Genomic DNA, 109318 nt, shown 5'->3' on the forward strand with positions numbered 1-109318 from the left:
AGTGTTGCCAAAGGAATCCCAACCAGCCGAAACCCTAAAGTCCGACCAGTCCGGGGTATAAATCATAATTGGCACTGGCTTATCAAGCACCCTGTTGAGTTCTCAAAGAACAACCACACACCATCCGGTGAATCCCACTTAGTGGGACCCCCTTCTGGGGCAACCTCGCTAACTTAGCCGATCGCTTCTTCGCCGTCAACCTCGTTGCCGAGGTTTTCTTTGCTGATTTGATCGACCCCACGTTGACGCTCGCCAGAATTGGCGTTCGTTTCTGTCGTGGGAAACCGCAGACCGGCCGATCGCCGCTTCGCGGCCATCCGCCCGGCTCCTGCCGGCTTCAGCACTCTACCCGGCCGGCTTCGCGATCGCAACTCCGTCTCACCGGCGTTGCTCGCACCACCCAGGTTCCCAGCCTCGCTCGGCGTCTCCGCCACGAGCCTGGCGCTTGCTTTCGGCCGGTTTGTCCGGCCTCCCGCTTGCAGAGAGAAAGTTACGCGTACGACCAAGAGAAGGCAAATCAGTCCCCGTCAATGCTGCCGCCGGGTGGCACCCCGGGGACCGTCCAAAGGCTCACCCGCACACCATGCGCCGGCGTGCCAGAGTGTCTGGCATGGATGACGCTCCCGCCCCACCGGCGGCCACGCTCGCCGAGGAAGCCCTGCTCGGCCTGCTGATGCCCTTCTGGCAGCTGGTCATCGGCGCCGTCGTACTGGTCGTCATCCTGGTGTCGGTCACCCGGCTGGCCCGTCGCGGAAGATCCCGGATGACCACCGCACTCCTGGTGACCGCCGGCGCCATCGCCGGCCTCACCGTGATCGGTGTCCTGCTCCAAGGCTGACGACCGGCCACCCGCCGCCCTGTGGGCTGGCCCCGGCACCGGCCGCGGGTTCCAGACCGGCCTCCCGGTAGCGGCGCTCAGAGACGACGGTTCGCCAGGCTCGGCAGCTCGGCGCGGATCGCCCGGAGCCGCTCCAGGTCGAGGTCGACGACGGTCAGGCCGGGGCCGTCCGGCACCTGGCCGAGGACCGTCCCCCACGGGTCGATCACCATGCTGCGGCCGAAGCAGGTACGCCCCGGATCGTGGTCGCCCGTCTGACCGGCCGCCGCCACGAAGCACTGGTTCTCGATGGCCCGGGCCCGCAGCAGGACCTCCCAGTGGTCCCGCCCGGTGTGCAGCATGAACGCCGCCGGCAGCACCAGCAGTTGCGCGTCCCCGTCCGTGACCAGTTGCCGGTAGAGCTCGGGGAACCGCAGGTCGTAGCAGATCGACAGGCCGACCCGGACGCCTTCGACGTCGACCACCACGGGCTTCTCCCCTGGTGCGACCGTCGCCGACTCCAGGTAGGAGACCCGCCCGGGGATCTCGACGTCGTACAGGTGGATCTTGCGGTAGCTGGTGACCAGCGTGCCGGACCGGTCGAAGACCAGCGAGGTGTTGAAGGTGTGTTCCGGATCCGGGCCGACCTCGTGGAAGGATCCCGCGACCAGCCAGATGCCGAGCCGGCGGGCCACGTCGGCGAAGAACCGGCCCACCGTGCCGTCGACGGGCTCCGGCGCGGGCAGGCCGGCAGCGGGGCCCAGGTAGTCGACGTACTCGGGGAGGACGGCCAGGTCCGCGCCGGCCGCCGCGGCGCGGCCCAGCAGGGCCTCCGCGGCCGCGAGGTTGGCCGCCCGGTCGTCGCGGGCGTTGAGCTGGCAGACGGCGACACGCATGGCCCTCAGCGTACGGCCGAAAAAGCGCCCGCGACAGCCTCGGACTTCTCCGGGGCCGCCGCGGGAACACCGCTCCCCCGATCAGGGGGAGCGCAGGTCAGGCCGACTTCTCCTCGCGGTCCCCACGGTCGCGACGGGCCCGGCGGCCGGTGAACTCCCGCGGCACGATCGTCGGGTTGACGTTCTCCAGGACCACCTCGCGGGTGATCAGCACCCGGGCGGCGTCGGGGTTGCTCGGCACCTCGTACATCGCGGAGAGCAGAACCTCCTCGATGATGGCGCGTAGGCCACGGGCCCCGGTGCCGCGCAGCATCGCCTGGTCGGCGATCGCCTCCAGGGCCGGATCGTCGAACTCCAGCTCGACGCCGTCGAGCTCGAAGAGGCGTTGGTACTGCTTGACCAGGGCATTGCGCGGCTCGGTGAGGATCCGCACGAGGGCCGACCGGTCGAGGCTGCGGACGTTGGTGATCACCGGAAGCCGGCCGACGAACTCGGGGATCAGCCCGAACTTCAGCATGTCCTCCGGCATCACCTGGCTGAAGATGTCGTCGGCCGAACGGTCGGAGATCGACCGGAGCCGGGAGCCGAAGCCGGTGCCGCCGTGGCCGGTGCGAGACTCGATGATCTGGTCGAGACCGGCGAAGGCGCCACCGCAGATGAACAGCACGTTGGTGGTGTCGATCTGGATGAACTCCTGGTGCGGGTGCTTCCGGCCGCCCTGCGGTGGCACGTTGGCCACCGTGCCCTCCAGCATCTTCAGCAGGGCCTGCTGGACGCCCTCGCCGGAGACGTCCCGGGTGATCGACGGATTCTCCGACTTGCGGGCGATCTTGTCGACCTCGTCGATGTAGATGATGCCGGTCTCGGCGCGCTTGATGTCGTAGTCCGCGGCCTGGATCAGCTTGAGGAGGATGTTCTCCACGTCCTCGCCGACGTAGCCGGCCTCGGTCAGCGCGGTGGCGTCGGCGATGGCGAAGGGGACGTTCAGCATCCGTGCGAGGGTCTGCGCCAGGTGCGTCTTGCCACAGCCGGTCGGCCCGAGCAGCAGGATGTTCGACTTGGCCAGCTCGACGGCGTCGCTACCGGAACCCGGCGCGCCGGCCGCCTCGGCCTGGATCCGCTTGTAGTGGTTGTAGACCGCGACCGCGAGCGCCTTCTTGGCCTGGTCCTGGCCGACCACATAGTTGTCGAGGAACTGGCAGATCTCCATCGGCTTGGGAAGCTCTTCCCACTTCACCTCGCCGGACTCGGCCAACTCCTCCTCGATGATCTCGTTGCAGAGATCGATGCACTCGTCGCAGATGTAGACCCCAGGGCCCGCGATGAGCTTCTTGACCTGCTTCTGCGACTTGCCGCAGAAGGAGCATTTGAGTAGGTCGCCGCCGTCACCGATCCGTGCCACCTACGTTCTCCCTGCACTCATCGGCCGGTGCACCGGCCATGACTTGCGGACGTTGCGCCCCGTCCGGCTCTGTTCGCCCGCCGACCCGACCCGACGCAGCGGTACGGACCCGACGTTACCCGCTGGCGGGGGTTTCTCCGACCCCCAATTCGGGCGTGTCAGAGGCCGACCGGGAACCCGGCCGGCCGGCCTCCGACCCGTTGCTCGGTCAGCGGGCCGCGTTGGCGGCCAGCAGGCCCTTCTTGCGGCTGGTGAGGATCGTGTCGACCAGCCCGTACTCGCGGGACTCCTCGGCCGTCATGATCTTGTCCCGGTCGATGTCCTTGCGGACCTTGTCGAGCGGCCGGTTGCAGTGCTGGGAGAGCATGTCCTCCAGCTGGGTCCGCATCCGCAGGATCTCCCGGGCCTGGATCTCGATGTCCGAGCCCTGCCCGTAGCCGCCCTCGGTCGCCGGCTGGTGGATGATGATCCGCGAGTTCGGCAGCGCCATCCGCTTGCCCGGCGTGCCGGCGGCCAGCAACACGGCGGCCGCGCTGGCGGCCTGACCGAGACAGACCGTCGAGACGTCCGGCCGGATGTACTGCATCGTGTCGTAGATCGCCGTCATGGCGGTGAAGGAACCGCCCGGTGAGTTGATGTACATGGTGATGTCGCGGTCCGGGTCGGTGCCCTCGAGCGTCAGTAGCTGCGCCATCACGTCGTTGGCGGACGCGTCGTCCACCTGGACGCCGAGGAAGATGATCCGGTCCTCGAAGAGCTTGTTGTACGGGTTGGACTCCTTCACCCCGTACGACGTGCGCTCGACGAACGACGGCAGGACGTAGCGGTTGTGCACGGCCGCGAACTGGGGCGGCAGGCTCAGGTCGGTCATCGTCAGCTCCTCGCTCAGCTCAGGGTCCCGGCGCCTTCCGGAACCTGGGTGGCTCCGGTGATCACCTTGTCGATGAAGCCGTAATCCCTGGCCTCCTGGGCGGTGAACCAGCGGTCGCGGTCCGAGTCCGCCTCGATCTGCGCCTGGGTCTGGCCGGTGTGGTGCGCGACCCGCTCCTGGAACATCCGCTTCGTGTAGAGCATCTGCTCCGCCTGGATGGCGATGTCGGAGGCGGTGCCGCCCATGCCGCCGGACGGCTGGTGCATCATGATCCGCGCGTGGGGCAGGGCGTACCGCTTGCCCTTGGTGCCCGCGCAGAGCAGGAGCTGGCCCATGGAGGCCGCCATGCCCATCGCCACGGTCGACACGTCGTTGTCGATGAACTGCATGGTGTCGTAGATCGCCATGCCGGAGTAGACCGAGCCACCCGGCGAGTTGATCCAGAGGTTGATGTCGCGGTCCGGGTCCTCCGCGGCGAGCAGCAGCAGCTGCGCGCAGATGCGGTTGGCGACCTGGTCGGTCACCTCGCTGCCCAGGAAGATGATGCGCTCCTTGAGCAACCGGTTGTAGACCGAGTCGTCGAGGTTGCCAATGTTGTCGCCACCGCGGGCCTCGATCGCCCGGAGCGGCTTCGCTGGGATGTGCATGTCGGTCATGGCAGCCCTTCGCTCTCCGTACCGTCTTCCCCGACACTAACCGCTCACCCGGGTGACACAGTCCCGGTCGGGGCGCTTTTCGCTCTCAGCGCAGCCCCTCCCAGACGTACCCGGAAAAGGGTTTCGGCCGCCGTCCACCGGGACCGGTGGACGGCGGCCTCAGCCGACGATCAGTGCTCGTGGTCGTGGTCGTGGGCCTCGTCGCTCTCGGCGCGGATCGCGTCGAGGCTGACCTCGTTGCCCGCCGAGTCCTTGATCTTGATGTGCTCCATCACCGAGGCGAGCGCCTTGCCCCGCCGCACGTCGCCGAAGACCGCGGCCGCCGCGCCGGAGCGGACGAGCTGGTCGTAGTACTGCTGCGGGGCCATCCCGGCGCGCTGGGCGCGGTGGACGATCTCGTGGCCGAACTCGTCGTCGGAGACCTGGACGTCCTCGGCGTCGGCCAGGATGTCCAGCAGCAGCTGGATCTTGACCCCGTCGGTCGCCGCCTCGTTCAGCTCGGCGTCGATCTGCTCCTCGGTCTTCTCCTCGGCGGCGAGGTACTCCTCCAGCGAGGCGCCGATCCGCTCCAGCTGGTCGACCATGGCCTGCTTGCGGCTCTCGACCTCATCGCGGACCACGCCCTCCGGCGCCGGCACCTCGGCGGCCTCGACGAGCTGCTCGAGGGCCTTGTCCCGGGCGGCGTAGATCTGCTCGACGCGCTTGCCCCGGGTGACCTTCTCGCGCAGGTCGTCGCGCAGCTCGTCGATGGTGTCGAACTCGCTCGCCAGCTGCGCGAAGTCGTCGTCGAGCTCGGGCAGCTCCTTCTCCTTGACCGTGCGCACGGTCACCGCCACCTCGGCGTCCCGGCCGGCGAAGTCGCCGCCGACGAGCTGGGTGGTGAAGGTGGTGCTCTCGCCGGCGGCGAGGCCCACGAGAGCCTCGTCCATCCCCGGCAGGAGCTGCTTGCTGCCGACCTCGTGGGAGATGTTGGTCGCCTGCCCGCCGGGGACGTCCTCACCGTCGACCGTGGCGTTCAGGTCGATCTGGACGTAGTCACCCTCGGCTGCGGCCCGCTCGACGGTCTTCAGGGTGGCGAACCGCTCGCGCAGGTTCTTCACCTGCTCGTCGATCTCGCTGTCGTCGATCTGGAGCTCGTCGACGGTGACCTCGATGCTGTCCAGGTCCGGCAGGGTGATCTCGGGCCGTACGTCGACCTCGGCGGTGAAGTTCAGCGAGTCACCGTCGTTGAACTCGGTGATCTCGACATCGGGGCGGCCGAGGGTCTTCAGGTCATGCTCGCGGACCGCGGCGAGGATGTTCTGCGGGATGGCCTCCTGCACCGCCTCGTTGAGGACGGTGCCCCGGCCCACCCGCTGGTCGATCACGGCGGTCGGCACCTTGCCCCGGCGGAAGCCCGGCACCTGCACCTGCGAACCGATCTCCCGGTACGCCTTCTTGAGGCTCGGCTCGAGCTCGACGAACGGCACCTCGATGGCGAGCCGCACGCGCGTCGGGCTCAGAGTCTCGACGGTGCTCTTCACAGGCGTACTCCTTGACGGATCTCAGTTGAGTCTGGGCGTAATTCGGCCCATCGAGTGTAGGTGAGCCGACGCGGCTCTCCGGCAGCGCCCGGGGGCCGCGCGGAAACGGCGGCTCCCGGGACGCTCCCGGCCGCGGACGACAGTCGGGGTGGCGGGATTTGAACCCACGGCCCCTCGCTCCCAAAGCGAGTGCGCTACCAAGCTGCGCCACACCCCGTGGCGACGAGAAGTGTATGCCTTGGCCGCCTGCCCGGGGTGCCGGGGCGGGGCCCGACACCCCGGAACCACCCCGAAGGGACACCGGACCACAATCGGCGCACGCCCCACCACCCCGACGGGCCGGCGGCGCGCGGGCCGCCGGTGAGATGCGCCGACGGCCAACGCTGAGCGCTCCCCCTCCGACGACCCTCGATCCTGCCCCGACGGGACCAGGCCGACGGGAGGCAGGACCGACGGGGCCAGGCCGCGGGGCCAGGCCGCGGGGGGCAAGGCCTGCGGGGGCAAATACAGGGAAAGTGTGGCCATGCCGTGCTGGGAGGCCACACATTCCGCGAATCTGCGGGGTTTTGTACGGGGAGGGGTGGGTGGGGCGGTGGGGGGAGACACGGATGCGCGGCGGGGCCGGGCACCAGGTAGGCTGTCGGCGCGAGCTGTACGGCAGGTCGCACGCGGGCGTAGCTCAATGGTAGAGCTTCAGTCTTCCAAACTGACTACGCGAGTTCGATTCTCGTCGCCCGCTCCAGGAGTACCGGCCCAGGTCAGTGGCACTTTCGTCGCACCTGGGCCGCTCTCGTTTCAGCCCTTACTGATCTTGCGTGCCATTGGCGTGCCAGTAGCGCCGGCCGTGCCGTCCGAGGCGGGTTCGCGTACCGGACGCTTGGGCTTCTTGTCCTTGCCGGCTTCTGCTTCACCGGCCTGTCGCAGGCCTTGTCCTTCGCCTTGCCGGGCTTGAGCACGCGCCGACCCATGAAGCCGGTGGTCATACGACTCCCAGCGCGACGGCGACGAGCGCGAGCGGGCCGGCCGACGTCGTGGTCGTGGCGCTCGGCCGCCACGCCGCTTCACGGCGTGCCACCGGGTATCGAAGTCCAGGCGCGCAACAAGCCGCCGACACGGCAAGCCGCCCCCGGCCCGAAGGCCGGGGCGGTGAACCGTACGCACGCCGGACAGCCACGCGAAGCTGTCGGTTCAGGTCACGCGGCTTGAGGTCAGGGTCGGAGAACGGGGGCCGGCAACGAGTTGAGCCAGAACCGATGCCAGGCGCTTCCGTTCGGCTCGGAGACTCGACCACTCCGAGGCCGGTAGCCGCAGCACGTTCCGGTCCTTCTCGCCGACGGTCGATTCGAGTTGTCCACATTGAGTGACATCGGCTAGCGTGCCCGCCTGTGAAGCCTTTTCGGATTACCTCTGCTCTGTTGATCTGCACCTCCCTGATGGCTCTCACCGCGTGCGGTGGGGAGGAGGAGACCCCGACCACGGCCGGGTCCACGCCGTCTGCCTCCACGGTTCCCTCCTCGGCTGCTGCCTCCGCCTCCTCGGTGCCGTCCTCGTCGGCCGCAACGGACGCCAAGGGCGGCACGAGCGACAAGAAGCTCTGCGAGTCGGCGAAGAAGGCCGGGAACGACATGAAGGCCCAGTTCGTCGCCGCCATGCAGTCCGGCGACCCGTCGCCGGCCGCGTTCAAGAAGATCCTGACCGATCTGGACGAGAAGCTGACCACGTTGGCCTCCACCGGGGGCGACAGCAAGGTGGCCGCCGCCCTGAAGCAGTTCGGGGTGGAGGCATCCAAGGCCGCAGCGGCAGCGGACCCGGCAGACGCCGCCGACAACCCCGCCTTCGAGAAGGCCGGCGCGGACATCACGGCCGCATGCAAGGCTGCCGGAGTCAACGTCAACTTCTGACGACATCATCTCCAGCGGCTGATTGACCACCAGCGCGGCTGTCATCGCGGCCTCCCCAATCGGCCGGCGATGACAGCCGCGCTCGGTTCTCACGGATTCTGATTCCGTCGCCCGATCCATACTCGACCCACCTGGTTGTCGGTCAGAGACGGGCACCGACGTGACAAGAGTCGGAGATCAGTCACTCGGCCGGAGTCTCCCAAGACCTTCGGAACTGCCACCGTTGGTCGGCCTCGGCTAGCCTGGATCACACGCGGTCGAAGCCAGGAGGCGCAATGGAACTGTGGCTCAGAATCGACAACGATCCGGCGGGGACCGAGGCGACGACGCTCTACCGTTGGCTCGCCCGCGACCGCCAACTCGCCCGGCACGCGCGGCTCTCCCCGGCCGCCGGGGCACCGACCGACGGAGAGATGAGCGGCGGCTCGTTGGAAATGGTCAACGTCGTTCTCTCCAACAGCATCGCGCTGGCCAGCCTGATCACCTCGATCGTGGCGTTCCGGAAGGCGCAGAAGCAACAGCGGGGAAGCTCCGGTGATCCGATCATCGTGCTGCTGGAACGACCGGGCAGGTCCATCGCCATCGACGACGACTCCACGGCCGAAAGCGTGATCGAACTGCTCGATGCGGCGGATCCCGCCGCGGCCGGGGTGACCTCCGATGGCAACGCTCGCTGACCCGACCGCCTCCCGAGCGGTACTGGTGGGAGTGCCGGAGTACGACTCGCTGCCGCCCCTGCCTGCGGTGCGTGAGAACGTCGGCGCGCTGCGCCGGCTGTTCGCCGACCCGGCGGTGTGGGGATTACCCACCGAGAACATCCTCGTGCCGGACCTGACCGGCCCGGACCCGCTCGGTGCCGTGATGGAGACGCTGCGCTCGGCCGCCCGGGAGGCCACCGACACCCTGCTCGTCTACTACGCCGGTCACGGCCTGACGAACATCCTGACCGGGGAGCTCGTCCTCGCCCTGCCCGGCGTCGAGGATCTCGACCAGTGGTGGCGGGTGCTGTCCTTCGACCACATCCGTCGGGCACTCACGGACCCCACCCTGGCTGCCGCCCGCCGGGTGGTCGTCCTGGACTGCTGCTACTCGGCGCTGGCGCTGGCCGGCGACATGGGGTCGGCGCCGGCCAGCATCGACGTTGCCGCGCTCACCGAGGTCAACGGGGCCTACGTGCTGACCGCCTGCGCCGAGTCGGAGACGGCGAAGGCGCCGCCCGGCGCGCAGTACACCGCCTTCACCGGTGAGCTGATCACCGCCCTGGAGGACGGTATCGCCGACGGTCCCGAGCTACTCGACCTGCACACGCTCTACCGACACCTGGCCACGGTCCTGGCCGGGAAGCGCTGGCCGGTCCCCCAGCAACGCAGCCGCAACTCGATCGGGGACCTGGCCCTGGCCCGCAACCGGGCCTGGTCGGCGCCCGCCGCCCCCGTCGACGGCGACGACGCGGGGCGGAGCGGACCCGTCCTCCGGCGTATCACCGTCCCGGCGACCGAGCGCGCCCGCCTGCTGCAGCGCGCCGGCAACTTCCCGGGTGCGGCGGCGGCGCTTCGCAAGGCAGCGGTCGACCAGGAGCCCGAGGCGCTACGCCAGCACATCAGGCAACTGCGCCGGGCGAATCGGCACTCCGAGGCCGCCGCGCTGTGGCGGCTCGCCGAGGGCGTGTAGGACGCCGAGGGCACGCAGGAACGACGAGGGTCCGGCGTCCTCGGGGAGGCGACGTCTGTGCTTCCTCGCCGGCCGGAAGGAAGACCGGCCCGGTCAGGCCTCCGGCAGCCCGCCGAGGCTGCGTTCGGCCCGGCGGCGTAGGTCAGCGTCCAGTGGGTTGCCGCGATCGGCAGCCTGCCGGGCCTGCGTCACCGCCTCCGCGCGTTCCTTCCAGACGGTCGGATCACCGCCGAGATGGGACTCGAACAGGTTCCAGTTCAGCAGCACGAGTTCGATGACGTCGGCGGTGTCCAGGCGGTCGAGCGGGTCGAGCCGGTCAGCCGGGACGAGCGGGACGCCCTCCGGCCCGCCGTGCCAGCGCCCGGCGGTCGCCGCGCCACCGGCCCGCCGGCTCAGCTCCGCGCCCCAGCCCGCACCCCACGAGCGGGTCAGCCGCTCGCGGACGTGGGCGCGCAGCGTCAGGTCCCGGTCGATCCACCAGCCGTGCAGCGAATCGGTCAGCACCATGCGGCGTACCTGTTGGGCGAATTCCGGGGACAGCAGCGCCACCGTGGCCCCGTCGGGGCGGACGAGGCCCAGCCGACGCAGCAGCGCGATGTCCTGCGAGCCGATCGTCAGGTAGGTCCGGGTGAGCACCTGGTACAGCAGGTCTCCCCCGCGCCCGCCGGTGTCCGCGTTGAGGTTCGTGATCGAGCGGGTGAACTGGTCGCGGAACTGCGATTCCACCTGCTCCCAGGCCAGCTCCGCGTCCAGCTGGTCGGTCAGGTGCGTCTCCACGAGTTCGTGGCAGAACAACTCGATCAGGTACGGGTGGTTCCCGGCCCGCCGGACGATCTCGGGCCGCAGGTCGGTGAGGTCGACGCCGGCGTCGCCGGCCCGGGCCAGCATGGCGGCGACCTCGTCGTCCCGGAAGGGGCCCACCGGCCGTCTCATCCCCATCACCCCGTCGAGCGTCGAGTGGGCCACGGCGGCCAGCTCGATCGATTTGATCGACCGGCGGGACAGGGTCACCAGCCCCGCGGAGTAGTTCTTCTCGCTGACCAGGTCCCGTAGGAGCTGGAACTCGACGCGCCGGAAGGCCTCCGCCTGGTCGAACTCGTCGAGGATCACCCCGACCCCGATCCCGGCGCTGCACAGAGCGCCGAAGAACGCCTCGAAGCACTCCTTCAGGTCCAGCCACTCGGTGCTGCTGTGCACCGACAGCTCGATGTCGTTGAGGCCGGCGAGCCAGTCGGGCGGCGTGCCGTCCCCCGGCTGGTTGAGCCGCTCGGCCGCCTGGCGCACGCGGGCGACGACGGCCCGGAACACGTCGGCGCCGCTCTCGTACGCGGCGACGCTGAGGTAGACCACGAGCAGGTCGGGGCGGTCGACCGCGAACAGCTCCTGAGCCCGGCGTACCACGCTGGTCTTGCCCATCCGGTGGTTGCCCTGGAGGCTCAGGTTGGCCGGGCGCGGGCCCCGCCAGGAGTTCTCCAGCAGGCGCAGCAGGTCCCGCCGGCCCACGAATCGTTCGGCGGTGGCCACCTGCCCGACGCCGAGATACGGGTTGACCGTCATGGCCGCCGACCCTAGCGCCCCAGCTCGATGGACGCCCCCACGTGGTGCATCAGCAGCCAGTCCTGGTAGAGGCGGACGACGATCCGGTACGCGCCCCCCTCCTTGCGTACGACGTCCCGGATCACCAGGTCGTTCAGCAGCTCCGTGAGGTCACCCCTGCCCAGGTAGACGGCCTGCACCCGTTCGATGGTGGCCAGGCCCTGCCGGGAGGCGACCGCCACGGCCAGCAGGACGGGGCGGAAGTGCTCGGAGGTGGGGGCGTCCGGCTCGGTGTAGCCGGCGGTCTCCAGGTTGTCGAAGTCCTCCTCGCCGAGCGAGTCCAGCAGTTGTTCCCGGACGAGTTCCACGTCGGCCTCGGTGACCAGCGGGGCCCGGTTCAGGTTCATCTGCTCGACCAGGGAGAAACAGAACTTCTGGATGTAGAAGGCGCTGCCGCCGGTCAGCTCGACGATCCGGTCCACGGCGTGCTGCCGGTACCGGCTGTGCCCGTCCCGGCCCCCGATGAGGATGGGTAGCTCGATCAGCTTCCGGGCGTTGATGTCGTCGAGGTAGGTGACCCGCTCCCGGGCGAACACCACGAAGACGTTGGCGTGCTCGCGGATCACCCGTTCCAGCGCGTCCTGGCCCACCACCACGAGGTGGAAGACGCGCCGTTCGATGATCGCCTTCAGCGCCTGCATGAACGACTGCGGCAGCAGGCCCTTGCGGATCCACTCGTCGAAGTACTGGAACTCGTCGATCAGGACGACGACGTGCGGCGGCCGGTCGAGCGTGGCGAAGTAGTCCTCGATGATGGAGATGAAGTCCACCACCGGCTGCGGGCTGGCGGCGAACTGTTCCCGGGTGACGTCTGCGGCCAGGCGGGGCCGGCCGGCGCCGGCCGGGTCCTCGAGCAGTTTGCGGCCCGTCCGGTTGAGGATCTCCCAGAGCAGCTCGCCGAGCAGGGCGTGCGGGCCCCGGTTGACGAGGCCGCCCTCGGGGTTGAAGCTGCCGATGTTGCCGAGGTCGACCACGATCAGGTTGTTGGACGCCCGCCGCTCGCTGAGCCGGTCGATCAGCCGGAACCGGATGGAGGACTTGCCGGCCCGCTTCTGGCCGAAGATCGCCACGCCGGTGCCCGGCACCGGGGCGAGCCGGAGCCGGCGTTCGATGTTGTCGAGCAGCTCCTCCCGGCCGAAGAACATCTCCGGGTCCTGCACCGGGGCGCCCGTGGAGCCCTGGAAGAACGGGTTGTCGATCTCCTCGAACTTCGACGGGTCGGCGAGCTGGACGGCCAGGCTCGCCTCCACCTGGTCGTACTCGTCGTCGGAGCGGGATCGGTACAGCAGGGTCACCGGCAGCGAGAAGGCGCCGGCCCGGACCCCGCTGTCGCTGACCCGCAGCTTCACCACCAGCACCCGGTGCTGCCCGCCGCTCACCGCGCTGGTCAGCCGCAGCACCTCGTCCTGGGGGATGAACAGGTCCGGCTCGCTGCGGATCCGCAGCTCCCCGGACTCCAGCGGGGCCATGCCCTCCTTGTTGCGGATCTCGATCTGCACCGTCACCAGCCCGTGCTGGTCGCGGTTGCTCTCGGCCAGCGCGAGCGCCAGGTCCGGCTTGGGACGACGCTCGGCCAGCAGGTGGTCCTGCGCCTGCTCCACCAGCGAGGCGATGCGGACGGCGATCGGGTCGACGCCCTCGACCGCGAAGCTGGTGGGCGCCTTCGCCACCTCGCTGCGTACCCCCTTCATGGTGTCCGTCACCCGGCGCAGCGAGGCGTCGCGCTCCTCGAAGGACTCGGCGTAGATGAACTGGAGCAGCTCGCGCAGGGCGTCATCGATCCGGCTGAGGCTCTCGCTGTCCGAGTCGACCTCCGGACGCACCTCGGAGAGCCGGACCAGCGCGGTCTTGATGACGTCCTCGGCGATCGTCAGCTCGTGCAGGGGTGCCAGGGCGGCGACCTTCCGTCGCTGCTCCCGCCCCCAGGCCGCGCCGTACCGCTGCCATGCCTCGCGCATCACCTCGAAGGGCGGCCGGCCCGCCGGATGCTCGTCGGGCCAGTCGTCGAGCAGGTCGCCGTCGAGGTAACCGCGGTCGGCGAGGTACCGGGTCGCGGCGGTACGCAGCTCCGGGTCGTCCTGGATGACCGCGGTGACCCGCTCGGCCGCCACGTCCGTCTGGGCGACGAGCTGCGCCACCAGCGGAAAGATGGCGTAGCTGTGCTGGTGGAGCTGTTTGCGCAGGATCGGCGCGACGACCTCGTCGATGGGCGCACCGTCGGGGGTGGAGTCGCGCCGCCAGCTCAGTGCCGGCCGCCCGTCGAGGGAGAGGAAGAACCGGCCGATGGCCAGCCGGGCGTCGCCGCCCCGGGCGGGGTTGCGCAGCCGCTCGGAGGCGGCCAGCGCCTCGCAGTACAGGTCCCGGGCGGCCTCGCTGGCCTGCCGGTCCAGCACCAGGTCGGCCAGCGCCGTGAGGCCGCTGCACAGCCAGCCGTGCAGCTGGTCCTCGTCGTCGTCGCGCCCGTTGGCGCCGTACTCCCGCAGGATGGCCGCGGCGGAGATGTAGCCGTCGGCGCTGTTCTCCCGCTGGTACCCCCGCGAGTGCCCGGCGTTGTCGGCGAGCCGCAACGCGTCGCGGAAGATGGGCTGCTTGTTCTCCCGCTTGCGCTGGTCCTTGATCCCGGCCGCCTGCTCGGAGTACCGGTCCATCACGTAGGCCACCAGGGCCGAGGTGAACAGGCGGTCGATGAACTTGGGTGTGCTGAGGGACAGCTCGTTGCCCTGGCGGATCGCGGCGACCTGGCGGCGGATGTCGTCCGCCCGGTCGGTGCTGTCGTCGCGGATCAGGTTCTCGGCCTCGTCCAGGCTCGCCGACGTCTGCTGCTGCACGTACGCCATGGCGAGGCCACGCCGGACGGCGGGGTTCGCCGGGGTGGCGTCGAGCAGCGTCCTCCACTCGGGGATCGAGTCCTGCCCGGCGGAGAACTTCACGAACGCGATCTGGTGGAGCAGGTGCCGTCCCTTGGAACTGGACGGGTCCCGGGAGGCGAGCTGGCGGTGCAACGCCTCCAGCGCGTCGCGGTACCTTCCGGCGGCGATGTAGAAGTCGATCAGGATGTTGTCCAGGGAGTCGCCGGGCGGCACCACCCCGGGGAACTCGACCTCCAGGATCCGCAGCGCGGCCTCTGCGCCGTCGAGCCGTTTGATCAGCCAGGCGAGGTCCTTCACCGCGCTCTCGCGCTTCGGCCCGCCCGACCGGATCTCCTCCCGGTACGCGGCCTTCGCCCCCTCGAAGTCGCGCTTCTTCTTGTTCAGGTGATCTGCGCGGGCGAAGTGGTCGCTGGCCGCCCGCGCGGGTGCGGCGGGTGCCCGGGGCGCGGGATCGGGCGACTTCTCCACGGTGCGGCGGGGGGTGGGCAGGAGCCTTCCGGGCACGCCGGGCCGACCCGGCGCACCCGGCCGGACGGCCGGCGGGAAGCCCGCGGCCCGGAACCGGATCGGACGCGGCTGGGCCCCCTCGGGGCGGGCGCGGGCCTCCGGCGTCACGCCGCCGGGGCAGGCCTCCTCCACTGCCCGCCGGGTGATGGGCGGCAGGTTGGGGGCGAGGAGCAGGTCCCCCAGGGGCGCCCGGGAGCCGGCCGCGTCCAGCACGCCCAGCAGCGCGTGCCAGGCCGCCGAGTCGATCATGGGAGTGATGTTGCGGAAGTACCGGAGCAGGGCGTACACCACGGCGTCGCTGTCCGCGTTCTTCGCCGCGGCAACGGCCAGCAGCCGCCAGCTCTCCGGGTCGGCGGTGAGGTCCGCCGCGGTGGCGAAGTACTGCTGGGCGCTCGCCGGGGCGGCGTTGAGCAGCTCGATGACCCCGATCAGGTGGTAGAGGTCGCCGTTGACCGGGTCCGCGGTGAGGATCCGGCGCAGGCCCGTCGCGATCTGACCCAGCCGGCCGAACTTGGGCGCCAGCTCGTTGATGTTCGCGGCGTTGCGGTACCGCTGGTACTCGGCGTGCAGGCCGCTGTACTGGTCCTGCGGGACGTCGATGTCGAAGGACACCTCCACCGGCATCGAGGCCACGGCGCGCAGGGCCAGGTCCGAGGTGACCGCGGTGGAGACGGCGGCCACCTCGACCGGCGCTACCGGCCGGGCGTCCTCGGCTGCGGGCATCGCCTGTTGCGGGGGTTGTTCGGCGGCGGCCGGCGGGACGGGGTCGTCGGCGGCCGGGGTCGGTCGCGGGGCGGGCTCGACCGGCTGCGTCGGCGGGACGGGCTCGGTCGTCGGCCCGGGCTCGGCGGCCGGCACCGCCGCCGGGGCGGGCTCGACCGGCTGCGTCGGCGGGACGGGCGCGGCCGGGGGCGGCTCGGCCGGGGGCGTCCCCACCAGGGTTCGCAGCCCGAGGATGCCCGCGAGGGCCAGGACGCTCCGCCCGCCGTCCGGCTGCTGGAGTACGAGCCGGTTGAGCGTCAGCTCCACGAGTTGGCCGACGAACGGGTCGCCGGTGATGAGACGGACCTCGACGTGATCGCCGACCCGCGCGACCGATTGGACAAAGTCAGCGTCCATCACACTCCACAGTCGAACGTTGGCCGGGCAGATGATCTGCCTACCAGCTAGCCCGGACCACGGCAGCAGTGTCAAGCGCAAAGCCGACAGTAATCGCCGACGCCGGGGTCCTTCCGTCCGGCGCGGGAGGCCCCCGGCTCGTCGAGTTGGCCCCGACTCCCGTATTGAGACAGGTGACTGAAACGACCTATCGGCCGCCGGCCGTTCTCGAATAGCCTCACGGCGTGGAGCAAGAGGATCCGTGGATGGTGCTGCAGCACGCCAATGACTGGCTCCGGCACGCCGACACGAAAGCAAGCCTGATACTGACCCTCAACGGCGCGTTGATCGGGCTGATCGCGCTACGCGTGCAGACGCCGGGCCTTTTCGACCGCCAACCGTTCGTCACAGCTCTGCTGCTGGTAGCAACCGGGCTCCTCGCCGGCAGCCTCGCATTCAACGTCATCGCCGTCGCGCCCCGGTCCGTGGCGACCGGCCACCAGCGGTCGCTGCTGTACTTCCACCACGTCGCCACGGAGTTCGAGACGAGTGAGGCGTCGTTCGTCGAGGAGTTCACCGCGCTGATCACCGACAAGGAGGCGTTGCGCCGGCAGGTGGCCAGCCAGGTGTGGGCGAACAGCCTGGTCGCGCGACGCAAGTACCGGCACCTCAACTGGGGGATCCGCTTCACCGCCGGAGCCATCCTGGTGATCGTGTGCGCGGGCGTTCTGGGGGTCGTCGGCGGCTGATCGCCGCCTCCGTCGGCACCTCACCGCCCCGGAGTCCGGGCTGCGTACGATGCGTAGCCGGACATCCCCTCGTCCCCGGCGGAGGTAACGGCACATGGCAGGCCAGCACGAGGGCTTCGCCCTCGGCGTCGACCTCGGCACGTCCAACACGGTGGCCGTGCTCCGTTGGCCGGACGGGCGGACCCGGCCGCTGCTGATCGACGGGCAGCCGGTCGTCCCCTCCGGCGTGTACGCGGACACCGACGGGCGCCTGCACGTCGGCCGGGACGCGCAGCGGCTGGCGCAGGCCGACCCGGGCCGCTACGCGCCGAACCCGAAACGCCTGATCGACTCCCCCACCGTGCCGCTCGGCGACCGCGAGTACGCCCCAGCCGACCTGCTGGCCGCGATCCTGCACACGGTGGGCCAGACCGCGGTCGCCACGGTCGGTTTCCTCCCCCCGGCGGTGCTGACCTGTCCCGCGTCCTGGAACGACGCCCGGCGTCAGGTCCTCGCCGACGCGCTGCTGCGCGCGGGCTGGCCGCAGGCTGCCGAGCACACCCTCTCCGGCCCCACCCCACTCGGCACCCGGCTGCTGCGCGAGCCCGTCGCCGCCGCCCGCTACTACGCCCAGGTGCTGCGCCGGCCGGTGCCGGTCGGCGGCTCCATCGCCGTGTTCGACCTGGGCGGCGGCACCCTGGACGTGGCGGTGCTGCGCAACGAGGGCGCCGACCCGTGGGGCGACTCCGGCTTCGCCGTGACCGCCACCGGGGGCGTGCCCGACCTCGGCGGGCTCGACCTGGACGCCGCCCTGACGAGCCGGCTCGGCGAGCTGGTGTCCGCGACCGACCCGGCGCGGTGGGCCCGGCTGACCCAGCCGGCCGACGCCGGGCAGTGGCGGGACCTGCACCGGCTCCGGGAGGGCGTCCGCGAGGCGCGGGAGATGCTGTCCCGGGCCCCGGTCGCGCCGGTGGTCGTGCCGGGATCGCAGGAGGTCGTCCAGCTCACCCGGGAGGACCTGGAGCGGGTGGCCACCCCGCTGCTGGCCCGGGCCGTGGCCGAGACCGGGCGGGTGATCGCCGCCGCCGACCTCACCCCCGACCGGCTCGTCGGCCTGTTCCTGGTGGGCGGCCCGACCCGGATGCCGCTGGTGGCCCGGATGCTGCACGCCGAGTTGGGCGTCGCGCCGACCGTGCTGGAGCAGCCGGAGCTGCCGGTGGCCGAGGGGGCACTGACGGACCTGCCGGTCCCCCGCCCGCCACGACAGGCCGCGCCGGCGGGTGGCGCCGGGGGCGTACCGGCGGCCGCGCCTGCGGTGGCCGGGGCCGGCGGCCCGCCACCCACCTGGGTCGACGGCGGGCCGGGGCTACCGCCGACCGCAGCCGCCGGGCCGGGGCTGCCGCCGACCGCAGCCGCCGGACCGGGGTTACCGCCGACCGCGCTCGCCGGGCCGCCCGGGATCGACGGAACGCCGGACGCCCCGTGGGGCGCGCCCGTCTCCGGTACGCCGGCACCGCCCGCCACCCCCCGGCGGCGGGCGCTGTGGATCACGGTCGCGGCGGTGCTCGCCCTCGCCGGGCTGGCCGGCGGCGGCGCCCTCTGGTACACCCGGGACCGCTACCCGGGGCTGGAGTTCCAGAAGACCCTGACCGAGGTCGAGCGCATCCCCGCCGGGGCGGACCGGCCGGCCGAGACCTTCACCGCGTTGCTCGGCGACACCGGCTACGCGGCGTACCCGCTGCCGGACGACCGGCTGGAGATCGTGGCGGTCGACGCGGAGACCGGCAGGGAGCGGTGGCGCAAGCAGACGACGCAGACGTCACAGCGGTGGCAGTCGCTCGTCGCGGTGCCCGGGGCGGTGGCGGCCTTCTCCGACGCGTCCGGCGGCGACACCTCCCGCGAGGTGGTGGTGCGCGACACCGCCTCCGGCGAGCAGCGGTGGTCCCGGACGATCCAGGACGACGACCGGGTGTTCTTCGGCCAGGATGTGGCGGTGCTCGTCGACCGGGACGGCAACCGGCTCGTCGGCCTGCGGATGAGCGACGGCACGGAGGCCTGGAGCCGGGACAACCCGCGCAACGGGTCGGGCGACGCCCGCAGCACCGTGCTGCGCGTCGAGACCGCCGAGGGGGCCGGCGGGCCGGCGTACGCCGACGGGACGCCCCGCGACCCGTGGCGCGGGAAGGTCGACCGGATCGTCCAGATCGGTGCGGACCGCTCGGCCCGGCTGATCGACCTGGACAACGGGTCGGTGCTGCGCACCTGGTCCGGGGTCGCGGACCGCGACGACCTTGTGGTCGCCCGGGACGACCGGCTGTACGTGGTCGACGACTCCACCGTCGGCCGGTACCGGCTGCTCGGCTACGACCTGACCCGGGCGGCCCAGCCGACGATCCTGCACAGCGCCACGGAGGACGGGCGGCGGGCGGAGGCGCTGGTGGCCTGCGGTGAACACCGGGCGTGCGTGCTGGAGGTGCCGTCCGGCGACGCGGACCGCGCCGAGGTGGTGGCGGCCGCCGAGGGCGCGAGCCCCCGGCGCTGGGCGACGCCCGGGGCGAAGGACCTGGTGCCGGTGGGTGAGCACCTGCTCGTGCGGCGCCAGTACCCGGAGTCGACGTCGACCCTGTTCGACCCGGAGGGCAAGGCGGTGCTGCGGGACCGGGACGGGGTGGCGGTCCGGCTGGACGCCGGCAACATCCTGGTCTTCGCCGACAGGCTCAGCGGCAGCGAGGCGGACCCCAGCATCGCCGGGATGACGGTCGGCTCCCCCGACCCCGCCGAGCTGGGCCGGGCCAAGGACGTGCGCGGCGAGTCCTGCTCGTGGAACACCAGCGTGCTGTTCTGCGGCTCGGCGAAGGACTTCGTGCTGTATCGCTTCGCCCCCACCCCCTGACCGGCCCGGACACCTGACCCAGCCCCACGGCGGCGAGCGCCGCCCGGCCCCGACCCTCGGTGCGGTGCGATCGGGGCCGAGCGGGCGTCAGTCGGCGGCGGCCAGGTTCCGGAAGAAGCCGAGCGTGGCCGGGTCGTCGATGGTGGCCGGGACCGGCTCGTCGCGCCCCTCCACCAGGCCCCGCATGGTCCGGCGCAGGATCTTGCCGGACCGGGTCTTCGGCAGGGCCGGCACGACGGTGACCCGGCGGAACGCGGCGACCGGGCCGATCCGCTCCCGCATCCGGGCGACCAACTCGGCGGCGAGGACGTCCGGGGCCACCTCGACGCCGGCCTTGAGCACCACGTACCCGCTGGGCACCTGGCCCTTGAGCTGGTCCGCCACGCCGATGACAGCGCACTCGGCCACCGCCGGGTGGCCGGCCAGCACCTCCTCCATCGCCCCGGTCGAGAGCCGGTGCCCGGCCACGTTGATCACGTCGTCGGTGCGGCCCATCACGTACAGGTAGCCGTCGTCGTCGAACCGGCCGCCGTCGCCGGTCAGGTAGTAGCCGGGGAAGGTGCTCAGGTACGACCGGACGTAGCGCTCGTCGTCGCCCCAGAGGGTGGGCAGGCAGCCCGGGGGCAGCGGCAGCCTGATCACGATCGAGCCGTCGACGCCCGCCGGCACCTCCACGCCCCGCGGGTCCACCACCCGCACGTCGTACCCGGGGACGGGCACCGACGGCGAGCCGGCCCTGATCGGCAACGGCTCCAGCCCGCGCGGGTTCGCCGCCACCGGCCAGCCGGTCTCGGTCTGCCACCAGTTGTCGACCACGGGCACACCCAGCCGCGCGCCGGCCCAGGCGAAGGTGTCCGGGTCGAGGCGCTCGCCGGCCAGGAACAGCGTCCGGAGGCTGGACAGGTCGTACCGGCCGATCCGCGTGCCGTCCGGGTCCTGCCGGCGGATCGCCCGGATCGCGGTGGGGGCGGTGAACAGGGCGGCGACCCGGTGCTGCGACACGACCCGCCAGAACGCGCCCGCGTCCGGGGTGCCGACCGGCTTGCCCTCGTAGAGCACCGTCGTCGCCCCGGCGAGCAGCGGGCCGTACACGATGTAGGAGTGGCCGACCACCCAGCCGACGTCGGAGGCGGCCCAGAACACGTCGCCGGGCCCGATGCCGAAGACGTTGGCCATCGACCAGCGCAGCGCGACCGCGTGGCCGCCGTTGTCCCGGACCACGCCCTTCGGCCGGCCCGTCGTGCCGGACGTGTAGAGGACGTAGAGCGGGTCGGTGGCGGCGACCGGGACGCAGTCGGCCGGCTCGGCGCCGTCGAGGGCCTCGTCCCAGGTCAGGTCCCGGCCGGGGGTGAGCGGCGCGGGGTGCTGGGGGCGCTGCACGATGACGCAGCGCTCCGGGGCGTGCTCGGCCTCCGCCAGCGCCGCGTCGAGAATCGGGTGGTAGGGCACGATCCGGTCCACCTCGATCCCGCACGAGGTGGCCACCACCACCTTCGGCCGGGCGTCGTCGACGCGGGCCGCCAGTTCGTGGGCGGCGAAGCCGCCGAACACCACGGAGTGCACGGCGCCGATCCGGGCGCAGGCCAGCATGGCGACCACCGCCTCGGGGACCATCGCCAGGTAGAGCAGCACCCGGTCGCCCCGTCCGACCCCCAACCGGCGCAGGGCCCCGGCGAACCGGGCGGTCGCGTCGCACAGCTCGGCGTACGTGTAGGTGCGGGTCGTGCCGGTGACCGGGCTGTCGTGGATCAGCGCGGGCTGGTCGCCGCGTCCCGCCGCCACGTGCCGGTCCAGGGCGTTGTGGCAGGTGTTCAGCTCCCCGTCGGGGAACCAGCGGTACAGCGGGGCCCGGCCGTCGTCGAGGATCCGGTCCGGCGGCCGGTGCCAGTCGATGTCCGTCGCCGCGTCCCGCCAGAAGGCGGTCGGGTCGGCGATGCTCCGCTCGTACGCTGCTCGATACGCACCCATCCCGCCATGGTGGGACGTGCCGCCCGGCCGGCACGACGGTCGGCCCGCTCCGGTGCGCCGGACGCACCTGCCGGGTCGCCGAACGGCGGACCGGGCTGCCGACCCCACGGTTGTCATCCGCCGGCGCCCGCCGCGGATGAAGCCCCGTGGGGCGGGTAAGTAGCGCCGCCTGGTGAGGAACGGCCGGCGTCGCGGCGGACCGCGACTCCGATGCCCGGGCGGGCGGCCCTGCGCCGACCCGCCCGGGCGCAGGACCACCGCACCGGTGCGGCCCCGGCCCGGCCGGGGGTCAGTTGCCGGTGACCCAGTTCCAGGCGGAGACCACCCACTCGGTCTGCTGGAGGTAGGCGACCCCCAGGCCCACCAGAAAGATTGCCGTCACGATGTGGGCACCCCGCGCGCTGCGCCGGATCCGCCCGAGCTGCCGCTCCCAGATCACCCGGCCGAGCAGCCGGGACAGCCCGAACAGGCCGGCCGCCACCAGCAGGCTCAGCACGAAGGTGAGCAGCGGTGCGCCGAGGTTGCCCCGCCCGGAGATGGCCCAGATGCCCCAGCAGACGAAGGCGAAGAGGGCCCCTGCGGCGCTCCACTCGCCGCCGAGCCGCAACTGGGCCAGGTGCCAGCTCAACGGGCGGCGCGGCGCCGGCACGTCGCCGGACCAGAGCCCGTCGTGCCCGTCGTGCCCGCCCTGGTCGATCGTGGGGAACGGTTCGGTGCGTGGAGTGCGCGGCTGCCCCACGGAGGCCACACCCCGGCGGAAGGCGTCGCGCTGCGGCGGCACCCCGACACCCGGTTGCGGCGACACCTCGACGGTCCGCTCCGCCCACGGCTGTGTCTGGTCTGCCATCTCGTGTCCTCCCCCTGACGTCGGTGCCGGCACGGGCCGGCCCCACCTCCGAGGGTAACGAGCCGGCAAATCGGTCGCCCGCCCCGTGTGGCGTCCGGTAGACACGGGCGATGACGAACCCTCCACCGCCGATCCGGGTCGGCCGGCCCGACGACTTCGACGACCTGGCCCGGATGATCGAGATCACGTTCCACACCACCCTCGGCGAGGAGACCCGCGAGGCCGAACGGGGCATCTGGGAGCCGCACCGGAGCCTGCTTATCCGGGACGACGCGGAGCTCGTGGCGCACGTCTCGGCGTTCACCCGGGAGCTGACCGTGCCGGGTGCCACGCTGCCGGCCGCCCACGTGACCATGGTCGGGGTGCTGCCGACCCACCGCCGCCGCGGCCTGCTCACCCGGCTCGTGCGCCAGCAGTTGCGCGACATCCGGGACGCCGGCCGGGAGCCGGTGGCCGTGCTCTGGGCCAGCGAGGGCCGGATCTACCCCCGGTTCGGCTACGGCCTCGCCGCCCAGGAACTCACCGTCGAGTGCGCCACCACCGAGCTGCGACTGCCCGCCCCGGCCGCCGCCGAGGGCCGGCTGCGCCTGGACCAGCCGGTGACACGGCAGGCCGACCTGGCCCGGCTGTACGACCGGCTGCGCGCCGACCGCCCCGGCTGGTCCGACCGGGACGACCGGTGGTGGCGGTACGTGCTGAGCGACCCGGCAGACGAGCGCTCGGGCTCGACCGAGCGCCGGGTGGTGCTGCACGAGAGCCCGGACGGTGAGATCGACGGGTACGCGCTGTGGCGTTCGCGCCGGGACTCCGACGCGGCCGGCCCGCGCGGCGTGACGATCGTCGAGGAGATGGTGGCCGTGGACCCGGTGGCCCGGCTGGCGCTGTGGCGGCTGTTGCTCTCGCTCGACCTGACCCGCCGGCTCTCCTACCGGGGGCCGGTGGACGACCCGCTGCTGCGCCTGGTCGACGAGCCGCGCCGGCTGGTGGCCCGGCTCTCCGACGCGCTCTGGGTGCGGGTGGTGGACGTGCCGGCCGCGTTGGCCGCCCGCCGGTACGCCGCCGAGGTGGACGTCGTCGTCGAGGTCACCGACGAGTTGCTGCCGGAGAACTCGGGGCGCTGGCGGCTGACCGGCGGGCCGGACGACGCCCGGTGCGGGCCCACCGACCGGCCGGCCGACCTCGCCTGCGACGTGCGGGCGCTCGGCGAGCTGTACCTGGGCGGGACGGGGCTGACGACGCTGGCCGACGCCGGGCGGGTCCACGAGCGGCGCCCCGGCGCGCTGGCCGCCGCCGGGCCCGCGTTCGCCTGGCACCGGGCCCCGGCGGGGATGGGCATCTTCTGACCGCCCCGCCGGCCGGGCCTCCCCGTGGGGCGGGCGCGGCGGCGGAGCGGGCGGTACGGTCGGCTGATGGGTGACGTGGATCGACGGCGACGCCGGCTGAGGCACCACTCCGACGCCGAGGCCCCCACGGCGCCCCCGGCCGGGGTGCGGGACGCGGGCGAGCCGCCCCGCCGTCGGGGCGGCCCGGCCGGTGAGGAGCGCGACGGCGAGCGGGGCCTGCGAAGCCTGGTCGGGCCCGGCGCCTCCCAGGTGGGGCCCCTTGCGGCGATGCGGGCCCGGGACGCGGCCCGCCCGACCGAGGAGGACCTGGCCGAGGCGGAGGCCCGGGTGGTCGTCGTCCGGCGCAACTGGGTGCCCCGCGAGGAACTGCCCCGCCCCGGCCGCTGACCCGACCGGGCCGCCGACGGGTCAGGGCAGTTCGGGCAGTTCGGGCAGTTCCCGGCTCTGCTCGTACGCGGCGACCTGGTCGATCCGGCGGGCGTGCCGGGGGTTGCCGGAGAACGCGGTGGTGAGGAACGCCTCGACGATGGCGGCGGCCTCGTCCAGGGTGTGTTGGCGGGCGCCGACGGCCACCACGTTGGCGTCGTTGTGCTCCCGGCCGAGCTGGGCGGTGTCGATGTTCCAGGCCAGCGCCGCCCGGACGCCCGCGACCTTGTTGGCGGCGATCTGCTCGCCGTTGCCCGAGCCGCCGATGACCACGCCGAGGCTGCCGGGGTCGGCGACCACCCGGGCACCGGTGTGCAGGCAGAACGCCGGGTAGTCGTCGTCCGGGTCGAAGGCGTGCGGGCCGACGTCGACCAGCTCGTACCCCTGCTTGGCGAGGTGGCCGGCCAGGTGCACCTTCAGCTCGAAACCGGCGTGGTCGGATCCCAGATAGACGCGCATACCGCGCAGTCTGTCAGGCCGTCGTCCGCGCCGCCGCACGGGCGGCGGCGCGGAGCCGTCTTCGTCACAGAAGGGCTGGTCACCCGGGTCGTCGGCCGGCGTGTCGCGCGCTCAGCGGGACAGTTCGGCCACCACCAGGCCGCCGCGGGCCTTCGGGGTGAACCAGGTGCTCTTGCGCGGCATCTTCTCCCGGGCCAGGTTGACCGCGACGAAGTCGTCCACGGTCACCGGGGCGATCAGCACCGCCAGCTCGGCCCGGCCCGCCTCGACCTCGCCGGTCAGCCAGCTCGCCGGGTAGTCCCCGCCGACGTAGGTGATCCGCTTGTCGCCCGGGTCGAGGCCCAGCGCGTCGCGCATCAGCACCCGCTCCACCAGCGCGTGGTCGAGGTTCTCCAGCCGTCCGCCGTCGACGTGCGGCAGGCGCACCGCGTACCCCTGGTCGGCCAGCCGGAGCGCGACGATGCCGCCGGCCGTCGGGACCTCGACCGGACCGTCGATCGCGGTGACCTCGGCACCTGCGGCGCGGAGCCGGTCGACCAGCTCCGCCGGGGTGACGGTCAGCTCGCTGACCAGCCGGTTGTACGGCTGGATCGCGACCGACGCGGGGGTGGTCACCACGGCCAGGAAGCGGGGCAGGCCGCCGGTCTGGGCGGCGAGGCTGCGGTGGTTGCCGTCGGCGACCACCAGCTCGCCGCCGCCGGCCAGGGCGGCCAGCGCGTCCTGCTCGGGGCCGGGGCCGAGCAGCCACACGGCGTGCGTGCGCCCGGACTGGTCGGTGTCGGTCGCGGCGGGCGCCCCGGCCGACTCGGTCGCCGCCGCGAGCGCGGCGTGCAGCTCGTCGCCCCGGCCGGTCTGGAGCAGCAGTACGGGCGAGAGCAGGTGCCCGAGCGCCTCGGCGAGGGCGACCCGCTCGCGGACCTTCGCGATGAAGACGTCCTCGTTGCGGATGACCAGGCCCGGCTCGTCGGCGCTGGTGGAGATCTGGTCGGTGTCGACCATGGCGAACAGCCCGTACGCGGTCTCCTCCCCCGGCGCGCTGATCCGGTAGAGGACCACCACCTGCTCGGCCGGGGTGTAGCTGCCGTCGGCCTTGGCCTCGGCGAGGCGGGCCACCGCGTCGGGGAGCGCGTCGAGGAAGGACTTCCCCAGGGTCTCCGGTGCCCGGTGCGGCATCTCGATGCCGAGGGCACTGTGCGGGTTCGACTCGATGATCGCGGTGATCTCCGCGTCGTCGGCGAACTCGTCGTAGTTCTGCGCGCCGGTGCCGCCGGTGGTGATCCAGGCCCGGGCGATCGGATGCACGACCGTCATGTCCGCTGACGCTACCGCCGGCCGGTTACGCCCCGCAGCGGGCCCCGCACCCCGTCCACCAGTTGAAAGGAGGTGGCCGGTGCGACGGGCCGGCCAGGCGCGCCGGGGGGCGGGATCAGTCGGGAGGTGGCCGCCACCCGGGCGACGCCGACCACGATCGGTGGGGCCAGCAGGTCGACCATCTCGGCCGGCAGCGCCGGCCGGACCGCCGGCCAGCCGGCGTCCGCCACGGACCAGTACGTCGCACCGGGGTCCCCGGTCGCCGCCTGCGGCTGCGCGTCGTCGGACGTGCGGTGGTGCTTACCCATCGGATGCCTCCACGAGCTGCCGGGCGCGGCCCTGCGGGCCGTCGGCGGGACATCCGGTGGAACGACCCCCGCGCCGCCCGGTGACGCCCCCACGGCGCGCCGCCCGCCCGGCGGAGGCGCGCCGTGGGGCCCTCCCCACCCTCAGTCGAAGCTGGGGTCGACCTCGCGGGAGCGCTTCAGCTCGTAGAAGCCCGGCGTGCCGGCGACCAGCAGCACGCCGTCCCAGAGCCGGCCGGCGGCCTCCCCCTTCGGGCACGGGGTGACCACCGGGCCGAAGAAGGCCACCGGCGTGCCGTCCGGGCCCGGGGCGTGAATGACCGGGGTGCCCACATCGGCGCCGACCGGCCGCATGCCGGCCTCGTGGCTGGCCCGCAGGGCCTCGTCGTACTCGGTGCTGTCGGCGGCGGCGGCCAGCGCCGGGTCCAGCCCGGCGTCGGTGAGCGCCGCCGCGTACAGCTCCGGGCCCCGGTCCTCTTTGCCGAGGTGGATCCGGGTGCCCAGCGCGGTGTACAGCGCGCGGACGGCGTCCTGGCCGTGCTTCTGCCCGACCGCGACGCAGAGCCGCACCGGACCCCAGGCGGTCCGCATCAGTTCCTGGTACTCCTCGGGCAGCTCACGCCCCTCGTTGAGCACCGCGAGGCTCATCACGTGGAAGCGGACGTCCACGTCGCGGACCTGCTCCACCTCCAGCACCCAGCGGGAGGTGATCCACGCCCACGGGCAGAGTGGGTCGAACCACATGTCGACGGTGGCACGGTCAGTCACTGTGCGGTTCCCTTCGCGACGGGAGCGCCGGGGGTCGGCGCCTCGTCCCCCGATCCTCCACCCCACCCGGCATCGACCGGTACCGGAATGAGAGCGTGACCTCGGCCACCGAGAGGTGTCCCGCCGTGGAAGACTCGGATCCACCGGCCGCCACGAGCGGACGGTGGGCTGGCGCCGCAGCGGCGCACGGCGAGAGCGGGATGGAGACGAACAGTGCCGGGAGTGCGCAACCTGACCCAGGTCGAGGCCACCGAGCGGGCCCGCCTGCTCGAGGTCACCGGGTACGACATCAGTCTGGACCTGTCGACCGCCGTCCAGGCCGCCGACGCCCGGACCTTCCGGTCGGTGACCGAGGTCCGGTTCCGCTGCGCCGAACCGGGCACGTCCACCTTCATCGAGGCGGCCGCCGAGTCGGTGCGCTCGGCGACGCTCAACGGCGTCCCGGTCGACGTGTCCGACTGGTCGGCGGACAGCGGGCTGACGCTGGCGGGGCTGGCCGAGGAGAACACCCTCGTGGTCGACGCCGACTTCGCGTACTCGAACAGCGGGCAGGGGCTGCACCGCACGGTCGACCCGGTTGACGGGGAGACCTACCTCTACAGCCAGTTCGAGACGGCGGACGCCCAGAAGGTCTTCGCCTGCTTCGACCAGCCCGACCTGAAGAGCGTCTACACCTGGCACGCCACCGTCCCGGAGCACTGGCGGGTGGTGTCCAACATGCCGGTCGAGCGCGAGGTGCCGGCCGGCGAGGGGCTCAAGACCGTCCACTTCGTCTCGTCGGCCCGGATGAGCACCTACATCACGGCGCTCTGCGCCGGCCCGTACCACGAGGTGCGGGACAGCCACGACGGCATCGACCTGGGGGTCTACTGCCGGGCCTCGATGGCGCAGTACCTCGACTCGGACGACCTGTTCCTCATCACCAAGCAGGGCTTCGACTTCTTCCATGAGCAGTTCGGCGTGCGCTACCCGCTGCCGAAGTACGACCAGCTCTGGGTGCCGGACTTCAACGCCGGCGCGATGGAGAACTTCGGCTGCGTCACCCACGCCGAGTCGCACTACATCTTCCGCTCCCAGGTCACCGACTTCGAGTACGAGCAGCGGGCCAACACGATCCTGCACGAGCTGGCCCACATGTGGTTCGGCGACCTGGTCACCATGCGCTGGTGGAACGACCTGTGGCTGAACGAGTCGTTCGCCGAGTGGGCCAGCCACTGGTGCAACGCCAACGCCACCCGGTTCACCGACGCCTGGACGACCTTCCTGTCCATCCGGAAGAACTGGGGCTACCGGCAGGACCAGCTCTCCTCCACCCACCCGGTCTACTGCGAGATGCCGGACCTGGAGGCGGTCGAGGTCAACTTCGACGGCATCACGTACGCCAAGGGCGCGAGCGTGCTCAAGCAGCTCGTCGCGTACGTCGGCGAGGAGCCGTTCGTGGCCGGGCTGCGGGCATACTTCGCCAAGCACGCCTGGGGCAACGCCACCTTCGACGACCTGCTGTCGGAGCTTGAGGCGGCCTCCGGCCGGGAGCTGCGCAAGTTCGCCGCGCAGTGGCTGGAGACCGCCCAGGTCAACACCCTGCGTCCCGAGGTGACGATCGACACCGACGGCAGCTATCAGCGGGTGGTGGTGCGGCAGGAGGCGCCGGCCGGGTACCCGACGCTGCGCACCCACCGGATCGGCGTGGGCCTGTACGACCTGACCGACGGCCGGCTGGTCCGCCGGGAGCGGATCGAGGTCGACGTGACCGGCGAGCTGACCGAGCTGACCGACCTGCACGGGGTGCGGGCGGCGGACGTGCTGCTGCTCAACGACGACGACCTGACGTACGCGAAGCTGCGGCTGGACGAGCGGTCGATGGCCACGGTGGTGCAGCACATCGCCGGCTTCGAGTCGTCGCTGTCGCGCGCCCTGTGCTGGATGGCCGCGTGGGACATGGTCCGCGACGCCGAGCTGTCGGCCCGCGACTACGTGGCGCTGGTGCTGGCCGGGCTGCCCGCGGAGACCGACATCAACCTGGTCACCGCCACCCTCCGGCAGGCGACCACCGCGCTGGCCTACTACGCCGACCCGGCCTGGGCGCCGACCGGCTGGGCCGAGCTGCACCGGGCGGCGAAGGCCGCGCTGGCCGCCGCCGAGCCGGGCAGCGGGTTCCAGCTCGCCTGGGCCCGCGCCGTCACCTCGGCGACCCGCTCCGCCGAGGGCCTGGCGACCCTGCGGGGCTGGCTGGCCGGCACCGACGTGCCGGCCGGGCTGTCCGTCGACACCGAGCTGCGCTGGACGGTCCTCCAGCAGCTGGTGGCCAACGGGGCCGCCGGCACCGAGGAGATCGAGGCCGAGCTGGCCGGCGACCGCACCGCCAGCGGTGAGCGGGAGGCCGCGCACGCGCACGCGCTGGTGCCGACGGAGCAGAACAAGGCCGCCGTCTGGGCCCAGCTCACCGGCCCCGACCCGCTGCCGAACTGGCGCAACCGGGCACTGTTGCAGGGCTTCGCCCCGGCCGTGCAGGCGGAGCTGGTCGCCCCGTACCGGGAGAAGTACTTCGCCGTGGTGGACCAGGTCTGGGCGCAGCGGGACAGCGAGCCGGCGCAGGAGTTCGTCCAGCTGGCGTACCCGGACCAGGAGGTCTCCGAGGAGACGGTCGCGGCCACCGACGCGTGGCTGGCCGCCGCCGACGGGCAGCCGGCGTCGCTGCGCCGGTTGGTCGCCGAGGGCCGCGACGCCGTCGTACGCGCGCTGCGGGCCCGCGCTCGGGACTCCCGCAGCGCCTGAGTCGAGTGTTACCCGGCCCGGGGCCGGCGTGGGCGTTCGTCCCCGCCGGCCCCGGGCCGTCGCCGAGGCGAGAGTTCCCGCCTACTGGCGGGTCGAACGGGGCGACTTCGGGCCGGTCCTGTACCGCTACGAGCTGGGCAAGGGCGACCACTACCACCTGCTCGGCACCGTGGGCCCGGACGACCCGGCGCGGGTCGCCGAGCCCTGGCCGATGACGCTCGACCCGAGCGCCTGGCCCCGCTGAGCACGCCCTCCGGTCGACCCACCCCCGAACGCACCGACACCCGGCCCGCAGTCGCGGACCGGGTGTCGTCGTCGTGCGGGCAGGCCCCTGGCTGTGCTCAGCCCTTGCCGGCGTGGCTGGCGAGCTGGTCGAGGCCGTTGATGATGCCGCCGGCCAAGTCGCCGCCGCCGAAGGCCGCCACCATGGAGAGGGCGGCCAGCTTGGCGTACGTGTCGGGGATGCGCTTGCGGGCGTAACGGCCGGTGACGACCTCCAGCTTGCGCTGGTTGGGCGACACGGCGATCAGGACCGACCGGTCGGGATCGGCGAGCTGGCGGTGCAGCCGCTGGGCATGCTCGCGGATCGGCTCGTCGAGGCCGCCGACGTAGACCGAGAAGACCAGCCCGGTCCCGTGGTCGGCCAGGCGGAGCGCCTCGTCGATGCGCAGCAGCTGACGGGTCGAGAACGGCCCGTCGAGCACCTCGGGCGGTGTTTCCATGCCGGCCTGCATCTCACCAACGGTCACTTGCGCCTCCGGTTCCCCCGGCCGGCGTCTCGATGCCGGCCTTCTCAAGCTTGTGGCTGGTGAGCGCCGGTGCCTGCGCACCCGCGGCCAGCACGGTGCCGGCCGAGTCGGCCAGCTGCTCCGGGCGGCCCAGGAACCAGACCGGAGTGAAGTTGAAGGGTCGGCCCGGCCGGTAGCGCTTGGCGGCGGCGCCCTTGCCCGGGCCGGCGGCGAATGCCAGCGCGGCGATCACCAGCACCACGGCCGCCGGGATGCCGACGAAGATCAGCAACGTCTCGGTAACAGACAATCCCAACGCCCCCAGGCGGAAAGAGAGACCAGGAATCCCGGGTCGGGTGGACGATCATGGACACCGACCGCCCGACTCCGCTCCTGCTCACGTTAGCGGAGTCGACGGCCCGCCAGACTGCGGGGTGGCGATCCCACCCGCCACCGCACCCCGCCCATCCTGCCCGCTCCGGCCACCGGCCGCACGGCAGACACGACGGGGCTGCGGTCAGAGGGCTGCGGTCAGCTCAGGGTGCCGGCCGGCGCGACCCATTCGCATCGCGGGCCGCCCACATCCCGGATCAGATCGAAGTCGCGGTCGTAGTGCAGGACGACGGCGGAGTACTCGGCGGCGACCGCCGCCACCGTGACGTCCACCGGACTCGCCGCGCGGTGGTGTCCTCGGGCCGTCAACGCCAGTTGCAGATCCCGCGCCCGGGTGGCCACCGCCGCCGTGATCGGCAGCTCGACCATGAGCTCGGAGCGCCGAGCTCGCACCGCCATCGCGTCCCGGAAGTCGCGAGCGCTCCGCCCGTCCTCCAGATCCAGGGGGAGACAGGTGGCGGCCAGCCGCTCCTCCAGGATCACCGAGATCCGCTTCCGCGCAGTCGGCTGCCGCAGCCGCCCCCAGGCGGAGGTGTCAATCAGATACAGGCCGGGGGGAGGTCTCACGCCGCGTCCTGCCGACCCTCGGGCGTCTTGTCGTCCTCCAGGAGCCCGGTCCAGTCCCGGTCGATGGCCAGTAGCTCGCGGATGGCCTCCATCCGCTCGCTCCGCTCGGCGACCAGCCGGAGCGCGGCGTGGATCGTGTCCTTCTTGCTCTTGGTGCCCAACTCCCGCCGGGCGCGGTCGAGCAGCTCATCATCAAGATCGATAACAGTCTTCACGCCGCCGAGTATATATAGCCGATCGCCGGCTATACATGCGACCTGCCGAGGAAGCGCAGGGCGTTGGCGGAGAGCAGCTTGTCGCGCTGGGCCGCGGTGAGGAAGTCGGCCGCGCGGACCACCCGCCCGGCCGGGCGCTCCCCCAGCGGGTACGGGTAGTCGCTGCCGACCAGCACCCGGTCCTCGCCCATGGTGTCCACCAGCAGCCGCAGCGCCGCCGGCTCGAACACCACCGAGTCCACGCAGAACCGGTCGACGTACGCGCTGGGCGGCGCGGCGGACGCGCCCCGGACCAGGTCACCCCGGCGGTGCCAGGCGTTGTCGGCGCGGCCCAGCCAGAACGGAAAGCTCCCGCCCCCGTGCGCGAAGCAGAGCCGCAGCGACTCCGGCACCCGGTCGAACACGCCGCCGAGGATCAGCGCCAGCACCGACAGGTGCGTCTCGGCGGGCATCCCGGTCAACCAGCGGGCCATCCACCGGTCCAGCCGGGGCCCGCCCGGCATGTCCCACGGGTGCACGAACACCGGCGCTCCGACCTCGGCGCAGTGCTGGAGGAAGGTGACCACCCCCTCGTCGTCGAGGTCCCGGTCGCCGACGTGGTTGCCGATCTCCACCCCGACGTGCCCGGCCGCGAGGCAGCGGTCCAGCTCGGCGCAGGCCGCGTCCGGGTCCTGCAACGGCACCTGGCAGAACGGCACCAGCCGGTCGCCGCCGGCGGCGGTGACCTCCAGGGTGAGGTCGTTGAAGATCCGGGCCACCTTCACCGCCTGGTCGGCGGGCCGGTCGTAGCTGAAGAAGACCGGGGTCGGGGACACCACCTGCACGTCGATCCCGTCGGCGGCCATGTCTGCCAGCCGGGTCGGCGCGTCCCAGCACTGCGCGCCGACCGGCCGGAACTCCGTCTCCCCCACCATAATCATGGCGGCCCGCTCGGAGTCGACCCGCAGCCAGGGCCAGCCGGACCCGCCGCACGCCGCGCCGAGGTCCGGCCACCCCTTCGGTACGACGTGTGTGTGCACGTCGACCACGCCGGGTCGCCCGGCGGGCGCCCCCATCAGCCCTTGCCCGGGTGCAGCGCGCCGCACTCGCCGCAGGTGCGGGCGGCCTCGTCGGCGTAGAACGCGCCGAACACCGGGGGCAGGTCGGCGGCGATGTCGTGGACCTGCAACTCCACCTCGTGCACCTTGTGCCCGCACTCCGGGCAGTACCACTGGAACTTCTCCAGCGTGCCCGCCTCGCGGACCCGCTCGACCACCACGCCGATCGAGCCGACCTCGGGGCGCTGCGGCGAGTGCGGGGTGTCGCGCGGCAGCATCCACATCTGGCCCTCGCGCACGTGCACCGTACGCGGCCCCTGCGGGGTCATCAGGTTGACGTGCATGTTGCCCTTGACCTGGTAGAAGAACTCCTCGTACGGGTCGACGTGGAAGTCGGTGCGCTGGTTCGGCCCGCCCACCACCATCACGATGAAGTCGTCGGAGCCGGGGAACATCTCCCGGTTGCCCACCGGGGGCTTCAGCAGGTGCTGGTTCTCGGCGACCCACCCGGGGAAGCTGAACGGCTCGGCGATCTCACTCACGACTGACCTCCCGACGGAACAAGTGCCACGGCTTGCATCTCGATGAGCAGGTGCGGGTGCGGAAGCTGGTGCACGGCCACCGTCGTCCGGGTCGGCCCGGTGGCGTCGAAGAACTCCGCCCACACCTCGTTGTAGCCACCGAAGTCGTTCATGTTGACCAGGTACGACGTCACCTGCACGAGATCGGACAGGTCCGCGCCGGCCGACCGCAGCAGGTCCCGGACGTTCCCGATCACGGCCCGGGTCTGCGCCCGGACGTCGAGGTCGGTCGTGCCGAACTCGTCCACCGACACGCCCGCGAAGGTGTTGTCCGGCCGCCGGGCCGACGTACCGGAGACGAAGACGAACCCCCCGGCGACCTTTACGTGCGGAAACGCCCCGCGCGGCACGGCCTTGCCGGCGACCACGCGCGCCTCGCCGCTCACGACCGGCCACCCGGCGGCGACCCGACGACCGCGACCCCCGTTACGGCCACGCCGGGCGGCGCGCTCACGACGACGCCCGCAGCGACGCGGCGCCGAGCTTCTCCACGACGGCGCGGACGTGCGCGCCGGGGCGCAGGGGCACGGCGGCGGTGGCGGCCCCGGCGAGGAAGACCCAGCCCGACCGCAGTCGCACCCCGTGCCGCCCGGCGAGGCAGAGCCCTTCGTCGAGGGCCCGGCGGGGGTCGCCGAGGATCGCGGCCGTCGAGCCGACCTGGACGACGCGCCCGTCGATTTCGAGGAGCACGCCGAGGTTGTCCAGCCCGTCCGGCACCGGTGACCAGGCTCCGACGGCGAACGCGGCGGCGGAGGCGTTGTCGGCGATGACGTCGGGCAGGGAGAAGGTGAAGTTGGCGTACCGGGAGTCGATCAGCTCGATCGCCGGGGCGACCGCGCGCACCGCGTCGGTGAACGCCCCGACCGGCTCGCCCGGCTCGGGCAGCCGGTCCAGCAGGAACGCCACCTCCGGCTCGACCCGGGGGTGGATGAACGCGGCCGGGTCGACCGTGCCGCCGTCGGGGACCCGCATCACGTCGGTGAGCCGGCCCCAGATCACCTCGTCCACCCCGACCTGGGCCATCTTCGCCCGACTGGTCAGCCCCATCTTCAGCCCGACGAGGCGCTCGCCCCGGTCCAGCCGGCGCTGCACCAGCGCGGTCTGCACCGCGTACGCGCCGTCGGCGTCCAGGCCGATCTCGGCGGCGAGCTGCGGGATCGCGGTGGCCGTGTCGGCCGCCGCCCCCAGCCTGCCGGCGACGCCGGCGGTGTCCACCCCGATCACGCGACCTCCTCCTGCCCGCGCCGACCCGCGAGGTCCAACGCCACGTCCACGATCATGTCCTCCTGGCCACCGACCATCCGCCGCCGCCCCAGCTCCACCAGGATCGACCGCACGTCCACCCCGTACTTCGCCGAGGCGCGCTCGGCGTGCCGCAGGAAGCTGGAGTACACCCCGGCGTAGCCGAGGGACAGCGTCTCCCGGTCCACCCGCACCGGCCGGTCCTGCATCGGCCGGACCAGGTCGTCGGCGGCGTCCATCAGCGCGAACACGTCGCAGCCGTGCTTCCAGCCGTGCAGCTCGGCGACCGCGACGAACACCTCCAACGGGGCGTTGCCGGCCCCCGCGCCCATCCCCGCCAGCGACGCGTCCACCCGCACCGTGCGCCCGTGCGGGGCGTCCGGCCCGGCCGGGACGCCGCCGACGACCCGGCCGTGCTCGACGGCGACCACGCTGTTGGCCACCCCGAGCGACAGGTTGTGATGGGCGTGGATACCGATCTGCGTCTGCGCCGACAGCACCTGCCGGTACGCGTCGACCCGCTGCGCCACGTCCGACATCAACAACCGGCCGCCCGAGTCGGTGACGTAGACGCAGTGCGCCCCGTACGACTCCATCAGCGCGGCCTGCGCGGCCAACCCGGCCGGGTCGGTCATGTGCGACATCATCAGGAAGCCGGACACGTCCATGCCGTTCTCGCGCGCCCAGGAGATGTGCTGGGCGGAGATGTCCGCCTCGGTGCAGTGGGTGGCGATCCGGACGCTGGTCACCCCGAGCGCCTTCGCCGCCCTCAGGTCGGCGATGGTGCCGATCCCCGGCAGCAGCAGGGTGGTCAGCCGCGCGGTGGTCAGCACCTCGGCCGCGGCGGAGATCCAGTCGGCGTCGCTGGCCGCGCCGTGGCCGTAGTTGACGCTGGACCCGGCCAACCCGTCGCCGTGCGCCACCTCGATCGCCGCCACCCCGGCCGCGTCCAGCGCCGCCGCGATGGCGCGCACCTGGTCGACGGTGTACCGGTGGGCGACGGCGTGCATCCCGTCGCGCAACGTCACGTCCTGCACGTACAGGTCGGTCATGCGGTCACCGCCTTCCGCAGTGCGACCAGCCGCTCGGCGGTGCGCAGCGCGGCCGAGGTCATGATGTCCAGGTTCCCGGCGTACGCGGGCAGGTGGTGCCCGGCCCCGGACACCTCCAGGAACACCGACACCTGCAAGCCGGTGAGGTGCCGCCCGAGGGCCGGCACGTACGCGTCGACCGGGTCGAACTGCACGTCCTGCTTGAGCCGGTACCCGGGGACGTACTCCTGCACGGTCGCCACCATCTCCGCCACCGAACCGGCGATCGCGGCCCGGTCCGCGTCGGCGTCGGGGCACAGGCAGTAGACGGTGTCCCGCATCATCAGCGGCGGGTCGGCCGGATTCAGCACGATGATCGCCTTACCGCGCCCCGCGCCGCCGACCACCTCGATCGCCCGCGCGGTCGTCTCGGTGAACTCGTCGATGTTCGCCCGCGTCCCCGGCCCCGCCGACTTCGAGGCGATCGAGGCGACGATCTCCCCGTACGCCACCGGCGTGACCCGGCCGACGGCGGCCACGACCGGCACGGTCGCCTGCCCACCGCACGTCACCATGTTCACGTTGGGCTCGTGCAGGTGCTCGTCCAGGTTCACCGGCGGCACCACGTACGGGCCGATCGCCGCCGGGGTCAGGTCGATCACCGTCCGGCCGAGGGCGCGGAGCACCTCGTCGTGCCGCCGGTGCGCGCCGGCCGACGTCGCGTCGAAGACCAGTTCCACGTCCGCGAACTCGGGCAGCGCGACGAGCCCGTCGACGCCCTCGGCCGTGGTGGCCACGCCGAGTCGGCGGGCCCGGGCCAGCCCGTCGGAGTCCGGGTCGATGCCGGCCATCGCCACCATCCGCAGGCTCCCCGGGGAGGGCGCGGAACGCGGGCGCGACTCGTCGGGGTCACCGCTGCGCCGCAGCACTTTGATCATCAGGTCGGTGCCGATGTTGCCCGACCCGAGCACCGCCACGCCCGTACTCATGAGGGTTCCCTCCCGAAGCTGGTACGAACCGAGCCGAGCCCGGAGATCCGCGCCTCGTACGCCGCGCCGGGCGTCGCCGGCACCACCGGGCCGAGCGACCCGGAGAGCACCAGGTCCCCCGCCCGCAGCGGGTCACCGGCGCGCACGAGCGTGCCGACGAGCCACTCCAGGGCGTTCAGCGGGTTGCCCATGCTGGCCGCCCCGGCACCGACCGAGACCGGCTCCCCGGCGTATTCGAGGACCATCCCGCACAGCCGCAGGTCCACGTCGGCCAGCCGGCGGGGCGTGGTGCCGAGCACGAACAGGCCGCTGGAGGCGTTGTCGGCGACGGTGTCCACGATGGAGATGTCCCAGCCGGCGATCCGGGAGTCGACGATCTCGATCGCCGGCAGCACGTGGTCGACCGCGCGGATCAGGTCGACGGCGGTGACCCGCTCGTCGGTCAGGTCCCGGCCGAGCACGAAGGCGATCTCCGCCTCCACCTTCGGCTGGAGCAGCCGGCCGAACGGCACCTCGACGCCGTCCCCGACGGCCATCGCGTCGGTCAGCAGCCCGAAGTCGGGATGGTGCACGCCGAGGCTCTCCTGGGCCGCCCGGGAGGTCAGCCCGATCTTCGCGCCCACCCGGCGCTCGCCCCGGCCCTGCCAGGCCCGCGTCTGGAGTTGCTGCACCCGGTACGCGGACTCGACGTCCCCCTCCGGCAGCAGCCGGCCCCGCAGTGGCGGGCAGGGCTTCCCGCTGCTGCGGGCCTCGGCCAGCTCACGGTTGGCCGCCTCGATGTCGACACTCATGCCCGCTCCTCGGTGCGTTCTCTCACGACGCCGTGCATTCTGCCCGCCGCGCCGGTCATGAGAGGTCCACGCAGACGTTGGTCAGTTCGGAGTAGAAGCCCAGGGAGTGCACGCCGCCCTCCCGGCCGATGCCGGACGCCTTCACCCCGCCGAACGGGGTGCGCAGGTCCCGCAGGAACCACGTGTTGACCCAGACGATCCCGGCGTCCAGCCACGCCCCCGACCGGTGCGCCCGGCCCACGTCGCGGGTCCACACCGTCGCGGCGAGCCCGTACTCGGTGCCGTTGGCCAGCGCGTACGCCTCCTCCTCGACGTCGAACGGGGCGACGTGCACCACCGGGCCGAAGATCTCCTCCCGGTTGGTCCGGGCCTCCGGGCCGAGCCCGGTGAGCACGGTGGGCCGCACGTACGCGCCACCGTCGCGGGCGTCGCCGAACGTGGGCCAGCCGCCCCCGGCACGCACCTGCGCGCCCTCGGCGCGGGCCAGGTCGTGGTAGCCGAGCACCTTCCTGCGGTGCTGCTGCGAGATCAACGGCATGTTCACCGTCGCCTCGTCCGCCGGCCACCCGTACGCCAGACCGTCGGCCGCCTTCGCCAACCGCTCGACGAACTCGTCGAAGACCGGCCGCTGCACGTAGATCCGCTCCGTGCACAGGCACACCTGGCCGCCGTTGGTGAAACTCGACCGCACCGAGCCCGCGACCGCCGCGTCCAGGTCGGCGTCGGCGAAGACCAGGCCCGCGTTCTTCCCACCCAGCTCGAACGAGACCGCCTTCACCCCGTCCGCCGCCGCCCGCATGATCGCCCCGCCGGTCGACGACTCGCCGGTGAACGTGATCGCGTCCACCCCCGGATGCCGGGTCAGGAACTCCCCCGCCGAGTCCGGGCCGAACCCGTGCACCAGGTTGAACACCCCGTCCGGCACCCCGGCGGCGGCCATCACCTCGGCCAGCACCGTCGCCGACGCCGGCGTCTCCTCGCTCGGCTTCACCACCACCGCGTTTCCGCAGGCCAGCGCCGGCGCGACCTTCCACGTCAACAACAGCAGCGGCAGGTTCCACGGCACCACCACCGCGACCACCCCCACCGGCTTGCGGACGGCGTAGTTCAACGCCCGCCCACCGGACGGGGTGACCGTGGTGAACGACTCCGTCGGCGCGGTCGCCACGATCTCCGCGAACGCCCGGAAGTTCGCCGCCCCGCGCGGGACGTCCAGGGTCCGGGCCTGCGAGACGGACTTGCCCGTGTCGGCCACCTCGGCGGTGACCAGGTCGTCGAAGCGGCGCTCCAACTCGTCGGCGACCCGGCGCAGCACCTCGGCGCGCTCCCGCTCACCCATCCGGCCCCACGGCCCGCGCAGCGCCGCCCGAGCGGCGGCCACCGCGTCGTCCACCGTCGAGCGGCCCGCCTCCACCACCTCGAACACCGGCTCCCCGGTCACCGGGCTGCGCTTGGTGAACCGCCGTCCGGCGTCGACGAACTCGCCGCCGACGAAGTGGCGCAGCAGCCCCGGCTCCCGGGTCGCCCGCCCGGCCATCAGGCCGGGATCCCAGCTCACGCCCATCGCCGCCGCCCCCGGGCCAGTGCCGCGCCGACCGCGCCGACCAGCAGCGTCGCCGCCGTGGCGGCCACCGCCCCGAGCACCACCTGCTGGCGGCGGACCCGCCGCCGCACCTGCGCGTACGGGGTGGTGGAGAAGGAGACCAGCTCGTACTGCGAGACGTACCGGCCGGGCAGGGCCCGCTCCAGCGCATGGTCCAGCTCGCGCCGGGCCTGGAACACCGGGGAGGCCACCTTGTCGCGCATCTCCACGAAGTTGGCCAGCGCCATCCGGGCGATCGCCTCCGCGTCGTCCTGCCGCCGCGCCTGGAACAGCGGCAGCGCCGCCGCCCAGTCGTCGTCGCACTCGTCGAGGCAGCGGTCGAGCACCACCACGTCCTCGAAGGCGCAGTTCGCGCCCTGGCCGTAGAACGGCACGATGGCGTGCGCGGCGTCGCCGATCAGGCCGACCCTCCCGTTCGCCTGCCACGGGGCGCAGCGGACCGTGCCGAGCACCCCGATCGGGTTGTGCTGGTAGTCGTCGACCAGGTTGGGCGCGAGCGGGACCAGGTCCGGGTAGTGGGTGGCGAAGTGCCGTTCGATCGCCGCCGGGCTGCTCAGCGAGGCGAAGCTCGCGGTGCCGTGGGTGGGCCAGAACAGCGTGCAGGTGAAGGAGCGGTCCGGGTTGGGCAGGGCGATCATCATCGAGGTGCCGCGCGGCCAGATGTGCAGCGCCGCCGGGTCGAGGGCGAACTCGCCGCCGACCGCCGGGATGGTCAGCTCCTTGTAGCCGTAGTCGAGGAAGTCGAGGCTCTCGCTCAGCACCCCGTACGCGAGGAGCTGCCCGCGCACCGCGGAGCCGGCCCCGTCGGCGCCGAGGACGACCGGCGCGGCGGCCGTGACCTTGCCCTGCGACGTCTCGAAGGTCATCTCCCCCGTGGCCGGGTCGAGCCCGACGAGCCGGTGGCCGAACGCGACCCGCACCCCGGGCAGCGCGGTGGCGGCGGTGAGCAGTGCGTTGTTCAGCGCGCCCCGGCTGATCGAGTTGATCGCCAGGTCCCCGGCGGCGCTGTACGACTGGAACTGCGGCTCGCCCGCGACCGGGTGGATCATCCGGCCGCGCATCGGCAGCGCGTCCGCCATGACCTGACCGTCCAGGCCGATCCGGCGCAGCGCGTCGAGCCCGCGCTCGGACAGCGCCAGGTTGATCGAGCGGCCCCGCTCGGCCCTCCCCGTGCGCGGGTCGGGTCGCCGCTCGTAGAGCGTCACCCGGTACCCGCGCCGGGCCAGGAAGCAGGCCAGCAGGCAGCCGGCGAGCCCGGCCCCGACGACGGCGATCTCGTCCCGTTCCGCGTTCATGGTTGGCTCTCCACCGTCACGGCCAGCGCGTCGGCGACCCGCCAGCAGTCGTGGTACGTCGAGTACAGCGGCACCGGGGCGAACCGAACGACGTCCGGCTCCCGGGCGTCGGCGATCACGCCGTGCTCGTGCCGCAGCCGCTTGGTCAGCTCGCCCGCGCTGCCCCCGCCGATGCGCACGGAGAGCTGGCAGCCCCGGCGCTCCGGCTCGCGCGGGGTGACCACCCGCAGCGGCCGGCCGGCGGTGACCTCGTCGAGCAGCCGCTCCAGGTATCCGGTGAGCCGCACGCTGCGCTCCCGCAGCGCCGGCATGCCGACCGAGTCGAACAGCTCCAGTGAGGTCCGCACCGGCCCCATCGCGAAGATCGGCGGGTTGGAGACCTGCCACGCCTCCGCGGTGGCCGGCGGGCGGGACACCGGGGTCATCTCGAACCGGGTGGCCGCCTCGGTGCTCCACCAGCCCTCGAGGCGGATCAGGTCGGCCCGGCCGAGGTGGCGCTCGTGGACGAAGACGCCGGCCAGCGCGCCCGGCCCCGAGTTGAGGTACTTGTAGGAGCACCAGGCGGCGAAGTCGACGTCCCAGTCGTGCAGCGCCAGCGGCACGTTCCCGGCCGCGTGCGCCAGGTCCCAGCCGACCACCGCCCCGGCGGCCCGGCCGGCGGCGGTGATCGCGGGGATGTCCATCAGCTCGCCGGTGAGGTAGTTGACCCCGCCGAGCAGCACCAGCGCGACGGTGTCCCCCTCGGCGGCCAGGAAACCCAGCACGTCGGCGGTGCGTAGGGTGTCCTCGCCGTCGCGCGGGCGCAGCCGGACCACGGTGGCGTCGGGGTCGAGGCCGTGAAGGCGGGCCTGGCTGCGCACCGCGTAGCTGTCCGAGGGGAAGGCGCCGTCCTCGATGACGATCCGGGTGCGCCTCCCCGCCGGCCGGTAGAAGCCGACCATCAGCAGGTGCAGGTTGACCGTGAGGGAGTTCATCACCACGGCCTCCGCGGGCCGGGCGCCGACCAGCCGCGCGACCGGCCCGGTCAACAGCTCGTGGTACGGCAGCCAGGGCCGGTCCGCCTCCAGGTGCCCCTCGACGCCGAGCCGGCCCCACGCGTCCAGGTCGGCGAGCAGCTCGGCGCGGGTGGCCCGGGGTTGCAGGCCGAGGGAGTTGCCGGCCAGGTACGCGGCCTGCGGGTAGCGCCCGCCGTCGGCCGGCGGCACGTGGAACAGGTGCCGGTGCCCGGGATCTGCCTGGTCGAGGCGGTGCGCCTCCTGCTCCGAGGGGCGCGTCGCGTCCCGCTCCGAGGTGTCCATGTCGTGCTCCTCGCTCACATTGCCGTCCGGGCCGACCACAGCTCAGGGAAGACCACCCGGGCCATGCTGCGCTGCAACCAGGCGAGGCCGGCCGAGCCGCCGCTGCCGACCTTGGCGCCCATGGTCCGCTGCACCGCCTTGACGTGGTTCCATCGCCAGTCGCCGAACTGCTCGGCCACCTCGGCCAGCGCCTCGCCGAGTAGCCGCAGGTGGTTGTCCGGGCCGTCGTCGGCGTACCCGGCCACCCAGGCGGCCTCCACGGCCGGGTGCGGCCGGTGCTCCTCGGCGACGTCCCGCCCCAGCACCTCGGCGGGCACGTCGAAGCCGCGCCGGGCCAGCAGGGCCACCACGTCGTCCCACAGGCTCGGGACGGCCAGCACGGCGCGCAGTTCGTCGTACACCTCGGGCTGCCGCCGGAACGGCCGGATCAGGGCCGGGTCGCGCAGGCCGAGCAGGAACTCCAGGTGCCGGTACATCGCCGACTGGAAGCCGGAGCCCTCGCCGAGCAGGTTGCGGAACCGGTTGAAGTCCGCCGGGGTCATCCAGCGCAGCCCCTTCCAGGCCGCGTTGAGCCCCTCCAGGTGCAGGGCCGCGCGGCGCAGCGGGGCCAGCGCGTCCCCGATCCGGTCGGCGCGCAGGCAGCGCTGCGCCTCGCGCAGCTCGTGGCAGGTCAGCCCGAAGTACAGCTCCATGATCTGGCTGACCACCAGGAAGGACATCTCGCCCGGGTCGTCGCTGAGGGGCTGCTGCAACCCGTGCAGGGTGCTGGCGTGCACGTACGCGTCGTAGGGCACCCGCTCGGCGAACTCCAGCGTGGGTTCGCCGCCGTTGCGGGCAGCCCGGGCCGCCCGCTGCTGCGGGGTCGCCGGACGGACCGCCGCGGCCAGCGCGGGGGCCCGCAGGTCCGTCTGCTCCACCTGTCGTCTCCATCCATCAGCCGGGTAGCGTCATGGTGCCCTGGTGGAAGGGCCGAATGGAATGCCGAATCGACGGCACCACCGGCCTCGGGCCTGCGGTGGCAAAGGCGAATTCCCCTGCGGGGTTTCGGGAAGGAAGGTCAGGCGTGGACCACATGGACTGGGCGCTGCTGCGCGAGCTCCAAGCCGACGCCCGGTTGTCGTTCAGCGAGCTGTCCCGCCGGGTGCACCTGTCACCGCCGGCGGTGGCCGAACGGGTCCGCCGGCTGGAGGAGTCGGGGGTGATCACCGGCTACCGCGCCCACGTCGACCTGGCCCGGGCCGGCCGCTCCGTGGTCGCCCTGATCCGGATGTCCTGCTACGGGTCCCGGTGCATCCTGCACGACCCGGAGGTGCCGCACTGGCCGGAGATCCTGGAGATCCACCGGATCACCGGCGACGCGTGCAGCATGCTCAAGGTCGCGACCGGGTCGATCGGCGAGTTCGAGCGGGTGATCGACCGGCTCGCCCCGTACGGCCAGCCGTCGAGCACCATGGTCCTGTCCACCCCCCTCGACTGGCACCCCGTCACCCCGCTGGACGGCGGGCCGCCCGCCTGACGCCCCGCGCCGCCCCCCTGTCGACGCCCCCGGCCCGCCGCGCCACCGACGTGCGGGTTTGCCCCGACGCCAGGGGGAAATGCAGGGCGGACTACCCGGGGGAGGATTCCGGTGCCCGGCACCGGGAGGGGGGAATCATGCGGGGGCTCACCGCGTCATATCGCGTCCTGTCGGCCGTGCTGACCGTGTTCGGCCTGGTCGGGGCGTTCGTCCTGGCCACGGTCGCGCCGGCCCGGGCCGGGGAGAACACCTTCGTCGAGGTCACGCCGAACAGCGCGCAGGCCGGCACCCGGGTCAACATCCGGGCGAGCTGCGACAACGACAACAAACGGCAGGCGGACGTGCGGTCCGACGCGTTCGGGCGGGTCGTGCTCCGGCCCGACAACGGCTTCCTGACCGGGGCGGTCACCATTCCGGAGAACAAGCGGTCCGGCGAGTACTCCGTCGAGCTGCACTGCGAGAACGGCGGCGACGCGACCACCACGCTCACCGTGCTGAACATGGCCCAGCCGAGCAAGGGGCCCAACACCGGTGGCGGCGGCACGGCCGGCGACGACCGGGGCACCGGCCCGCTGCTGCTCGTGGGCGGCCTCGCCGCGGCGGCCGTGGCGGCCGGGTTCGGGGCGTTCGGCGCGCGTCGGCGTACCAGGACGCGAACCTGACGAGGTCGCCATGGCCCGCCGACGTACGCGTGTCGACCAGGCCCGGGACCAGCGCCGCGGCGCCGGCCGGCTCCGAATCGCGGCCCGGCTGGTGGCCCAGGGGTGCCACCGGGTCTTCCGGGTCACCGGGCAGGCCCTCTCGGCCAGCGTCGCCACGGTCGACCCGGCCGCACACCCGGTGGCCGCCGCCCCGGGCCGGGGCGGGCCGGGCGCGGGCCGGTGGCGGCTGGCCCGCCGGGGCCCCGGCGGGCCGGTGCTGGTCATCGCCGCCCTGATGGTGCTGATCGTGGCCATGCTCGGCGTCGAGCGGGTGACCGGTTACAGCGTGCTGCCGGACCGGTTCATCGCCGGGCTGCGGCCCCCGCCGAAGAAGTTCCCGGTGCTGCCGGCCAGCCGGCCGGTCGCCATCAGCAGCGACCCGATCGACCTGGACGCCCCGGTGCACGACGTCGGCATCGCGGCGGACGGCAGCATCGGGGTGCCCGACGCCGCCCGCGCCCAGGAGGCCGGCTGGTACGACCAGGGGCCGACCCCCGGCCAGTACGGGCCGGCGGTGATCGTCGGCCACGTCGACACCCGGACCGGGCCGGCGGTCTTCCACGGGCTGAAGGAACTGCGCTCCGGCGACCGGGTCGAGATCCGCCGGGCGGACCGCTCGGTGGCGGTGTTCGAGGTCGACTCGGTGCACCGCTACGACAAGGACCAACTGCCGGTGGGCGAGGTCTACGGCGACTTCACCCGGCCGAGGCTGCGCCTGATCACCTGCGGCGGCCGGTGGGTCGGCGGGGAGACCGGGTACGCCGACAACGTGGTGGTCTACGCGTCCCTGGTGAAGGCCCGCCACGAGTGAGGCCCCGGCGCCGCTCGGGCCGCCGCCCCGGCGCCCGCTCAGGCCGCCGCTTCGATGCCCGCTCAGGCCGCCGCCCCAGCGGCCGCTCAGGCCGCCGCTTCGGTCTCGGGCTCTCGCAGGTCGAGCCAGTGGGCCCAGCGCGGGTCGGGGGTGCGGTGGCCGAGCACCCGCCAGGCCGTCCCCATCGGGACGGCGGGCGACGAGTGCAGCCGCCAGCCGAGCTCCGCCGGAGTCTTGTCGCCCTTGGTGTGGTTGCACCGGGCGCACGCGGCCACCACGTTCTCCCAGGCGTGCCGGCCGCCCCGGCTGCGCGGGAACACGTGGTCGATGGTCTCCGCCGGGCCCCGGCAGTACCCGCACCGCCAGCCGTCCCGGGCGAAGATCGCCCGCCGGGAGAGCCCGACATGGGTGCGGTAGGGAACCCGGACGAACCGGGTGAGCCGGACCACCGAGGGCACCGGGAGCGCGTTGCGGGCGCTGTGCAGCACGCCCTCGCCGTCGGCAACGCAGACCGCCTTGGCGGAGAGGACGAGGATCGCGGCACGACGCACCGACACGACACACAGCGGCTCGTAGGTGGCGTTGAGAACCAGCGCGCCGGAGCCCACCGTGGGTCGTATGTCAGGCATCGAGCTCACCCTCCCGGTCCAGCCGCTCCCACCGCTGGCCGCGCCGGGCACGCCCGCACACGGCGGCACCACGCCCGACGCCGGCAGGATCACCGACGTCCGCTGCGCCAATCGTCCCTGATAAGGCCCAGGATTGCACGTACTAATGTCGGAAGCTGGCTAGGCATCACCCGGAAACGGGCAGATCCGGCCTCTGAGCAGGGCCGGACCCCTCAACGCCTCTCGACGTCTTACACCCGTTTTCAAGCTCAGTTGTGCCGGATCTGTGCCTGATGATCATGCATACACATTGAACTTGGTAAACTTGATCAAGTTAGCTCAAGATCACTAGGGCGCTCGGCGTGAAGCGGGAAGCACCCTCGAAGCGCTGGCCATGGGTTCTCGTCTCCCTCGTCGTCCTGGTGCGGCTATCCCGCTGTGCTGGTCGTAGAGAACCCGAACTGGCCTCGGCACGGCGGTACCCCTGCCCCGGCCGGGCTCCTTCGAACCGGCCTGGGCAGGGGTACCGCAGGGAGGAAGATCGTGTCTCCTGACGCACGGGCCATGGCCCACCTTCGCCCCCCGTCGCCGGGTGAAGAGCTGCTGATCAGCCGAGAGGCGTCGGTGCAGTTCGCGAGACAGCCGGCCTTCATCTTCCGAGTGATCTCGGTGTGTCCGAAACCCAACTACCCGGGCTGGGTGTGGGTCACCGGCTACCAACTCGACGGCCAGGGCCACGCCGTCGCCAAGCGAGAGATCTACGTACGACTGGCCGGTCTCCAGCGCGTCCGCCGCTCTGACGGGTACCCGGGGTCGGACTCGGCTCTCGTGTCACGGCCCGACACCCGGCGGACACCGCCACAGCAGCGCCCTTGACCTGACCGGGACCAGCGACGCGGCCGGCTCCTGGACGACGACCCCGACCACGGCGACCCCCACCCCCTTCCCAGGTGCAAAGTTTGACCTGACCTGGACTTCGGCAGGAGCCGGCACGGGGGGGTCGCCTGCTCGGCAACTGCGGGCGCCGCCCCCTGCTTTGAGCTTGCCGGCTCAGCTCCCCGAAACCGAGCGGACGAAGCCTCGTGTACCCCGGCGTTGGACCGGGCCGCCGCCGGAGCTTGGCTCCGAGAATGACGCGCGGGTAGCGCCGGCTGCGGTTGTCCTGGTACGCCGTGCGCCGGGGCGTGACCGGCCGGAGGCCGCACGCGCGCCCCGGCGCGGGCACGGCGGCGGGCGCTTGCGCCGCCCTTGAGTGCCGGTCAGGCGTCCCGGCGGAGGTGACCGTAAGGCGTGAGCTAGACCGGCTCACGTTCGCCGATTACGCGCAGAGCTGGCAGGGCTCGCGGCAGGCGGGATGGACGGTCGAGACGCGGCGGCGTGTTCCTCAGAATCTTCGGAAGTGTCTTCTGCCGACGTTCGGGGAGCGGGCCATTCGGTCAATCAACCTGACCGATGTACTGGCCTGGCTCGGCCGGCTGCTTGATGAAGGCAGCGCAAATTCATCCATCGGCCTGTACTTTGGCTTTCTGAACACCATCATGAATGCGGCTGTCACCGACAAGGTGCTCACCGACAACCCTTGCGACGGCGTTAACCTGAAGCAATTCCTCCTACGCGGAATGTCGCGGGCTCCGAAGTGGGTGCCGAAGGAGGGTCAGGTACTCAAGCTTGGCTGCGGATGGCAGGGTGGCCGGTTCGGCTCCTACTCGGAGTCGCTCTCCCCGGCCCTCCTTGAAATCACTCGTCTAGTCGGGCTAATCTACCCATGAAATAAGGAACTTCTCATATTCGAAAGCGCCGAACTGGCAGTTCACAATTCCGCCCCCGTAATGAGCCTCCTCATTGAAATCACTGGCATCCATGCGCAGAAAGACGTTGGAGAATGTGATTGATTCGATAGTGAACCCAGATGGACCGTAGACGAACTTGAACCTCTCGTGGTCTCCGTCGGGGCGGCCGAACTGGCAGTTCACAAGCCCGCCACCCTTTTCGGTAGCAGCGGTGAGGCCGAAGGCGACCATACGCAAGAAAACGTTGGGGAAGCGGGCGGATTCCACTGAGAACGAAGAGTCCGGCTGCCTCCTCAGTATGAATCTCTCATAGGAGCCCACATAAGTCTGACAGTTCACTTCACCACCGCCAGGACCCGAGGGCGTAGCATATCCCTTGCTGTCCATGCGTAGATAGCGATCCTTAAAGTGCGCCGACCTGATTGAAACCAGTCTGCCTCCATCGTTGGTGGAGATGTCTGTGAAATTCAAATCCATGGGTCGCCCTCCCTCTGCTCGGCAGCCGATCATTCGCTGACGCCCAGTGACGGCGGTCGCTGCCTACTCAGATACTGCACGAGCGAACGCGAGTGTGCATCCCCCTCCGCGTCGCGTGGGGTGAGACCTGCTATGCCAGCCACTCGCTACGGCCGACCCGGGCGGGGTCCGCGTTAGCAACGCCAGCCATGGAGACCCCTGCCTGTCGGCTCCTACCTGGGGTCGCTCTCCCCGGCCACCCTTGGAATCGCCCGTCTAGGTTGTGCCCTGATTGTGCCAGATGACCTTTTTTGGGCTTTCTTGCAGGTCAGCGCCTTCCGCGCGCAGGCCAATCAGGGATTGCACTAATCCGGGGTCCCTCGTGAAGCTCTTTCGGGCCATGTCAGGATGACCGGTTCCGCACGGTCCGTCGGGGACGGCGGACCGGATGGTGGGTCCGCCGGCCGCCGCCCGGTGACCGTGGGGTACGAAGACAGGGTGAGCGCCGCCAGCCTGATGATGATCACCGCCCTGTCCGTGGTGGCCCCGAGCCCCTCCCCGGACGCCACCCCGAGCGCCAGCTGCCAGGGCAGCACCTCCTGCGAGTGGCTGTACAAGACGACCAGGTCGTCGTGGTTCGCCGAGGGCAGCTACTGGATCCTGCTGAAGCCGCTGCGGGTGCTGGTGATCCTCGTGCTGGCGTTCATCGCCCGCTGGGCGCTGCACCGGATGATCAAGCGGCTGGTCCGCACCACCGCCGACGGGGTGCCGACCATGCTGCGCCCGCTGCGGGAGCGGGTGCCGACCGCCGCGCACCAGCCCGGCGAGTTCGTCCCCGAGCGCCGCCGGCAGCGGGCGGAGGCCATCGGCTCGGTGCTGAGCAGCACGGTCACCGCGTTCGTCTTCGGCATAGCGCTGCTGATGATCCTGCGGGAGTTCAGCTTCGACCTGGCCCCGCTGCTGGCCAGCGCGGGCATCGCCGGCGTAGCGCTCGGCTTCGGCGCGCAGAGCCTGGTCAAGGACCTGATCGCCGGCCTGTTCATGCTGGTGGAGGACCAGTACGGCGTCGGCGACACGGTCGACCTCGGCGAGGCGACCGGCATGGTGGAGTCGGTGGGGCTGCGGGTCACCACGGTCCGGGACGGCCGGGGCGTCCTCTGGTACATCCGCAACGGCGAGATCATCCGGGTGGGCAACAAGAGCCAGGGCTGGGCGCTGGTCGTGGTCGACCTGCCGATCGGATTCGCCGGCACCGAGGAGGCGACGGCGGTGCTGCGGACCGCCGCGGCCTCGGTGGCGATGGACCCCGACCTGGCCCCGGAGATCGTGGAGGCCCCCGACGTGCTGGGCGTCGAGCAGATGACCATGGACGGCGCGGTGATCCGTACCGTCGTCAAGACCACCGCCGACGGGCAGTTCGCGGTCGGCCGGGAGCTGCGCCGGCGGCTCGCCGAGGCGCTGGAGAACTCGGGCATCACGGCGAAGATCGCCGCCGCCCGTCTCTACCCGGGTTACCCGCTGCGCACCGCCGAGGGCGGGGCAACCGGCCAGGGCGGGCCCGCCTGAACCGCAATGAACGTCGATGACCTGCGGCTTTGCCTGGCCGTGGATCTGAGGGGTCGCGGACCGCGCGGCCCCTCGGGTATCGTCCGTTCGTTCAGTCGGAGATGCGACGATCAAACCGTTCGCCCTAGTCAGCTCTCAGACGATCGGGCAGAATCCGGTACGCACGCCATCTGCCGGAGCGTGATCACGTCTCGCTGATCCGTAGATCTGACGACGGTTTCCCGGGCAGGCCATCACGAGTGGCCGCCCGTGGGGACGATGGAGGCCACGGTGTCCGACGAGCGACCCTCCCAGGAAGGGCCAGCCACCTTCCGTGAGGTGTTCGCCCAGCGGGAGTACAGGGCGGTCTTCGCCGCGAGCGCGCTCTCCTGGATCGGCGACTTCATCGCGAAGGCCGCGGTCACCGTGCTGGTCTACCGCGAGACAGAGTCCGTGGCCTACTCGGCCGCCGCGTTCGCGGTCAGCTTCCTGCCCTGGCTCATCGGCGGCCCGCTGCTGGCCACGCTGGCGGAACGGCACCGCTACCGGTCGGTGATGGTGGCCTGCGACCTGATCCGGATGGCCCTGATGGTGCTGGTCGCCATCCCGTGGAATCCGCCGTGGCTGATCCTCTGCCTGCTCTTCGCGACCACCCTGGCCAATCCGCCGAGCCAGGCCGCCCGGTCCGCGCTGATGCCACTCATCCTGACCGGCGACCGGCTGGTGGTCGGGCTGTCGCTGAACAGCAGCACCGGCCAGGCCGCCCAGGTGACCGGCTACCTGATCGGCGCGGCCATCGCCGCGATCAACCCGACCGCCGCACTGCTGATCAACGCGGGCACCTTCGCCCTCTCGGCGGCCCTGGTCCGCTTCGGCGTCCGGGACCGGGCACCGGCGATGAGCGCGGAGCACCGCAGCCACCTGCTGCGGGAGACCGCCGAGGGCTTCCGGATCGTCTTCGGCACCCCGGTGCTGCGGGCGGTCGCCCTGCTGGTGTTCAGCTCCATGCTCTTCTCGATCGTGCCCGAGGGGCTGGCCGCGGCCTGGGCCCGGGAGGGCGCCGGCGGCGGCCTGGACACCGGCGCGTCCCAGGCCGCCATCATGGCCGCCAACCCGATCGGCTTCATCCTGGGCGGTCTGCTGGTCGGCCGGGCGGTCGCCCCGGCCCGCCGGCTGGTCCTGATCCGGCCGCTGGCGGTGCTCGCGCCGCTGACCCTGGTGCCGGCGCTGCTCGACCCGCCACCGCTGGCGGTGGCCCTGCTCGCCGCCCTCTGCGGCTTCGCGGTCGCCGGGCTGCTCCCGGTCGCCAACGGGCTCTTCGTCCGGGCGCTGCCGAACGGCTACCGGGCCCGCGCGTTCGGGGTGATGGCCACCGGGGTTCAGGTGATCCAGGGCGCCGCCGTGCTGATCACCGGCCTGCTGGCCGAGCGGTTCTCGATCCCGCTGGTGGTGGGCGTGTGGAGCGCCGCCGGGGTCCTGCTGATGCTGCTCACCGCCGCGCGCTGGCCCAGCCGGGCCGCGATCGACGCGGCGGTCGAGGCCGCCGGGAACGACTCCGGCCCGCCCCGGCCCCGGCCGGCGGGCGAGGGCGACGGGCAGCTCGACAACCTGCCGGGCGAGCACCGCCGACGCAGCCAATCGGTGGGCTGACGGGCCGGTGTGACGAGGACGGCAGCGGCCCCGGCCGGTACGCCCCCGCCGGTTACGGGCGCACCTGGCAGGATGGGGCGGTGAATCCCGCAGGTGAGTCCGAGCGTGCCGTGACCCTCTTCGAGGCGGTCGGCGGCGAACCCACCTTCCGCAAGCTGGTGGACGAGTTCTACGCCGGCGTCGCCACGGACCCGCTGCTGCGGCCGATGTACCCGGAGGATGACCTCGGCCCCGCAGCGGACCGGCTGACGCTGTTCCTGATCCAGTACTGGGGTGGCCCCAACACCTACTCCGCCCAGCGGGGGCATCCCCGGCTGCGGATGCGGCACGCCCCGTTCCGGATCGGCGCGGCCGAGCGGGACGCCTGGCTGCACCACATGCGTCGGGCCGTCGACCGGCTGGAGCTGCCGCCGGAGATCGCCACCGCGCTGTGGGACTACCTGGAACGGGCGGCCTACTTCATGGTGAACGTGATGGACGACCCGGCGGCCGGCCCGGCCTGACCGGCCGGGACCCCCGCTCCGGCCGGGCCGACTCGGCCTGGCGCAGCACGACCCCACCCGGCACCACGCCCGCCGGCCGGCGGCACGCTTCACCGGCCGGCGGCACGCCGCCCAGGTCGGCCCGGCGGGTCAGAGCAGCGCGCCCTCGTCGTGCAGCCAGTCCACGAAGGTGGTGGCCACCGCCGCGCCACAGTCGAGCATCTCGACCAGGAGCGCGTCGTGCGCCCCCGCGCCGAGGGGCACCTGGAGCTCCGCGTAGATCGGCAGTTGACCCCGCTCGGTGGGGTCGCCGATGTAGGCCTTGCAGAACCGGCGGGTGTGGTTCCACTCGTTGACCACCCGGTAGGCCCGGTCGACCCAGTCGGGCGGGACCGTCGCATGCGGACGGGCCCGCATCACCAGGATCTCGTCCTCCGGGCCCTCCAGGGTGACCAGCACCGCGTGCCGCTCCCACATGGCCAGCAGGTTGCCGTCGCCGTCGGCCAGGTAGCGCACGTCCAACAGGTCGAGCGCGTCGCAGACCCGGCGGAGGGTGACCGGCGCGATGGTCGCCGACATGTCCGGAATCACGGAACGGTCGGCGGGCGGGCAGTCGTCGCCCGGTTGACGTGGGGCCGGTGGTCCGACCCGGACGGTGCTGTCCACTGTGATCCCGCTTCGAGTTTCCGGTTCGCCGTCACCGGCGGGACCGGGGCGCCATGACCACCACGGCATCGCTCGCGCACCTCACTCCCCAGCGGATCCAGTCGCCTACGGTGCGTTGGATCCGAGGATGGACGGTACCCGGACAGCCGGGTTGAAGCATCCCCCCAACGACAGCACCGGTCCAGAAGAATGAATAGGGGTCATACTTTCGGATGAGCCCCGAGTGGCGTGACGGCAAGATCAGCAACCTTCTGCGACCATACGGCTCCGTATGGTCCCACCAGGCTGACCCATTGCCCAGCCACTCGCACCTGAACGTCGCCACGGGTGGCCCCGACGGCAAGGGGTAGGGGTGCCCCGGCGACGGGCGCCACGGGGGTGTCGACACCGGGGTCGGGGCGGCCCAGGAAGCCCATCCGGACCAGTCCCTGGACCAGCCGCTGGGCGACCTCGACCGGCGGGCCGGGCGGATCGTCCGGGGTGACCACCACGGCGACGTGGTCGAGCAGGGCGTCCCGCAGCACCCGCTGCCCCACCGCCCGGCCACCCACGCCGTGGGCTGCGGCGTCGCGCAGCGTCCCCGCCGCCGCCTCGGCGATCCGCCACAGCTCCCCGGCCGGCAACACCTCCACCGGCCGGCTCGTCGAGGGCGGCAGCGGCCAGCGCCACTGCGCGTCCCGCCGGGCCGGCAGGGCGTCCTCGCCGGCCGCCAGCGCGGCCAGCAGTTCCCGGGCGGCGACCGTGACGTCGCCGCGACCGGCCCCGGCCACCGTCCGGGCGGCCAGCACACCCCACGGCAGCCGGGCCCAGAGGACCGTCCGGCCGGCCGACGCCGCCCCGGCCACCGGGCCGGAGGGCGGGGCGGCCGGCACGCCGGGCGGGGTCGGCGGGACGGCCTCCGGCGGGGCCGGCGGGCCGGCCGGACGCAGCCGGACCAGCGCCGCCGGGTCGAGCCGGACCAGCCGGGCCAGGAACGCGCCCGCGTCGGCCACCCCGACCAGCCCGTGCCCGCCCCCGGCCAGGTCGGGCCCGGGCGGGCGGGCCGGGGCGCCGCTCACGCCGGGGCCCCGGCCGCGCCGACGCCCGGGGCGTACGCGAGCAGGAAGGCCCGCTCCTCCTCGGTGATCCGCCGGGGCCGCTTGGCGGCCAGGTCGAACGGGACCAGCACCGAGCGGGCGGTGCTGGCCAGCACGTCGCCGTCGTACAGCTCGTAGCCGACGGTGAACCGGGACGCCCGGATCTCCTCGATCCACAGCTCGATCCGCACGGTGGGGGCGGCCTCCGCGGTGGCCCGGCCCAGCGCGTAGTCGACCGGGCGCAGGTAGTCGACCTCGTGCCGGCGGATCACTACCCCGTCGGCCAACGAGCCCACCCCCCACGCCCGGCCGCCGGCGAACATCAACGCCACCCGCGCCTCCTCGTACAGGGTGAGGAAGCGCGAGTTGTTGACGTGCCCGTACGCGTCCAGGTCGGACCAGCGCAGCGTGCAGTGGTAGACGAACCGGTCAGTCACGGGTGAGCTTGCGGTAGGTCACCCGGTGCGGGCGGGCCGCCTCGGCGCCGAGGCGGTCGATCTTGTTCTTCTCGTACGCCTCGAAGTTCCCCTCGAACCAGAACCACTTCGCCGGGTTCTGGTCGTCGCCCTCCCAGGCCAGGATGTGCGTGGAGACCCGGTCGAGGAACATCCGATCGTGGGAGATGACCACGGCGCAGCCGGGGAACTCCAGCAGCGCGTTCTCCAGGCTGGACAGGGTCTCCACGTCCAGGTCGTTGGTCGGCTCGTCGAGCAGGATGACGTTGCCGCCGATCTTCAGGGTCAGCGCCAGGTTGAGCCGGTTGCGCTCGCCGCCGGAGAGCACCTTGGTCGGCTTCTGCTGGTCCGGCCCCTTGAAGCCGAACGCGGCGATGTACGCCCGCGACGGCATCTCGACCTTGCCCACCATGAGGTAGTCCAGGCCGTCGGAGACGACCTCCCAGACGCTCTTGTCGCCGTCGAGGCCCTGCCGGTTCTGGTCGACGTACGACAGCGAGACGGTGGGGCCGACGCGGACCTCGCCGTCGGTCGGCTGCTCCAGCCCGACGATGGTCTTGAACAGCGTGGTCTTGCCGACGCCGTTGGGGCCGATGATGCCGACGATGCCGTTGCGCGGCAGCGAGAACGACAGGTTGTCGATCAACAGCCGGTCGCCGAAGCCCTTGCTCAGACTCTGCGCCTCGATCACCGTGCTGCCGAGGCGCGGGCCCGGCGGGATCTGGATCTCCTCGAAGTCCAGCTTCCGGGTCTTCTCCGCCTCGTTGGCCATCTCGTCGTACCGGTCGAGGCGGGCCTTGGACTTGGTCTGCCGCGCCTTGGCGTTGGAGCGGACCCACTCCAACTCCTCGGTGAGGCGCTTCTTCATCTTGGCGTCGCGGCGGCCCTCGACGGCCAGCCGGGCGGCCTTCTTCTCCAGGTAGGTGGAGTAGTTGCCCTCGTAGCCGATGGCCCGGCCACGGTCCAGCTCCAGGATCCAGCCGGCCACCTTGTCGAGGAAGTACCGGTCGTGGGTGATCGCCATGACGGTGCCGGCGTACTTGGCCAGGTGCTGTTCCAGCCAGGAGACGCTCTCCGCGTCCAGGTGGTTGGTGGGCTCGTCGAGCAGCAGCAGGTCGGGCGCCTCCAGCAGCAGCTTGCAGAGCGCGACCCGGCGGCGCTCGCCACCGGAAAGCTGGGTCACGTCGGCGTCCGGCGGCGGGCAGCGCAGCGCGTCCATGGCCAGTTCGAGCTTGGAGTCGACGTCCCAGGCATCGAGGTGGTCCAGCTCCTCCTGGAGCTTGCCCATCTCCTCCATCAGCTCGTCGGAGTAGTCGGTCGCCATCTGCTCGGCGATCTTGTTGAACCGCTCCAGCTTGGCCTTGGTCTCGGCGACCGCCTCCTCGACGTTGCCGAGGACGGTCTTGGCGTCGTTGAGCGGGGGCTCCTGGGCGAGCATGCCGACGGTGTAGCCGGGCATCAGCCGGGCCTCGCCGTTGCTCGGCTTGTCCAGCCCTGCCATGATCTTGAGGAGGCTGGACTTACCGGCGCCGTTCGGGCCGACCACACCGATCTTGGCCCCCGGCAGGAAGCTCAGCGTCACGTTGTCGAGCACGACCTTGTCGCCGTGCGCCTTGCGCGCCTTTTCCAGGACGTAGATGTACTGGGCCACGGTGCGGGCTACCTCCGTAGGTTGTGATCTGGAAGCTTGCGGGGTGCGGACGCGGCGCGGCTCCGGGTGCCGCTCGCCGCCGCCGGCCGGGGGCCGGCCACAACGCAGGCCATCGTCAATCCTGACAGGTTCGACCCGCTCCGCCCACATCACCCCGCCCGGGGGTACGCCCGCGAGCCGCGTCGCAGGGCACGGCAGGGCGAATTACGGTCGCCCGCCCAGTGGGAGATGCCGGAAGTGCCCGTCGCCCTGCCGCACACGTCCGTGTCGCCCCGGCCGAGGCACTGCCCGCGCAGTGGCCGACCATCGGCCTCCGACCGGGCTTGACCTGCGTGATCACCTTCACGGTTCGGCGGTCGTGGGACGGGTAGGTAACTCCGGCACGGGGCACCAGACGCCGCAGCTACGCTCAGTACGCTCATCGCGGTGGACCCGCCAGCACCCGGAGGTGGCCGAACGTGACCGTCCGTAGTTCCTTTGTCGTAGTAGCGAACCGACTACCGGTCGACGAGGTGAACACCCCGGAGGGACGGCAGTGGCGCCGCAGCCCCGGCGGTCTGGTCACCGCGCTGCACCCCGTCCTCGCGGAGCACCAGGGCACGTGGGTGGGCTGGGCCGGCGGCACCGGCGCCGCCCCCGAGCCGTTCGACCTGGAGGGAATCCGGCTGCACCCGGTGCCGCTGAGCGCGGACGAGCTGGAGCGCTACTACGAGGGCCAGTCGAACGCGACGATCTGGCCGCTCTACCACGACGCGGTGGAGACCCCGGCGTACAAGCGCCGCTGGCGCGAGGCGTACCGGCTGGTCAACGCGCGGTTCGCGGAGGCCGCGGCGGAGGTCGCGGCCGAGGGCGCGACGGTCTGGGTGCAGGACTACCAGCTCCAGCTGGTGCCGGCAATGCTCCGCGAGCTGCGCCCCGACCTGCGGATCGGCTTCTTCCTGCACATCCCGTTCCCGCCGATCGAGTTGTTCATGCAGATGCCGTTCCGCGCGGAGATCCTGCGCGGGCTGCTCGGGGCGGACCTGGTCGGCTTCCAGCAGCGGCTGGCCGCGCAGAACTTCGTCCGGCTGGCCCGGCACCTGCTCGGGCTGCGCTACGAGGGGCAGATGATCCAGGTCGACGGCCGGCAGGTGAAGGCGGGCGCCTTCCCCATCTCCATCGAGACGAAGGAGATGGAGCGGCTGGCCGAGGACCCGGCGATCCAGGCCCGGGCGAAGCAGATCCGCGAGGAGCTGGGCAATCCCAAGACGATCATCCTCGGAGTCGACCGTCTGGACTACACGAAGGGCATCGAGCTTAGACTCAAGGCCTTCCGCGAACTTCTTGCTGACGGAAAGTTGACAGTTCCGGACGCGGTTATGGTGCAGGTTGCCACGCCGAGCCGCGAGCGGGTGGAGCACTACCAGGCGCTACGAGTCAAGGTCGAACGCGAAGTTGGCCGAATTAATGGCGAATTTGGCAGGGTCGGCGTGCCTGCGGTGCACTACCTGCACCAGTCGTACAGTCGCAGTGAACTGGCGGCGATGTACGTGGCCGCCGACGTGATGATGGTGACCCCCCTTCGAGACGGAATGAATCTGGTGGCTAAGGAGTACGTCGCATCGCGCGCCGACCAGGGCGGCGCGCTCGTGCTCAGTGAGTTCGCCGGCGCCGCCACCGAGCTGCGCCAGGCGTTTCTGTGTAACCCGCACGACCCTGACGCCGTCAAGGACGCGTTGCTCAAGGCCGTGCACGTGGAGAAGCCCGAGGCCCGCCGACGCATGCGTGTCATGCAGCGTCACCTGCGTACCCACGACGTGGGGCACTGGGCGAAGTCGTTCCTCACCGAGCTCGGTGTGCCTGATTCGGAGGTTGCGTGAACACGTCCGTCCACGACGGGGCGGCCTCGGCCGCCGGAGTGCTGGATCCGGAGCTTAGGGCCGCAATCGGCCGGATAGCCCGGGTCCCCCAGCTCCTCGTCGCCTGCGACTACGACGGCACCCTCGCGCCGATCGTGGAGGACCCGAGCAAGGCCGTGCCGCTGCCCGAGTCCGTCGCCGCCGTCCGGGCGCTCGCCGCCCTGCCGCAGACCACCGTCGCGGTGGTCTCCGGCCGGGCGCTGCGCGACCTGGCCGCGCTGTCCCGGCTGCCCAGCGAGGTGCACCTCGTCGGCAGCCACGGCTCCGAGTTCGACATCGGCTTCGTCGAGCGGCTCTCCCCCGAGCTGATCGCCGTGCGCACCCGGCTGCGCGACGCGCTGCGTGAGATCGCCAGCGCCCACCCGGGGGTCCGGCTGGAGCGCAAGCCGGCGAGCGTCGCGGTGCACACCCGCGGGCTCGACCCGCAGGTGGCCGCCGCCGCCGTCGAGGCCGTCCGCAAGGGCCCCGCCACCTGGGACGGCGTCACCGTCACCCAGGGCAAGGAGGTCATCGAGCTGTCGGTGGTGGCGACCCACAAGGGCACCGCCGTCGACCAGCTCCGCACCCAGCTCTCGGCCAGCGCGGTGCTGTTCATCGGCGACGACGTCACCGACGAGAACGCCTTCGGCAACCTGCACGGCCCCGACATGGGCATCAAGATCGGTATCGGGGACACGAAGGCCGACTACCGGGTCGCCGAGCCGATCGAGGCCGCCCGCGCCCTCGGTCTGCTGCTGGAGACCCGGCGGCACTGGCTCTTCGGCGAGCGGGCCGTGCCGATCGAGCGGCACTCGATGCTCGCCAACGGGCGTACCGTCGCGCTGCTCACCCCCGAGGCCAAGGTCACCTGGCTCTGCCACCCCAAGCCGGACTCGGCGGCGATCTTCGCCGACCTGGTCGGCGGCAGCCCCGCCGGGCACTTCAGCGTTGCCCCCGAGCGCGGCGGCATCCCGCTCGGCCAGCGCTACCGCTCGGGCACGATGACCGTGGAGACCCGCTGGTCGGGCCTCACGGTCACCGACTGGCTGGACAAGCCGGCCAGGGAGACCACCCCGGACGGCCCGGCAGTCGTCACCGGCGACTCGACCCTGGTCCGGGTGCTCACCGGCTCCGGGCGGGTCCGGGTGGAGTTCGCCCCCCGGCCCGAGTTCGGCCAGGTGGCCACCCAGCTCCAGCCGGTCGGCGACGGCCTGCTGGTGCTCGGCTCCAACGAGCCGGTCGCGCTCTACTCCCCCGGGGTCCAGTGGCAGGTCAGCAACGACGGCGGGTACGAGACGGCCAAGGCCGTCGTGGACCTCTCCGCCGCCGGCGGGCAGGTCGTGCTGGAGCTGCGCTTCGCCACGCACAGCCTGGAGCACCACCGGCTGCCGGTCCAGGAGCGGCAGGCCATGGCCGAGCAGCCGTGGAAGGACTGGGTGGCCTCGCTGCGGCTGCCCGCCACCGCCCGGGAACTGGTCGCCCGCAGCGCGCTGACCCTGCGCGGGCTCTGCCACGAGGCGACCGGCTCGATCCTCGCCGCGGCGACCACGTCGCTGCCGGAGGAGCTGGGCGGCGTCCGGAACTGGGACTACCGGTACTGCTGGCTCCGCGACGCGGCGATGACCGCCCGGGCGCTGGTCGACCTCGGCTCCATCGAGGAGGCCGAAGGGCTGCTGCGCTGGGTGGACGGCTGCATCGAGCGCACCGGCGGCCACCCCGAGCGGCTGCACCCGCTCTACACGGTCGACGGGTACGAGCTGGGCGCCGAGGCGGTCATCGACACCCTGCCCGGGTACGCCGGCTCCCGGCCGGTGCGGGTCGGCAACCTGGCCAACCACCAGCTCCAGCTCGACGTGTTCGGCCCGATCGCCGACCTGATCGCCGCCGTCGCCGACGCCCGGGGCTCGGTCCGCGAGGACGAGTGGCGGGTGCTGGAGAACATGGTCGAGGCGGTCCGCCGCCGCTGGCACGAGCCCGACCACGGCATCTGGGAGGCCCGCCTCCCCCCGCGGCACCACATCTTCTCCAAGGTGATGTGCTGGATGACCGTCGACCGGGCGCTGCACGTGGTGCGCCAGCACGGCGGCGAGGACCGGGCGGAGTGGGTGGAGCTGCGCGACCGGATCGGCGCCAACGTGCTGGAGCACGGCTGGCATCCCGACGTGGAGGCGTACAGCGTCGCGTACGGCAACGAGGACATGGACGCCTCGTCCCTGTGGATCGGCCTGTCCGGGCTGCTCCCGGGCGACGACCCGCGCTTCCTGTCCACCGTGCTCCGGATCGAGGCGGACCTGCGCAGCGGCCCGGTCGTCTACCGGTACCACTGGGACGACGGCCTGCCGGGGCGCGAGGGCGGCTTCCACATCTGCACGGCGTGGCTGATCGAGGCGTACCTGCGCACCGGTCGGCGCACCGACGCGGAGGAGCTGTTCACCCAGATGATCGACACGGCGGGCCCGACCGGGCTGCTCCCCGAGCAGTACGACCCGCTGGCCGAGCGTGGGCTGGGCAACCACCCGCAGGCGTACAGCCACCTCGGCCTGATCCGCTGCGCCCTGCTGCTGGACAACATGCTCAAGCAGTGACCTGACCGCGACGGCGGCCGGAGACCACCCGTCTCCGGCCGCCTTCGCGTATGCGGCGGCGGTACCCCTACCACTGTCCCCACCCCAGTAGCACCCCGCGACTCATTGACACCCACCTGTCGTCCTGTTTAGCTGCGGCGGCGGCATCGGCATCGACGAGGCCGGATTTCTATCGGGTTGCCAGGACGGAGATGCCGTAGTGAACAGAGCGACGAAGGCCCTGCGTGGGGTAGGCGCGGCGCTGAGCGCGGTGCTGGTGGTGGCCGGGGTCGTGGTCGTCGGACCCACTCCCGCCTCGGCCGCAAACTACTACTACGAGTTGCCCTACCCGGCGGGTGAGTCCTACCGGGTCACTCAGGGGCCGGAGGGCACCTACTCGCACGTCGGCCCCTACAACGAGTACGCCTGGGACTTCGGGCTCCCGGCGTGGTACGAGGTCTCCGCCGCGCAGGCCGGCACCGTCCTCATCTCGGACTGGTCGGTGTACCCGGGGAACGGCATCGAGGTGATGATCCGGCACTCGAACGGCCAGTGCACCCACTACATCCACCTGAACCAGGCGATCTACAACACCGGTGACTGGGTCCCGCAGGGCCGGATCATCGGCTCGTCGGGTGCCACCGGGAACGCCTCCGGGGCGCACCTGCACTTCCAGGTCATCAACTGCAACACCCGGGTGGGCATCCCCGCCACGCTCCAGGGCTGGTCGCCGCCCACCGGCTCCTGGCCGGTGAGCGTCAACAACCGCGCCTGACAACCGCTGGCAGACCCGGCCCGCCGACGATCGACGGCCGAAGCGGCACCGCCCGCTCCGGCCGTCGGTCGTTCCCGCCCGCTCCGGCCGGCTCAGCCGTCGAGCGTGCCCACCACGTCGCCGACGACCACCACGGCCGGCGGGCGGAGGCCCGCCGCGAGCACGTCTGCGGCCACCGCGCCGAGGGTCGACCGGAGGCTCCGCTGGCCGCCGGTGGTTCCCTCCTGGACGACGGCGGCCGGGGTCCCGGCGGGGCGACCGTGGGCGATCAGGGTCTCGGTGATCGCGGCCAGGTTCTTCAGCCCCATCAGGATCACCAGCGTGCCGCGCAGCCCGGCGAGGGCCTCCCAGCGCACCAGGGAGGCCGGCGAGTCGGGCGCGAGGTGCCCGGAGACCACGGTGAAGTCGTGCGCCACCGCCCGGTGGGTGACCGGAACGCCGGCCGCCGCGGGGGCGGCGATCGAGCTGGTCACCCCGGGGACCACGGTCACCGGCACCCCGGCCGCCGCGCAGGCCAGCAGTTCCTCGCCGCCCCGACCGAAGACGTACGGGTCGCCGCCCTTGAGCCGGACGACGAACGCGCCGGCCAACGCCCGGTCGACGAGGATGCGGTTGATCTCCTCCTGGGCCCGGGACGGCCCGTACGGGATCTTCGAGGCGTCCACCAGCTCGACGTCGGGGCGCAGCTCGTCCAGCAACAGCCCGGGCACCAGCCGGTCGGCGACCACCACGTCGGCCTCGGTCAGCAGCCGCCACCCCTTCACGGTGATCAGCTCCGGGTCGCCCGGCCCGGCCCCGACCAGCGCCACCCGTCCGGCGGCCGGCCCGCCCCCCTCGACCGCCCCGCTCCGCCGAGGGGCACCGCCAGCGCCCTCCTGCGCCGCCGGGGGCGTCGCCCCGGGGTGTTGGCCGGCACTCAGCAGGGCGCGGACGGCGTCGCGGACCGACATGGCCCGGCGGGGGTCGCCGCCGCCGAGGACGGCAACGGTGACCGGGCCGTGCCGGGTGACGGCCGGGGTCCAGGCGGTGGCGGCGGCCCGGTCGTCGGCGCGGACGCAGAAAATCCGGCGCTCGGCGGCGGCGTCGCTGACCACGGCCGCGGCGGCCGGGTCGTCGACGGCGGCCTGGACCAGCCAGGCACCGTCCAGGTCGCCGGGGGCGAAGCGGCGCGGCTCCCAGCGCAGCCGGCCGGCGTCGACGTGGGCGCGCAGGGCAGGGGTCAGCTCCGGCGAGACCAGCAGGACGTCCGCGCCCGCGTCGAGCAGCGCCGGCACCCGCCGGGTGGCCACCGCACCCCCGCCCACCACGACCACCCGCAGGCCCGCCAGCCGCAGCCCGAGCGGGTACGGGTTGCTCACTTCTCGGCCACCCCGGCCGAGTCGAAGGTGGCCACCTCGTGCAGCACCCGGACCGCGCCGGTGACCACCGGCAGGGCGAGCAGCGCGCCGGTGCCCTCGCCGAGGCGCAGCCCGAGGTCGATCAGCGGATCGAGCCCGAGGTGGCGCAGCGCGGCCGTGGCACCCGGCTCGGCCGAGCGGTGCCCGGCGACCATCGCGCCCACCGCGTCCGGGGCGAACGCGGCGGCGACGAGCGCGGCGCTGACCGCGATCACCCCGTCGAGCAGCACCGGCACCCGGCGAGCGGCGGCACCGAGGATCAGCCCGGCCAGGGCGGCGTGCTCCAGGCCCCCGACTGCGGCGAGCACGCCGAGCGGGTCGGCCGGGTCGGGGGCGTGCCGGGCCAGCGCCGCCCGGACCACGTCGATCTTCCGGGCGTACGTCGGGTCGTCCACCCCGGTGCCCCGGCCGGTCGCCTCGGCCGGGTCGACGCCGGTGAACACGGCGACCAGCGCCGCGGCCGGGGTGGTGTTGCCGATGCCCATGTCCCCGGTGAGCAGGATGCCCGCCCCGGCGTCGATCAGCTCGCGGGCGATCCGGATGCCGGTCTCCACGGCGGCGCGGGCCTCGTCGCGGGTGAGGGCGGCGGTGACGGCGAGGTCCCGGGTGCCGCGCCGCACGTTCGCCGACACGAGGCGAGGCGCGGCGGAGTGCGCCCCGCTGCCGTCGGTCGCGGCGCCGGACTGCGCGGCGGGCGCGACGGGCGGCAGTGGGGTGGCGACGCCGACGTCGACCACGGTGACCGAGGCGCCGGCCTGCCGGGCGAACGCGTTGACCACCGCCCCGCCGGCCAGGAAGTTGTTGATCATCTGCGCGGTGACCTCCTGCGGCCAGGGGGTCACCCCCTGGGCGTGCACGCCGTGGTCGCCGGCGAAGATCGCCACGGCTGCCGGCTCGGGCAGCGGCGGGGGGCAGGCGGCGGCCAGGCCGGCCAGCCGGACGGAGAGCTCCTCCAGGGCACCGAGCGAGCCGGCCGGCTTGGTCAGCCGGCCGTGCAGCTCACCGGCGGCGACCATCGCCGGCTCGTCGAGCGGCCGAATCGCCGCGATCGTGGACTCGAGCATCATGCCTCCAGGATTTCCGCCAGTACCGCGGTGAACGTGTCAGTGGTGCCCCGGTCGCGTACGGCCACCCGCAGCCAGTCGGGGCCGAGGCCGGGGAAGGTGTCGCCCCGGCGTACCGCCCAGCCGCGCTCGCGCAGGCGCTGCCGCACCTCGGCCGCGCCGGGCAGGTGGACCAGCACGAACGCGCTGGCCGGGCGGCCCGCGACGCGTACCCCCGGCAGGGCCGACAGGCGGGCGGCCAGGTGGTCGCGGTCGGCGGCCAGCCCGACGGCGATCGCGCGCTCGGCCGCGACGGCGGCCGGGGACGCGCAGGCGGTGGCGGCGGCGAGCGCCGGGGTGGAGACCGCCCAGAGCGGCTGCGCCGCGGCCAGCCGGGCCAGCAGGGCGGCGTCGCCGAGCAGGTAGCCGATCCGCAGCCCGGCGAGCCCCCAGGTCTTGGTGAGGCTGCGCACCACGACGAGGCCGGGCAGGTCGCGGCGGGCGGCCAGGGACTCCGGCTCCCCCGGCACTCCGGGCGCGGCGGTGGTGTCGGCGAAGGCCTCGTCGACGACGAGGACGCGGCCGGGACGGGCCAGCGCGGCGACGTCGGTGGCCGGGTGCAGCACGCTGGTGGGGTTGGTCGGGTTGCCGATCATGACGAGGTCGGCGTCGGCCGGCACCCGGGCGGGATCGAGCCGGAATTCCTCGGCCGGGTCGAGCAGCACCCGCTCGACGTCGTGCCCGGCGGCCCGCAGCGCGGCCTCCGGCTCGGTGAACTGGGGGTGCACGACCACCGGCCGGCGCACCCCGGTCAGGGCCCTGGCGAGCAGCACGAACCCCTCGGCCGCCCCGGCGGTGAGCAGTACCTCCTCCGGGGGACGCCCGTGCCGGCCGGCGACGGCCGCCCGAGCCGCCCGGTTGTCCGGGTACGCGGCCAGGTCGCCCAGCGCGGCGGTGATCGGTTCGGCCAGCCAGTCCGGCATCGGGGCCCGCCGCACGTTGACCGCGAGGTCGACCAGGCCGTCGCCGACCTCGGCGTCCCCGTGGTGGCCAAGGTCCGGCTCATCCCGGGTGGGGGTCGTCGAAGCCAGCTGAGCACGCATGTCCGCGATCCTGCCGGGAAGCCGCCGTGCGGGACAGCGCATCCCGGGGTGGGCAGCGTCACCACCCGCCAACCCGCCTTCCCGTTTATGAGTTCTTCTCATTTCCGAATCGGAAATGTCATAGCTTGACCCTGTGAGCAATCGACCCCTTGCTGGCGCTGGCCGTCTCGTCCCTCTCCTGCGTGCCGGGCTGATCGCGGGCATCGTGATCGCCGGGGCCCTCTACCCGCTGGCCGCCGTCACCGGGCTCGGCGCCAAGGCCACCGCGCACGCCGTGGAGCAGAAGACGAACATCCTGCGCGACGCGCTGCCCGCCGAGACCTCCTACCTGTACGCGCCCGACGGCAGGACCGTGCTGACGATGTTCTACGAGGAGTACCGGCGCTACACGAAGGTGTCGGACATGTCCCCGAACATCCAGCAGGCCATCGTGGCCGCCGAGGACAGCCGCTTCTACCAGCACCACGGCGTCGACCCGAAGGGCGTGGCCCGGGCCTTCGTGGCCAACTCCCGCTCCGGCGGGGTGTCCCAGGGCGCGTCGACCCTGACCATGCAGTTCGTCCGGATGGCCCTGCGCGACAGCGCCCGGACCCCGAAGGAGGTCCAGGAGGCCACCCAGCAGACCAGCCTGCGCAAGGTCAAGGAGATGCGGATGGCCCTGGACGTGGAGAAGGAGCTGAGTAAGGAGCAGATCCTGGAGCGCTACCTGAACTCCGCGTACTTCGGCCACCGGGCGTACGGCGTCTACGCCGCCGCGCAGATCTTCTTCTCCAAGACGCCGGCCACCCTCACCCAGGCCGAGGCGGCCACCCTCGCCGGCCTGGTCAAGTCCCCGTCGGAGTACGACCCCGTCACCTCCGACCAGAAGGACGCCACCGGGCGGCGCAACTACGTGCTCGACCGGATGACCCAGCTCGGCTACCTCTCGTCGGACGCCGCGACGGCGGCGAAGGCCGAGCCGATCCGGCTACGGCTGACCGACCCGCCGAACGACTGCGCCTCGCTGCCCGAGAAGTACACCAGCTGGGGCTTCGCCTGCGACTACCTCAAGAACTGGTGGAGCGCGCAGCCGGCGTTCGGCGAGAACCGGCTGGAACGGATGGACAAGCTGCGCCGGGGCGGCTACCGGATCGTGCTCAGCATCGACCCGAAGATGCAGGAGGCGGCCGAGAACAACGTCGGGGCCAAGGACAGCACCGGCAGCCCGTTCGCCAACGGCATCGTGCTCGCCGAACCGGGGACCGGGCGGGTGAAGGCCATGGCGGTGAACCGGAACTACTCGCTCGACGTCAGCGAGAACGGGCTCAGCTCGAACCCGGAGGCCGGCCCGAAGGTGAAGGCGAACTACCCGAACACGGTGGCCCCGCTGCTCGGCGGCGGCGACCTGCCCGGGTACCAGGCCGGGTCGACGTTCAAGATGTTCCCGATGCTGGCCGCGCTCAACGCGGGCATGCCGCTGTCCACCGCGTACGACTCGCCGTACCGGTACCAGTCGGCGATCTACGACGGCTGGGCACCGTCCAACGCCAGCGGCGCGATGACCGGTCGGCAGACCATGTGGTCCGGCTTCGGCAAGTCGGTGAACACGTACTTCGTCCAACTGGAGGAGAAGGTGGGGGCCGACGCGGCGGTCCGGCTCGCCGAGCAGCTCGGGCTGCGCTGGCGCACCGACGTCGACCGGGAGCAGGCGTCGCCCGGCAAGGCGAAGAAGTGGGGCGCGTTCACCCTGGGCGTCTCCGACGCCACGCCGCTGGAGATGTCGAACGCCTACGCCGCGATCGCCGCGGACGGCCGGTACTGCGAGTCGATGCCGGTGCAGTCGATCAGCAACCGGGACGGCAACCCGACGACGTACACCACGGTCGGCGGGATCACGCGGGAGGTCGCCAAGCCGCGCTGCCGGCAGGTGGTCAACGCGGACGCCGCCCGGGCCGCCACCGACGCCGCCCGCTGCCCGACCGGGGACACCCCCGCGAAGGGCGGCTGCGGGGGCTGGTCGACGGCGGACAGCGTGCGGGGCACCGTGGGGCGGCCGGTGGCCGGCAAGACGGGCACCACGGACAGCACCCGGGCGGCCTGGTTCGTCGGATACACCCCGGAGCTGGCGGCGGCGAGCTTCATCGCCGATCCGGACAACCCGTTCAACGCGGTGGGCGACGGCCAGTCCCAGATCCCGGTCAACGCGGTGGCCCAGACCCTCCGCGACGCCCTCAAGGGCCAACCCACCCGCCAGTTCACCCCACCCTCCGACGCAATAGTCGGCTGACCCCGGCTCGGCCCGGCCCGGCCCGGCTCTTGATCAAGAGCGATCGCTGGGTCGGGGTGGGCTGCCGCGGGGCTGTGGTGGCTGTCATACGGGTAGCCTCGACGCGTGTACCGGTTCCTTCTGACGCCACGCTGGCTGGGCATCCTCGCACTGACCCTGGTCGCTGCGGCCGTGATGGTGCTGCTCGGCAACTGGCAGCTGGACCGCTACCGGGGCCGGACGGCGATCAACGAACGGATCGACGCCGGCGAGCGGATGACCCCGGCGCCGCTGCGGGACGCCGTGCCCGCGCCGAGCGGGGGCGCCGGCACCGCCGGCCCGGCCCCCGCCGACAAGGCCACCTGGACCCGGGTCACCGCGACCGGCCGGTACGACACCGCGAACGTCGTCCTGGTGCGCGGCCGGACGGTCGACAACCGGGTCGGCTTCGAGGTGGTCACCCCGCTGATCCTCGCCGACGGCACGGCCGTGCTCGTCGACCAGGGCTGGGTGCCGCCGGCGCCCGGCGGGGCCACGGCCCAGCCGCAGCTTCCACCCGTGCCGCAGGGCGAGGTGACCGTGGTGGGTCGGGTGCACCCGACCGAGAGCGGTGGCGGGGCAATCGACCGACGCGCGGGCCGGCTGGAGACCCGCCGGATCGCCGTTCCCCGGCTGGCCGGCGAGCTGCCTTACCCGGTGCACGGCGCGTACGTCCTGCTGGACGAGCAGACGCCGGCCGCCGACCCGCTGTTCCAGGCGGTGCCGATCGGGCACACCAACAACTGGCAGAACTTCGGGTACGTGGTGCAGTGGTGGCTGTTCGCCGCCATGACGCTCTTCGGCTACGGCTGGGTGGCCCGGCGGGAGGCCCGCCGGATGGCCGGGCTGGACGAGCCGCGTGAGCCGATCGACCGGGCCGCCGAGCCCACGCCGGTCACCCCGGCCTGACCTGACCCCCTGCGGCGTGGGCCGCAGTGATCGACCCGGTGTCGGCGACATCGCCGGCCAACGAGCGCGGGTCGACGTGATGTCGAGGATTCGGAGTGATGTCCGACCAGCCACCGGACGATCGGCGGGCCCGCGACCCGGCGGAACGTTGTAGTGTCCGCGGGTGATCAACTCCCGTGGGGGGTCACGGTGACCCCTGATTCCACGCCCCCGCCGCACCCGGAGCCGCCGCCACCGGCCCACCCGCCGGAGCCGATGACGGCCGCACACCCGTCGGAGCCGATGACGGCCGCACACCCGTCGGAGCCGATGACGGCGACCCACCCGTCGGCCGATCCCTGGGCGGTCCCGCCCCGGTCGACGACGTACTCGACCCCGCCGGCAGGGTTCCCGGCCACGGCCGACCCGTTCGCCGCTCCCCCGCCCGCCGCGCTGCCCGCCACTCGACCGTTCCCCGTCCCGGCGGGCGACCAGATCCCGGCAGCCCACCAGTACTCGACGCCGCTGCCCGCTCAGCACTCCGTACCGCCGCACCAGTACTCGGCTCCACCCACCCCGTACTCCGCTCCGCCGGTCCAGTACTCCGCTCCACCCAGCCCGTATTCCGCGCCGCCGGACCAGTACCCGGTGCCGCCGGACGCCGGTCGGCTCGGGCCACACCCGCCCCTGATGGCGCCGCCGCCTGGCGGTGCCCCTCAGTACGGGACACCGTCCGCCGTGGCGGTGCAGATCGGCGAGATCATGGTCACCCCGCCGGAGATCCGTACGCCCGCCGGCGTGCTGCCCCTGGCCGGGGCGCAGTGGCACGTCGCCGACTACTGGCAGAAGGAGGAGAAGATCGCCCCCTGGGCGATCGTCTGCGCCATCCTCGGGTTCTTCTGCCTCACCATCTTCAGCCTGCTCTTCCTGCTGATCAAGGAGACCCGGCACCAGGGCACCGTGCAGGTCACGGTCACCAGCGGGCACCGGCAGTATGTGGCCCGCATCCCCGTCACCGACCAGAGTCAGGTCATGCACGTCAACAACCAGGTCAACTACGCCCGGTCCCTGTCGATGCGCTGACCCGACGCCACCGCCCCGGGGCCACCCCGACAGCGCCCCGCCGCCGGGGTGGCCCCGGGACCGGTCAGGGGCGGCGACCGGCGTGGATGGCCCGGACCGAGTCGATCGTGTCCGCCTCGGCGGCGGTCTTGTCGCTGCGGTAGCGGACCACGCGGGCGAAGCGCAGCGCCACCCCGCCCGGGTAGCGGGAGCTGGCCTGCACGCCGTCGAAGGCGATCTCCACGACCTGCTCGGGGCGGACCCGGACAACCCAGTCGCCCCGCTCCACGGCGAGGGCGAGGAACCGCTCGGTCTGCCAGCGCAGCACCTCGTCGGTGAGCCCCTTGAACGTCTTGCCGAGCATGACGAACTCGCCGCTGCCCGGGTCCCGCGCGCCGAGGTGCAGGTTCGACAGCCACCCGCTGCGCCGGCCGCTGCCCCACTCCACCGCGAGCACCACCAGGTCGAGGGTGTGCCGGGGTTTCACCTTCACCCAGGCCGCGCCGCGCCGCCCGGCGTCGTAGGGGGCGTCGAGGGACTTGACCACCACCCCCTCCTGGCCGGCGTCCAGGGCTGCGGCGAAGGCAGCCCCGGCCGGCTCCGGGCCGTCGACCTCCACCCGCCCGACCAACAGCGTCGGGTCGACGGCCCCGGCCAGCGCCGCCCACCGCTCCCGGCCGGGCCGGTCGACCAGGTCCTCCCCGTCGAGGTGCAGCAGGTCGAAGAAGTACGGCGTCAGCACCGCCTCGCCGGTGGTCCCGGCGGCGGCGAGGACCGCCGGTGCGACCGGGACGGGGCCGGCGCTGCTCGGCGTGGTGCGGCGGGCGGCCCGGCTGGACGTCTGCTGGAACGGCAGCGGCCGGCCGGTGGCGTCCAGCCCGATCGCCTCGCCGTCGAGCACCAACTCCCGGGCGGGCAACGCCCGGACGGCGGCGACCACCTCGGGCACCCGGGCGGTGATCTCGTCCAGGCTGCGGGTGAAGACGGCGATGTCGGAGCCGGAGCGGTGCACCTGGATGCGGATGCCGTCGAGCTTCACGTCGACCACGGCGGGAACGCCGGTCGCGGCCAGCGCCTCGTCGACCGAGGGGGCGCTCTGCGCCAGCATCGGGGCGAGCGGGCGGCCGACCTGGAGCCCGAAGTCGGCCAGCGCCACAGCGCCGCCGCGCAGGGCGGCCACCGCGACCGCGCGCAGGTCACCGGCGAGCAGCAGGGCCCGGCGGACGGCACCGAGCGGCACGTCGGCGGCCCGGGCGACCGCGTCGGCGAGCAGCCCCGCCTGGGCGCCCTGGCGCAGTTCGCCGCTGAACAGCCCGCGCAGCATGCGCTGCTCGTCGGCGGTGGCCGAGGCGAAGAGGGCGTCGAGCAACGCCCGGCGCCGGGCCTGGGAGCCCGGGCCGCGCACCGCCGCGATCTCGTCGACCGCGGCGTCGACCGCGAGAACGGTCAGGGTCGGCTCGGCGGCCGGCGGCGGCAGGTCGCGCAGGCCGGCCCAACCGACGCCGGTCTGGCGTTGCCGCAGCTCGCCGGCGAGCCAGCCGGCCCCCACCGGAACCTCGGCCGGGTCGAGCGCCTTCAGGGCGGCGACGAGCAGCTCCACCTTGGCCCGCCGGCCGCTGGTGGCGCCCACGGCGGCGGAGGTGGCCGCAAGGTCCAGGAACCGCACGCTCCCATCCTGCCAGCCACCCCCGACACCGCTGGGGATACGCGGCGGACGCCGGAAGTTGCCGCTTCCGGCCGCCCAGCCGCCCCCTACGCCGGGCCGCTCCCCCCAGACCGGCCCGGCGACGACCTGATCAGGCCGGAACGGGTTCCTCGATGCGCAGGCCGCGGGCGCGCACCTCGTCAGCGACCCGGGAGAGCACCGCGTCGAGCGCGACCAGGGCGGTGGAGAGATCACCGATCCGTTCCTTGAGCGTGTCCTCGGGCCACGCGGAGACGTCGACGTCCCCCAGAGCGCTGACGGCGGCCTCAAGCCGGGCCATCACCTCGTTCGTACTCATGTTCGAAAGGCTATAGCAGCCCAACTCCCGACACGCCGAGAACGTCCACCAGAACCGGGGCGTTACCGTTTCGTCACCTAACTCCGGTTCGTGCCGGTGGCGGCCACCTTGGCCAGCAGCAACGCCTCGGCCATGCAGACCCGGGCGAACTCGCCGAGGTGCAGGCTCTCGTTCGGCCCGTGCGCCCGGGCGTGCGGGTCCTCGACGCCGGTCACCAGGATCGCGGCCTGCGGGAACATCTCCTGGAAGGTGGCGATGAACGGGATCGAGCCGCCGATGCCGATGTCCACCGGCTCGGTGCCGTCCCAGGCGGTACGGAAGGCGTCCCGCGCCGCGTCGAACATCGGCCCGGACGCGTCGATGACGCACGGGTCGCCGTCGTGCTCGAACGTCACCGTCACCTGAGCGCCCCACGGCGTGTGCTTGGCGAGGTGCTCCTGGAGCGCCGCGTACGCCCGCTTCCGGTCGTCGCCCGGCGCCAGCCGTACGCTCAGCTTGGCCTTGGCCGCCGGGACCAGGGCGTTCGGGGCCTCGCCGGTGGTCGGGGCGTCGATTCCCAGCACCGCGAGCGCCGGCTTGGTCCACAGCCGGTCGGTGATCCGGCCGGTGCCGATGAGCGACACCCCCTCGGCCAGCCCGGCCTCGACCCGGAACCGGTCCTCCGGGTAGTCGACGGAGGCGCCCTCCCGGGCGGCCAACCCGGCCACGGCCACGTCCCCGGCGTCGTCGTGCAGGGTGGCCAGCAGCCGGGCCAGCGCGGTCAGCGCGTCCGGCACCGGGCCGCCGAACATGCCGCTGTGCACGGCGTGATCCAGGGTGCGGACCTCGACGAAGCAGTTGACGATGCCGCGCAGCGAGGTGGTCAGCGCCGGCACGCCGACCTCCCAGTTGGCGGAGTCGGCGATCACGATCACTTCCGAGGCCAACTCGTCGCGGTGCTCGGCGAGCAGCCGCTCCAGCGAGTCCGAGCCGTACTCCTCCTCGCCCTCGATGAACAGCACCACGCCGACCGGGAGCCGGTCGCCGAACGCGCGCAGCGCCGCGACGTGCGCCATGATTCCCGCCTTGTCGTCGGCGGCCCCCCGCCCGTACAGGCGGCCGGCGCGCTCGACCGGCTCGAACGGGTCGGACTTCCACAGGGACAGGTCGCCGACCGGCTGCACGTCGTGGTGGGCGTAGAGCATCACGGTCGGCGCACCGGGCGGGGCGGCCCTCGTACCGATCACCGCCGGCTGCCCGCCCGAGCGCACGATCCGCACGTCGAGGTCGCAGCCGCGCAGCAACTCCGCCACGGCCTCGGCCGAGCGTTCCACGTGCGAGTGGTCGAAGCCCTCGAAGGCGATGCCGGGGATGCGGACGAGTCGTTCCAGGTCAGCGCGGACGCCGGGCAGTTCCCGCTCGACGGCGGCCCGCACCTCGGCGTCGGACATGATCGGTAAGGTCATGACCGGAATGGTATGCCGGCCTTACCTGCACCGGCCGGCCCCGGCGCCTTACCTGCACCGGCCGGCCCCGGCCCGGAGGCGGACGTACTCCCGGTCGGGATCGTGCGGCACCGCCGGGGCGCCGTCGACCACGAGGTCCACCGCGTCGGCGGTGGGGTCGGCGGCGAAGTGCGCCCGCTCGCCGGCGTGCCAGCGGCGCAGCTCCGGCAGGATTCCCGGCCCGTCCCGGGCCACCGCCCGGGTCAGCCGCCGCTCGGCGGGCGCGGCGACCAGGACCGACAGCGTCAGTTCGGGCCGGACCACGGCCCGCGCCGAGCTGACCCCCTCGACGAGCACCACGGGGGCGGGCGGCACCGGCACCTCGCGGGGCAGGAAGGACCTGCGCACCCAGCTGTACCGCTGGTACCCGCCCGGTCGGCCGGCGCGCAGCGGCGCGAGCACCCCCGCCTCCAGCCGGGGCCAGAAGGTGAGCTGGTCGTCCCAGCCGTCGAGCAGGTCGTCGGTGTGCACCACCGGCGGTCGCCCGCCGCCGGGCAGCGCGGCGAGGGCGTCCGCGAGGCGCGCGGCGAAGACGCTCTTCCCCGCGCCGCTGGGCCCGTCGACCGCCACCAGTCGGGTACGCCCCAACCGCGCCGGCCCGGCCAGCACCCGCCGGCCCAGTTCGGCGTACGTCTCGACGAGCGGAACCACCACGGACCCGACGCTAGCGGTCCGGGGCGCCCCGCCCACGGCGGGTACGTCGTCCGGTCGAACCGAGGCCGTTTCACCGCACGGACCACCCGGGCGGTGGGCATGATCGTGCCGTGCGCCACAACGTGATGAGCCCGGGCGTCGACGCCCTGCTGGAACAGGCCCGCTCCGGGGTCCGCCGGCTGACCCCGCACGAGACCGTCGAGGCGGTACGCCTCGGCGCGCTGCTCGTCGACACCCGAACCGAGCCGCAGCGCCGGGAACAGGGCGAGCTGCCCGGCGCGGTCGTCATCGACCGGACGGTGCTGGAGTGGCGGCTGGACCCGGCCAGCGACTGGCGCGTCCCCGAGGCCACCGGGTACGACCGGGAGATCGTGCTGGTGTGCCGGCAGGGCTACAGCTCCAGCCTGGCCGTGGCCAGCCTGCGGACGCTCGGCCTGCACCGCGCCACCGACATGGTCGGCGGGGTGCAGGCGTGGCGGGAGGCGGGGCTGCCGATGTCCGACCGCCCCGCCGACATCCGTTACTGATCCGCCCGTCGTCAGACGCTGCGGTCAGGCGGGTTCGGCCACCCGGGCCAGCCAGTCGGCGGCCTCGGCCGGGGCGAGGGTCTCCTGCACGGTCAGCGCCGCGGACATCAGCGGGAACCGCCGGATGTTGTTCCAACTCCGCTGGTACGGCGGCGGATCCAGGACCACGACGCGGGCGTCCTCGAAGAGCGGGATGTCCGCCGGGGCGCCCTCGTTCCAGATCCACTTGCCGTGCCCGTCGACCAGGTTGAAGCTGCCGACGACCGTGCCGCCGAACCGGTCCTCGGGGGCGTCGGTGGCCACCGCGACCCAGGACGGGTCGACGGTCAGCCCCTCGATCAGCCCCCGCTCGGCCGGGCCGGCGAGCGCCCCGGCCAGCAGGGTGTGCAGCTGGAAGTTGTCGGCCACGCCGTCGATGGTGACCCGCCAGCCCCGGCCCGTCGCCCGGTGCAGCACGAGCAGCCGCTCGCCGTCGAGCACCCGCAGCAGCCCGAGGACGCACTCCAGGTCGGGCCGCTCGCCGGCCAGCTCCGCCCCGACCGCGAGCAGCCGCTCCCGGTGCGGGAACGTGGCCCGGACGGCGGCGGACTGTTGCAACAGGGCGATCGCGGGCATGGCCCAGGTGCCGGCCGCGTACCAGCCCTGGACCGCGTCGAGGGCGGCCTGCTCGTCGCCGTACGCCTCGGTCAGCACCCCGATCGCCGCGTCCATTGTGCCGGGGTCCTCGGGGTCGGGCAGCGCCTCGTCGCCGCGTACCCGCTGCCACCCGGACCGGAACCGGTGCGCGCCGGCGAGGGCGACGGCGAACCCGTCGGCCACCGGGGCGACCAGCGGGTCGGGGCGGGCGCCCAGCTCGACCAGCGCCCCGCAGAGGACGGAGAACTGGCCCCCTGCCCCGGTGCCGAGCTGCGGCAGCAGCGCCACGCACCGGGGCAGGACCGCGTCCAGTTCCCCGACGGATGCCTGCTGCGCCACCTGCCAGACCCTCGGCACGGCCCTGGTCATGGCGGTGCCGTCGCGCCCGCGTACGGCCGCCTCGACGGCGGCGATCCGGTCCGCCAGCTTCCCCCTGCGGTTGAAGATCATCGGCGCAGCCTAGCGAGCACCCCCGCCCCACACGGCCCGTCCGACGAACCCATCAGCGCCCGGGGCCGCCAGCCAGGCACTGTCCGACATTGTGCGACACGTCACTATCCCCACCACCCCACCCCACCCCACGACCCCGCGCAAACCCCGCCACCCCGCGACCCCGCGCAAATTCAGAGAATGTGTGGCCTTTCGGTGCTCCATGACCACACATTCTCTGAATTTGCACCGCTCGAGAACGGGGGTGGGGGGTGGGGGGCGGCGGACCGCACTCCCTGCGGTATTGCCCAGCGTGGCCGTGAGCCGTGAGTCCCGCCAACCCGCTCTCGCGACCGCGCCGGCCAGTCGACCCACAGTCACCGGGTACGCGGCGGCCACGCCGAGCGCGGCCAGCCCGACCGCGCCGGAGATCCTCGCGGCCCGCTTCAGGTGCCGCGCCTCGGGGCGGGGCCCGTCGCCCAGGTACGGCCGCACCTCCGACCGCCCGAAGTAGATGTTGCGCCCGCCGAGCCGCACGCCGAGCGCCCCGGCCATCGCCGCCTCGCACTGCCCGGCGTTCGGGCTGGGATGGTCGTTGCGGTCCCGCAGCCAGACCCGCCACGCCCGGCCCCGGTCGCCGTGCGCGGTCGGGGCGACCGCGATCGTGAGCAGCCCGGTCAGCCGGGCCGGAACGATGTTGAGCACGTCGTCGAGGCGGGCCGCCGGGGTGCCGAACCGGGCGTACCGGGGCGACCGGTGACCGACCATCGCGTCGAGGGTGTTGGCCGCGCGGTAGCCGAGCAGGCCGGGCAGGCCGGCGACCGCCCCCCACAGCAGCGGCGCCACCACCGCGTCGGAGGTGTTCTCGGCGACCGACTCGACGGTGGCGCGGGCCAGCTCCGCCTCGTCGAGCGTCGACGGGTCCCGCCCGCACAGGTGCCCCAGGCGGCGGCGGGCCGTCGGCAGGTCCCCGCCGCGCAGCGCCCGGCCCATCACCTTCGACTCGTGGCGCAGGGTGCGCCCGCCGAGCACGGTCCAGGTGGCGGCGGCCATCAGCACGGCCCGGCCGACCGGCCGGTGCCGGGTGGCCACCGTCGCCGCCGCACCGACCAGCACCGGCACACCGACGGCGAGCGCGGTGAACACCACACCAGCGGTACGGTCCGGCCGGTACACGCGCTGTTCCAGCGCCCCGGCAGCCCGGCCGAACCCGGCCACGGGATGCCACCGCCGGGGGTCGCCGAGGAGGGAGTCCAGGGCGTACCCCACCACCAGACCTGCCGCGTTGGCCACGGCGACCGACTGCCGCACTCGCTACCACCTCCGGCCGGCCAGCCTAGCCGCGGTGGTTGACGCCGACCCCGCGCTGGTCGGATTTCCCACCCGGAAGCGACTCCCGGACGGGGTTACGACGCCTCCGACGGCGGACCTATGTCGCTCCCCGGGTAACGCCTTCGGAGGCCGCGCCGAGGTCACTGGCAGCGACCGGCACACCTGGCAGCGGTGCCGCCGACGGTGCGGCGAGGCCGTCGAGCGTCAGTTCCAGGTATCGGGCAGGCAGCGACCGTCCCAGGTGGACGGGGAGTTCGGGCAGGTGGCAGGTGAGCAGGCTGATCAGCAGGATCAGGTCGCCGGTGCCGACGTCCGGCCGCAGGGCACCATCGGCCTGTGCCGCGTGGACCAGCTCGTCCACCTGCGCGATCCAGTGCAGTCGGGCCTGTGACAGGTCGGGGTCGGCGATGAACGCGTCCGGCAGCGCGACCTTCAACGCTGCGGACAGCGCGCCCAACTGCGGCTCGGCGAACCGCCGGACCAGTCGACGCAGCGCCCGCCACGCGTCGGGCTCCTCGTCCGCGGCGGCCCGGGTCAGCGTGGCCAGCCGCTCGATGTAGTCGGTGGCCACCGCGCGAACGAGTTCGTCCCGCTCCGGAAACCGCCGGTAGAGGGTGCCCACGCCCACCTGTGCGCGGCGGGCGATCTCCTCCATCGGCACGCCCGCGCCAGCCTCGGCGAAGAGTTCACGAGCGGCCGCCACGATCCGTTCCCGGTTGCGGCGGGCGTCCGCGCGCAGCGGGGGGGCGTCGGAGGTTGTCACATCGCCGAGAATAACTGGACGATTGTCTTCCGGTACGTTACCGTCGTAAGCGGAAGCTGATCATCCGTTTGTGGAGGTCGACGTGATCCTCGTCTCCGGTGCCACCGGCCTCATCGGCCGTCACCTGCTCCGCCAGCTCGGCGAGGCCGGCACGCCGGCCCGAGCGTTCGTCCGCGACCCCGCCCGGGGCGAGGCGCTGGGCTGCGAATTCGTGGTCGGCGACTTCGACCGGCCGGACAGCGTCGCGGCGGCCCTCGCCGGCGTCGACCGCCTCTTCCTCAACACGAGCGCCGGCCCGTCCCTGGTGCGCCAGCAGACCGACGCGATCGACGCCGCCCGCGCCGCCGGTGTCCGCCAGATCGTCAAGGTGTCGGTGCAGGACGCGGCGCCGACGGCCGGGCTCGCCCGCGGCTGGCACGGCGAGATCGAGGAACACCTCAGGAGGTCGGGCGTCCCGTGGGCAGTGCTCAGGCCCAACGGTTTCATGCAGAACTTCCTCGGCGACGCGGCCGACATCGCCGAGGGCGGGCAGTTCTTCGGCGCGTACGGCGACGGCGCGATCGCCCATGTCGACTGCCGGGACATCGCCGGATGCGCGGCGGCGCTGCTGACCCGACCGATCGGTGACGACGAGACGTTCGTGCTGACCGGGCCGGAAGGACTGACCCACGACGACATCGCCGCCCGGTTCTCGGCCACGCTCGGCCGCCACATCCGCTATGTCGACCTGACGCCCGAGGCCATGTCGGGCCGCCTGATCGACCGCTACGGCCTGCCTGCGGGCATGGCGACGGAGGCTGTCGAGACGATGGCCTACCTGGCGTCCGGCGCCTGGGGCAGCCCGACCACCGCCGTAGCGGATCTCACCGGACGCGCACCGCACACGTTCGATGACTTCCTCGCCGACCACATCGACGCGTTCCGGCCGCCCGTCACCGGCAACTGATCAGCTCCAGCAACGATCCGTCGGGATCGCGGAAGTGGCGGCGGATCGGGGCGGACGACGCTCGACGGGCTGCCCCGTGCCAGCCCGTCGAGCGCCTCGGCCGATCGTCAGGCGGGCACCGGGACCCGTCCACGGCCCCGCCTGCCCCGGCGGTCGGGGGTCACCCCGTCCGGCTCCCCGCCGGACGGTTCCGGGTCGCCCGGACCGCCCTGGGCCGACAGGCCGACCTCACCGGCCCGGGCGACCTCGCCGGAGGGTCCCTCGCCGTCAGGCAGTGGGGACAGGTCGTCCCCGCCGTCGACGCCCGGCTCCGTCAGCTCGTCGTCGGCAGGGTCGGCCCGGTCGTCGAAGGGGTCTCCCGCCAGGTCCTCGAAGTCGGGGCTGCCGGCCAGGCCCCGCCCGGCACGCGGGGCGTCGAACGAGCCCCGGGCCTGGTCGAAGCCGCCCGGCTCGAAGTCCTCGTCGAAGGGGCGGTCGGCCGGCGAGACGGGCGCCTGCCCCTGCGGGACCCGCTCGGTCGGCTCCCCGTGCACCCGGGTCTCCGCCTCGGCGTCCTCGACCGTGCTGGTGGCCATGGTCGGCCGGTTGCGCAGGAACCGCCCCCGCCCCCGGGCCAGGTCGTGCCCGACCGCGACCGCCTCCAGCTCGTAGAGGGTGCGGTGGTTGCCGGCCTCGTCGGTCCAGTCCCGGGTGTAGAGGCGGCCGGCCACCACGACCGGATCGCCGACCATCACCGAGGAGGCGACCCCCTCGGCCAGCTTGCGCCAGCAGTTGACGCGGACCCGAAGGCTGTTGCCGTCGACCCACCGGCCGCTGTCCCGGTCGAGCCGACGGGCGGTGGAGGCGACCTTGAAGTTGGCCACCAGGGTGTTGCTCTGGGCGGTGCGCCGCCATTCCGGCGCGGTCAGAACATTACCGACAAGCGTGGGAGATCACAAAGCTCTAATATCTCTCCGTGTTCAGTCGTCGGTTCCGTTGAGCAGGCGGAGGCTGATGCGCCGGACGGCGGCGGCGCTCTCCGGGTCGAGGTTCGCGTCCTGGCTGGCGAGCTGGAGTCGCAGCGCGTCGGCGATGACGATGACCTCGTCGTGCCGGCGGGCGGCGCGCTTCTCGGCGTGGTAGCTGGCGATCGCCTGGAGGCACCCGATGGCCGGGATGACGGCGAAGGATACGAGCACGGCGTGGGTGTAGGTGGCGGGGTCGCCGCCGTGGCTGCCCAGATTGAAGGCGAGGACGAGCCAGAGGAGCATGGCCAGCGCGCCGGCGGCGATGACGAGGCTGAGGTGGATCGGGCCTGGGCCGTAGCGTTGACGCTGGCGCCGCTCTTCGTCTTCGGTGTCGCGCTGTCGGGCGATCGCGAGCCGGATCGTGGTGCGGCGATGGGGGTCGTCCATGGTTCCTCCCCGTGGGAATTGCGTGAAGTGAGATTTCTACTCTCCGTCGATGCAAGTTGCACGAAGAAAGATTCGGCAAAGAGACGTTGCTCTATTTGCATTTCTTCGGATTGCGCGACTTGCCCCGGTTCCGCGCCCCTGTCCGGCCGGAATCTGTCGCGTCATCTGCCAACTACGGCGAGTCAGGATAAGCGGACGTAGGGGACTAACAGCGCCCAAGATCGCCGATCACGCCGTGGTCAGGTCGGTCCGGTCACCCACGTACGTGCCACGTAGCCGGCCGCCCAGCCACACGTCGGCCACCGGCACCACGCTGCCGGCCTCGATGCCGTGCTCCGCCCGCTCCGCCTCGGTGGGCATTCGGAACCGAATCAGCGCACCCCGCGGCACCCGGATTACCTGGCGGTCCTGCTGCTCTGCCACCCGCGTACCGTATCCGCGCTCGGTGATGACGAGCCCCTCGCGTCGCAGGACGTCGAGGGCCGAGCGGACCGTCTGCCGGCCGAGACCGTGCTCCTGGGCCAGCCGGCCCTCGTACGGCAGCAGCTGGCCGGGCCGGATGCGGCCCGTGGCGATGTCCGCGCGCAGCAGGTCGGCGAGCTGCTGATAGGCAGGGTCCCGAGAGGACCGGTTGATCACGGTCGGGACGGTACGGACACGCCGGTACATGTACGGATACGGGGCTCCGCGCATATGCGTATATGGTCGGTGACCTGGGTGGGGCTGCACCCCCGTGCTGCTCCGCCCGGCAATCCTCCCCCGCGATGGAGGCACCATGGATGAGCGTCCGCACACCGGCCCGCTGCCGGGCGCGACCCCGGTCCAGGGCGGCCCGCCCCCGGTGCCTGACGGCCTGGGCGTCCCGCAGCCGCCTACCGCCCCGCCCGCGCCGGCCCTGACCCGCCGGCAGTACCTGATCGGCTGGCTGTGCGCCGCCCTGGTCCTGGTGCTCCTCGCCGCCGGCATCGCCGGGCTGCTGCCGTGACCGTCGGGCATCCGGCCGGCGCCGCACCGGGGGACCTCCGCCCCGGCACGGTGCTCCGGATCGACGCCTGCGCCTCCGTGCAGTTCGCCGGGGACCGCGCCCTCACCTTCCGGCTGGTGTCGGTGTCCGACCAGCCGACGTACCACGGCTGGATCTGGCTGACCGGCTACGTGCTCGGGCCGTCCAGTGAGGCGACCGCCCGGCGGGAGGTGTACGCGCGGACGGCCGGGCTGCACGTACAGCGGCCGGCGCCGGCGGTGGTCCGGACGCAGCCGCGGCGTGCGGTGACGCCGGTGCGTGTGAGGGCCTGACCCTGGACGCACGACCGCCCCCGACCAGCGTCGGGGGCGGCTTGTTGCGGTCAGTGGGCGTCTCGGTGCTTCTGGCGCATCCGGTCCCAGACGCGGCGGCCCATCCGCCACCGCTTCCCCGTGGATTTGCACCACCAGCAGCGGCGCGAGTGCTTCGGGTTCGACTTCGACCGGTGCACCCCCTGCCCGTTGCAGCACCAGCAGTCGGCGAGCGGGAACAGGGTGAGCCTGACCGCCCACGTCAGGGCGAGGATCAGGGCGATAGCGGCAGCGGTCAACGTGCCTCTCACAGCGCCTCCAGGGGGCCGTTTCGGGGGTTCCGGCGGTGGGTGGGTCTAGCGGCTACTTCCCTGCTCAGCACCCCTAGGGGAGGGGCTAGCACTAGCCCTAGCAGGGGCTATCAGTCCTCGACCTCAGCGAGGTCCGTGGAGGTGATCGTCTCGGCGGTTTTCTCAGCGATCCGGTCCTCCAGGGCGGCCAGTTTCACGCCCGCCCGGGTGGCCCGCTTCGTCGAGCTGGAGTCGATCCGTCGGTTCAGCGACTCGGTCTGCACGCCCGCCCGGGCCATCCACGCACCGAACACCTCGACGGTCAGATCCCCGTACGCGTCGGCGTCGAGCTGTTGGAGCCGGGGCACGATCAGCTCCGACCAGATGGCGTCCTCACCCTCGAACCACACCTGCCGCACGTCGGCGAGCAGGTTTCGCAGGGCGATACGCGGCACCTCGACGGGCTGCTCGCCGTGGCGCATCTCCAGGGCCCGCTTCACCACCTGGGCGGCGGCCGGATTGTCGACGTACGACGACCGGCGGGGCCGGATGGGTCCGTCACCCGCGTGGTACCCCCACCCGGAATCCTTCGGGCCGGTGGAGTCGCCCGGCTCGAACTCGGTGGGCCGGGCGCCGGCGGCGTACGCGCCGGTGCCCAGCACCAGGTTGACCTCGACGTGGGAGGTGACCGCGAGGCAGGTGCGCAGGGCGATGTTGCTGCTGATGCCCTTCGGGATGGACTCCTTGTCGATGCGCTGCGAGGCGAGGATCAGGTGGATGCCCAGCGCGCGGCCCCGCTTGACGATGGACGTGAGTAGGAACTTCGCCCGCTTGCCGTGCTTCGGGTCGGTGATCAGTTCCTGGATCTCGTCGAAGAACGGGACCAGGGGCCGCAGCCGGGCGTCGTGCTCGGCCATCCTCCGGTTGACCTTGTTGGCGGTGTTCATGCCCTGAGCTGCGTACTTGCGGACCAGAGGGGCTCGCTCGTCGCATTCGGTCAGCAGCCATTCCAGGGCGGCCATCGCTGCGGCTTTGGTGCCCTCGTCGGCACCGGACCCGTAGAGGCCGGTGGGGCAAAGCGGCTCGAAGCAGTCGAGGTCGCCGCTGCCCTTCAGGTCGAACGTCAGCGGCACGACCAGCGGGTCCAGGACGGCGGCGAGCAGCACCACCCGGGCGGCGAGGGTCTTCCCGGATCCGGGGATGCCCCCGAACAGGGAGTTCTTCTCGGCGAGGGAGTAGTAGACCGGGCGCATCCGCTCGTCGTGGCCGTAGACGAACTTGTCGGCGAAGTAGTCGAAGCCGCCGTCCTCCAGCAGCGGCCACGGCGGGGCCTTCATGCTGCTCACGGGCTTGTGGGCGATCCAAATGGACAGCACCCCCGGGTGCTCGGCGGGGACGGTCGACGGCCACACCTGCGTCTTCGGCAGGCGAAAGCCGGACGCCAGCCGCTCCCGCTCGTCGATGACGTCGGTGGCGAGTACGCCGGGGGGCAGCAGGACCAGGGCCTCATGGCCGGGGCCGGCCAGGGCGATGTCGTGGATGAACTTGATGTCCTTCGGGTCCTTGATGCCCTTGATGTTGCAGGCCAGGATCGCCTGCCTGGTCAGGGTGGCGGTGAGGCGGATGAACCGGTCGGCGGTGAACACCCGGTCGAGGATCGGCGCGTCGAGCGGCCGGCCGACGTAGGCGAGCACCGGCATTAGGACGGCGGAGGCGAGGGCCTGCCCCCACCACGGGGCCACGAGGACCAGCAGCCCCGCCAGGACGACGAGGAGCAGGAACCCGGGGACGGCCGCCCAGAGCCGGCCACCGACTCGGCGGTCGCGCTGCTTGGACAGGGCCAGGTAGTCGCCGACGTTCTTGCGGGTGGCGGCGTCCTGGCGGATGCCGAAGCCCTCCATGTCGAACGTCCAGCCGATTGCTTTCCCCGACAGCCGGACTGCACCCCAGGGCGCGAATATGGCGGCCTTGGCCAGGTACTTCGGGGACCGGGTCACGTGGTAGGCGAGGGTGTAGCCGGCGAACGTAACCGCCCACTGCGCCATGGCGTGCCGCCCGGCTTGGGACCGCAGCGACGCGGGGACGATGGGCTTGCGCGGGCCGCTGTACCGGGACGTGACGTCGGCGAAGGTGCCGACGTGTTGGCGCGGCGGGTCGACGGGCCGCCCGGTGTCCTGGCCGACCTCGACGGCGACCTGCTCGCCGCGCGGCTCGTAGAACTGCGGCTCGTCCTGCCGGGGGGCGGGGATGATCGGCTCCAGGTCGTCGCGCTGGATCTGGTCGGTCATGGTCTTCCTCACTCGCTGGGGATGCGGGGCCGGCCGGACGGTGGCCGGGCCCCGTGCTGGTCAGTAGCCGTGCCGCCGCAGGGCGTTGACCGCAGCGGCCTGCTCCGCGGGGGGTGCCTGGCGCAGCGCCCGCTCGAAGCGGACCTTGGCCGCGTCGAACTCGGGGCTGTCGATGTCACGGTCAGCGGCGTCCGTCTCGGCCATCCCGAGCTTGACCAGGTTCATGACCGTGCGGCGGTCGGCGGCCGGGGCGGGAGGCGGGGGCTTCTTGCCGAACAGACCCATCTCGATGTCCTCTCGTCGTGCCGTCCAGGTGGTCTGGCGGCCTCCGCGCGGGCACCCGGTGATGGGCGGGTGCCCGACGGGGGCGGTCAGCGGCGGTACCAGGGGACGTTCTTCTCGGCGGCGATGACGGCCCGGTTGGCGGCCAGGTACTCGTCGTTCACGTCCTTGGTCTTGCTGCTGACCTGCTCCAGGTGCCGCCGGGCGGCCTGGTGCTGCTGGATGGCGGCGCGCTTCTCGTCCTTGCTGGGCATGTGCTTCTCCGCTCTGTCGTGGCTGCCAGGTGGTCTGGCCGCTCCCGCGTGTCGCCGGGTGATGAGCCGGCGGCCACGGGGGCGGTCAGCGGTTGCGCTTGGCGCAGGCCGGGCAGGTCACCGTGGTGCCGGCGGCCAGCTCCGGCTCACCGGTCAGGTCCACCCCGCACAGGGCGGTCAGGCCTGGTCTGCGCTCGTTGAGCACGTGCACGGCGGCGGACGCGGCCGGCGGCTTACGGTTTCCGAACAGGCCCATCAGCTCTGCCCTGCCTTCCGCTGCTGCTCGGCGGACGCCTTGCGCTGCCGGATCGCGGCGACGGTGAACATCTGCGGGTTGGCTGCCACCGCCCGGCGGGACAGGTCGGCGTACTGCCGGTCGGTGATGGTGTTCGGGACCTCGGGCGGCTTGCTCATCGGGCGTCCTCACGGACCAGGTGGGCCAGGGCGGCGCCCATGCCGAGCACGGCTACGGGCAGACACGCCACGGCGGTGGTGATCTGCCATGGGGCCGAGGTGACGCCGGCGGCGACGAGCAGGTGGTAGGCGACCTGTCCGAGCGCGCCGACGACAAGCGACCCGATGGCCGACCAGCGGGCGAACCGGAGTGCCCGGGGCGGCACCCGCCCGGACAGCCACACGTAGAGCGCGAACGCGCCGTACGTCTCGACGCCGATCGGGAGGGTGATCGCGCTGTCGATGGTCGCCCAGGACCCGGGCTTGACGATGCCGGGCAGCAGGTCGACCATGCCGAACCCGGTGAGCTTGCCGAGTCCGACCCAGCCGGACCAGACGGCGACGAACGCGGGCGCGGCGAGCAGGATCACCGGCCAGGCGACGGCCCGCCGACGGGGCGCGGGCGGGGTGGCCGTACCCGGGTGACCGACCGGCGTGACCTCGGGCGACGCATCGGCGGCCGGGAGGGCCGTGACGGGTTCCGGGGCGGGGTCGACTGCGGCCCGTACCCGGGTGTCCGCCGGGGTCAGCACCTCAGCCGGGGCGACGTCGACGGCCAGCGAGACCGGCGCGGCGGCGGGCTCCGGGGGCGCGACCGGGGCGGGTTCGGTCGGCTCGGACACCCGGGTCTGCGCCGGCTCGGCGGCGGGTCCGAGGGGCACGTCGACCGGGTCCGGGTGGATACCGAACCCCGCCAGCCGGCCGGCCTGCCTGGACTTCTCCAGCTCCCCGTGGAGGTGCTCCCGCATCCGCTCGTGCCGCTCAGCGGCGGGGTCCGGGCCGACCGGCTCGGCGTAGTCCCACGGGTCACCAGCACCGGTGACCACGGCGTGCACCCGCTCGGCCTGCTCGCCGTCGATGCCGAAGGCGTCGGCCACCTGGTCGACCGTGGCCGCCGCGAGCACGTCCTGGTCCAGGCCGAGCGCGTCACGTACCTGTTCCCGGGCCAGCAGGTCGCGCAGCTCATCGGCCTTCGGCGCACCGATCCGGAACTCGCGCATCAGCCGGTTTCGCGACGGCACCTCGCCCAGCTCGGCAGCCAGGGTCCGGGCCAGGGGCAGCAGCTCGTTGACGGGCTGCGGGTACTTCACACCGTTCACGGTGGGGGCGGTCATCGGGTCAGCTCCTTCGGGGCCATGCGCAGCGCGGTGCGCTGCCGGGTGCGGAGGATGGCGAGCTGGGCCGCACGCTCGGCGGCGGCCTGCTCGGCGCGGCGGGCGGCGTAGTACGCCTCGGCGGCGGCCGGGTCGCCGTGGCCGTGGACTAGGGCTCGGGCGACCAGGAACACGGCGGTCGGGGTGCCGAGGCCCCCACTGAGGATCAGGAGCAGGTGGTCGTTCATCGGCGGACCTCCCGGGGCTTGCTGGCGTCACGGAGCACCGTCGCCGCGGCGGCGTCGGTGTCCTGCGTCGGGCGTTTGGTCGTCCAGTCGTAGGGCGGCAGGTTGCCGCTGGTCGGGTCGGTGGCCATGTCAGGACCTCGTGATCGGGACGCACATGCCGGCCGCGCCGAGGTTCGGGGCGCAGGGCTGCGTCACGTGGTTGGTGTAGGCGGCTAGGCCGGCGGCGAGCGCGCACGCGGCGACGGTCAGCCGGACCCAGCGGTCGATGCGGGCACCCATGACGGGCACCTCCTCAGGTGAGGGGTGAGCGGGGAAGCGAGGGGGGAGGTACGTCAGCCGAGGACGTCGGCGAGCAGCGCGCGGTGGGCGGCGAAGACCTGCCGGCCGTAGATGTCGCTCAGGTGCCCGGTGAGGGCCTCGTACGAGTCGGCGCTGATCCAGCAGGCCCGAAGCGCGTCGTCAGCGGCGGTCAGCACCGGCAGGCAGAGCACGCCGCCGTCGATGACGCCCAGGTCGACGCGGGCCGGGGTGGTGACCATCCACGCCTCGTCCGAGGCGCGCGGGTCCGGCACGTAGCGGGCCGGCATCGGCTGCCACATCACCCCGTCGTCGGGGTACAGCAGCAGACCGGTCTCCTCACCCAGCTCCCGAATCGCGGCGGCGGCCGGCGTCTCGCCCGGCTCGACGTAGCCACCGGGGATCGCCCACCCGTGGCCGTCCGACCGCTCGACCATGACGATCCAGCGGTGACCGCCAGCGGTGGCGGTGACGATCGCGTCGGCGCACTGCTGCTCACCCCAGTGGCCGAGCTGGTTGCGGCCGTACCGGATGCCGGTCGTCGGCGCGGGGGCGACCGGACGGCCGTCGACCACGCGGAACGGGATCGCGGCGGCGGCCTGGCGCTTCGCCCAGTCGATGCGGCCCGGGTCCATCTCCGGGTCCGCCCAGGACGCGCTGGTGGCGATGCCGTCCAGGACGGACGGGTCGGTGTACTCGTAGCCGGGCTGCGCGCCCGGGGCGTCGTGGTGGAAGATGCGGGTCATGGTCGACTCCAGTCAGTCGTCCTAGGCCCTCGACCGGCGCTCGAATCGCTGGTCGGGGGCTGCCCCGTCTCCGGGGCTTGTGGGTGTTATGACACCCACCGTACAGTGGGTGTTATGACACCCGCAAGCCCCAATCCCCCGCGCCGTTATGACACCCTTCCGACCGTGAGCAAGGGGACATCACTCCAGAGCTTCCGCGTGGCCAGCGACCTATGGCGACAGTTCGCTGAGCGCACGAAGCTCGCCGGCACGAACCGGTCTGAGGTGCTCCGCCGCTTCATTGCTTGGTACCTGCGGGAGCCCGACGCCGAGCTGCCGGAGCGTCCCGAGCCTCCCGCCTGACCCCAGACACACGAAAACGCCCCCGCCGGCCAAGAGGCCAAGCGGGGGCGTTCGTGTGTCTGGGGGGCGTGGGAGCGCTTCCTACTCAGCCGGGACCTGGCGGAGCTTCTTCTCGACCCGGGCATTGTGCTCGCGGATGGCCTGCTCTACGTAGGCGGTGACGGTAAGGCCGAGCTGGCCGGCGAGCTGCTCGGCGGTGTCCCAGGCCGCTCCGATGCGGACGTTGCGCTTAGGGGTGACGCCGGTGGCGGGGCGTCCTCGGCGAGGTTTCGGCTGCTCTTCCATGCCTAAAAACGTACCACAGAAAGTTGGGCCAGAAGGTTGCGAGGACGCCTCACCCCTGCCTATTATTGTGGTACAGAAAGCGGGATCGACAAGGGGAGACGGACATGGCGAACATCGACTGCGAGGGCTGCGGCAAGCCGAACGCGAAGCTGGTAACCGTCGCCGACGGCGGAACCGCCGAGCTGTGCGCCCCCTGCGTCCGCTACGACCGCCGCCAGGCCGCCATCGACGCCCGCGCCGCCGACCTGGCCGACCTCACCGACGCCCAGGCCGCGCCGATCCTGGCCCACCTCGCCCTGGCGGCCTGACCACCCGGCCGGCCCCCACCCCGCCCCCCTGAGTGCACCGAGAGGACCGACCATGAGCAAGAGCCTGCGCCAACACCGATTCGTCTACCGCCTCCGCCTGGCCGAGATGACCGACGCCCTCCGGCGGTGGCCCGACGACACCGGCGCACACCTGACCGCCGCCCTGCGCCGGGACGCCGCAGCCCGCCGGCTGCGGTGGTGGCAGCGCCTCGACATCGACCTGGCCGACCGGCTCGGCCGCTGAGCCCCGGACGCACTGCGGCCCCGACCTCCACCAGGAGGCCGGGGCCGAGTCGTCGCGCGATTCGTTCTAGGCGTCGAAGAGTGCTGGGTCACCCAGTTGATAGGGCTCTTCAATCCACACGCCGTCGACGTACTGAGCCCTGAGAAGACGCTTGTCCCAGGTCATGAGGACTCCTGCCCCAGCCTCGACGGCTGACGCGAGGTGCAGGGCGTCGTAGTTGCCGAGGCTGCGACCGTAGGCATACCGGCGAGCTCGGATGGCAAGCCCGCGGGAGAGTTCGACGCGGGTCAACGACGGGCTGTCCAGTGCTGCCAAGCACCGCTCATCGAGTTCCGGCGGGTAGGGGTCGACCAGGCCCCAGCCTCGGACCTCGATGTACGACAGGTCCGAGATGACGACCTGAAGTTTCCTAGCCTCCGCCAGCCGCAGTACCGCGGCGACCGGTTCATACCCGGGCTTCTTCGTGATGGCGTAGATCAGGGTGTCGGAGTCCAGGTAGACGGACGTGGGGTTGTCAGGACGCGCCACGGATCTCCCTCACGTAGTCCACTGGGTCCGCGCCGTTGGTGAAGCCGGGGTCCAGGCCGATGAGGTCTGTCGCAGGCGAGCTGGGCAGGATCTCTAGGTCTCGCAGCTTGACGCTGAGCAGTTCGTCGTCGATGGCCCGGATCAGTCGGCCGGAGACCTCTACGCGCTGGCCTAGCGCTGCTCGAACCTGGTCCATCTGGGTCGCTGTGAACGTCACCTCGATGCGTCGGTTCGTTCGCTCGTGCCAGAGCCCGGCCCGCCGCTGCCCGTGGAGGGTTATGGCATCGAGCGTGCCGATTACCGATCCGATCGACTGGCGGCGAACCCTCAGCGCCGTGGAGAGGTTCTCGGCGACTTGGCGGGTCACATGGATGACCCGGGCGGGGGAACCCTCCTGGAGGAGTTCCACCATCAGGCCGTCAGCGGCCAGCAGCCCAAGCGGCTTCGCGAGTTCCACGGCTGCGTTGGCGACCTTCAGTGTCCACCCAGCGGGTAGCCCTTCGTGTTGCTCGGCCTCGGCCAGGCCGGTGACTGCGGTGCCCGCGACTTCCTTCATGGTGATCGCGCTGGCCCCACTGGCAAGGCGGTTGGGGGCCAGCGTGGTGACGAGGCTTCCGAGACGGACGTCCGTGATTCCCCAGGCCGTGCGGTCGTTGGGTGAATCCTTCTGCAGGACGGCGTCTTCAAGCTGTCCTAGCAGGGCGAGAAAGCGTTCGAGGACGCCAAGGGAGCGCCGTGCGTCTGCCGACCCTTCGGGACCGGGCAGAGTCACTCGCAGCTCTGTCGTCATGACCTCAGGGTGCCACAGCGGCCCGAAGGGCGACAGGATCTTCTCGGCGGTGTCTAGTTCTCGATGAGCGGACGCCGATACCACAAACGGTGGATGATCAGGCGGTTATCCACAGCCAGCCGCGTCGTCCACAGGCCCGGGTCGCGCTCGGCCCGCGCCGGGCATCCTGACGAGGTCGGCGCGGCCACCCTCCAGCCGCCGGCCACACCCGAGGGCGGTGGGGCGGCACCGGTCGGCAGGCCACCGGCAGTCCGGGCCCGGACACAGCACAGCGCCCCGCCCTCCCACCAGGGAGAGCGGGGCGCTGTCGTACGGGCTACTCGCCGTCGTCAGGGCCGGGCTCGGCGACCACCAGCTCGGCACCGGTGTCGCCCACCGCGTACCGGCCCGGAGCGAGCGGCACCCCGCCCGCGCTGATCACCTGCCCGTCGAAGTGGATGTCCCCCGGTGGCAGCGGCGCCGGGTTGTTGCGGTCGGTGTCCATACCGGACACGGTACGGTGCCCGGCATGCGCCGTACCCGCCACCTCGCAGCCCTCGCCCTAGCCCTCGCCGTCGTCACCCTGGCCGGCTGCGGCGGCAGCGAGGCACCCTCGACCACCACGCCACCGGCCACCTCGGCGGCACCAACCGGTCCACAGGACGACCCGTACGAGGCATACCTGAAGATCGCGCCGAAGGGCGCCCCGAAGCTGTCCCGGGAGGATGCGCTGACCAAGGCGTTCATCGGCTGCGGGCAGACGTGGGCGCCGGGCACGGTAGACGCGGCACTGGCGACGGCGTACGCGGAATGGTGCAAGAACCGGTGACGACGAAGCGCCCCCACCAGGCGGTGAGGGCGCTCGCGGTCGGCCGGGTCTACCGGCGCGGCCCCGCCACCCGCGCCACGGTCGCCGGGGACCACACCCGGCCCCGGGCGATCGCCGCGACCACCAGCGGGGCGAGCACGGCCACCACGCCGAGGATCGCGCTCTGCTGGCCGTCGGACACCGGCAGGCCGTACGCGGTCAGCAGCGCGATGACGGCGGTCACCGCCGCCGTGATGGTGCCGACGCTCAGCAGCGGCTCCGACGGGGCGTCGATCGAGGGGATCTTGGTCATGGGTGCCTCCTGGGTACGGTCGTGAGGTGGTGCGATACAGGAAGGTCCCCGCCGGGTGGGCGGAGATCCCCGAGGTGTGCCCGGCCGGTCACGTGGACGCGGCAGGGCGGCCGGAGACCAACCCGGGGTGGGGCGGGTGCCCGGAGCCCGGGTGCGGGGTGATGGGGAGGCAGTGGCGGTGCCGGCGGCCCGAGTGCGGGCAGGTCACGCAGGACCGGCACGAGCACCGGGGGCGCTGAGCTACAGGTGGCGGCCGTTGATGGCGCCGCCTGGGTTGCGGACCATCACCAGCAGCGACTCAGGCACACCGGGCGTCGACAGGATCGCCGACCGCCACGTCCTCAGCGTCGCCACCGCGGCGTCGATCTCCCCGGTCAGCTCCCGCATCTGCTGACGGGCGGCGAGGGCTTCCCGCTCCGCCTCCGCCGTTCGTTCTTGCAGCTCGTTGACCTGCTTGAGCGCGCTGTCGGTGAGCAGGGCGACCGCGTCCGCCCGGGTCTTCGGCCGGCCCATCACGCCCGTGATCAGGGTGCCGACCACCCCGGCGAGCCCTCCGCCGCCGACGGCCGCCGCGAGCAGCGCCCAGATGTTCGTCACCCTGTGTCTCCTGCCTGCCTGAGCACCCGCATGCCCTGCCACACCTGCCAGCCACGCCACGCCGACGCGCCCGCCCACGCGAAACAGAACGCGACGGCGAACCCGGCCGCACCCGATCCGCCGGCCAGCAGCGCCAGCCCGTACAGCACCGGTGCCGCCGTCTGCCCGTGCATGGCCGCCAGTTCCAGCACCAGCGCCCGGTAGGCGTCTGGCAGGGCGATGGACACCAGGCCGATCACCCCGGAGCCGAGCAGCAGCAGGTACCAGGTCCACAGCACCCAGGGGGCGACCAGCCGCTCCAGGCTGGTCGGTGGTTTCGCCCCGGACGCGAACAGGGTGCCTGCGGCGGCGGACAGGACGAGGAACATCACCTCGTGAGGGCGGTGGCGGCCGGTGACGATGATGGTCGCCACCGGAGCTCAGCCCTGCGCCGGGGCGGTGCCGGTGGTGAGCACCTCACCGAGCCGGCGCAGCAGCTCGTCCACGGCCAGTTCCCCGGACTGCCCCTGCCGGATCAGCTCGGCCAGCGCCTGGTCCCGGACGGCGTCGGCGGCCGACGTCTCCCGAATCAGGGTCTCGATGCCCCCGAGGTCGACGCCCTGCGCGGCGGCGAGCGCGGCCTGGCTGGTCCGCAGCGCCTCCCGGGTGGTCGCCTCCAGCCGCGAGAGCGAGTTGTTGAAGGAGCGGACGTACGTCTCGAAGGCGACCTTCTTGCCCGTCACGTCGTTCGGGATGGGGTGCGTGAAGACGTCGGCTGCACTCACGTCGGGGTCCTCCAGTAGGCCGATGGTGGTCAGGTAGCGGCGGAACAGCGGCGTCTGGGCGCGGCCGGCCCGGATCGCGTCGCGGAAGAAGCTGAAGTGGGTATGCCACAGGTGACTGGAGTCGCCGCTGCTGCGCCGGCCGAGACGGTCCCACCGCCGGACTGTCCGCCCGTCCGGGCTGTAGATGATCTCCCGGATGTCGAGCGTGTCCGGTGCCCCGTCATCGCACTGCGCTACGCACCAGGTGGAGAACGTCCGCAGGTCGTGGGTGCGGCCGGCCGCTCGGACGCTGAACTGGCCGACGTCCAGGGCGGAGGCGTCGAGGGTCAATCCCGCCCGGTCGCGGGTCGACTCGACGACCGAGTAGTCGTCGATCCGCCCGGACCGCCTGATCACCCGGTCCTCACCGCAGTGATACCCGCCGCGGTGGGCCGGGTCGCCGACGATGCCGACGGCGGCTGGTTCCAGGCCATGGGGCCCGAGGTGGTCGAGCAGCAGCGTGCGCACCGCCAGCAGTACCTTCGGCGCGGTTGTCATCCAGATCATCTCCTCACATTCAGTCAGTCGGCCGACGCTGTTGGTGGCATCGAAGGCTCACACTGGATCTCGTGATGACGAAGACCAGGACCTTCGCGGTTGGCTTCGCCGCGCTCGCGGCCGCTGGGGTGATCGGCGGGGTGACCGCGGTGTCCCTCGTCGGCGGCCAAGAGCCCGCGCGGCAGGACGTGCGTACCGTGTCCGACGAGGCCAGCAGCACGCCAACGGCGACCGCCACGCCCACCAGCGCCACCGCCGCGCCGATTCCCTCGCCTAGCGAAGCGGCGGCCGGCGGCAAGACCCGTTCTACGGGCAAAGAGAAGGGGACGGGGAAGACCGTGACCGATACCGACCCGGCGGATCCGGCCACCGAGCCGCCGGCGCCGCCCGGCAATTCCGCGCCGGAGGGTGTGGAGACGCCGCCCGCGCTGCCCCCGCCGCCGCCCCCGGCTGGCATGGAGTGCCTGCCGCAAGAGGTGGGCATCAACCCGCGCTGCCCGGCTACGTCCGCGCCGAACTAGGACTGTTGAGTCCAGGACGCCGTCACCGTCGCGCGGACCACGCCCGCGCCGGCGGTGCGGCGTCCGTCCACGGACAGACCCATGATCGCCCCGAACGCGGCGGGCGGTAGGGCGACCGGCCCGATGTCGGTGATCCCCTGCGCGAACGCCACAGCGATGGTGGTGCCGAGCTGGACCCCGTTGCACATCACCCGCAGCTCGCCCGTTGTGCCGGACGCGTCCGTGGTGTGGCGGATCCGCAGGTAGATCCGGGGCTGCTGGCGGGGCAGCAGGGTTTCCACGATGGCGGCGAAGGCCGCGTTGGTGGTGCCGGGCCACTGCGTGTAGTCGATGCCCGCCCAGGTGACTGGCAGCCACGGCCGGGCGATGCCCTGCCCGGACACCTCGTCGGTGCTCATGACCATGTTGGACTGCCGGTCCCACACCGCCCAGACGCCGTCGAACAGGGTCATGGCCACCGTGCCGCCCTCGGCGGTCGAGCGGAAGGCCACCAGACCGGGCTTGGTACTGCCGTCCCCGAAGGGCACCTGGCCCAGGCGGATCATCCCGTTGCCCTGCTCGTCGTAGACGATCACCTGGCCGCCGGCGGTCACCTGGACCGTGCCGCCGCCGGTGACCGCCAGGCCTCCGGCTCCGACCGTCGCGGCCTCCAGCCGCCGGCCGGCACGCAACTCCCGCACCTCCGCCTCCAGGGCGTTGAGCCGCGCGTACAGGGCCCTCAGCGGGTCCGTCTCGATCTGGTCTGCCCGCGACACCATCAGCCGTCCTCCGCCATGATCGGCCGGATCACGTCGCCGGCGGTGTCCCATTCCCAGCCCCACGCCCGGGCGGTGACGGTGACACCAGCCGGGTGGCGGGGCGACGTGATGACGTGCAGGCCGACGACGTCGCCGAGGACCCAGTCCCGGCCGAGCCGTGGCGCCCGAGAGGCGACCGCGCTCACCGACCACACCCGGACGCCCGCCCGCATCAGCGCCAGGGCGCCGGCCGCGTGCGCGTTCAGGGTGTCGGTGCTGGTGATGGAGGTGGACGGGGTCCACCGGTGCTCATAGCGGGGCCAGCCGGCGGCGATCAGGTCTGACGCCACCTGGTCCGCCGAGGTGTACCGGGTGTCGCCCTCACCCTGCCCGCGGGCCCGGGTGACGGTCGCGCCCTTGCCCTGCTCGTAGGACTCGAAGAGGTTGTACTCCTTGACGTCGCCCGGGAAGGTGAACACCACTCCCGGTGGCGTCGACTGCACGCCGATCTTCTTGCGGACGCGGGCAACCAGCTCCACCGACGTTTCGGTGGCGTCGCGCCAGCGCAGGTCGACGGTCCACTCCGGGCCGCCGTCGACGTCCATCAGCTCCGACAGCCGAGACAACACGGTCGCGTCGTCGTCGTCGAGGTAGGTGCGGTCCCGGGTCGTGCCGGTGGGTGGCGCGTCGATGGTGAGGCCCAGGCCGTCGATCTGGGTGTCGCCGATCAGCCCCGACGCGATCACTGACGCCTCGTCCTGCTGCGTCCAGGTGTGAGTCTGGGCGTACCGGCGGTCGAAGTATGCCTCCGGGGTGACGCAGCCGAGCGTCACACTTCCGGCCGATCCGCCGGCTCGGGTCAGCACGATGCCGACCCACACGGGCAGCCCGTCGGCGACGCACACCAGCATGGTGCGGCCGGGGTCGGTGGCCGCCTCCCACGACGGCGGTGCGCCGGCCAGGTCGAGGCGGAACCCGGTGCTGCTGTACGTGCCCAGCCGGCGGGCCAGCGGCCCCGCCGGGGTGACTGCGGGCAACTCCTCCACGACGTCGCCGGTGCGCAGGTCGCAGCCCAGCCAGGTGACCTGAACCGGCTGCGGTGCGGGCGGTGTCGGGGGCAGCATCAGCGTCAACCGGTCCGCCAGGTTGGTGGCCGGCTGCGTCACGTCGCCCGCCTCGCCCGCATCAGCGAGTAGATCGAACCGCCGCCGATGTAGAACCAGGCGGTGCCGCTCGCGCCTGCACCGCGGAAGTGCTGCCAGACGTAGGTGTACGACTGCCCGGCGGTGAGGCCGGTGATCCGAGCGGAGTAGCGCAGCCGGGTGGCCTGCGTGTCGCCGGTGGGCAGCATCGCCACCGACGAGTTCGGGACCAGGCCGCCGCCGTTGTTGTCCTTCAGGCACCAGTACGTGCCGAAGGTCCCGGTGCCGGCGGCGACGCCGGTCGACGCGGCCATGCCCTCCAGTTCAATCCACACCCGCCCCGTGTCGGGGGCGGTGAACGTCAGCGCCAGCGCCGCGTCGATGTCCGCGCGGCCGTTCGCGGTGTTGGAGCGGACCGTGTACGTCTGTCCCTGCCCGTACCACAGCTCGCTGAGGACGGCGTCGCTCTGCACCGGCCGCCAACCGGCGGCGTACACCTCCAGATCACCGCCGAGGTCACCGCGCTCGACGACCAGGCCGTCGTACGTGGTCAGCCCGTTCCGCTCGGCGGCGCTGCCCACCGGCACGATCCCGCCGGCGGCGACCGTCCAGAGCCGCGATGGCGTGAACGACGGAACGCCGGAGCCGACCTTCGGCACGTCGACCACGCCGATCAGCAACGACCGGGCCGGCGTCGCCGGAGCTGACGGGGACGCCGCCGCAGTGCCGGCCAGGTACAGCACGCGACCACGGCGCTGCCCGGAGGCGTCCTCGTCGGTGTCGTCGACCTGGACGTAGAGGATGTCCCGGCGGGCGTACGTGCCGTCGGCCGCCGTCATGCTGCCGGTGTCGGTGCCGTCCGACGCCGCCAGGTACGGGGCCTGCACCCCGGTGGCGTTGGCGTTGATCACGCCGGACCATGGGCCCACCGACCACGTCGTCGCGTCTACGGACACGGCCGGAGCACCGCCCGGCCGGAACCCGCTGCGGGTGCGCAGCGCGCCAGCGCCGGCCATCATCAGCGCCGCGAACGCCTGCCGCCCCTGCCGGGCGGTGAACGCCGGCACGCCGCCTGAGGCGTTCATCGGATACGCCGTCACAGCCATGTTCGTCCCCTCACCACGCTGACCGCCAGGCCACCGACAAGGCGGCGTCTGGGTTGTGCACGCTCGCGTTGAACGCGATCTCGGTTGTGCCGGGAGGCAGCTCGAACCACTCCCGCGACGTCATCTGGCCGCTGCGGCTGACCTGCCCGTTGATCAGGCTGGTCCGCCGGTCGGTCTCCACGTCCAACCACTGCCCGGCCGTCAGTGTCAGGTCCCACGCCAGGGTCTGACCCGTGTCGACCAGAGTCACCCGGGGCCCCTCCACCGGCCCGTAGATCACCAGCCGTGGCCGGGTCGGGGCCCGGCCCTCGTTGGACGCCTGGATGCGTCCGGACGTCACCACCGCCGGCCACGTCTCCGGCCACGCCACGGGCCACACCAGACCACCGGACGACGACGGCAGCAGCGTCGACGCCACCTGCTCCGCCCCGTAGATCCGGGGATCGAGAGCGGCGAACGCGCACCGGGTGTACGCCATGCCCAGCCCGATCAGCGACGGGTCCGGCTCGACCACCCGGGGCCGGCCGAACATCACATACTCGACGCCACCCAGACACCACCGCAGCTCGATGTCGGTGTGGCTCGGCGCGAACGCGGCGGCCAAGGCCTGCTGCGCCGTCATCCAACCCGCCACCGACCGGTCGCCGGCCTGCACCAGCACCGGGACCGGCACCACCACTTCGTCGCGCCACTCCGCCCCCGACCACGACCCGTGATCCCACGACCGACGGTCGGACTGGTCCACCCGGGCCGCCTGCGCCCACGGATTGAAGCCGGCCTGCACGCTGTACGGAGTGCCCGGCCCCATCACCAGATCCCGCACCTGCACCTGACCCTCGGACAGCGCCATCACCGCACCCCGTACATGGCCAGGTCCTGCCGCACCTGCTGCAACGAGAACCGGTCGCTGTACGCGCGGAGGTTGAGGTTCTCGATGACCGTCCCGCCCCCGCTGCCTCCTCCTGCGGTGGCCGGCACCACCTGCTGCCCGTACCACCTGGCTGCCCGGGACAGGATGTCCAGGGACCGATCAGGGTCGCCGTACCGGGGGATGAACGCCTCGCCTCCGGTCGCCGGCTCCGCCCACGCGTACCGGGCCGGAGACACTGGGGCGGCGATCTGCGCCTCCCGCAGCACGCCCCACTGGGCGTGCTCCGTGATTCCACCCCACCGCCGGCCACCCAGGTCCCCGATCGGCACGTTCCGGCCCTCCGACCGGGTGATGGTCTGGTTGTGCTGGGTGGTGATCACGACCTTCTTCGACTTGATCTTCGCCAGCAGGTCCCGCACGTCCGCGAGGTTCTTCTCGGCCGCGATCGTGTCCGCGGTGACCTTCGTCGTGACCTGCCCGGGGATCGCCTCGTACTTGCCGATCAGCTTGTCGATCTCGGACTGCTCGTAGCCGAGAGCCTTCAACTTCTCGCGGATCGCGCCGATCTCCGACTGGTACTTGCCGTTGACGACGTCGGTCGCCTCACCCTGCTCCAGCCGCGCGTCCCGCAACGCCTTGATCTTGTCGATTTGGTCGAGCACCGCAGTACGGTTCTCCCGACCCGCAGCCGTGTTCTCGTCGAGGGTTCGCTTGCCGTCGCGCAGCTCGGCGTTGAGTTCCTTGACGCCGTCCTTGTAGGCGATGACCGCGCGGTCGTAGCCCATCGCCCCGCCGAACAGCTCGTCGAAGGCGGTCTTCAGCTCGCGGGCCGCGTCCACCCCGCTCTGCGCGTCCTCGCCGGTCGCGCGCAGCCGGGTGCCCAGTTCGCCGATCACACCGGACAGGTCGGTCGACGAAGAGGCCGCCCCATCCTGGGCGGTGGCGAGCGCCCAAAATCGGGCTACGTCACCCGTCATCAACGCGCCGACCAGCTCCGCCACCTTGTACAACTTGGCCATGCCATCGACCAGGGAAAACGCGGCCCAAACGCCGGCTTTCATGACGCCGAACAGCACGTCCAGTGCGCGGGCACCCTCGTCGGCCATCGGGGCCAGGTCGGACAGGCCGTCACCGATGGCCTGCCCGAGGTCCCGGGCCCCGCCAGCGATCGAGTCGATGACCGGGCCGGCCGCGTCGAGCGCGTCGATCACCCCGGGCAGAGCGTTCTCTCCTGCGTCGAGCAGCCCATCCAGCAGCGGCTCCACCAGCTTCGACGCGGAGCTGAACGCCCGATTGAACTGGGGCTCCAACCGCTCCACTCGGTCGCCGATGGCGTCGATCGCGCTGAGGGTTTCCGGGATGAACGCTGACGACGCCCGACCCAGCACCTCTGACAGGTCCTGCCCCAGCTCCATGCCGGCAGCCTTGACCGCCGGGTCCTTTGCCGCCAGCTTGATGCCGCCGACCACGCCGCCGATACCGACACCGCCGATGATCGCGCCACCCACGGCGGTACCGACCAGCGTCGCCAGCCCGGCCACGATAGGGGCACCGATCGCCAGCACCGCCGGGTTCATTCCGGCCATCGGCGCCCGAGCCAGCAGCGGGCCCAGCCGGGCCGCGAACGACAGGGACACCTGGCTGGCCAGCTCGGCACCCATGTCCGAGGCCGCGCCATCGTCGTCCTTGACGTCGATGAGCTTGCGTAGGTCGACCTGCGACCGCTGCTTCACCCGGGCGGCGGCCAGCTTCTCGGCCAGGTCCGCCCGCTCCGCCTCATCCGACGCGGCAGCGATAGCCCTGGCCAGTTCGCGGATCGTGTCCGTCGTCTCGTCGATCTGCCGGTCCAGGCGTGCCGCGTCGGCCCGGAGCCGGTCCAAATCCTTCCCGGTGTCCTTCGCCGCGTCACCGAGATCCTCGGTCGACTCCTTGGCCCGATCGGTGCTGGTGGTGGTGTCCTTCGCCGACTCGGCGACGTCGTCGAGGGCGTCGTCCAGCTTGTCGGCTGCGTCCGCCGCCCGGCCCATCCCGCGAACGAACGGCTGTTCGGCGACGTCGAGTCCGACCTTGACGGTGCGGGTCACCGGTCACCTCCTCGGCACGAGCTGGACGGCGTGCAGGATCGCCCCTGGGTGCTGCGGGTTCTGCGCGTTGGTCTGCTGCTCGGAGCGCTCCAGGGCGGCGCAGCAGTGGCACTGCACCGGCGTGCCCGGGGCGGGCAGGTAGACGGCTGTGGCCAGCGGGTTGTTGTAGTCGTGCTCCGGCCGGGTCGTCTCCTCGAGCAGGTGCCCGCAGCGGCGACACAGGGCCGCCTCGTACTCGTCGAGAGCGACGAGCAGGGCCACCTGCTGGTCGTTCCACTCCGACTCCGGCGTCGACCGCACCAGCCGGCCGCCCTCGTCGTGCTCGTAGACGGTGGTCGGCTCCCATCCCTCCAGCCGGCGGGGCGCTACTCCGAGGGTTCGGGCGAGCCGGATCCGCTGCCGGAACCCGGGCTCGTCAGCAATCCGGCGACGGAGAAAGGGATGTCGATCTCCGCGACGTTGAGGTTCCAGCAGGCCCGCCACAGCCGCCGCCACTGCTGCTCCGACAGCAGCTCACCGTCGGGGTCGAGCAACGCCTCCCACGTCTCGTCGGCCAGCGTCGGGGCGACCGTGGATGCCCGCACCAGGGCGGGCAGGAACGTCGACCGGTTGGCGCCCAGCGACTCATCTTCGGGGTGTACCTTGCCGCCGGTCTTGCGGGGCGGGTGCGCGTCGGCGAGGTCGTTCCACACCTTGCGGCGCAGGGCACGGATCCGGAACTCGACGGTGCTGGCCTCGATCTCCGACCTCAGCGCCTCCATGCGGGCGGCCACCTCGCCGGTGCCGCTGCCGCCGATACGCGGGTCGGCGGCGTTCTTCACCGCCGCGGCGGTGAGGTCCTGGCCGAGGCGCTTCCACTCGGCGACCAGGTCGGCTCGGGTGCACACCGGCACCCGGTCCTCCGGCAGCCGCGCCCCGGTGAGGATCGCGTCGACGTCGCTCACGCCGCCGCCACCGCGTCGATGACCACGTCGCCGACGACGAACAGCCGCTGGGTGACGGTGTGCACGCTGTTCGCGCCGTTCCACTGCTTCAGCGGCTCGCCGGCCTTGATTGGCCACACGTCCACGATGTCGCCGGCCGCGTACGTCTGCCCGCGCGGCACCCCGTACCGGGTGACGATGTACCCGGTCGTGCCCTCTTCGAGGGTCAGGTACGCCTCGTTGTTCGTCGGGTCGTCCGGGTTGTGCACGTAGGTGACGCTGAGGCTCTTGGTCTTCCGGCCGGGCTGCTCGAACGTCTGCGTGGTGGCGATCCGCTCGTCGGTGACGGTGGCCTGCTCACCGGACGGGTTGAAGCCGTCGCCGGTGACGTACCCGGCCAGCTCCTGCGACCCGGCGGCGAGCAGTTCCGTGGCCGCCTTCGGGGCGGTACGGGTCGTGATGGTCGGCACGAAGTCGATGCGGAGGGTGCCGTCGGACGGCACCGAGGTGGGCAGCGGGGACGTCATCGGGTCTCCTCCTTGCTCGCGCTCTTGCTCTTGGTGGTGGCACTGGTCGACGGAGCCGGCTCCGTCTCGCCCCTCGGGTCCGGCTCACTGGCCGCGGGGGCGGTGGTCGTGGCCGGCAGCGCACGGCCCAGCCGGTCCGCCGCGTCGCCGTCGGTCACCAGCTCGACGCCGCCACGCTCGACGAGCTGGGCGGCCCGGCGGGCGCCAACGCTGTACTCGGTGTCCGTGCTCTTGTCGCGGATACGCACCAGGTCCGGCACGACTCCTCCTCAGGTGTGGCGCCGGTCAGCCCGGCAGGGATTCCAGTCGGTACACGTCCACCTGGTCGACGACGCGACGGCCGGTGGACTCGTCAGGGCGGGCAGGGAGCCCGTCGTCGTGCCGGATCGGGTACGGCTTCCGGCCGGTCATGGTCGGCCCCACGTCCAGCAGCGCGGCCCGCACCCGGCTTGCGACCACCCGCGCGGCCGTGTCGTTCGCGCCGACGCTGTGCACCGTCGCCGTGGCCACGCCGCGGCTGGACCGGCCGTCGATGGTCGGCCCCAGGTCGTAGCGGACGGACACCCACGCCACCACGTACGGCAGGGCCGTCGCCGCCGTCGGGGTGTTGCCGTCGGCGTCGGGGAACACCCGCAGCCCGGACACGTCGCGCAGCAGGGACAGGAACGCCACGGCGTGCGGGTCGTCGCTCACCTTGACCTCACCGCGATGACGACCCGCTTGGAACGGAGCCGCGCGATCAAAGCACGGATTCGGGCGAGGTCGCTGCTCACAACGCCTCCAGGGCGTCCGCCGCGGCCCGCTCCAGCCCGGCCACGAAGTCGGGCGACCAGCGGTCCAGCGCCGGCCCCAGATGCGCGAGCGGCGCGTTGTTGGGCGTGCCGTACTCCAAGATGTTGCCCAGCGCGCCCTGCCTGCGGTCCTTGTCCGGGCCGATCTCCGCGCTGACCCCATCGCCCACACCGCGGTCCGTGGTGTCGTAGGTGATGGCGCGCGGATAGTCGGGCGCGTGGGCAATGCCGCCAGCGGACTGCTGCGCGGCCTTCTTGATCCCGAAAGCGGTGAACCGCACCGCCTTGAGGATGTTGTCGTGGGCGCCCTCGGGCACCTCTCGCAGCTCCGCAACCAGGTCGTTGAGCTGCGAAGACTCGGTGTCGATACGCATCAGCTCGTCGCCTCCTCGATCCCGACCCGCCGCGACGTCGCGTGGCTCTTGGCGAACTCGGCCCGCACCACGAACCGGCGACCGACCAGGTCGGGGTCGTGCTGGCAGGCCGTGAGCCTGACCCGGTGGCCGGCCCGCACGCCCGCGGAGGCGAGCACGGGCAGCTGGAGCACCCTGGTCAGCATCAGCACGTCCGCCTCGCCGGCCCGCTGGTCCGACGCCGACGGTGCCGCCTGCTGCACCCGGCACCGGCCGGCGTACACCTGCTCGACGGTGTCCACGACCTCGCCCGTCTCCAGGTCCGTCGTCGACCCCGTCACCGCCTCGATGACGCACTCGTCCACCATCAGCGCCTCGGCCGCCGCCCGCCCGCGGGCCAGCACCACCTCGAGCATCGAGACCCCCTACGGTCGGACCACCACGCCGCTACTCGGCCGCACCACCACACCCGGCCCGGGCTGGGCCACCATGCCGATGTACGGCCGATGCACCTGCCGACCAGGCACCGATGTGCTCGGCGCACCCAGCGCCACCGGCACGCTGATCCCGTCCGGAGCGGACTCCCCGGCCCAGGTCGCCGCTGGCTCGCCCAGCGCGACGGGCACGGCCAGACCGGCCGGCCCGACGCCCGCCGACCAGCCGGCCCCAGGGGAACCGACCGCGACCGGCGCCGACAGCCCACCCGGGGCAGTCTCGCCCGCCCATGCCGCTGACGGGCCGCCCACCGCTACGGGCACCGAGACGCCCGCCGGGGCGGTGTCGGCCGTCCACGACGCGTTCGGGCCGCCCAGCGCCACGCTCACGGCGAGGCCGTCCGGGGCGCTGACCGCCGACCAGGCTGCCGACGGGTCGCCGACCGCCACCGGGACGGCGATGCCGTCCGGGGCTGTCACCGCATCCGACGACGCCGCGGCCAGCTCGACCAGCACGGCGGCCATCGAGCCGGTCACGTCCGAGGTGACCTGCTCCCCGCCGTACGAGCCGGCAGAGCCAACCACCCGGTACGCGGCACCGGCCCGCACGTTCGCGGCCGACGTCGCCCGGCTGGTGGCCAGGTCCACCACCTCGAGGTAGGCGACCGCCGGCGACAGGCCAGTCGGGATCGTGCCCGACGCCACGCGGCAATGCGCGCCCACCAGCAGCGCCGACCCGGCACCGACCCCGGTCAGGGTCGGCAGGGTCACCGCCGTGCCCGACGCGGTCGCCGCAGCCGCCTGAACGACACCGGACGCGCCCCGCCACGCGGTGCACACCCACGCGCCCGTCATGCTGCCGGAGTTGGTCAGCGTCGGCGCCGCATCGCCGGCCTGGAGTACCCGCGACCAGGCGTACAGCCGGGACGCCGCGTCCTCCGTCACCGGCCACGTGCCCGGCAGCGCCGTCCACCCGGCGGGCGTGGCCATCGTCAGGGAGCTACCCGAGACGTGCCCCACCAGGACCGCCACGTCACCGGGCACCCACCCGGAAGGCAGGGTCGTGGCGAACGAGGTACTGGTCGCCGCCCCTGACGACCCGGACGAGACCGCGACGTACGAGACAGCCACGACGGACCTCCCGGCCTCAGCCCATCAGATCGACGAACGCCTGCCGTTCCGGGCCGCGGGCGTCGAGGTTGCAGTCGCCCCGGTGGAACCACTCCACGAACGGCACATCCGGCTGCGCCCGCAGGTGGGCCACGTTGTCCCGCATCGCCTGCGCGCACAGCGCGCCGTCCGGGTCGTACGGCTTCCCGCCCTTCAGGGTCGGCTTCCGCTTGATGCCCCACTCGGCGACGACCAGCGGCTTACCGACCCGCCGGGCGGCGGCGAGCGCGAAGTCGTTGCGCTCGGCCGGGGTGCGGTACCGCTCGTAGCCGGTGTCGTAGATGTCGAACCCCACCGCGTCCACCCCGGGCATGGCCGCGACCTGGCCGAAGTCGTCCCACCAGGACGCCTGCCGGCGGGCGGCGTACTCGGTGAACACCGGCACCAACCACACCTCGGCCCGACGCGGATGGCCCGCGAGCGCGCCGACCAGTTCCTGCCACTGCTGCCGGAACTCCGCCGGGCTCGGATCGCCCGCCGTCTGCTGCTCCGGCTCGTGATCCAACGTCACCAGGTCGACCACATCCCGACGGCCGGCCGGCCGCGCCGACAGCCACTCCCGGACCGCCGCCGGCGAAGCCGACGTCCAGTCCTTGAAGCTGTAGTGCACCGGACAGCCGGCCGGCACCTGCGTGAGGATCCCCGACGACCACGGCGCGATGCCGCCGCCGGCACCCGTGTACAGCCGCATCACCTGCGGCCGGGCGTACCGGCCGGTCATCGCCCGGATCTGCGCCGTGGTGCTGTCCGGCGGGCACCAGCCCAGCAGCGTCGGTGACCGCACCGACACCGTCACCGCCACCGTGCGGCTGTCCGGGTCAACCGCCTCGATGGTCACCTGCGCGGACTGGCCGGGCCGGAGGGTGGCCAGCGTCGTGGTGACGGATCGGATCACGGGGAGCGTCATGGTCAGCCGACCTTGAGGATCTTCGGCGACGCCGCCGGCCACGTCACCGTGACCGTGCCCGTGCCCGGTTGGATCGGCAGGCCCGTCCCGGTGTCGAACCAGGCGATCAGCCGCTGCGCGGTCGCCGCCACGTCTGCGCCGCCGGCTGCCGCGGACGCCTGGAAGAGCAGCAGGCCGTGGTTTACCGCGCTGGCCGTGGCCGAGATCGTGGTGTCGTCGGCGTCGAACACCCCGCCGGTGACCACCTTGTTCGCCAGGGCCGCCGACGTGCCGTTGATCGTGCCGCCCGCCCCGGTCACGTCGCTGACGTACCGGTGCGCCGCCGAGAACGTATAGCCCCTGACCAGCGCGACCTTGATGCTTGCCGTGTCCAGGTCGATCGACCCGTCCATGACCCCCTCAGCAAAGGGCGTGAAGTAGCCGCTCATCTCTCCGCTTCCTCCCCGTACCGCCAGCACCGCCGTCGCGCCGGGGCGCCCGGGCGGATCGAGAACGCCGTCGACGTCCGCACCCCGACCGCGGCGAGCACCCGAGCGCGTTCGTCGTCCGTCAGCGCCGCACCGGCCAGCACCTCAGCCGCGTACGTCACCGAGTAGTCGTCGATCTGCTCCGAGCGCACCCCGGCCGGGTTGAGCAGGATCCGCCGGGCCACGTCCAGCGCCACCGGCAGCAGCGGTGACAGGTCGACCAGCGCGTCGTAGCGGGCCGCGCCGGCCGCTGACCGGATCAGCGACGTTGCCACCGTCCGGGCCAGCTCCGCCGACGCCTGGTCCAGGTCCTGCTGCATGTACGAGGCGAGCTGGCTCAGCTCGAACAGATCAGCCACCGCTCACCCCTTTCGTTGGTGGTCCGGCCGGGCCGGGTCCGTGGCTTCCCGACCCGGCCGGAGTCTCACTCGGTCGGGACTTTCGCCTCGTCGAGCGCGGCGATCACGGCCTCGCGAGACGCGTCCGCCGGGACTTCCACCTCGTGGCGGGCCGCGTACTCCCGCCAGCGCGGTGCGCCCGATCCCGGGCCGCTCTTCGGCGGCGGGTTGTCCTCGCCGTCGGAGCCGTCGCCGTCGGGGTCGCCGGCCTCGTCCAGCTCGGCGAGGCGGGCCAGCAGCCGCGCCCGCTCGTCGGCCGGCGACTCGACGTCGGAGGGCACCGTGCCGCCCTTCCACGCCTTCGGGTTGACGATCTTCCCGACCGCCCAGGCCGGCACCAGGTCACCCGGGCCGAAGACGTGCCCGACGCCATGCTCGTCCGCCACGTGCACGTACGTGGCCAGCTCCGCCCGGCTCATGCCACGTCCGCCACGAACGACAGGTCCGGGTTCGCCTCCACCGGTAGGCCGATCCCGGCCGCCTTCGTCCACAGGGCGATCGGGTCCTCGGTGGAGTACGCGCCGGCCACGATGCCCGGCCGGTCGCCCTCCTCCAAGCCGTAGCGCGGATCCAGGGACTCGGCGGTCGTGCCCAGCAGCGTCGCCCCGAGCTGGGTGCCGTCCGCGTCGTTCGGGTCCACCGGGGCCGGCAGGTACAGGAACTTGTCCACCGGGATGGGCCGGGTCGCCGAACCGTTGACGTTGATCTGCTCGTCGACGATGTACCACGGCGGCAAGCCGTGGTCGTCGAGGATCCCGCGCAGCGCCGCCTGCGACACCCGCGACGGGGCACCCAGCGTCGACCCGACCAGCGTCCGGATCTCCGCGTTGCGCAGCATGTAGCCCAGCACCGTGCTGGACATGACCATCGCGCCCGGGGCCTCACCGTTGGTGGTGATGTAGGTCTGCTGCCAGGACAGCAGATCCGCCAGCGGAGTCGCCGAAGCGATCGTCGACCAGGGCGTCCCGGCGGTCACCGAGTGCGAGCCGGACCGGCCGAACGAAACGGTCGCGACGACCCCGTTCTCGTTGATCGTGACGGACCCGTTGACCAGGGCGTCACCGCGGGCCAGCTCCAGGCGGGCGGCCACCGAGCGGGTCATGCGTTCCGCGTCGGTGAGCAGTGCATCCCGGATCGCGTCGGCGTTCGCCGACCGCTGGCGCAGCCGGTCGTACTCGCCCAGTCGGATCTTCCGCGAGATCGGCGGCAGCTCACCGGACACCCGGGTCAGGCCCGGCCGGGACCCGATCGGCGACTCGGCGTCGTACGCCCGGAACGTGGCGGCCTCGATCAGGCCCTCCCCGCCCTTGGTGTACCGGTACTCCAGGTCGTCGATGGGCCGGTTCGGCAGCCACCGCGCCAGAGTGAACTGGTTGTCGGGCAGGTTCGCCGCGGCCTCCCGGACGTATCCGGTTAGCTCGACGGGCTCGATGTAGTCGGCGTTGAGCAGCATGATCGGCTACCTCCTCTCAGGCGAATCGGATGCGGCCGGCGACGTCGGCCTTGCCGGCCGTGTCGACGGAGATGGGCAGGCGGGCCTCGACGACGCGGCCGTGCCAGAACAGGGAGCCCTGCGGGTCCTGGGTGTTGACCGACGGCGCGTCGACCGTGCACAGCAGGAACCCGACGAGGGTTTCCCGACCGTCGGAGGCGGCGTTGTCGTACGGGCCGTACAGCCCGGACGTGGTGATCTTCCCGAGCGGCAGGCCGGACGGGAAGTAGCCGTTGGGGTAGTGGGTGCCGGCGGTGAACGCGCTCGTGTCGAGCGTGATCGACTCGCCGGAGCTGGTGCCGTGGGCCGACCCCAGCCACCGCTGGTCCTCGTTCTGGAAGGTCTCGGTCACGGGGTTGAGGTTCATGCCCTCGCGCTCCTAAGTTGTCGTGGTCTTCGTCTTGTTGTGCCGCTCGCCGTACAGGGACCGGCCGGCGTCCAGCGACGACGTCTTCTGACCGGGCCTCGCGCCCTGGGCCGGGTCCGGGCGCATGCCCGGCCGGCGCACGCCGCCCTGACCGGTCTGGTCGCCGTCCTGCCGTGCGCCGCCGAACGCGGCCAGCAGGTCGTCGGCGTCCTTCGCCAGTTCGTCCCGGCTCCCACCGACCAGGCGGGCCGCCTGTGCTGCGGTGAGGCCTTTCTCCGCCTGCACCTCGGCCCGCCACCGGGCGGCCCGCTCCTCGGCGATGGCCCGCTCCTGCGAGGCAAGCCGCTCCGTGAGCTGCTCCACCTCACTCTTGCCCTTGTCAACGTCACCGCCGCCGAGGGCCTCTGCGAGCTTGCGCAGCGGAGCCAGCTCGGCAAGCTGCTTCTTCAGTGCCCTGTGGGCCTCGCGTTCCTCACGCAGCGCCTTCTCGCCGGCCGGGCCGAGCGGCTTGTCCTGCGGATCGCCCCCGGTCGGCGGTGGGCTTGCCGGCGGGGGCTCCGCAACCGGGTCCGCCGGCGGCGCCGGGTCGTTGCTCGGGTCGTCAGGGCTCGCGCCCATGACGGGCCAGATCGCCTGGCCGTTGCGGCGCAACCCCACGGCCCGCAGCGGCAGGCCGGTCTTCGGGTGGGTCAGCGTGGGGTGCGTCGGCAGGTCGCCTGCCGCGCGCAGCCCCGGCTTGGTGAGGGTCATCGCGACCTTCCACGTTTGGTAACCGGCATCGCGCCAGGTCAGGTGATGTATCCGAACCTCCGCAACAAGCGGATCGCCTCGTCGCGGTTGCCACCAGCGGCGGCGAGGATGCTCTCCGGCATCAGCCGGGGCGTCCTGGCCGACCGATACCGGCCGCCGGACCGCCTTGCGCCGTTCTCTCGGGCGCCGAGCCGGACCCCGGCCTGGCCGCGAACCGTCGTGCCCTCGGTCGTGGTGAAGACCTGCCGGCCGTACACGTCCCGGGCCTGGAGCCGGCCCACGTCACGGCCGCCGCGTAGCGCCCGCGCCTCGTCGGCGGTGATCCGGGCCCCGGCCGGGGTCAAGCCGAGCGCGCCCCGCCGGGCGTTCACGACTTGGCTGATGTCCGCACCGAGCCGAATCGACTCCGCACCCGCCGCAGTGAACGCCTTGTCCTGCTCGGTGCGGGACAGGCTGTCGAAGTACGCCTTCGGGTTGGTCTGCACCGCCTCGGCGGTATCCTCCCGCGCCGGCACGTGCACGCAGTCGCCCCGGGTCTACAACGCGGGTGTCTATCGAACCCCGCGTTGTAGCCGTACCACCTCCCCGCCAGCACCACACACCGCGAGCAGGACCCGCCCACCAGCATCCGCCGATACCCGGACACCCCCGGCCGGGCCGCCATCGCCACCACGTCGGCCGCCCGACCCGCGTCCGCGATCTGCGTCCGGACGAGCATGTCCAGGGTCGCAGCCCCGCCAGCCAGCGCCCGCTCCACCGTCGCGCCCCGCCCGATGCCCGCCAGGGCGGCGACAGCCGGCTGGTAGAGCAGTCCGTCCAAGCCTCGGCCGTCCGAGGCGACCCCGGCCAGCGCGGCAGCCTCCACCGCACCCACCGGCGACGCGCGGACCCGCTGCGCGTCGAGCACCTCGTTTAAGTACCGGTCCGCCCGCGCGGCGACGACCCGCTGCGCGCCGGTCACCAGCACCATCAGCCGGGCCAGTAGGGCAAGCCACGACTCGGCGATCCGGCCCGGGTCGACCTGGGACCACATCTGCCCCGCCTCGCCTGCGGCGATGACCGCCAGGCGGCGCCGGTGCGCGGCGTGATCCGCGGCCACCTCAACTGGCGTCGACATCGCCGCCACCAGCGCCCGAGCTGCCGCCGCCGCCCAAGCCGAGGGCGATCTCGCGCACCGGGTCGCGGCGGGCCTCAGCCTCGTCCTCTTCCTCCATGCGTCGGATCTCCTCCGGCGCATACCCGAGGTCGATGCGGGCCTGCCGCAACGTCGTGATGCCCTGCTGGCGCTTCTTCACCGCCGCGTCGGCGGCCTGCGCGACGGTCGGCGTGGAGGCATCCCGCCACACCACCTTCATCCGCCGCACCCGCGCATCCCAGTCCGCGCCGTCGCGGACCCGCAGCGCGATCGCCATGACCCGCCGCCAGTCCGCACCCAGGCCGGTCTGCTTACGCTCCACCCGCTTCACCATCTGTGCCTCGCTGGAGCGGATAGCATCCGCGCTGGCCGGGTTATCGGTCGTGAACGACATGTAGTGCGGCGGCAGCGCCGCGAGTTGGGCGGCGATCTGGGCGAGGACCCGGATGGTGTTGTGGAAGACCGCCAGATCCGACTCGGGAAACTGGCCAACCTGCACGTCGCCCGGCTTCTTCGGGTGCGCCCACATCCGGCCCGCGATCTGCTCGAACGGCGAGATCGCGTTGCCGTCCTCGTCCTCGAAGTCCTCCGCGCCCATGCCCAGCGCCCACCGGCGCGGCATCGCGTGGAACTCCCCGGACACCATCATGTCCGTGGCCATCTTGTTGGCCGCGTCCGCGATCGGAATCACCGAGGCGAACTCACTGCGCCCATCGTGCTTAAGCATTCGGCCCCGGTTGACCAGCGGCACCACCGGCACCACGCCCAGGCGGTGCTCGTCGCGGTCCTGCTCCACCCACCGGCGGGCCCGGTAGAAGTGCCTGGTGGAGTCCGGCAGGTACAGCGTCGCCCGCTGCACGTTGTCCGAGTCCTTCCACCGCTTCAGCGCCGACACCGGCTGCCGGGTGCGCGGATCCTGCTCGGTGATGCACTGCGTTGGGTGCTCCACCGTGATCAGCGGCGAATCGGTGTCCTCGTCGAACGGGTCGGCCAGCGCGCCGTCGGCGGCCGGGCCTTCCTCGAGGGTGCCGCGCGCGCCGACGATCGCGTAGGAGCGGCCCAGCGCGATGGACTCCAGGTGCGCCTGCGGGGCCTGCCGGTCCATGTCGTTGTCCTGCCAGACGGCCCACACGTCCGCATCGGCCTCGTCGACGTCCACCCCGTTGCTGATCGACCCGGGAAAGCGGAACCCGGTCAGGTCCAGGCGGGCCTCGTAGGCGTCGGCCACCATCTCCGGCCAGTTGATGACCAGCTCCGCCAGTCGCTCCCCGAACTCCTGCTTCAACTCCAGGGCCAGGAACCGCAGCGGCTGGGCACCCTCGTAGTAGGCGTCCATCTTCCGCAGGTGCCGCTGCGCCTTCAGCAGCTTCGCGTCGAGGTAGGAGACCGTCTCCTCCGGGGTCATCGCCACGCCCTACCTCCTTCCCGCCCTGCTCCGATTGCGGAAGACGACCATCTTCGAGCTGACCTCCGGCTCCGGCCACAAACCGGCAGCGGTCACGTCCCCGGCCGCCTCGTGGGCGAGGATGCTCGTCACCGCCACGTCGATCTTCCGGCCGTCCTCCGGCTTCGCCAGCTTGTACCGGCGACCCGGACGAGGCTCCTTCACCGCAGCCCCGATGTGGGCGGCAGTGATCTCGCACCCATCGTGCGTGAAGGTGCTCTCCGCCTTCGTCACATCGGTGTGCAGCCGATCGGCGGCGGCCTGCATCTGCACCGGCCGGGCCGTCGCCCAGCGGACCACCCGACGCTCCCCATACTCGGCCGCAGCCTCGTCGATCTCCGTCGTCCAGTACGGCGGGTCCATGTAGGCCCGCACCACCACGAACCGAGTCATCAACTCGGCCAGGGCAGCTTTGACCTCTAGGCGCGGCACCTGGCCGCCCCAGTCCGCCGGGTTCCAGATCGTCGGCAGCTTCGCTCCGTCCGGCCCATACGTCGGCGTGAACTGGTAGCCGTCCTGCGTCTCCGCCCGAAGCGCCGTCCAGTCGTCCAGGTCCGAACCGTCGAATCCGAGCACGATCGGCGTGCCGTCCGGCACCTCGCGCCGCTTCGCCCGCCGCTTCCACTTCGCCGCGTCGAGCCACACCCCGGAGCCGGCCGCGTTGCGGTTGCCGAAGAACCTCTCCGCCTGCGCCAGCTCGCCCTTCGCGATCAGCCGCTCAGCGTCCGCGTCGATCGTTTCGATGCGCACATGCCGAGACCCGCGGTACACGTACTCGTGGATCTTCCGACGGTGCGCCCTGGTCTCGTATTTCAGGTTCGCCGGCGGCGGGCGGTGGAACCGGAACTCGTCCTTGGCCTTCGACTGGTGGGTCATCTGCGCGACCGACTTCTGCGTCGGGTCGTACCCGTTCGTCGTCTCCTGGCCGCGGCCCTGCATACCGGCCAAGCCCCGCCGCTGGGTGTCCGCGACGCTCACCATCTTGTTCTCTTTGGTCCAGATCCCCGT

The 109318-nt window shown here is 72.6% G+C and carries 119 protein-coding genes, 2 tRNA genes and 6 pseudogenes (1 of these 127 cut by a window edge); 35 read left to right on the forward strand and 92 right to left on the reverse strand.

Annotated features, from left to right (window positions below; genetic code table 11):
- Window positions 1-173: 173 nt before the first annotated feature.
- Complete coding sequence (locus tag GVV04_RS04225; protein WP_161684723.1) at window positions 174-317, reverse strand: hypothetical protein; 144 nt, start codon at window positions 315-317, stop codon at window positions 174-176.
- Window positions 318-610: 293 nt separating this feature from the next.
- Here GVV04_RS04225 and GVV04_RS04230 point away from each other — a divergent pair, with 293 nt between their 5' ends.
- Window positions 611-838 (forward strand): hypothetical protein, encoded by a 228-nt coding sequence (locus GVV04_RS04230; RefSeq protein ID WP_161684725.1) that lies wholly within the window; start codon window positions 611-613, stop codon window positions 836-838.
- A gap of 77 nt (window positions 839-915) precedes the next feature.
- On the opposite strand, the gene GVV04_RS04235 is transcribed toward GVV04_RS04230, so the two are convergent.
- The 6 genes from GVV04_RS04235 to GVV04_RS04260 form a co-directional block, all read right to left on the reverse strand.
- On the reverse strand, window positions 916-1713 hold the full coding sequence (locus GVV04_RS04235) for a carbon-nitrogen hydrolase family protein (protein ID WP_161684727.1): 798 nt from the start codon (window positions 1711-1713) through the stop codon (window positions 916-918).
- 97 nt (window positions 1714-1810) lie between these two features.
- The gene (gene clpX / locus GVV04_RS04240) at window positions 1811-3115 is read right to left on the reverse strand and encodes an ATP-dependent Clp protease ATP-binding subunit ClpX (protein WP_161684728.1); all 1305 of its coding nucleotides are present in this window, start codon (window positions 3113-3115) and stop codon (window positions 1811-1813) included.
- Window positions 3116-3323: 208 nt separating this feature from the next.
- The gene (locus tag GVV04_RS04245; protein ID WP_161684730.1) at window positions 3324-3986 is read right to left on the reverse strand and encodes an ATP-dependent Clp protease proteolytic subunit; all 663 of its coding nucleotides are present in this window, start codon (window positions 3984-3986) and stop codon (window positions 3324-3326) included.
- 14 nt (window positions 3987-4000) lie between these two features.
- The gene (locus tag GVV04_RS04250; protein WP_161684732.1) at window positions 4001-4642 is read right to left on the reverse strand and encodes an ATP-dependent Clp protease proteolytic subunit; all 642 of its coding nucleotides are present in this window, start codon (window positions 4640-4642) and stop codon (window positions 4001-4003) included.
- A gap of 170 nt (window positions 4643-4812) precedes the next feature.
- Entirely contained in the window at window positions 4813-6165 is a 1353-nt protein-coding gene (tig, locus tag GVV04_RS04255) for a trigger factor (protein WP_161684734.1), read from the reverse strand.
- A 143-nt stretch (window positions 6166-6308) separates the two neighbouring features.
- Window positions 6309-6382: transfer RNA gene (locus tag GVV04_RS04260), tRNA-Pro, on the reverse strand.
- 451 nt (window positions 6383-6833) lie between these two features.
- Here GVV04_RS04260 and GVV04_RS04265 point away from each other — a divergent pair.
- The 4 genes from GVV04_RS04265 to GVV04_RS04280 all read left to right on the forward strand — a co-directional run bounded on the left by GVV04_RS04265 (window position 6834) and on the right by GVV04_RS04280 (window position 9737).
- Window positions 6834-6907 (forward strand) — tRNA-Gly (locus GVV04_RS04265).
- Between the two features lie 691 nt (window positions 6908-7598).
- Window positions 7599-8066, forward strand: coding sequence for a hypothetical protein (locus GVV04_RS04270; RefSeq protein WP_161684736.1), 468 nt, complete (start codon window positions 7599-7601; stop codon window positions 8064-8066).
- A 275-nt stretch (window positions 8067-8341) separates the two neighbouring features.
- Window positions 8342-8743: an effector-associated constant component EACC1 gene (locus GVV04_RS04275; RefSeq protein ID WP_161684738.1), complete on the forward strand. Its 402-nt coding sequence runs from the start codon at window positions 8342-8344 to the stop codon at window positions 8741-8743.
- Window positions 8727-9737, forward strand: coding sequence for a caspase family protein (locus tag GVV04_RS04280; RefSeq protein ID WP_161684740.1), 1011 nt, complete (start codon window positions 8727-8729; stop codon window positions 9735-9737). Before GVV04_RS04275 ends, GVV04_RS04280 begins: the two co-directional genes overlap by 17 nt.
- A gap of 93 nt (window positions 9738-9830) precedes the next feature.
- On the opposite strand, the gene GVV04_RS04285 is transcribed toward GVV04_RS04280, so the two are convergent.
- Both GVV04_RS04285 and GVV04_RS04290 read right to left on the reverse strand, forming a co-directional pair.
- Window positions 9831-11294: an ATP-binding protein gene (locus GVV04_RS04285; protein WP_161684742.1), complete on the reverse strand. Its 1464-nt coding sequence runs from the start codon at window positions 11292-11294 to the stop codon at window positions 9831-9833.
- An 11-nt stretch (window positions 11295-11305) separates the two neighbouring features.
- Window positions 11306-15829: a hypothetical protein gene (locus tag GVV04_RS04290; RefSeq protein ID WP_161684744.1), complete on the reverse strand. Its 4524-nt coding sequence runs from the start codon at window positions 15827-15829 to the stop codon at window positions 11306-11308.
- Window positions 15830-16074: 245 nt separating this feature from the next.
- Here GVV04_RS04290 and GVV04_RS04295 point away from each other — a divergent pair, with 245 nt between their 5' ends.
- On the forward strand, window positions 16075-16557 hold the full coding sequence (locus GVV04_RS04295) for a Pycsar system effector family protein (protein ID WP_161684745.1): 483 nt from the start codon (window positions 16075-16077) through the stop codon (window positions 16555-16557).
- Between the two features lie 94 nt (window positions 16558-16651).
- The gene (locus tag GVV04_RS04300) at window positions 16652-19429 is read left to right on the forward strand and encodes an Hsp70 family protein (protein ID WP_161684747.1); all 2778 of its coding nucleotides are present in this window, start codon (window positions 16652-16654) and stop codon (window positions 19427-19429) included.
- 87 nt (window positions 19430-19516) lie between these two features.
- Here the strand turns inward: GVV04_RS04300 and GVV04_RS04305 are convergent, their stop codons facing one another.
- The gene (locus GVV04_RS04305) at window positions 19517-21397 is read right to left on the reverse strand and encodes a propionyl-CoA synthetase (protein ID WP_161684749.1); all 1881 of its coding nucleotides are present in this window, start codon (window positions 21395-21397) and stop codon (window positions 19517-19519) included.
- Between the two features lie 289 nt (window positions 21398-21686).
- Complete coding sequence (locus GVV04_RS04310) at window positions 21687-22244, reverse strand: hypothetical protein (protein WP_161684751.1); 558 nt, start codon at window positions 22242-22244, stop codon at window positions 21687-21689.
- 110 nt (window positions 22245-22354) lie between these two features.
- Here GVV04_RS04310 and GVV04_RS04315 point away from each other — a divergent pair, with 110 nt between their 5' ends.
- Together GVV04_RS04315 and GVV04_RS04320 are read left to right on the forward strand one after the other, a co-directional pair.
- The gene (locus tag GVV04_RS04315) at window positions 22355-23587 is read left to right on the forward strand and encodes a GNAT family N-acetyltransferase (protein WP_161684753.1); all 1233 of its coding nucleotides are present in this window, start codon (window positions 22355-22357) and stop codon (window positions 23585-23587) included.
- Between the two features lie 66 nt (window positions 23588-23653).
- Window positions 23654-23974, forward strand: coding sequence for a hypothetical protein (locus GVV04_RS04320; protein ID WP_161684755.1), 321 nt, complete (start codon window positions 23654-23656; stop codon window positions 23972-23974).
- 21 nt (window positions 23975-23995) lie between these two features.
- On the opposite strand, the gene GVV04_RS04325 is transcribed toward GVV04_RS04320, so the two are convergent.
- The 4 genes from GVV04_RS04325 to GVV04_RS04340 form a co-directional block, all read right to left on the reverse strand.
- The gene (locus GVV04_RS04325; protein ID WP_161684757.1) at window positions 23996-24472 is read right to left on the reverse strand and encodes a ribose-5-phosphate isomerase; all 477 of its coding nucleotides are present in this window, start codon (window positions 24470-24472) and stop codon (window positions 23996-23998) included.
- A gap of 111 nt (window positions 24473-24583) precedes the next feature.
- Window positions 24584-25783, reverse strand: coding sequence for a DUF1015 family protein (locus tag GVV04_RS04330; protein ID WP_161684759.1), 1200 nt, complete (start codon window positions 25781-25783; stop codon window positions 24584-24586).
- Window positions 25784-25794: 11 nt separating this feature from the next.
- The gene (locus GVV04_RS04335) at window positions 25795-26091 is read right to left on the reverse strand and encodes a hypothetical protein (protein ID WP_235965713.1); all 297 of its coding nucleotides are present in this window, start codon (window positions 26089-26091) and stop codon (window positions 25795-25797) included.
- Window positions 26092-26232: 141 nt separating this feature from the next.
- Window positions 26233-26832 carry a DsbA family protein gene (locus tag GVV04_RS04340; RefSeq protein ID WP_201753035.1) on the reverse strand — a complete coding sequence of 200 codons (600 nt, stop codon included), beginning with the start codon at window positions 26830-26832 and terminating at the stop codon, window positions 26233-26235.
- Window positions 26833-27078: 246 nt separating this feature from the next.
- On the opposite strand from GVV04_RS04340, the gene pepN reads away from it, so the two are divergent.
- Together pepN and GVV04_RS04350 are read left to right on the forward strand one after the other, a co-directional pair.
- The gene (gene pepN / locus GVV04_RS04345; RefSeq protein ID WP_161684763.1) at window positions 27079-29631 is read left to right on the forward strand and encodes an aminopeptidase N; all 2553 of its coding nucleotides are present in this window, start codon (window positions 27079-27081) and stop codon (window positions 29629-29631) included.
- 28 nt (window positions 29632-29659) lie between these two features.
- Entirely contained in the window at window positions 29660-29875 is a 216-nt protein-coding gene (locus GVV04_RS04350; protein ID WP_235965714.1) for a hypothetical protein, read from the forward strand.
- Between the two features lie 97 nt (window positions 29876-29972).
- Here the strand turns inward: GVV04_RS04350 and GVV04_RS04355 are convergent, their stop codons facing one another.
- The 15 genes from GVV04_RS04355 to GVV04_RS04425 all read right to left on the reverse strand — a co-directional run bounded on the left by GVV04_RS04355 (window position 29973) and on the right by GVV04_RS04425 (window position 42318).
- Complete coding sequence (locus tag GVV04_RS04355; RefSeq protein WP_161684765.1) at window positions 29973-30380, reverse strand: DUF5130 family protein; 408 nt, start codon at window positions 30378-30380, stop codon at window positions 29973-29975.
- Window positions 30367-30669 carry an aa3-type cytochrome oxidase subunit CtaJ gene (gene ctaJ / locus GVV04_RS04360; protein ID WP_456238320.1) on the reverse strand — a complete coding sequence of 101 codons (303 nt, stop codon included), beginning with the start codon at window positions 30667-30669 and terminating at the stop codon, window positions 30367-30369. Before ctaJ ends, GVV04_RS04355 begins: the two co-directional genes overlap by 14 nt.
- A 221-nt stretch (window positions 30670-30890) precedes the next feature.
- Window positions 30891-31319 (reverse strand): PIN domain-containing protein, encoded by a 429-nt coding sequence (locus tag GVV04_RS04365; RefSeq protein WP_161684766.1) that lies wholly within the window; start codon window positions 31317-31319, stop codon window positions 30891-30893.
- Window positions 31316-31534, reverse strand: coding sequence for a type II toxin-antitoxin system VapB family antitoxin (locus GVV04_RS04370; protein WP_161684768.1), 219 nt, complete (start codon window positions 31532-31534; stop codon window positions 31316-31318). Before GVV04_RS04370 ends, GVV04_RS04365 begins: the two co-directional genes overlap by 4 nt.
- A 29-nt stretch (window positions 31535-31563) precedes the next feature.
- Entirely contained in the window at window positions 31564-32589 is a 1026-nt protein-coding gene (locus GVV04_RS04375; protein WP_161684770.1) for an amidohydrolase family protein, read from the reverse strand.
- Window positions 32589-33113, reverse strand: coding sequence for a 3-hydroxyanthranilate 3,4-dioxygenase (locus tag GVV04_RS04380; RefSeq protein ID WP_161684772.1), 525 nt, complete (start codon window positions 33111-33113; stop codon window positions 32589-32591). The genes GVV04_RS04375 and GVV04_RS04380 overlap by 1 nt, the downstream gene beginning before the upstream one ends.
- On the reverse strand, window positions 33110-33538 hold the full coding sequence (locus GVV04_RS04385; protein ID WP_161684774.1) for a RidA family protein: 429 nt from the start codon (window positions 33536-33538) through the stop codon (window positions 33110-33112). The genes GVV04_RS04380 and GVV04_RS04385 overlap by 4 nt, the downstream gene beginning before the upstream one ends.
- A gap of 64 nt (window positions 33539-33602) precedes the next feature.
- Complete coding sequence (locus tag GVV04_RS04390) at window positions 33603-34376, reverse strand: 2-keto-4-pentenoate hydratase (protein WP_161684776.1); 774 nt, start codon at window positions 34374-34376, stop codon at window positions 33603-33605.
- Window positions 34373-35446: a 4-hydroxy-2-oxovalerate aldolase gene (gene dmpG / locus GVV04_RS04395; RefSeq protein ID WP_161684778.1), complete on the reverse strand. Its 1074-nt coding sequence runs from the start codon at window positions 35444-35446 to the stop codon at window positions 34373-34375. The genes GVV04_RS04390 and dmpG overlap by 4 nt, the downstream gene beginning before the upstream one ends.
- Window positions 35443-36414 (reverse strand): acetaldehyde dehydrogenase (acetylating), encoded by a 972-nt coding sequence (locus GVV04_RS04400; protein ID WP_161684780.1) that lies wholly within the window; start codon window positions 36412-36414, stop codon window positions 35443-35445. Before GVV04_RS04400 ends, dmpG begins: the two co-directional genes overlap by 4 nt.
- Window positions 36411-37205 carry a 2-keto-4-pentenoate hydratase gene (locus GVV04_RS04405; RefSeq protein ID WP_161684782.1) on the reverse strand — a complete coding sequence of 265 codons (795 nt, stop codon included), beginning with the start codon at window positions 37203-37205 and terminating at the stop codon, window positions 36411-36413. Before GVV04_RS04405 ends, GVV04_RS04400 begins: the two co-directional genes overlap by 4 nt.
- Before the next feature lie 55 nt (window positions 37206-37260).
- A complete protein-coding gene (locus GVV04_RS04410; RefSeq protein WP_161686643.1) occupies window positions 37261-38742 on the reverse strand; it encodes a 2-hydroxymuconic semialdehyde dehydrogenase in 1482 nt (493 codons plus the stop codon).
- Window positions 38743-38759: 17 nt separating this feature from the next.
- Entirely contained in the window at window positions 38760-40103 is a 1344-nt protein-coding gene (locus GVV04_RS04415; protein WP_161684784.1) for an FAD-dependent oxidoreductase, read from the reverse strand.
- A complete protein-coding gene (kynU, locus tag GVV04_RS04420) occupies window positions 40100-41401 on the reverse strand; it encodes a kynureninase (RefSeq protein ID WP_161684786.1) in 1302 nt (433 codons plus the stop codon). Before kynU ends, GVV04_RS04415 begins: the two co-directional genes overlap by 4 nt.
- Window positions 41402-41415: 14 nt before the next feature.
- A complete protein-coding gene (locus tag GVV04_RS04425) occupies window positions 41416-42318 on the reverse strand; it encodes a tryptophan 2,3-dioxygenase (RefSeq protein WP_161684788.1) in 903 nt (300 codons plus the stop codon).
- Between the two features lie 146 nt (window positions 42319-42464).
- Here GVV04_RS04425 and GVV04_RS04430 point away from each other — a divergent pair, with 146 nt between their 5' ends.
- The 3 genes from GVV04_RS04430 (at window position 42465) to GVV04_RS04440 (ending at window position 44429) form a co-directional block, all read left to right on the forward strand.
- Window positions 42465-42917: an Lrp/AsnC family transcriptional regulator gene (locus GVV04_RS04430; protein ID WP_161684789.1), complete on the forward strand. Its 453-nt coding sequence runs from the start codon at window positions 42465-42467 to the stop codon at window positions 42915-42917.
- Between the two features lie 137 nt (window positions 42918-43054).
- Entirely contained in the window at window positions 43055-43579 is a 525-nt protein-coding gene (locus GVV04_RS04435; RefSeq protein ID WP_161684791.1) for a hypothetical protein, read from the forward strand.
- Window positions 43580-43589: 10 nt separating this feature from the next.
- Window positions 43590-44429: a class F sortase gene (locus GVV04_RS04440; protein WP_161684793.1), complete on the forward strand. Its 840-nt coding sequence runs from the start codon at window positions 43590-43592 to the stop codon at window positions 44427-44429.
- Window positions 44430-44515: 86 nt separating this feature from the next.
- On the opposite strand, the gene GVV04_RS04445 is transcribed toward GVV04_RS04440, so the two are convergent.
- Window positions 44516-45058: an HNH endonuclease gene (locus GVV04_RS04445; protein WP_161684795.1), complete on the reverse strand. Its 543-nt coding sequence runs from the start codon at window positions 45056-45058 to the stop codon at window positions 44516-44518.
- Between GVV04_RS04445 and GVV04_RS33835 the strand changes: the two genes are divergently transcribed.
- From GVV04_RS33835 to GVV04_RS04450, 3 genes and pseudogenes are all read left to right on the forward strand, one after another.
- Entirely contained in the window at window positions 45048-45179 is a 132-nt protein-coding gene (locus GVV04_RS33835) for a hypothetical protein (protein ID WP_268926233.1), read from the forward strand. The genes GVV04_RS04445 and GVV04_RS33835 overlap by 11 nt on opposite strands.
- Window positions 45180-45601: 422 nt before the next feature.
- Window positions 45602-45838 (forward strand): annotated as a pseudogene (locus GVV04_RS32825) (hypothetical protein); the annotation flags it as partial.
- A 476-nt stretch (window positions 45839-46314) separates the two neighbouring features.
- Window positions 46315-46806, forward strand: coding sequence for a phage integrase central domain-containing protein (locus tag GVV04_RS04450; RefSeq protein ID WP_201752955.1), 492 nt, complete (start codon window positions 46315-46317; stop codon window positions 46804-46806).
- Here the strand turns inward: GVV04_RS04450 and GVV04_RS04455 are convergent.
- Window positions 46792-47304: a hypothetical protein gene (locus tag GVV04_RS04455; RefSeq protein WP_161684797.1), complete on the reverse strand. Its 513-nt coding sequence runs from the start codon at window positions 47302-47304 to the stop codon at window positions 46792-46794. The genes GVV04_RS04450 and GVV04_RS04455 overlap by 15 nt on opposite strands.
- A 495-nt stretch (window positions 47305-47799) precedes the next feature.
- Between GVV04_RS04455 and GVV04_RS04460 the strand changes: the two genes are divergently transcribed.
- The 3 genes from GVV04_RS04460 (at window position 47800) to GVV04_RS04470 (ending at window position 50981) form a co-directional block, all read left to right on the forward strand.
- Entirely contained in the window at window positions 47800-48849 is a 1050-nt protein-coding gene (locus GVV04_RS04460; protein ID WP_201753042.1) for a mechanosensitive ion channel family protein, read from the forward strand.
- 258 nt (window positions 48850-49107) lie between these two features.
- Complete coding sequence (locus tag GVV04_RS04465; RefSeq protein ID WP_161686645.1) at window positions 49108-50478, forward strand: MFS transporter; 1371 nt, start codon at window positions 49108-49110, stop codon at window positions 50476-50478.
- A gap of 80 nt (window positions 50479-50558) precedes the next feature.
- Window positions 50559-50981, forward strand: coding sequence for a globin (locus GVV04_RS04470; protein WP_161684801.1), 423 nt, complete (start codon window positions 50559-50561; stop codon window positions 50979-50981).
- A gap of 129 nt (window positions 50982-51110) precedes the next feature.
- On the opposite strand, the gene GVV04_RS04475 is transcribed toward GVV04_RS04470, so the two are convergent.
- The 4 genes and pseudogenes from GVV04_RS04475 to ettA all read right to left on the reverse strand — a co-directional run bounded on the left by GVV04_RS04475 (window position 51111) and on the right by ettA (window position 54808).
- On the reverse strand, window positions 51111-51695 hold the full coding sequence (locus GVV04_RS04475; protein ID WP_161684802.1) for a type III secretion system chaperone family protein: 585 nt from the start codon (window positions 51693-51695) through the stop codon (window positions 51111-51113).
- 131 nt (window positions 51696-51826) lie between these two features.
- Window positions 51827-52450, reverse strand: a pseudogene (locus GVV04_RS04480) (hypothetical protein); the annotation flags it as partial.
- Window positions 52451-52680: 230 nt separating this feature from the next.
- Entirely contained in the window at window positions 52681-53139 is a 459-nt protein-coding gene (locus tag GVV04_RS04485) for an acyl-CoA thioesterase (RefSeq protein WP_161684804.1), read from the reverse strand.
- On the reverse strand, window positions 53132-54808 hold the full coding sequence (gene ettA, locus GVV04_RS04490; protein WP_161684805.1) for an energy-dependent translational throttle protein EttA: 1677 nt from the start codon (window positions 54806-54808) through the stop codon (window positions 53132-53134). Before ettA ends, GVV04_RS04485 begins: the two co-directional genes overlap by 8 nt.
- A 458-nt stretch (window positions 54809-55266) precedes the next feature.
- Between ettA and GVV04_RS04495 the strand changes: the two genes are divergently transcribed.
- The 3 genes from GVV04_RS04495 (at window position 55267) to GVV04_RS04505 (ending at window position 60024) form a co-directional block, all read left to right on the forward strand.
- Window positions 55267-56667, forward strand: a complete 1401-nt coding sequence (locus GVV04_RS04495; protein ID WP_161684806.1) for an alpha,alpha-trehalose-phosphate synthase (UDP-forming) — start codon at window positions 55267-55269, stop codon at window positions 56665-56667.
- The gene (gene otsB, locus GVV04_RS04500; protein ID WP_161684807.1) at window positions 56664-59270 is read left to right on the forward strand and encodes a trehalose-phosphatase; all 2607 of its coding nucleotides are present in this window, start codon (window positions 56664-56666) and stop codon (window positions 59268-59270) included. The genes GVV04_RS04495 and otsB overlap by 4 nt, the downstream gene beginning before the upstream one ends.
- 199 nt (window positions 59271-59469) lie before the next feature.
- Window positions 59470-60024 (forward strand): M23 family metallopeptidase, encoded by a 555-nt coding sequence (locus GVV04_RS04505; protein ID WP_201752956.1) that lies wholly within the window; start codon window positions 59470-59472, stop codon window positions 60022-60024.
- A 92-nt stretch (window positions 60025-60116) separates the two neighbouring features.
- Here GVV04_RS04505 and cobA read toward each other — a convergent pair whose 3' ends face one another.
- The 3 genes from cobA to cobC are packed head-to-tail and all read right to left on the reverse strand — an operon-like array spanning window position 60117 to window position 63567.
- Entirely contained in the window at window positions 60117-61382 is a 1266-nt protein-coding gene (gene cobA / locus GVV04_RS04510; RefSeq protein ID WP_161684809.1) for a uroporphyrinogen-III C-methyltransferase, read from the reverse strand.
- On the reverse strand, window positions 61379-62485 hold the full coding sequence (gene cobT, locus GVV04_RS04515) for a nicotinate-nucleotide--dimethylbenzimidazole phosphoribosyltransferase (protein WP_161686649.1): 1107 nt from the start codon (window positions 62483-62485) through the stop codon (window positions 61379-61381). Before cobT ends, cobA begins: the two co-directional genes overlap by 4 nt.
- Entirely contained in the window at window positions 62485-63567 is a 1083-nt protein-coding gene (cobC, locus tag GVV04_RS04520; protein WP_161684811.1) for an Rv2231c family pyridoxal phosphate-dependent protein CobC, read from the reverse strand. The genes cobT and cobC overlap by 1 nt, the downstream gene beginning before the upstream one ends.
- 133 nt (window positions 63568-63700) lie before the next feature.
- Here cobC and GVV04_RS04525 point away from each other — a divergent pair, with 133 nt between their 5' ends.
- From GVV04_RS04525 to GVV04_RS04535, 3 genes are all read left to right on the forward strand, one after another.
- A complete protein-coding gene (locus tag GVV04_RS04525; protein ID WP_161684813.1) occupies window positions 63701-65833 on the forward strand; it encodes a transglycosylase domain-containing protein in 2133 nt (710 codons plus the stop codon).
- 105 nt (window positions 65834-65938) lie between these two features.
- Window positions 65939-66760, forward strand: a complete 822-nt coding sequence (locus GVV04_RS04530; RefSeq protein ID WP_161684815.1) for an SURF1 family cytochrome oxidase biogenesis protein — start codon at window positions 65939-65941, stop codon at window positions 66758-66760.
- A 189-nt stretch (window positions 66761-66949) separates the two neighbouring features.
- On the forward strand, window positions 66950-67822 hold the full coding sequence (locus GVV04_RS04535; RefSeq protein ID WP_328822212.1) for a hypothetical protein: 873 nt from the start codon (window positions 66950-66952) through the stop codon (window positions 67820-67822).
- Between the two features lie 64 nt (window positions 67823-67886).
- Here GVV04_RS04535 and GVV04_RS04540 read toward each other — a convergent pair whose 3' ends face one another.
- The 4 genes and pseudogenes from GVV04_RS04540 to GVV04_RS34300 all read right to left on the reverse strand — a co-directional run bounded on the left by GVV04_RS04540 (window position 67887) and on the right by GVV04_RS34300 (window position 72133).
- Window positions 67887-69467 carry an ATP-dependent DNA ligase gene (locus GVV04_RS04540; protein WP_161684817.1) on the reverse strand — a complete coding sequence of 527 codons (1581 nt, stop codon included), beginning with the start codon at window positions 69465-69467 and terminating at the stop codon, window positions 67887-67889.
- 130 nt (window positions 69468-69597) lie between these two features.
- Window positions 69598-69804: a hypothetical protein gene (locus GVV04_RS04545; protein ID WP_161684819.1), complete on the reverse strand. Its 207-nt coding sequence runs from the start codon at window positions 69802-69804 to the stop codon at window positions 69598-69600.
- 77 nt (window positions 69805-69881) lie between these two features.
- The gene (locus GVV04_RS04550; protein WP_201753052.1) at window positions 69882-71234 is read right to left on the reverse strand and encodes a dipeptidase; all 1353 of its coding nucleotides are present in this window, start codon (window positions 71232-71234) and stop codon (window positions 69882-69884) included.
- Window positions 71176-72133 (reverse strand): annotated as a pseudogene (locus GVV04_RS34300) (uridine kinase family protein). The gene GVV04_RS04550 and the pseudogene GVV04_RS34300 overlap by 59 nt, the downstream one beginning before the upstream one ends.
- Here GVV04_RS34300 and GVV04_RS04560 point away from each other — a divergent pair.
- A complete protein-coding gene (locus GVV04_RS04560; RefSeq protein WP_161686653.1) occupies window positions 72068-72469 on the forward strand; it encodes a rhodanese-like domain-containing protein in 402 nt (133 codons plus the stop codon). The pseudogene GVV04_RS34300 and the gene GVV04_RS04560 overlap by 66 nt on opposite strands.
- Window positions 72470-72493: 24 nt before the next feature.
- On the opposite strand, the gene GVV04_RS04565 is transcribed toward GVV04_RS04560, so the two are convergent.
- The 3 genes and pseudogenes from GVV04_RS04565 to GVV04_RS04575 all read right to left on the reverse strand — a co-directional run bounded on the left by GVV04_RS04565 (window position 72494) and on the right by GVV04_RS04575 (window position 75629).
- On the reverse strand, window positions 72494-73555 hold the full coding sequence (locus tag GVV04_RS04565; protein ID WP_161684825.1) for a hypothetical protein: 1062 nt from the start codon (window positions 73553-73555) through the stop codon (window positions 72494-72496).
- A 321-nt stretch (window positions 73556-73876) separates the two neighbouring features.
- Window positions 73877-74845: pseudogene (locus tag GVV04_RS04570) on the reverse strand (cobalamin biosynthesis protein); the annotation flags it as partial.
- 118 nt (window positions 74846-74963) lie between these two features.
- A complete protein-coding gene (locus tag GVV04_RS04575) occupies window positions 74964-75629 on the reverse strand; it encodes a TetR/AcrR family transcriptional regulator (RefSeq protein WP_161684827.1) in 666 nt (221 codons plus the stop codon).
- Between the two features lie 70 nt (window positions 75630-75699).
- On the opposite strand from GVV04_RS04575, the gene GVV04_RS04580 reads away from it, so the two are divergent.
- On the forward strand, window positions 75700-76575 hold the full coding sequence (locus GVV04_RS04580; protein ID WP_201752957.1) for an SDR family oxidoreductase: 876 nt from the start codon (window positions 75700-75702) through the stop codon (window positions 76573-76575).
- Between the two features lie 107 nt (window positions 76576-76682).
- On the opposite strand, the pseudogene GVV04_RS04585 reads toward GVV04_RS04580, so the two are convergent.
- The 3 genes and pseudogenes from GVV04_RS04585 to GVV04_RS04595 all read right to left on the reverse strand — a co-directional run.
- A pseudogene (locus GVV04_RS04585) lies at window positions 76683-77501 on the reverse strand (single-stranded DNA-binding protein); the annotation flags it as partial.
- Between the two features lie 33 nt (window positions 77502-77534).
- Window positions 77535-77969, reverse strand: a complete 435-nt coding sequence (locus GVV04_RS04590) for a hypothetical protein (RefSeq protein ID WP_161684829.1) — start codon at window positions 77967-77969, stop codon at window positions 77535-77537.
- A gap of 228 nt (window positions 77970-78197) precedes the next feature.
- Window positions 78198-78608, reverse strand: coding sequence for a GntR family transcriptional regulator (locus tag GVV04_RS04595; RefSeq protein WP_161684831.1), 411 nt, complete (start codon window positions 78606-78608; stop codon window positions 78198-78200).
- Between the two features lie 136 nt (window positions 78609-78744).
- On the opposite strand from GVV04_RS04595, the gene GVV04_RS04600 reads away from it, so the two are divergent.
- Together GVV04_RS04600 and GVV04_RS04605 are read left to right on the forward strand one after the other, a co-directional pair.
- The gene (locus GVV04_RS04600) at window positions 78745-78954 is read left to right on the forward strand and encodes a hypothetical protein (RefSeq protein ID WP_161684833.1); all 210 of its coding nucleotides are present in this window, start codon (window positions 78745-78747) and stop codon (window positions 78952-78954) included.
- Entirely contained in the window at window positions 78951-79265 is a 315-nt protein-coding gene (locus GVV04_RS04605) for a hypothetical protein (RefSeq protein WP_235965715.1), read from the forward strand. The genes GVV04_RS04600 and GVV04_RS04605 overlap by 4 nt, the downstream gene beginning before the upstream one ends.
- Before the next feature lie 50 nt (window positions 79266-79315).
- On the opposite strand, the gene GVV04_RS04610 is transcribed toward GVV04_RS04605, so the two are convergent.
- The 11 genes from GVV04_RS04610 to GVV04_RS04650 all read right to left on the reverse strand — a co-directional run bounded on the left by GVV04_RS04610 (window position 79316) and on the right by GVV04_RS04650 (window position 85196).
- Window positions 79316-79555 (reverse strand): hypothetical protein, encoded by a 240-nt coding sequence (locus GVV04_RS04610; RefSeq protein ID WP_161684835.1) that lies wholly within the window; start codon window positions 79553-79555, stop codon window positions 79316-79318.
- Window positions 79556-79665: 110 nt separating this feature from the next.
- Window positions 79666-81822, reverse strand: coding sequence for an FtsK/SpoIIIE domain-containing protein (locus GVV04_RS04615; RefSeq protein ID WP_161684837.1), 2157 nt, complete (start codon window positions 81820-81822; stop codon window positions 79666-79668).
- 60 nt (window positions 81823-81882) lie between these two features.
- Entirely contained in the window at window positions 81883-82107 is a 225-nt protein-coding gene (locus GVV04_RS04620) for a hypothetical protein (RefSeq protein ID WP_161684839.1), read from the reverse strand.
- Window positions 82108-82193: 86 nt separating this feature from the next.
- Window positions 82194-82358, reverse strand: a complete 165-nt coding sequence (locus GVV04_RS32085) for a hypothetical protein (protein ID WP_201752958.1) — start codon at window positions 82356-82358, stop codon at window positions 82194-82196.
- Window positions 82359-82443: 85 nt separating this feature from the next.
- Window positions 82444-82614 carry a hypothetical protein gene (locus GVV04_RS04625; protein WP_161684841.1) on the reverse strand — a complete coding sequence of 57 codons (171 nt, stop codon included), beginning with the start codon at window positions 82612-82614 and terminating at the stop codon, window positions 82444-82446.
- Window positions 82614-82772 carry a hypothetical protein gene (locus GVV04_RS32090; RefSeq protein ID WP_201752959.1) on the reverse strand — a complete coding sequence of 53 codons (159 nt, stop codon included), beginning with the start codon at window positions 82770-82772 and terminating at the stop codon, window positions 82614-82616. Before GVV04_RS32090 ends, GVV04_RS04625 begins: the two co-directional genes overlap by 1 nt.
- Window positions 82769-83560, reverse strand: a complete 792-nt coding sequence (locus tag GVV04_RS32830) for an ABC transporter permease (RefSeq protein WP_235965753.1) — start codon at window positions 83558-83560, stop codon at window positions 82769-82771. The genes GVV04_RS32090 and GVV04_RS32830 overlap by 4 nt, the downstream gene beginning before the upstream one ends.
- Window positions 83561-83922: 362 nt before the next feature.
- Complete coding sequence (locus GVV04_RS04640) at window positions 83923-84153, reverse strand: hypothetical protein (RefSeq protein WP_161684843.1); 231 nt, start codon at window positions 84151-84153, stop codon at window positions 83923-83925.
- The gene (locus tag GVV04_RS33840; RefSeq protein WP_268926234.1) at window positions 84150-84281 is read right to left on the reverse strand and encodes a hypothetical protein; all 132 of its coding nucleotides are present in this window, start codon (window positions 84279-84281) and stop codon (window positions 84150-84152) included. The genes GVV04_RS04640 and GVV04_RS33840 overlap by 4 nt, the downstream gene beginning before the upstream one ends.
- Window position 84282: 1 nt before the next feature.
- The gene (locus tag GVV04_RS04645; RefSeq protein ID WP_161684845.1) at window positions 84283-84432 is read right to left on the reverse strand and encodes a hypothetical protein; all 150 of its coding nucleotides are present in this window, start codon (window positions 84430-84432) and stop codon (window positions 84283-84285) included.
- A 53-nt stretch (window positions 84433-84485) separates the two neighbouring features.
- Window positions 84486-85196, reverse strand: a complete 711-nt coding sequence (locus GVV04_RS04650) for an NUDIX domain-containing protein (protein ID WP_161684847.1) — start codon at window positions 85194-85196, stop codon at window positions 84486-84488.
- A 165-nt stretch (window positions 85197-85361) separates the two neighbouring features.
- On the opposite strand from GVV04_RS04650, the gene GVV04_RS04655 reads away from it, so the two are divergent.
- Entirely contained in the window at window positions 85362-85538 is a 177-nt protein-coding gene (locus tag GVV04_RS04655; RefSeq protein WP_161684849.1) for a hypothetical protein, read from the forward strand.
- Between the two features lie 81 nt (window positions 85539-85619).
- On the opposite strand, the gene GVV04_RS04660 is transcribed toward GVV04_RS04655, so the two are convergent.
- Window positions 85620-85823, reverse strand: coding sequence for a hypothetical protein (locus GVV04_RS04660; protein ID WP_161684852.1), 204 nt, complete (start codon window positions 85821-85823; stop codon window positions 85620-85622).
- 104 nt (window positions 85824-85927) lie between these two features.
- Here GVV04_RS04660 and GVV04_RS04665 point away from each other — a divergent pair, with 104 nt between their 5' ends.
- Both GVV04_RS04665 and GVV04_RS04670 read left to right on the forward strand, forming a co-directional pair.
- A complete protein-coding gene (locus GVV04_RS04665) occupies window positions 85928-86131 on the forward strand; it encodes a hypothetical protein (protein ID WP_161684854.1) in 204 nt (67 codons plus the stop codon).
- A 52-nt stretch (window positions 86132-86183) separates the two neighbouring features.
- Complete coding sequence (locus GVV04_RS04670) at window positions 86184-86375, forward strand: hypothetical protein (RefSeq protein ID WP_161684856.1); 192 nt, start codon at window positions 86184-86186, stop codon at window positions 86373-86375.
- Window positions 86376-86441: 66 nt separating this feature from the next.
- Here GVV04_RS04670 and GVV04_RS04675 read toward each other — a convergent pair whose 3' ends face one another.
- From GVV04_RS04675 to GVV04_RS04685, 3 genes are all read right to left on the reverse strand, one after another.
- Window positions 86442-86903 carry a type II toxin-antitoxin system VapC family toxin gene (locus GVV04_RS04675; protein ID WP_161684858.1) on the reverse strand — a complete coding sequence of 154 codons (462 nt, stop codon included), beginning with the start codon at window positions 86901-86903 and terminating at the stop codon, window positions 86442-86444.
- Complete coding sequence (locus GVV04_RS04680; RefSeq protein WP_161684860.1) at window positions 86890-87693, reverse strand: hypothetical protein; 804 nt, start codon at window positions 87691-87693, stop codon at window positions 86890-86892. The genes GVV04_RS04675 and GVV04_RS04680 overlap by 14 nt, the downstream gene beginning before the upstream one ends.
- 316 nt (window positions 87694-88009) lie before the next feature.
- On the reverse strand, window positions 88010-88177 hold the full coding sequence (locus GVV04_RS04685) for a hypothetical protein (RefSeq protein ID WP_161684862.1): 168 nt from the start codon (window positions 88175-88177) through the stop codon (window positions 88010-88012).
- A gap of 24 nt (window positions 88178-88201) precedes the next feature.
- Here GVV04_RS04685 and GVV04_RS04690 point away from each other — a divergent pair, with 24 nt between their 5' ends.
- Complete coding sequence (locus GVV04_RS04690; protein WP_161684864.1) at window positions 88202-88501, forward strand: hypothetical protein; 300 nt, start codon at window positions 88202-88204, stop codon at window positions 88499-88501.
- Window positions 88502-88550: 49 nt separating this feature from the next.
- Here GVV04_RS04690 and GVV04_RS04695 read toward each other — a convergent pair whose 3' ends face one another.
- From GVV04_RS04695 to GVV04_RS32835, 4 genes are all read right to left on the reverse strand, one after another.
- Window positions 88551-88793, reverse strand: coding sequence for a hypothetical protein (locus GVV04_RS04695; protein WP_161684865.1), 243 nt, complete (start codon window positions 88791-88793; stop codon window positions 88551-88553).
- A gap of 240 nt (window positions 88794-89033) precedes the next feature.
- Window positions 89034-89390 (reverse strand): hypothetical protein, encoded by a 357-nt coding sequence (locus tag GVV04_RS04700; protein ID WP_161684867.1) that lies wholly within the window; start codon window positions 89388-89390, stop codon window positions 89034-89036.
- Window positions 89387-89803, reverse strand: a complete 417-nt coding sequence (locus tag GVV04_RS04705) for a hypothetical protein (protein WP_161684869.1) — start codon at window positions 89801-89803, stop codon at window positions 89387-89389. The genes GVV04_RS04700 and GVV04_RS04705 overlap by 4 nt, the downstream gene beginning before the upstream one ends.
- A gap of 6 nt (window positions 89804-89809) precedes the next feature.
- A complete protein-coding gene (locus tag GVV04_RS32835) occupies window positions 89810-90691 on the reverse strand; it encodes a hypothetical protein (protein WP_235965716.1) in 882 nt (293 codons plus the stop codon).
- Between the two features lie 71 nt (window positions 90692-90762).
- On the opposite strand from GVV04_RS32835, the gene GVV04_RS04715 reads away from it, so the two are divergent.
- On the forward strand, window positions 90763-91212 hold the full coding sequence (locus GVV04_RS04715; protein WP_161684870.1) for a hypothetical protein: 450 nt from the start codon (window positions 90763-90765) through the stop codon (window positions 91210-91212).
- Here the strand turns inward: GVV04_RS04715 and GVV04_RS04720 are convergent.
- The 24 genes and pseudogenes from GVV04_RS04720 to GVV04_RS04830 form a co-directional block, all read right to left on the reverse strand.
- Complete coding sequence (locus tag GVV04_RS04720; RefSeq protein ID WP_161684872.1) at window positions 91209-91970, reverse strand: hypothetical protein; 762 nt, start codon at window positions 91968-91970, stop codon at window positions 91209-91211. The genes GVV04_RS04715 and GVV04_RS04720 overlap by 4 nt on opposite strands.
- A complete protein-coding gene (locus GVV04_RS04725; RefSeq protein WP_201752960.1) occupies window positions 91970-93115 on the reverse strand; it encodes a hypothetical protein in 1146 nt (381 codons plus the stop codon). Before GVV04_RS04725 ends, GVV04_RS04720 begins: the two co-directional genes overlap by 1 nt.
- Entirely contained in the window at window positions 93112-94197 is a 1086-nt protein-coding gene (locus GVV04_RS04730) for a hypothetical protein (protein ID WP_161684874.1), read from the reverse strand. The genes GVV04_RS04725 and GVV04_RS04730 overlap by 4 nt, the downstream gene beginning before the upstream one ends.
- Window positions 94198-94207: 10 nt before the next feature.
- Window positions 94208-95047: a phage distal tail protein gene (locus GVV04_RS33845; protein WP_161684876.1), complete on the reverse strand. Its 840-nt coding sequence runs from the start codon at window positions 95045-95047 to the stop codon at window positions 94208-94210.
- Window positions 95047-97152: a hypothetical protein gene (locus GVV04_RS33850; RefSeq protein WP_161684878.1), complete on the reverse strand. Its 2106-nt coding sequence runs from the start codon at window positions 97150-97152 to the stop codon at window positions 95047-95049. The genes GVV04_RS33845 and GVV04_RS33850 overlap by 1 nt, the downstream gene beginning before the upstream one ends.
- Window positions 97153-97155: 3 nt before the next feature.
- Complete coding sequence (locus GVV04_RS04745) at window positions 97156-97452, reverse strand: hypothetical protein (protein WP_161684880.1); 297 nt, start codon at window positions 97450-97452, stop codon at window positions 97156-97158.
- A 65-nt stretch (window positions 97453-97517) separates the two neighbouring features.
- Window positions 97518-98096 (reverse strand): hypothetical protein, encoded by a 579-nt coding sequence (locus GVV04_RS04750; protein ID WP_161684881.1) that lies wholly within the window; start codon window positions 98094-98096, stop codon window positions 97518-97520.
- Window positions 98093-98602, reverse strand: a complete 510-nt coding sequence (locus GVV04_RS04755) for a phage tail tube protein (protein ID WP_161684882.1) — start codon at window positions 98600-98602, stop codon at window positions 98093-98095. Before GVV04_RS04755 ends, GVV04_RS04750 begins: the two co-directional genes overlap by 4 nt.
- Window positions 98599-98862: a hypothetical protein gene (locus GVV04_RS04760; RefSeq protein ID WP_161684883.1), complete on the reverse strand. Its 264-nt coding sequence runs from the start codon at window positions 98860-98862 to the stop codon at window positions 98599-98601. Before GVV04_RS04760 ends, GVV04_RS04755 begins: the two co-directional genes overlap by 4 nt.
- 25 nt (window positions 98863-98887) lie before the next feature.
- On the reverse strand, window positions 98888-99295 hold the full coding sequence (locus tag GVV04_RS04765; RefSeq protein WP_161684884.1) for a hypothetical protein: 408 nt from the start codon (window positions 99293-99295) through the stop codon (window positions 98888-98890).
- A 76-nt stretch (window positions 99296-99371) separates the two neighbouring features.
- Window positions 99372-99767 (reverse strand): hypothetical protein, encoded by a 396-nt coding sequence (locus tag GVV04_RS04770; protein WP_161684885.1) that lies wholly within the window; start codon window positions 99765-99767, stop codon window positions 99372-99374.
- The gene (locus tag GVV04_RS04775) at window positions 99767-100162 is read right to left on the reverse strand and encodes a DUF6093 family protein (RefSeq protein WP_161684886.1); all 396 of its coding nucleotides are present in this window, start codon (window positions 100160-100162) and stop codon (window positions 99767-99769) included. The genes GVV04_RS04770 and GVV04_RS04775 overlap by 1 nt, the downstream gene beginning before the upstream one ends.
- A gap of 9 nt (window positions 100163-100171) precedes the next feature.
- Window positions 100172-101311 carry a hypothetical protein gene (locus GVV04_RS04780; RefSeq protein WP_161684888.1) on the reverse strand — a complete coding sequence of 380 codons (1140 nt, stop codon included), beginning with the start codon at window positions 101309-101311 and terminating at the stop codon, window positions 100172-100174.
- 16 nt (window positions 101312-101327) lie between these two features.
- Window positions 101328-102257, reverse strand: a complete 930-nt coding sequence (locus GVV04_RS04785) for a glycoside hydrolase family 26 protein (RefSeq protein WP_161684890.1) — start codon at window positions 102255-102257, stop codon at window positions 101328-101330.
- Window positions 102258-102259: 2 nt separating this feature from the next.
- Window positions 102260-102685, reverse strand: a complete 426-nt coding sequence (locus GVV04_RS04790) for a hypothetical protein (RefSeq protein ID WP_161684892.1) — start codon at window positions 102683-102685, stop codon at window positions 102260-102262.
- On the reverse strand, window positions 102682-103083 hold the full coding sequence (locus GVV04_RS04795) for a hypothetical protein (protein ID WP_161684894.1): 402 nt from the start codon (window positions 103081-103083) through the stop codon (window positions 102682-102684). Before GVV04_RS04795 ends, GVV04_RS04790 begins: the two co-directional genes overlap by 4 nt.
- A 65-nt stretch (window positions 103084-103148) precedes the next feature.
- Window positions 103149-103541 (reverse strand): hypothetical protein, encoded by a 393-nt coding sequence (locus GVV04_RS04800; RefSeq protein WP_161684896.1) that lies wholly within the window; start codon window positions 103539-103541, stop codon window positions 103149-103151.
- Entirely contained in the window at window positions 103538-104575 is a 1038-nt protein-coding gene (locus GVV04_RS04805) for a major capsid protein (RefSeq protein ID WP_161684898.1), read from the reverse strand. Before GVV04_RS04805 ends, GVV04_RS04800 begins: the two co-directional genes overlap by 4 nt.
- A gap of 16 nt (window positions 104576-104591) precedes the next feature.
- Window positions 104592-104981: a head decoration protein gene (locus GVV04_RS04810; protein ID WP_161684900.1), complete on the reverse strand. Its 390-nt coding sequence runs from the start codon at window positions 104979-104981 to the stop codon at window positions 104592-104594.
- 12 nt (window positions 104982-104993) lie between these two features.
- Window positions 104994-105731, reverse strand: coding sequence for a hypothetical protein (locus GVV04_RS04815; RefSeq protein ID WP_161684901.1), 738 nt, complete (start codon window positions 105729-105731; stop codon window positions 104994-104996).
- A gap of 38 nt (window positions 105732-105769) precedes the next feature.
- The gene (locus tag GVV04_RS04820; protein WP_161684903.1) at window positions 105770-106252 is read right to left on the reverse strand and encodes a hypothetical protein; all 483 of its coding nucleotides are present in this window, start codon (window positions 106250-106252) and stop codon (window positions 105770-105772) included.
- 53 nt (window positions 106253-106305) lie between these two features.
- Window positions 106306-106848: pseudogene (locus GVV04_RS34945) on the reverse strand (VG15 protein); the annotation flags it as partial.
- Window positions 106832-108271, reverse strand: coding sequence for a phage portal protein (locus GVV04_RS04825; RefSeq protein ID WP_235965755.1), 1440 nt, complete (start codon window positions 108269-108271; stop codon window positions 106832-106834). The gene GVV04_RS04825 and the pseudogene GVV04_RS34945, both read right to left, overlap by 17 nt.
- Window positions 108272-108280: 9 nt before the next feature.
- Window positions 108281-109318, reverse strand: partial view of a hypothetical protein gene (locus GVV04_RS04830; RefSeq protein WP_161684907.1) — the 3' portion only. 645 nt of this gene lie beyond the right edge of the window; only the last 1038 of its 1683 coding nucleotides appear in the window; its start codon lies off the right edge, out of view; the stop codon is at window positions 108281-108283.

The organism is Micromonospora rubida (assembly GCF_009908295.1).
Lineage (GTDB): Bacteria > Actinomycetota > Actinomycetes > Mycobacteriales > Micromonosporaceae > Micromonospora > Micromonospora rubida.

Bases quoted from the DNA above. Each gene is read 5' to 3' on its own strand.
- GVV04_RS04295 (WP_161684745.1), top strand. From the start codon at position 16,075: ATGGTGCTGCAGCACGCCAATGACTGGCTCCGGCACGCCGACACGAAA.
- GVV04_RS04475 (WP_161684802.1), bottom strand. From the start codon at position 51,695: ATGCCGTGGTGGTCATGGCGCCCCGGTCCCGCCGGTGACGGCGAACCG.
- GVV04_RS04445 (WP_161684795.1), bottom strand. From the start codon at position 45,058: ATGCCTGACATACGACCCACGGTGGGCTCCGGCGCGCTGGTTCTCAAC.
- GVV04_RS33835 (WP_268926233.1), top strand. From the start codon at position 45,048: ATGTCAGGCATCGAGCTCACCCTCCCGGTCCAGCCGCTCCCACCGCTG.
- GVV04_RS04335 (WP_235965713.1), bottom strand. From the start codon at position 26,091: ATGGGTAAGCACCACCGCACGTCCGACGACGCGCAGCCGCAGGCGGCG.
- GVV04_RS04650 (WP_161684847.1), bottom strand. From the start codon at position 85,196: ATGACCCGCATCTTCCACCACGACGCCCCGGGCGCGCAGCCCGGCTAC.
- GVV04_RS32830 (WP_235965753.1), bottom strand. From the start codon at position 83,560: ATGCGGGAGCACCTCCACGGGGAGCTGGAGAAGTCCAGGCAGGCCGGC.
- GVV04_RS04375 (WP_161684770.1), bottom strand. From the start codon at position 32,589: ATGGGGGCGCCCGCCGGGCGACCCGGCGTGGTCGACGTGCACACACAC.
- GVV04_RS04670 (WP_161684856.1), top strand. From the start codon at position 86,184: ATGAGCAAGAGCCTGCGCCAACACCGATTCGTCTACCGCCTCCGCCTG.
- GVV04_RS04280 (WP_161684740.1), top strand. From the start codon at position 8,727: ATGGCAACGCTCGCTGACCCGACCGCCTCCCGAGCGGTACTGGTGGGA.
- GVV04_RS04680 (WP_161684860.1), bottom strand. From the start codon at position 87,693: ATGACGACAGAGCTGCGAGTGACTCTGCCCGGTCCCGAAGGGTCGGCA.
- GVV04_RS04790 (WP_161684892.1), bottom strand. From the start codon at position 102,685: ATGAGCGGCTACTTCACGCCCTTTGCTGAGGGGGTCATGGACGGGTCG.
- GVV04_RS32085 (WP_201752958.1), bottom strand. From the start codon at position 82,358: ATGCCCAGCAAGGACGAGAAGCGCGCCGCCATCCAGCAGCACCAGGCC.
- cobT (WP_161686649.1), bottom strand. From the start codon at position 62,485: ATGCTCGAGTCCACGATCGCGGCGATTCGGCCGCTCGACGAGCCGGCG.
- GVV04_RS04290 (WP_161684744.1), bottom strand. From the start codon at position 15,829: ATGGACGCTGACTTTGTCCAATCGGTCGCGCGGGTCGGCGATCACGTC.
- GVV04_RS32835 (WP_235965716.1), bottom strand. From the start codon at position 90,691: ATGACAACCGCGCCGAAGGTACTGCTGGCGGTGCGCACGCTGCTGCTC.
- GVV04_RS33845 (WP_161684876.1), bottom strand. From the start codon at position 95,047: ATGGCGCTGTCCGAGGGTCAGGTGCAGGTGCGGGATCTGGTGATGGGG.
- GVV04_RS04330 (WP_161684759.1), bottom strand. From the start codon at position 25,783: ATGACGGTCGTGCATCCGATCGCCCGGGCCTGGATCACCACCGGCGGC.
- GVV04_RS04665 (WP_161684854.1), top strand. From the start codon at position 85,928: ATGGCGAACATCGACTGCGAGGGCTGCGGCAAGCCGAACGCGAAGCTG.
- GVV04_RS04340 (WP_201753035.1), bottom strand. From the start codon at position 26,832: ATGTGGTTCGACCCACTCTGCCCGTGGGCGTGGATCACCTCCCGCTGG.
- GVV04_RS04615 (WP_161684837.1), bottom strand. From the start codon at position 81,822: ATGACCGACCAGATCCAGCGCGACGACCTGGAGCCGATCATCCCCGCC.
- GVV04_RS04245 (WP_161684730.1), bottom strand. From the start codon at position 3,986: ATGACCGACCTGAGCCTGCCGCCCCAGTTCGCGGCCGTGCACAACCGC.
- GVV04_RS04560 (WP_161686653.1), top strand. From the start codon at position 72,068: ATGAGCCCGGGCGTCGACGCCCTGCTGGAACAGGCCCGCTCCGGGGTC.
- GVV04_RS04405 (WP_161684782.1), bottom strand. From the start codon at position 37,205: ATGAGTGTCGACATCGAGGCGGCCAACCGTGAGCTGGCCGAGGCCCGC.
- GVV04_RS04315 (WP_161684753.1), top strand. From the start codon at position 22,355: ATGACGAACCCTCCACCGCCGATCCGGGTCGGCCGGCCCGACGACTTC.
- GVV04_RS04720 (WP_161684872.1), bottom strand. From the start codon at position 91,970: ATGGTGTCGCGGGCAGACCAGATCGAGACGGACCCGCTGAGGGCCCTG.
- GVV04_RS04305 (WP_161684749.1), bottom strand. From the start codon at position 21,397: ATGGGTGCGTATCGAGCAGCGTACGAGCGGAGCATCGCCGACCCGACC.
- GVV04_RS04250 (WP_161684732.1), bottom strand. From the start codon at position 4,642: ATGACCGACATGCACATCCCAGCGAAGCCGCTCCGGGCGATCGAGGCC.
- GVV04_RS04435 (WP_161684791.1), top strand. From the start codon at position 43,055: ATGCGGGGGCTCACCGCGTCATATCGCGTCCTGTCGGCCGTGCTGACC.
- GVV04_RS04230 (WP_161684725.1), top strand. From the start codon at position 611: ATGGATGACGCTCCCGCCCCACCGGCGGCCACGCTCGCCGAGGAAGCC.
- GVV04_RS04730 (WP_161684874.1), bottom strand. From the start codon at position 94,197: ATGGCTGTGACGGCGTATCCGATGAACGCCTCAGGCGGCGTGCCGGCG.
- GVV04_RS04415 (WP_161684784.1), bottom strand. From the start codon at position 40,103: ATGAACGCGGAACGGGACGAGATCGCCGTCGTCGGGGCCGGGCTCGCC.
- GVV04_RS04410 (WP_161686643.1), bottom strand. From the start codon at position 38,742: ATGGCCGGGCGGGCGACCCGGGAGCCGGGGCTGCTGCGCCACTTCGTC.
- GVV04_RS04325 (WP_161684757.1), bottom strand. From the start codon at position 24,472: ATGCGCGTCTATCTGGGATCCGACCACGCCGGTTTCGAGCTGAAGGTG.
- GVV04_RS33840 (WP_268926234.1), bottom strand. From the start codon at position 84,281: ATGGCCACCGACCCGACCAGCGGCAACCTGCCGCCCTACGACTGGACG.
- GVV04_RS32090 (WP_201752959.1), bottom strand. From the start codon at position 82,772: ATGAGCAAGCCGCCCGAGGTCCCGAACACCATCACCGACCGGCAGTAC.
- GVV04_RS04810 (WP_161684900.1), bottom strand. From the start codon at position 104,981: ATGAACCTCAACCCCGTGACCGAGACCTTCCAGAACGAGGACCAGCGG.
- GVV04_RS04825 (WP_235965755.1), bottom strand. From the start codon at position 108,271: ATGACCCCGGAGGAGACGGTCTCCTACCTCGACGCGAAGCTGCTGAAG.
- GVV04_RS04785 (WP_161684890.1), bottom strand. From the start codon at position 102,257: ATGACGCTCCCCGTGATCCGATCCGTCACCACGACGCTGGCCACCCTC.
- GVV04_RS04660 (WP_161684852.1), bottom strand. From the start codon at position 85,823: ATGGAAGAGCAGCCGAAACCTCGCCGAGGACGCCCCGCCACCGGCGTC.
- GVV04_RS04775 (WP_161684886.1), bottom strand. From the start codon at position 100,162: ATGCTCGAGGTGGTGCTGGCCCGCGGGCGGGCGGCGGCCGAGGCGCTG.
- GVV04_RS04545 (WP_161684819.1), bottom strand. From the start codon at position 69,804: ATGAGTACGAACGAGGTGATGGCCCGGCTTGAGGCCGCCGTCAGCGCT.
- GVV04_RS04270 (WP_161684736.1), top strand. From the start codon at position 7,599: ATGGCTCTCACCGCGTGCGGTGGGGAGGAGGAGACCCCGACCACGGCC.
- GVV04_RS04550 (WP_201753052.1), bottom strand. From the start codon at position 71,234: ATGTCCGACGCCGAGGTGCGGGCCGCCGTCGAGCGGGAACTGCCCGGC.
- GVV04_RS04645 (WP_161684845.1), bottom strand. From the start codon at position 84,432: ATGGGTGCCCGCATCGACCGCTGGGTCCGGCTGACCGTCGCCGCGTGC.
- GVV04_RS04455 (WP_161684797.1), bottom strand. From the start codon at position 47,304: ATGGATTTGAATTTCACAGACATCTCCACCAACGATGGAGGCAGACTG.
- GVV04_RS04625 (WP_161684841.1), bottom strand. From the start codon at position 82,614: ATGGGCCTGTTCGGAAACCGTAAGCCGCCGGCCGCGTCCGCCGCCGTG.
- GVV04_RS04275 (WP_161684738.1), top strand. From the start codon at position 8,342: ATGGAACTGTGGCTCAGAATCGACAACGATCCGGCGGGGACCGAGGCG.
- GVV04_RS04690 (WP_161684864.1), top strand. From the start codon at position 88,202: ATGCGCCGTACCCGCCACCTCGCAGCCCTCGCCCTAGCCCTCGCCGTC.
- GVV04_RS04815 (WP_161684901.1), bottom strand. From the start codon at position 105,731: ATGACCCTCACCAAGCCGGGGCTGCGCGCGGCAGGCGACCTGCCGACG.
- dmpG (WP_161684778.1), bottom strand. From the start codon at position 35,446: ATGACCGACCTGTACGTGCAGGACGTGACGTTGCGCGACGGGATGCAC.
- cobC (WP_161684811.1), bottom strand. From the start codon at position 63,567: ATGCGTGCTCAGCTGGCTTCGACGACCCCCACCCGGGATGAGCCGGAC.
- GVV04_RS04460 (WP_201753042.1), top strand. From the start codon at position 47,800: ATGATGATCACCGCCCTGTCCGTGGTGGCCCCGAGCCCCTCCCCGGAC.
- GVV04_RS04225 (WP_161684723.1), bottom strand. From the start codon at position 317: ATGGCCGCGAAGCGGCGATCGGCCGGTCTGCGGTTTCCCACGACAGAA.
- GVV04_RS04285 (WP_161684742.1), bottom strand. From the start codon at position 11,294: ATGACGGTCAACCCGTATCTCGGCGTCGGGCAGGTGGCCACCGCCGAA.
- GVV04_RS04640 (WP_161684843.1), bottom strand. From the start codon at position 84,153: ATGAACGACCACCTGCTCCTGATCCTCAGTGGGGGCCTCGGCACCCCG.
- GVV04_RS04310 (WP_161684751.1), bottom strand. From the start codon at position 22,244: ATGGCAGACCAGACACAGCCGTGGGCGGAGCGGACCGTCGAGGTGTCG.
- kynU (WP_161684786.1), bottom strand. From the start codon at position 41,401: ATGGACACCTCGGAGCGGGACGCGACGCGCCCCTCGGAGCAGGAGGCG.
- GVV04_RS04400 (WP_161684780.1), bottom strand. From the start codon at position 36,414: ATGAGTACGGGCGTGGCGGTGCTCGGGTCGGGCAACATCGGCACCGAC.
- GVV04_RS04320 (WP_161684755.1), top strand. From the start codon at position 23,654: ATGGGTGACGTGGATCGACGGCGACGCCGGCTGAGGCACCACTCCGAC.
- GVV04_RS04590 (WP_161684829.1), bottom strand. From the start codon at position 77,969: ATGGACGACCCCCATCGCCGCACCACGATCCGGCTCGCGATCGCCCGA.
- GVV04_RS04600 (WP_161684833.1), top strand. From the start codon at position 78,745: ATGGATGAGCGTCCGCACACCGGCCCGCTGCCGGGCGCGACCCCGGTC.
- GVV04_RS04565 (WP_161684825.1), bottom strand. From the start codon at position 73,555: ATGATCTTCAACCGCAGGGGGAAGCTGGCGGACCGGATCGCCGCCGTC.
- GVV04_RS04800 (WP_161684896.1), bottom strand. From the start codon at position 103,541: ATGAGCCGGGCGGAGCTGGCCACGTACGTGCACGTGGCGGACGAGCAT.
- GVV04_RS04755 (WP_161684882.1), bottom strand. From the start codon at position 98,602: ATGACGTCCCCGCTGCCCACCTCGGTGCCGTCCGACGGCACCCTCCGC.
- GVV04_RS04620 (WP_161684839.1), bottom strand. From the start codon at position 82,107: ATGGGTCTGTTCGGCAAGAAGCCCCCGCCTCCCGCCCCGGCCGCCGAC.
- GVV04_RS04805 (WP_161684898.1), bottom strand. From the start codon at position 104,575: ATGCTGCTCAACGCCGACTACATCGAGCCCGTCGAGCTAACCGGATAC.
- GVV04_RS04235 (WP_161684727.1), bottom strand. From the start codon at position 1,713: ATGCGTGTCGCCGTCTGCCAGCTCAACGCCCGCGACGACCGGGCGGCC.
- GVV04_RS04695 (WP_161684865.1), bottom strand. From the start codon at position 88,793: ATGACCAAGATCCCCTCGATCGACGCCCCGTCGGAGCCGCTGCTGAGC.
- GVV04_RS04440 (WP_161684793.1), top strand. From the start codon at position 43,590: ATGGCCCGCCGACGTACGCGTGTCGACCAGGCCCGGGACCAGCGCCGC.
- GVV04_RS04770 (WP_161684885.1), bottom strand. From the start codon at position 99,767: ATGCGTATCGACACCGAGTCTTCGCAGCTCAACGACCTGGTTGCGGAG.
- GVV04_RS04465 (WP_161686645.1), top strand. From the start codon at position 49,108: ATGGAGGCCACGGTGTCCGACGAGCGACCCTCCCAGGAAGGGCCAGCC.
- GVV04_RS04300 (WP_161684747.1), top strand. From the start codon at position 16,652: ATGGCAGGCCAGCACGAGGGCTTCGCCCTCGGCGTCGACCTCGGCACG.
- GVV04_RS04685 (WP_161684862.1), bottom strand. From the start codon at position 88,177: ATGGACACCGACCGCAACAACCCGGCGCCGCTGCCACCGGGGGACATC.